Origin of the sequence: Kribbella sp. NBC_01245, assembly GCF_036226525.1 — a bacterium.
In the GTDB taxonomy this organism is placed as follows: Bacteria; Actinomycetota; Actinomycetes; order Propionibacteriales; family Kribbellaceae; genus Kribbella.
The window spans coordinates 1668216-1783558 of record NZ_CP108487.1; the positions used below are offsets into that span (position 1 = coordinate 1668216).

General features: G+C 67.4%; 105 protein-coding genes (1 of these 105 only partly in view). 55 read left to right on the forward strand and 50 right to left on the reverse strand.

Going from position 1 to position 115343, the window contains the following annotated elements; all coding sequences use genetic code 11:
* Nucleotides 1-83: 83 nt before the first annotated feature.
* Nucleotides 84-677 (reverse strand): ABATE domain-containing protein, encoded by a 594-nt coding sequence (locus tag OG394_RS07365; RefSeq protein ID WP_328994229.1) that lies wholly within the window; start codon nucleotides 675-677, stop codon nucleotides 84-86.
* Nucleotides 678-766: 89 nt separating this feature from the next.
* On the opposite strand from OG394_RS07365, the gene OG394_RS07370 reads away from it, so the two are divergent.
* Together OG394_RS07370 and OG394_RS07375 are read left to right on the forward strand one after the other, a co-directional pair.
* Entirely contained in the window at nucleotides 767-1552 is a 786-nt protein-coding gene (locus tag OG394_RS07370; RefSeq protein WP_328994230.1) for an MBL fold metallo-hydrolase, read from the forward strand.
* Complete coding sequence (locus OG394_RS07375) at nucleotides 1549-2832, forward strand: MFS transporter (protein ID WP_328994231.1); 1284 nt, start codon at nucleotides 1549-1551, stop codon at nucleotides 2830-2832. The genes OG394_RS07370 and OG394_RS07375 overlap by 4 nt, the downstream gene beginning before the upstream one ends.
* Nucleotides 2833-2835: 3 nt before the next feature.
* Here OG394_RS07375 and OG394_RS07380 read toward each other — a convergent pair whose 3' ends face one another.
* Nucleotides 2836-3390: a dihydrofolate reductase family protein gene (locus OG394_RS07380; protein ID WP_328994232.1), complete on the reverse strand. Its 555-nt coding sequence runs from the start codon at nucleotides 3388-3390 to the stop codon at nucleotides 2836-2838.
* A gap of 120 nt (nucleotides 3391-3510) precedes the next feature.
* Nucleotides 3511-4908, reverse strand: coding sequence for a dihydrolipoyl dehydrogenase (gene lpdA / locus OG394_RS07385; protein WP_328994233.1), 1398 nt, complete (start codon nucleotides 4906-4908; stop codon nucleotides 3511-3513).
* Nucleotides 4909-5092: 184 nt separating this feature from the next.
* Between lpdA and OG394_RS07390 the strand changes: the two genes are divergently transcribed.
* Together OG394_RS07390 and OG394_RS07395 are read left to right on the forward strand one after the other, a co-directional pair.
* A complete protein-coding gene (locus tag OG394_RS07390; RefSeq protein ID WP_328994235.1) occupies nucleotides 5093-7228 on the forward strand; it encodes a peptidoglycan DD-metalloendopeptidase family protein in 2136 nt (711 codons plus the stop codon).
* A gap of 40 nt (nucleotides 7229-7268) precedes the next feature.
* Nucleotides 7269-7724 (forward strand): PGPGW domain-containing protein, encoded by a 456-nt coding sequence (locus tag OG394_RS07395; RefSeq protein ID WP_328994236.1) that lies wholly within the window; start codon nucleotides 7269-7271, stop codon nucleotides 7722-7724.
* 95 nt (nucleotides 7725-7819) lie between these two features.
* Here the strand turns inward: OG394_RS07395 and OG394_RS07400 are convergent, their stop codons facing one another.
* Nucleotides 7820-8197 carry a hypothetical protein gene (locus OG394_RS07400; protein ID WP_328994237.1) on the reverse strand — a complete coding sequence of 126 codons (378 nt, stop codon included), beginning with the start codon at nucleotides 8195-8197 and terminating at the stop codon, nucleotides 7820-7822.
* Between the two features lie 1329 nt (nucleotides 8198-9526).
* On the opposite strand from OG394_RS07400, the gene OG394_RS07405 reads away from it, so the two are divergent.
* Nucleotides 9527-10051: a pyridoxamine 5'-phosphate oxidase family protein gene (locus tag OG394_RS07405; RefSeq protein WP_328994239.1), complete on the forward strand. Its 525-nt coding sequence runs from the start codon at nucleotides 9527-9529 to the stop codon at nucleotides 10049-10051.
* A gap of 111 nt (nucleotides 10052-10162) precedes the next feature.
* Here the strand turns inward: OG394_RS07405 and OG394_RS07410 are convergent, their stop codons facing one another.
* Together OG394_RS07410 and OG394_RS07415 are read right to left on the reverse strand one after the other, a co-directional pair.
* Nucleotides 10163-11200: a hypothetical protein gene (locus OG394_RS07410; protein ID WP_328994240.1), complete on the reverse strand. Its 1038-nt coding sequence runs from the start codon at nucleotides 11198-11200 to the stop codon at nucleotides 10163-10165.
* A gap of 6 nt (nucleotides 11201-11206) precedes the next feature.
* Nucleotides 11207-12349: an aminotransferase class V-fold PLP-dependent enzyme gene (locus OG394_RS07415; protein ID WP_328994241.1), complete on the reverse strand. Its 1143-nt coding sequence runs from the start codon at nucleotides 12347-12349 to the stop codon at nucleotides 11207-11209.
* A gap of 228 nt (nucleotides 12350-12577) precedes the next feature.
* On the opposite strand from OG394_RS07415, the gene OG394_RS07420 reads away from it, so the two are divergent.
* Both OG394_RS07420 and OG394_RS07425 read left to right on the forward strand, forming a co-directional pair.
* Nucleotides 12578-13366: a glycerophosphodiester phosphodiesterase gene (locus OG394_RS07420; protein ID WP_328994242.1), complete on the forward strand. Its 789-nt coding sequence runs from the start codon at nucleotides 12578-12580 to the stop codon at nucleotides 13364-13366.
* Nucleotides 13363-14754, forward strand: a complete 1392-nt coding sequence (locus OG394_RS07425) for an MFS transporter (RefSeq protein WP_328994243.1) — start codon at nucleotides 13363-13365, stop codon at nucleotides 14752-14754. The genes OG394_RS07420 and OG394_RS07425 overlap by 4 nt, the downstream gene beginning before the upstream one ends.
* Here OG394_RS07425 and OG394_RS07430 read toward each other — a convergent pair.
* From OG394_RS07430 to OG394_RS07445, 4 genes are read right to left on the reverse strand one after another with little or no spacing between them, the layout of a single operon-like run.
* Nucleotides 14751-15245 carry a hypothetical protein gene (locus tag OG394_RS07430; protein ID WP_328994244.1) on the reverse strand — a complete coding sequence of 165 codons (495 nt, stop codon included), beginning with the start codon at nucleotides 15243-15245 and terminating at the stop codon, nucleotides 14751-14753. The genes OG394_RS07425 and OG394_RS07430 overlap by 4 nt on opposite strands.
* Before the next feature lie 22 nt (nucleotides 15246-15267).
* Nucleotides 15268-16500: an ABC transporter permease gene (locus tag OG394_RS07435; protein WP_328994245.1), complete on the reverse strand. Its 1233-nt coding sequence runs from the start codon at nucleotides 16498-16500 to the stop codon at nucleotides 15268-15270.
* On the reverse strand, nucleotides 16500-17198 hold the full coding sequence (locus OG394_RS07440) for an ABC transporter ATP-binding protein (RefSeq protein ID WP_328994246.1): 699 nt from the start codon (nucleotides 17196-17198) through the stop codon (nucleotides 16500-16502). The genes OG394_RS07435 and OG394_RS07440 overlap by 1 nt, the downstream gene beginning before the upstream one ends.
* Nucleotides 17188-18513 carry an efflux RND transporter periplasmic adaptor subunit gene (locus tag OG394_RS07445; protein WP_328994247.1) on the reverse strand — a complete coding sequence of 442 codons (1326 nt, stop codon included), beginning with the start codon at nucleotides 18511-18513 and terminating at the stop codon, nucleotides 17188-17190. Before OG394_RS07445 ends, OG394_RS07440 begins: the two co-directional genes overlap by 11 nt.
* 97 nt (nucleotides 18514-18610) lie before the next feature.
* On the opposite strand from OG394_RS07445, the gene OG394_RS07450 reads away from it, so the two are divergent.
* The 3 genes from OG394_RS07450 to OG394_RS07460 all read left to right on the forward strand — a co-directional run bounded on the left by OG394_RS07450 (nucleotide 18611) and on the right by OG394_RS07460 (nucleotide 20207).
* Nucleotides 18611-18859, forward strand: coding sequence for a hypothetical protein (locus tag OG394_RS07450; RefSeq protein WP_328994248.1), 249 nt, complete (start codon nucleotides 18611-18613; stop codon nucleotides 18857-18859).
* On the forward strand, nucleotides 18856-19599 hold the full coding sequence (locus OG394_RS07455) for an SDR family oxidoreductase (protein WP_328994249.1): 744 nt from the start codon (nucleotides 18856-18858) through the stop codon (nucleotides 19597-19599). Before OG394_RS07450 ends, OG394_RS07455 begins: the two co-directional genes overlap by 4 nt.
* A gap of 227 nt (nucleotides 19600-19826) precedes the next feature.
* Nucleotides 19827-20207 (forward strand): RNA polymerase-binding protein RbpA, encoded by a 381-nt coding sequence (locus OG394_RS07460; protein WP_328994250.1) that lies wholly within the window; start codon nucleotides 19827-19829, stop codon nucleotides 20205-20207.
* Between the two features lie 97 nt (nucleotides 20208-20304).
* Here OG394_RS07460 and OG394_RS07465 read toward each other — a convergent pair whose 3' ends face one another.
* Nucleotides 20305-21156, reverse strand: a complete 852-nt coding sequence (locus OG394_RS07465) for a helix-turn-helix transcriptional regulator (RefSeq protein WP_328994251.1) — start codon at nucleotides 21154-21156, stop codon at nucleotides 20305-20307.
* Between the two features lie 103 nt (nucleotides 21157-21259).
* Between OG394_RS07465 and OG394_RS07470 the strand changes: the two genes are divergently transcribed.
* Nucleotides 21260-21958, forward strand: a complete 699-nt coding sequence (locus OG394_RS07470; RefSeq protein ID WP_328994252.1) for an SDR family NAD(P)-dependent oxidoreductase — start codon at nucleotides 21260-21262, stop codon at nucleotides 21956-21958.
* A gap of 31 nt (nucleotides 21959-21989) precedes the next feature.
* Nucleotides 21990-22496: a cupin domain-containing protein gene (locus OG394_RS07475; protein WP_328994253.1), complete on the forward strand. Its 507-nt coding sequence runs from the start codon at nucleotides 21990-21992 to the stop codon at nucleotides 22494-22496.
* A 3-nt stretch (nucleotides 22497-22499) separates the two neighbouring features.
* Here the strand turns inward: OG394_RS07475 and OG394_RS07480 are convergent, their stop codons facing one another.
* Genes OG394_RS07480 through lnt form a run of 4 tightly spaced genes read right to left on the reverse strand, consistent with a single transcriptional unit; the run spans nucleotide 22500 to nucleotide 26063 of the window.
* On the reverse strand, nucleotides 22500-22907 hold the full coding sequence (locus tag OG394_RS07480; RefSeq protein WP_328994255.1) for a GNAT family N-acetyltransferase: 408 nt from the start codon (nucleotides 22905-22907) through the stop codon (nucleotides 22500-22502).
* Between the two features lie 50 nt (nucleotides 22908-22957).
* Nucleotides 22958-23647, reverse strand: coding sequence for an FxsA family protein (locus OG394_RS07485; RefSeq protein WP_328994256.1), 690 nt, complete (start codon nucleotides 23645-23647; stop codon nucleotides 22958-22960).
* Between the two features lie 7 nt (nucleotides 23648-23654).
* Complete coding sequence (locus OG394_RS07490; RefSeq protein ID WP_328994257.1) at nucleotides 23655-24464, reverse strand: polyprenol monophosphomannose synthase; 810 nt, start codon at nucleotides 24462-24464, stop codon at nucleotides 23655-23657.
* A 30-nt stretch (nucleotides 24465-24494) separates the two neighbouring features.
* Nucleotides 24495-26063 (reverse strand): apolipoprotein N-acyltransferase, encoded by a 1569-nt coding sequence (gene lnt, locus OG394_RS07495; protein WP_328994258.1) that lies wholly within the window; start codon nucleotides 26061-26063, stop codon nucleotides 24495-24497.
* 1048 nt (nucleotides 26064-27111) lie between these two features.
* On the opposite strand from lnt, the gene OG394_RS07500 reads away from it, so the two are divergent.
* Nucleotides 27112-28266, forward strand: coding sequence for an IS30 family transposase (locus OG394_RS07500; protein ID WP_442914290.1), 1155 nt, complete (start codon nucleotides 27112-27114; stop codon nucleotides 28264-28266).
* Nucleotides 28267-28903: 637 nt separating this feature from the next.
* Here OG394_RS07500 and OG394_RS07505 read toward each other — a convergent pair.
* Genes OG394_RS07505 through OG394_RS07520 form a run of 4 tightly spaced genes read right to left on the reverse strand, consistent with a single transcriptional unit; the run spans nucleotide 28904 to nucleotide 31749 of the window.
* Nucleotides 28904-29326 carry a TIGR03667 family PPOX class F420-dependent oxidoreductase gene (locus tag OG394_RS07505; protein WP_328994260.1) on the reverse strand — a complete coding sequence of 141 codons (423 nt, stop codon included), beginning with the start codon at nucleotides 29324-29326 and terminating at the stop codon, nucleotides 28904-28906.
* A gap of 25 nt (nucleotides 29327-29351) precedes the next feature.
* Entirely contained in the window at nucleotides 29352-29750 is a 399-nt protein-coding gene (locus OG394_RS07510; RefSeq protein WP_328994261.1) for a CoA-binding protein, read from the reverse strand.
* A 20-nt stretch (nucleotides 29751-29770) separates the two neighbouring features.
* Complete coding sequence (locus OG394_RS07515; RefSeq protein WP_328996810.1) at nucleotides 29771-30448, reverse strand: response regulator transcription factor; 678 nt, start codon at nucleotides 30446-30448, stop codon at nucleotides 29771-29773.
* 32 nt (nucleotides 30449-30480) lie between these two features.
* Nucleotides 30481-31749 carry a sensor histidine kinase gene (locus OG394_RS07520; protein ID WP_328994262.1) on the reverse strand — a complete coding sequence of 423 codons (1269 nt, stop codon included), beginning with the start codon at nucleotides 31747-31749 and terminating at the stop codon, nucleotides 30481-30483.
* 109 nt (nucleotides 31750-31858) lie between these two features.
* On the opposite strand from OG394_RS07520, the gene OG394_RS07525 reads away from it, so the two are divergent.
* The 7 genes from OG394_RS07525 to OG394_RS07565 all read left to right on the forward strand — a co-directional run bounded on the left by OG394_RS07525 (nucleotide 31859) and on the right by OG394_RS07565 (nucleotide 42381).
* Nucleotides 31859-32617: an ABC transporter ATP-binding protein gene (locus tag OG394_RS07525; protein WP_328994264.1), complete on the forward strand. Its 759-nt coding sequence runs from the start codon at nucleotides 31859-31861 to the stop codon at nucleotides 32615-32617.
* Nucleotides 32617-34569, forward strand: a complete 1953-nt coding sequence (locus OG394_RS07530) for an ABC transporter permease (RefSeq protein WP_328994266.1) — start codon at nucleotides 32617-32619, stop codon at nucleotides 34567-34569. The genes OG394_RS07525 and OG394_RS07530 overlap by 1 nt, the downstream gene beginning before the upstream one ends.
* A gap of 176 nt (nucleotides 34570-34745) precedes the next feature.
* Nucleotides 34746-38459, forward strand: coding sequence for a DNA gyrase subunit A (locus OG394_RS40030; RefSeq protein WP_442914273.1), 3714 nt, complete (start codon nucleotides 34746-34748; stop codon nucleotides 38457-38459).
* Between the two features lie 4 nt (nucleotides 38460-38463).
* Nucleotides 38464-39168, forward strand: coding sequence for an LppX_LprAFG lipoprotein (locus OG394_RS07550; RefSeq protein ID WP_328994268.1), 705 nt, complete (start codon nucleotides 38464-38466; stop codon nucleotides 39166-39168).
* Nucleotides 39165-40859, forward strand: coding sequence for an MFS transporter (locus OG394_RS07555; protein ID WP_328994269.1), 1695 nt, complete (start codon nucleotides 39165-39167; stop codon nucleotides 40857-40859). The genes OG394_RS07550 and OG394_RS07555 overlap by 4 nt, the downstream gene beginning before the upstream one ends.
* Before the next feature lie 5 nt (nucleotides 40860-40864).
* Nucleotides 40865-41815: a sucrase ferredoxin gene (locus OG394_RS07560; protein ID WP_328994270.1), complete on the forward strand. Its 951-nt coding sequence runs from the start codon at nucleotides 40865-40867 to the stop codon at nucleotides 41813-41815.
* Nucleotides 41812-42381 (forward strand): beta-class carbonic anhydrase, encoded by a 570-nt coding sequence (locus tag OG394_RS07565; RefSeq protein ID WP_328994271.1) that lies wholly within the window; start codon nucleotides 41812-41814, stop codon nucleotides 42379-42381. Before OG394_RS07560 ends, OG394_RS07565 begins: the two co-directional genes overlap by 4 nt.
* Nucleotides 42382-42424: 43 nt before the next feature.
* Here the strand turns inward: OG394_RS07565 and OG394_RS07570 are convergent, their stop codons facing one another.
* Nucleotides 42425-43192: a carbonic anhydrase gene (locus OG394_RS07570; protein WP_328994272.1), complete on the reverse strand. Its 768-nt coding sequence runs from the start codon at nucleotides 43190-43192 to the stop codon at nucleotides 42425-42427.
* Nucleotides 43193-43407: 215 nt separating this feature from the next.
* Here OG394_RS07570 and OG394_RS07575 point away from each other — a divergent pair, with 215 nt between their 5' ends.
* Nucleotides 43408-44706 carry a hypothetical protein gene (locus OG394_RS07575; protein ID WP_328994273.1) on the forward strand — a complete coding sequence of 433 codons (1299 nt, stop codon included), beginning with the start codon at nucleotides 43408-43410 and terminating at the stop codon, nucleotides 44704-44706.
* Nucleotides 44707-44723: 17 nt separating this feature from the next.
* Here OG394_RS07575 and OG394_RS07580 read toward each other — a convergent pair whose 3' ends face one another.
* Nucleotides 44724-45203, reverse strand: a complete 480-nt coding sequence (locus tag OG394_RS07580; RefSeq protein WP_328994274.1) for a VOC family protein — start codon at nucleotides 45201-45203, stop codon at nucleotides 44724-44726.
* A gap of 97 nt (nucleotides 45204-45300) precedes the next feature.
* Between OG394_RS07580 and OG394_RS07585 the strand changes: the two genes are divergently transcribed.
* Nucleotides 45301-46476, forward strand: a complete 1176-nt coding sequence (locus OG394_RS07585; protein WP_328994275.1) for an RNA-guided endonuclease InsQ/TnpB family protein — start codon at nucleotides 45301-45303, stop codon at nucleotides 46474-46476.
* Nucleotides 46477-46592: 116 nt separating this feature from the next.
* Here the strand turns inward: OG394_RS07585 and OG394_RS07590 are convergent, their stop codons facing one another.
* Nucleotides 46593-47237 (reverse strand): HAD family hydrolase, encoded by a 645-nt coding sequence (locus tag OG394_RS07590; protein WP_328994276.1) that lies wholly within the window; start codon nucleotides 47235-47237, stop codon nucleotides 46593-46595.
* 99 nt (nucleotides 47238-47336) lie between these two features.
* On the opposite strand from OG394_RS07590, the gene OG394_RS07595 reads away from it, so the two are divergent.
* Together OG394_RS07595 and OG394_RS07600 are read left to right on the forward strand one after the other, a co-directional pair.
* Entirely contained in the window at nucleotides 47337-48662 is a 1326-nt protein-coding gene (locus tag OG394_RS07595; RefSeq protein ID WP_328994277.1) for an alpha/beta hydrolase family protein, read from the forward strand.
* 201 nt (nucleotides 48663-48863) lie between these two features.
* Nucleotides 48864-49253 (forward strand): hypothetical protein, encoded by a 390-nt coding sequence (locus OG394_RS07600; RefSeq protein WP_328994278.1) that lies wholly within the window; start codon nucleotides 48864-48866, stop codon nucleotides 49251-49253.
* Between the two features lie 135 nt (nucleotides 49254-49388).
* Here the strand turns inward: OG394_RS07600 and OG394_RS07605 are convergent, their stop codons facing one another.
* Nucleotides 49389-51473, reverse strand: a complete 2085-nt coding sequence (locus OG394_RS07605; protein WP_328994279.1) for a DNA gyrase/topoisomerase IV subunit B — start codon at nucleotides 51471-51473, stop codon at nucleotides 49389-49391.
* 91 nt (nucleotides 51474-51564) lie between these two features.
* On the opposite strand from OG394_RS07605, the gene OG394_RS07610 reads away from it, so the two are divergent.
* Both OG394_RS07610 and OG394_RS07615 read left to right on the forward strand, forming a co-directional pair.
* A complete protein-coding gene (locus OG394_RS07610; protein ID WP_328994280.1) occupies nucleotides 51565-52650 on the forward strand; it encodes a hypothetical protein in 1086 nt (361 codons plus the stop codon).
* A 271-nt stretch (nucleotides 52651-52921) separates the two neighbouring features.
* Complete coding sequence (locus OG394_RS07615) at nucleotides 52922-53167, forward strand: DUF7455 domain-containing protein (RefSeq protein ID WP_328994281.1); 246 nt, start codon at nucleotides 52922-52924, stop codon at nucleotides 53165-53167.
* Nucleotides 53168-53283: 116 nt separating this feature from the next.
* On the opposite strand, the gene OG394_RS07620 is transcribed toward OG394_RS07615, so the two are convergent.
* Nucleotides 53284-57240, reverse strand: a complete 3957-nt coding sequence (locus OG394_RS07620) for an RICIN domain-containing protein (RefSeq protein ID WP_328994282.1) — start codon at nucleotides 57238-57240, stop codon at nucleotides 53284-53286.
* A 404-nt stretch (nucleotides 57241-57644) separates the two neighbouring features.
* Here OG394_RS07620 and OG394_RS07625 point away from each other — a divergent pair, with 404 nt between their 5' ends.
* A complete protein-coding gene (locus OG394_RS07625) occupies nucleotides 57645-60860 on the forward strand; it encodes a hypothetical protein (protein ID WP_328994283.1) in 3216 nt (1071 codons plus the stop codon).
* Nucleotides 60857-64054 carry an RHS repeat domain-containing protein gene (locus OG394_RS07630; protein ID WP_328994284.1) on the forward strand — a complete coding sequence of 1066 codons (3198 nt, stop codon included), beginning with the start codon at nucleotides 60857-60859 and terminating at the stop codon, nucleotides 64052-64054. The genes OG394_RS07625 and OG394_RS07630 overlap by 4 nt, the downstream gene beginning before the upstream one ends.
* A 45-nt stretch (nucleotides 64055-64099) precedes the next feature.
* On the opposite strand, the gene OG394_RS07635 is transcribed toward OG394_RS07630, so the two are convergent.
* A complete protein-coding gene (locus OG394_RS07635) occupies nucleotides 64100-66190 on the reverse strand; it encodes a glycogen debranching N-terminal domain-containing protein (protein WP_328994285.1) in 2091 nt (696 codons plus the stop codon).
* 102 nt (nucleotides 66191-66292) lie between these two features.
* Here OG394_RS07635 and OG394_RS07640 point away from each other — a divergent pair, with 102 nt between their 5' ends.
* From OG394_RS07640 to OG394_RS07665, 6 genes are all read left to right on the forward strand, one after another.
* Nucleotides 66293-66775, forward strand: coding sequence for a DUF456 domain-containing protein (locus tag OG394_RS07640; RefSeq protein ID WP_328994286.1), 483 nt, complete (start codon nucleotides 66293-66295; stop codon nucleotides 66773-66775).
* A 131-nt stretch (nucleotides 66776-66906) separates the two neighbouring features.
* Complete coding sequence (locus tag OG394_RS07645) at nucleotides 66907-67464, forward strand: hypothetical protein (RefSeq protein WP_328994287.1); 558 nt, start codon at nucleotides 66907-66909, stop codon at nucleotides 67462-67464.
* 115 nt (nucleotides 67465-67579) lie between these two features.
* Complete coding sequence (locus OG394_RS07650; protein WP_328994288.1) at nucleotides 67580-68275, forward strand: response regulator transcription factor; 696 nt, start codon at nucleotides 67580-67582, stop codon at nucleotides 68273-68275.
* Entirely contained in the window at nucleotides 68272-69777 is a 1506-nt protein-coding gene (locus OG394_RS07655; protein ID WP_328994289.1) for a sensor histidine kinase, read from the forward strand. The genes OG394_RS07650 and OG394_RS07655 overlap by 4 nt, the downstream gene beginning before the upstream one ends.
* 118 nt (nucleotides 69778-69895) lie before the next feature.
* On the forward strand, nucleotides 69896-71023 hold the full coding sequence (locus OG394_RS07660; RefSeq protein WP_328994291.1) for a PfkB family carbohydrate kinase: 1128 nt from the start codon (nucleotides 69896-69898) through the stop codon (nucleotides 71021-71023).
* Nucleotides 71020-71943: a pseudouridine-5'-phosphate glycosidase gene (locus OG394_RS07665; RefSeq protein WP_328994293.1), complete on the forward strand. Its 924-nt coding sequence runs from the start codon at nucleotides 71020-71022 to the stop codon at nucleotides 71941-71943. Before OG394_RS07660 ends, OG394_RS07665 begins: the two co-directional genes overlap by 4 nt.
* A gap of 105 nt (nucleotides 71944-72048) precedes the next feature.
* Here the strand turns inward: OG394_RS07665 and OG394_RS07670 are convergent, their stop codons facing one another.
* The 7 genes from OG394_RS07670 to OG394_RS07700 form a co-directional block, all read right to left on the reverse strand.
* Nucleotides 72049-72729, reverse strand: coding sequence for a YidC/Oxa1 family membrane protein insertase (locus OG394_RS07670; RefSeq protein WP_328994294.1), 681 nt, complete (start codon nucleotides 72727-72729; stop codon nucleotides 72049-72051).
* 39 nt (nucleotides 72730-72768) lie between these two features.
* Nucleotides 72769-73050 (reverse strand): DUF6412 domain-containing protein, encoded by a 282-nt coding sequence (locus tag OG394_RS07675; protein ID WP_328994295.1) that lies wholly within the window; start codon nucleotides 73048-73050, stop codon nucleotides 72769-72771.
* 8 nt (nucleotides 73051-73058) lie between these two features.
* The gene (locus OG394_RS07680; RefSeq protein ID WP_328994296.1) at nucleotides 73059-74378 is read right to left on the reverse strand and encodes an RNA polymerase sigma factor; all 1320 of its coding nucleotides are present in this window, start codon (nucleotides 74376-74378) and stop codon (nucleotides 73059-73061) included.
* A 286-nt stretch (nucleotides 74379-74664) separates the two neighbouring features.
* Entirely contained in the window at nucleotides 74665-75282 is a 618-nt protein-coding gene (locus tag OG394_RS07685; RefSeq protein WP_328994297.1) for an HhH-GPD-type base excision DNA repair protein, read from the reverse strand.
* A gap of 1 nt (nucleotide 75283) precedes the next feature.
* The gene (locus OG394_RS07690) at nucleotides 75284-75697 is read right to left on the reverse strand and encodes a universal stress protein (RefSeq protein WP_328994298.1); all 414 of its coding nucleotides are present in this window, start codon (nucleotides 75695-75697) and stop codon (nucleotides 75284-75286) included.
* 181 nt (nucleotides 75698-75878) lie between these two features.
* Nucleotides 75879-77357 (reverse strand): glutamate--cysteine ligase, encoded by a 1479-nt coding sequence (locus OG394_RS07695; protein ID WP_328994299.1) that lies wholly within the window; start codon nucleotides 77355-77357, stop codon nucleotides 75879-75881.
* Between the two features lie 165 nt (nucleotides 77358-77522).
* Nucleotides 77523-78344: an MBL fold metallo-hydrolase gene (locus OG394_RS07700; protein ID WP_328994300.1), complete on the reverse strand. Its 822-nt coding sequence runs from the start codon at nucleotides 78342-78344 to the stop codon at nucleotides 77523-77525.
* A 60-nt stretch (nucleotides 78345-78404) separates the two neighbouring features.
* Here OG394_RS07700 and OG394_RS07705 point away from each other — a divergent pair, with 60 nt between their 5' ends.
* A complete protein-coding gene (locus OG394_RS07705; RefSeq protein WP_328994301.1) occupies nucleotides 78405-79766 on the forward strand; it encodes a DNA polymerase IV in 1362 nt (453 codons plus the stop codon).
* 80 nt (nucleotides 79767-79846) lie between these two features.
* Here the strand turns inward: OG394_RS07705 and ddaH are convergent, their stop codons facing one another.
* Nucleotides 79847-80611, reverse strand: a complete 765-nt coding sequence (ddaH, locus tag OG394_RS07710; protein WP_328994302.1) for a dimethylargininase — start codon at nucleotides 80609-80611, stop codon at nucleotides 79847-79849.
* 394 nt (nucleotides 80612-81005) lie between these two features.
* Between ddaH and OG394_RS07715 the strand changes: the two genes are divergently transcribed.
* Nucleotides 81006-81239, forward strand: coding sequence for a hypothetical protein (locus tag OG394_RS07715; protein ID WP_328994304.1), 234 nt, complete (start codon nucleotides 81006-81008; stop codon nucleotides 81237-81239).
* Here OG394_RS07715 and OG394_RS07720 read toward each other — a convergent pair.
* Genes OG394_RS07720 through OG394_RS07740 form a run of 5 tightly spaced genes read right to left on the reverse strand, consistent with a single transcriptional unit; the run spans nucleotide 81225 to nucleotide 85238 of the window.
* Complete coding sequence (locus OG394_RS07720) at nucleotides 81225-81956, reverse strand: MBL fold metallo-hydrolase (protein WP_328994306.1); 732 nt, start codon at nucleotides 81954-81956, stop codon at nucleotides 81225-81227. The two genes, OG394_RS07715 and OG394_RS07720, sit on opposite strands and share 15 nt — an antisense overlap.
* On the reverse strand, nucleotides 81953-82339 hold the full coding sequence (locus tag OG394_RS07725) for a YccF domain-containing protein (RefSeq protein WP_328994307.1): 387 nt from the start codon (nucleotides 82337-82339) through the stop codon (nucleotides 81953-81955). The genes OG394_RS07720 and OG394_RS07725 overlap by 4 nt, the downstream gene beginning before the upstream one ends.
* Nucleotides 82336-83193 carry an alpha/beta fold hydrolase gene (locus OG394_RS07730; protein ID WP_328994309.1) on the reverse strand — a complete coding sequence of 286 codons (858 nt, stop codon included), beginning with the start codon at nucleotides 83191-83193 and terminating at the stop codon, nucleotides 82336-82338. The genes OG394_RS07725 and OG394_RS07730 overlap by 4 nt, the downstream gene beginning before the upstream one ends.
* A complete protein-coding gene (locus OG394_RS07735; protein ID WP_328994310.1) occupies nucleotides 83194-84351 on the reverse strand; it encodes a saccharopine dehydrogenase family protein in 1158 nt (385 codons plus the stop codon).
* On the reverse strand, nucleotides 84348-85238 hold the full coding sequence (locus tag OG394_RS07740; protein ID WP_328994311.1) for an SDR family oxidoreductase: 891 nt from the start codon (nucleotides 85236-85238) through the stop codon (nucleotides 84348-84350). Before OG394_RS07740 ends, OG394_RS07735 begins: the two co-directional genes overlap by 4 nt.
* A 78-nt stretch (nucleotides 85239-85316) precedes the next feature.
* Between OG394_RS07740 and OG394_RS07745 the strand changes: the two genes are divergently transcribed.
* The gene (locus tag OG394_RS07745) at nucleotides 85317-85937 is read left to right on the forward strand and encodes a TetR/AcrR family transcriptional regulator (RefSeq protein ID WP_328994312.1); all 621 of its coding nucleotides are present in this window, start codon (nucleotides 85317-85319) and stop codon (nucleotides 85935-85937) included.
* Between the two features lie 24 nt (nucleotides 85938-85961).
* Here the strand turns inward: OG394_RS07745 and OG394_RS07750 are convergent, their stop codons facing one another.
* Nucleotides 85962-86900 carry a hypothetical protein gene (locus OG394_RS07750; protein WP_328994313.1) on the reverse strand — a complete coding sequence of 313 codons (939 nt, stop codon included), beginning with the start codon at nucleotides 86898-86900 and terminating at the stop codon, nucleotides 85962-85964.
* A gap of 114 nt (nucleotides 86901-87014) precedes the next feature.
* Here OG394_RS07750 and xth point away from each other — a divergent pair, with 114 nt between their 5' ends.
* Both xth and OG394_RS07760 read left to right on the forward strand, forming a co-directional pair.
* Complete coding sequence (xth, locus tag OG394_RS07755; RefSeq protein WP_328994314.1) at nucleotides 87015-87818, forward strand: exodeoxyribonuclease III; 804 nt, start codon at nucleotides 87015-87017, stop codon at nucleotides 87816-87818.
* A gap of 25 nt (nucleotides 87819-87843) precedes the next feature.
* Complete coding sequence (locus OG394_RS07760) at nucleotides 87844-89919, forward strand: S9 family peptidase (protein ID WP_328994315.1); 2076 nt, start codon at nucleotides 87844-87846, stop codon at nucleotides 89917-89919.
* Nucleotides 89920-89937: 18 nt separating this feature from the next.
* On the opposite strand, the gene rox is transcribed toward OG394_RS07760, so the two are convergent.
* The gene (gene rox / locus OG394_RS07765) at nucleotides 89938-91365 is read right to left on the reverse strand and encodes a rifampin monooxygenase (RefSeq protein ID WP_328994316.1); all 1428 of its coding nucleotides are present in this window, start codon (nucleotides 91363-91365) and stop codon (nucleotides 89938-89940) included.
* Between the two features lie 481 nt (nucleotides 91366-91846).
* Between rox and OG394_RS07770 the strand changes: the two genes are divergently transcribed.
* Nucleotides 91847-92797, forward strand: coding sequence for a sigma-70 family RNA polymerase sigma factor (locus OG394_RS07770; RefSeq protein WP_328994317.1), 951 nt, complete (start codon nucleotides 91847-91849; stop codon nucleotides 92795-92797).
* Between the two features lie 92 nt (nucleotides 92798-92889).
* On the opposite strand, the gene OG394_RS07775 is transcribed toward OG394_RS07770, so the two are convergent.
* The gene (locus OG394_RS07775) at nucleotides 92890-93633 is read right to left on the reverse strand and encodes an HAD family hydrolase (RefSeq protein WP_328994318.1); all 744 of its coding nucleotides are present in this window, start codon (nucleotides 93631-93633) and stop codon (nucleotides 92890-92892) included.
* A 90-nt stretch (nucleotides 93634-93723) separates the two neighbouring features.
* On the opposite strand from OG394_RS07775, the gene OG394_RS07780 reads away from it, so the two are divergent.
* The 5 genes from OG394_RS07780 to OG394_RS07800 are packed head-to-tail and all read left to right on the forward strand — an operon-like array spanning nucleotide 93724 to nucleotide 99680.
* Entirely contained in the window at nucleotides 93724-95055 is a 1332-nt protein-coding gene (locus tag OG394_RS07780) for an MFS transporter (protein WP_328994319.1), read from the forward strand.
* The gene (locus OG394_RS07785; protein WP_328994320.1) at nucleotides 95052-96470 is read left to right on the forward strand and encodes a pyridoxal phosphate-dependent decarboxylase family protein; all 1419 of its coding nucleotides are present in this window, start codon (nucleotides 95052-95054) and stop codon (nucleotides 96468-96470) included. The genes OG394_RS07780 and OG394_RS07785 overlap by 4 nt, the downstream gene beginning before the upstream one ends.
* Complete coding sequence (locus OG394_RS07790; RefSeq protein ID WP_328994321.1) at nucleotides 96467-97426, forward strand: Dyp-type peroxidase; 960 nt, start codon at nucleotides 96467-96469, stop codon at nucleotides 97424-97426. The genes OG394_RS07785 and OG394_RS07790 overlap by 4 nt, the downstream gene beginning before the upstream one ends.
* Before the next feature lie 36 nt (nucleotides 97427-97462).
* Nucleotides 97463-99010: an ATP-dependent DNA ligase gene (locus OG394_RS07795; protein ID WP_328994323.1), complete on the forward strand. Its 1548-nt coding sequence runs from the start codon at nucleotides 97463-97465 to the stop codon at nucleotides 99008-99010.
* On the forward strand, nucleotides 99003-99680 hold the full coding sequence (locus tag OG394_RS07800; RefSeq protein WP_328994325.1) for a class I SAM-dependent methyltransferase: 678 nt from the start codon (nucleotides 99003-99005) through the stop codon (nucleotides 99678-99680). The genes OG394_RS07795 and OG394_RS07800 overlap by 8 nt, the downstream gene beginning before the upstream one ends.
* A gap of 41 nt (nucleotides 99681-99721) precedes the next feature.
* On the opposite strand, the gene OG394_RS07805 is transcribed toward OG394_RS07800, so the two are convergent.
* Nucleotides 99722-101590, reverse strand: coding sequence for a DUF2207 domain-containing protein (locus OG394_RS07805; protein ID WP_328994327.1), 1869 nt, complete (start codon nucleotides 101588-101590; stop codon nucleotides 99722-99724).
* Nucleotides 101591-101677: 87 nt separating this feature from the next.
* Nucleotides 101678-103681: a hypothetical protein gene (locus OG394_RS07810; RefSeq protein ID WP_328994328.1), complete on the reverse strand. Its 2004-nt coding sequence runs from the start codon at nucleotides 103679-103681 to the stop codon at nucleotides 101678-101680.
* Nucleotides 103682-103732: 51 nt separating this feature from the next.
* Here OG394_RS07810 and OG394_RS07815 point away from each other — a divergent pair, with 51 nt between their 5' ends.
* Together OG394_RS07815 and OG394_RS07820 are read left to right on the forward strand one after the other, a co-directional pair.
* Nucleotides 103733-103867, forward strand: coding sequence for a hypothetical protein (locus tag OG394_RS07815; protein ID WP_328994329.1), 135 nt, complete (start codon nucleotides 103733-103735; stop codon nucleotides 103865-103867).
* A gap of 298 nt (nucleotides 103868-104165) precedes the next feature.
* Complete coding sequence (locus tag OG394_RS07820) at nucleotides 104166-104858, forward strand: GAF and ANTAR domain-containing protein (RefSeq protein WP_328994330.1); 693 nt, start codon at nucleotides 104166-104168, stop codon at nucleotides 104856-104858.
* Here OG394_RS07820 and OG394_RS07825 read toward each other — a convergent pair.
* The gene (locus tag OG394_RS07825) at nucleotides 104855-105874 is read right to left on the reverse strand and encodes a sigma-70 family RNA polymerase sigma factor (RefSeq protein WP_328994331.1); all 1020 of its coding nucleotides are present in this window, start codon (nucleotides 105872-105874) and stop codon (nucleotides 104855-104857) included. The genes OG394_RS07820 and OG394_RS07825 overlap by 4 nt on opposite strands.
* Nucleotides 105875-105973: 99 nt before the next feature.
* Between OG394_RS07825 and OG394_RS07830 the strand changes: the two genes are divergently transcribed.
* On the forward strand, nucleotides 105974-106573 hold the full coding sequence (locus OG394_RS07830; protein WP_328994332.1) for a DinB family protein: 600 nt from the start codon (nucleotides 105974-105976) through the stop codon (nucleotides 106571-106573).
* A gap of 38 nt (nucleotides 106574-106611) precedes the next feature.
* On the forward strand, nucleotides 106612-107556 hold the full coding sequence (uriH, locus tag OG394_RS07835; protein WP_328994333.1) for a uridine-preferring nucleoside hydrolase UriH: 945 nt from the start codon (nucleotides 106612-106614) through the stop codon (nucleotides 107554-107556).
* Here the strand turns inward: uriH and OG394_RS07840 are convergent.
* On the reverse strand, nucleotides 107553-108191 hold the full coding sequence (locus OG394_RS07840) for a GAF and ANTAR domain-containing protein (RefSeq protein ID WP_328996811.1): 639 nt from the start codon (nucleotides 108189-108191) through the stop codon (nucleotides 107553-107555). The two genes, uriH and OG394_RS07840, sit on opposite strands and share 4 nt — an antisense overlap.
* Nucleotides 108192-108376: 185 nt before the next feature.
* Nucleotides 108377-108802, reverse strand: coding sequence for a low affinity iron permease family protein (locus OG394_RS07845; protein WP_328994334.1), 426 nt, complete (start codon nucleotides 108800-108802; stop codon nucleotides 108377-108379).
* Between the two features lie 81 nt (nucleotides 108803-108883).
* Here OG394_RS07845 and OG394_RS07850 point away from each other — a divergent pair, with 81 nt between their 5' ends.
* Nucleotides 108884-109261 carry a DUF6766 family protein gene (locus tag OG394_RS07850; protein WP_328994335.1) on the forward strand — a complete coding sequence of 126 codons (378 nt, stop codon included), beginning with the start codon at nucleotides 108884-108886 and terminating at the stop codon, nucleotides 109259-109261.
* 308 nt (nucleotides 109262-109569) lie between these two features.
* Here the strand turns inward: OG394_RS07850 and OG394_RS07855 are convergent, their stop codons facing one another.
* From OG394_RS07855 to OG394_RS07865, 3 genes are all read right to left on the reverse strand, one after another.
* Complete coding sequence (locus OG394_RS07855) at nucleotides 109570-111072, reverse strand: FAD-dependent oxidoreductase (RefSeq protein WP_328994336.1); 1503 nt, start codon at nucleotides 111070-111072, stop codon at nucleotides 109570-109572.
* A 52-nt stretch (nucleotides 111073-111124) separates the two neighbouring features.
* Nucleotides 111125-111538, reverse strand: a complete 414-nt coding sequence (locus tag OG394_RS07860; RefSeq protein ID WP_328994337.1) for a CBS domain-containing protein — start codon at nucleotides 111536-111538, stop codon at nucleotides 111125-111127.
* Between the two features lie 66 nt (nucleotides 111539-111604).
* Nucleotides 111605-111898, reverse strand: coding sequence for a DUF4287 domain-containing protein (locus tag OG394_RS07865; RefSeq protein WP_328994338.1), 294 nt, complete (start codon nucleotides 111896-111898; stop codon nucleotides 111605-111607).
* A 152-nt stretch (nucleotides 111899-112050) separates the two neighbouring features.
* On the opposite strand from OG394_RS07865, the gene OG394_RS07870 reads away from it, so the two are divergent.
* The 4 genes from OG394_RS07870 to OG394_RS07885 all read left to right on the forward strand — a co-directional run bounded on the left by OG394_RS07870 (nucleotide 112051) and on the right by OG394_RS07885 (nucleotide 114639).
* Nucleotides 112051-112521 carry a hypothetical protein gene (locus tag OG394_RS07870; RefSeq protein WP_328994340.1) on the forward strand — a complete coding sequence of 157 codons (471 nt, stop codon included), beginning with the start codon at nucleotides 112051-112053 and terminating at the stop codon, nucleotides 112519-112521.
* 104 nt (nucleotides 112522-112625) lie between these two features.
* On the forward strand, nucleotides 112626-112964 hold the full coding sequence (locus OG394_RS07875; protein WP_328996812.1) for a YciI family protein: 339 nt from the start codon (nucleotides 112626-112628) through the stop codon (nucleotides 112962-112964).
* 10 nt (nucleotides 112965-112974) lie between these two features.
* Nucleotides 112975-114252, forward strand: a complete 1278-nt coding sequence (locus tag OG394_RS07880) for an RNA polymerase sigma factor (protein WP_328994341.1) — start codon at nucleotides 112975-112977, stop codon at nucleotides 114250-114252.
* Between the two features lie 33 nt (nucleotides 114253-114285).
* A complete protein-coding gene (locus OG394_RS07885) occupies nucleotides 114286-114639 on the forward strand; it encodes a hypothetical protein (RefSeq protein ID WP_328994342.1) in 354 nt (117 codons plus the stop codon).
* Nucleotides 114640-114757: 118 nt separating this feature from the next.
* Here the strand turns inward: OG394_RS07885 and OG394_RS07890 are convergent, their stop codons facing one another.
* On the reverse strand, nucleotides 114758-115060 hold the full coding sequence (locus OG394_RS07890) for an ArsR/SmtB family transcription factor (RefSeq protein ID WP_328994343.1): 303 nt from the start codon (nucleotides 115058-115060) through the stop codon (nucleotides 114758-114760).
* A gap of 83 nt (nucleotides 115061-115143) precedes the next feature.
* On the opposite strand from OG394_RS07890, the gene OG394_RS07895 reads away from it, so the two are divergent.
* Nucleotides 115144-115343, forward strand: partial view of a flavin-containing monooxygenase gene (locus tag OG394_RS07895; protein WP_328994344.1) — the beginning only. Its footprint extends 853 nt past the window's final position; the window shows 200 of its 1053 coding nt (coding positions 1-200); it begins with the start codon at nucleotides 115144-115146; the stop codon falls past the right edge of the window.

Consider the following 115343-nt stretch of genomic DNA (forward strand, 5'->3'; position numbering starts at 1 on the left):
GCGTAAAGCGAGTCCAGCCCTGCCCGGCTGCGGGCAGTGCCGCACGTCGCGTCCGACCGTCGGCGCGAGGAGCGGGGTTTGGATCAGCTGGAGGTGGTGCGGCGGGCGTAGGCGCGGGCGGCGCGGACTCGGTCGCCGCAGCGGGTGGAGCACCAGTGGCGGCGGCCGCGGCGTAGGAGGTAGCGGGTGCAGGGGGCGGAGTCACAGCGAGTGAGGGATTCGGCGTCCGGGCTGGTGAGGAGGTCGGCCGCGTTGGCTGCGACGGCCGCGAGGGCGTGGTCGAGGATCTCGTTCACGGGACAGGTCGCGGCGCGATATGGGCCGTCTTTCTCGTCCCAGAGAAGGAGGTCTGCGGTTGGGACTCGGGTCAGTGCGTCGTTGACGGCGGAGAGGGCGGCCGGCAAGGCGGGTAGGGCGGCGACGCGGGCGGCGAAAAGCGATCTGACGTGTTCGCGCATCGAACGCAACTGCGTCACGCACATCTCCTGGATGCCGGCGTCGACTGGAGCGAGCCCGTGAGCCGTGAGCCACTGGTTCGCCGTACTGGGCGTGCCAAGGAGATCGATGAACTGGCCGCCGGGTAGCGCGATGGCGCTGTTGACGAAGTCGATCGCGAGGTACTGCTCGGCGCCTGGCGCGGGTGGCAGTACGGAATCGGGGATCGGGGTCTCCGGCATGACTCTCATGGTACAGCTTGCGTTTATCCGTGAGAAACGTTTACCGTCCTCACGGATAGACAAGGTGTCATCCGTGAGGAGATTCGTTCATGGCTTCCGTTGGTACGACTGTTGAGCAGTTCCCTGTCCGCGTGTTCGGCGGACCGACCGCCCTCTTCGAGTACGGCGGGCTGAGGTTTCTGACCGATCCGACGTTCGATGCCCCCGGCAACTATGAGCGCGAGGGCCGGAGAGTCCTGACCAAGACGGCGCCCGCGGCCGGTCATCCCGACAACCTCGGCCGCATCGACGTGGTGTTGCTGTCCCACGACGAGCATCCCGACAACCTCGACAATGCGGGACGGGCGCTGCTCGCCGACGTACCGCTCACTCTCACGACTCCCGGCGGCGGACAGCGGCTGGGAGACGGCGCCAAGGGGCTGGCCGACTGGGAGGCGATCGAGCTGGATCGCCCGGGCGGCGGCACGATCACCGTGACGGGCGTGCCTGCGATCCACGGGCCTGGCAGTCGCGAAGAGGTCGAGCCGGTTACGGGCCAGGTGGTCGGATTCGTCCTGACTGGCGAGGGCCTGCCCACGGTGTACGTCAGTGGCGACAACGCGTCGCTCGAGGCGGTGCGGGAGATCGCCGAGCGGTTCGGCCCGGTGGATACCGCGATCCTCTTCGCCGGGGCGCCGCGCTTTCCCGTGCTCTTCGACGGCGCGTCGATCGTGCTCGACAGCGTCCAGGCGGCCGAGGCGGCAAAGCTCCTTGGCGCACGCCGGGTTGTTCCCGTGCATTACGACAGCTGGTCGCACTTCACCGAAGGGCGTGACGAACTTGTGGCCGCGTTCGCCGCTGCCGGGCTGTCCGACCGACTGGACCTCGGCTTGTGACGACGGCCTGCGTGCCGGTCCGGATCGAGGACGAGACGCGCGAGCGGGCGCAGCGCCGTACGTTGATCGTCCTGGTCGTCGCGCAGGTTCTCAGCGGGGCTGGACTGGCGGCCGGCGTGACCGTTGGTTCGCTGCTCGCGCAGGACATGCTCGGGTCAACCGGCCTCGCCGGATTGCCGAGTGCGCTGGGTACGGCTGGTTCGGTGTTGGCGGCTGTCGCGGTTGGGCGCGTCTCGCAAACGCGCGGCCGCCGGGTCGGGCTCGCGGCCGGGTATCTGGCCGGGGCCGTCGGCAGTGCGGGCGTCATCGCTGCGGCCGTCGCCGGCAACGCCGCCTGGCTGTTCGTCGCGTTGTTCGTCTATGGCGCGGGGATGGCGACCAACCTTCAAGCCCGGTACGCCGGAGCGGATCTGGCCGATCCCGTACGTCGGGGGCGGGCCGTATCCACGGTGCTGGTCGCCACCACGCTCGGCGGCGTGGTGGGGCCCAACCTCTCCGCGCCGACGGGCGACCTCGCTCGCGCCGTCGCAATCCCCTACCTGGCTGGGCCGTTCCTGCTAGCCGGAGCCGCCTACGCGTTGGCCGCCTTGGTGCTGGCGGTCTGGTTACGTCCCGACCCACTGCTACTCGCCCGCACGCTGGATGCCCTGCCAACCAGCTCGACCAGCGGAACGGCGTACGGGCGGGCCGACGATGCGAGCGGCCCGCAACCGGTCGGCCAAAAGCGCGAGCGGTCCGGCGTACTGGCTGGAGGGTTGGTGATGGGCGTCGCGCAGTTGGTCATGGTGGCGATCATGACGATGACGCCCGTGCACATGCACGACCACGGCCATGGCGCGGCCGCTTCTGGTCTCGTCATCGCCATCCACCTCGGCGCGATGTACCTGCCGTCGCCGCTGACCGGCTGGCTGGTCGACCGCTATAACCGACTCGCGATAGCCGCCGGCTCCGGGCCAACTCTGTTGGCTGCCGGAATCGTGGCCGCCAGCGGCGACTCGATCGCCCGGCTCGCGATAGCCCTTGCGCTCCTGGGGCTCGGCTGGAACCTCGGCCTCGTCACCGGCACCGCGATCATCACGGACGCCGTACCGCTGGCCACCCGCGCCAAAACCCAAGGCCTGGTCGACGTCTTCATCGCCATCGCCGGCGCTACCGGTGGCATAGCGTCGGGGCTTGTCGTTGCTGCGGCCGGGTATCCCCTACTGGCCATTGGCGGCGGAGTTTTGGCACTCGCGATCGTGCCCGCGGTCATCGGTGCCGCGGGCCGTCGTGGAGGCTGAGGGTCAGGCCTTCGGCTGGTAGTGGAGGGCAGTGATCCCGCACTCGAAGGGCGTCGCGGCAACGAGGGTCAGCGCCGTGCTGGCCTTGGGGAAGACGGGCATGCCGGCGCCGATCGCGGTCGGGTTGACCAGCAGGTGGAGGTCGTCGATGAGGCCTTCGGCGATGAGGCTGGCGACGAGCGTGCCGCCGCCGTACACGATGAGGTCGCCGCCCGGCTGCGCCTTGAGGTCGTTGACGATCTTCGCCAGGTCACCGCCGGCGACGACGGTGTTGTCCCAGGGCGACTCGGTCAGGGTGTTCGTGATGACGACCTTGGGCGTGTTGTTCATCTTGTCGATGGACGCCTGATCCTCACCCTCGGGCTGCGACGCCCAGGCCGGGATGAACCCTTCGGCAAGCTTGCGGCCCAGCACGATCGTGTCAACCGGCTCGGTCAGCGCATCGAGATAGGCGTTGATGTCGTCCGCCCAGTCGAAGGTCATCCAGTCCATCTCGCCATTCGGGCCGGCCATGTAGCCGTCGACGCTGACCTGGACCTGCAGCTTGAGCTTGCGCATGAAGGTGGTTCCTCTCGAATTGCTGCTGATGCCATTGCGTCGAACCACCATCAGCCAGATCGACACCCGGCATGAAAACGGCGGCGGCCGAGGGGCCGCCGCCGTACGAGGAGAGCTGGATCAGAAGTTGATCATGTGGCCTTCGAGGCCGTGGATGGCCTCCTTGAGGGCCTCGCTCAGCGTGGGGTGCGCGTGCACGTTTCGGGCGAGTTCCTTGGTGGTGAGGTCCCACTGCTGGGCCAGCGTCAGCTCGGGCAGCAGCTCGGTGACCTCAGGCCCGATCAGGTGGCCGCCGAGCAGCTCGCCGTACTTGGCGTCGCTGATCAGCTTCACGAAACCGGTCGGGTCGCCCAGACCGTGCGCCTTGCCGTTGGCCGTGAAGGGGAACTTGGCGACCTTGACGTCGTACCCCTTCTCGCGCGCCTGCTCCTCGGTGTAGCCGAAGCTGGCGATCTGCGGCTGGCAGAAGGTGGCCCGCGGGATCATCACGTACTCGAGTTCCATCGTCTCGTGCCCGGCGATGGTCTCGGCCGCGATCACGCCCATCGACTCGGCCGCGTGCGCCAGCATCAGCTTGGCGGTGACGTCACCGATGGCGAAGATGTGCGGCACGTTCGTCCGCAGGAAACCGTCCACGGCGATGGCGCCACGGTCGGTGAGCTGCACGCCGGTCTTGTCCAGGCCGTAGCCGTCGACGCGCGGCTGGAAGCCGATCGCCTGCATCACCTTGTCGGCCTCCAGCACCTGCTGGTTGCCGTCCTTGCCGGTGACGGTGACCTTCACCTTGTCGCCGGAGTCGTCGATCGAGTCCACCCGAGTCGAGGTGAGTACGTCGACGCCGAGCTTGCGGTACTGCTTGGCGAGCTCCTTGCTGACCTCGACGTCCTCCAGCGGTACGACCCGGTCGAGGAACTCGACGATCGTGACCTTGACGCCGTAGTTGGCCAGCACGTACGCGAACTCGACGCCGATCGCGCCGGCGCCCGCGATGATGATGCTGCCGGGCAGCTCCTCGGTGAGGATCTGCTCCTCGTACGTCACGACGCGCTCGCTCAGCGTCGTACCGGGCAGGAGCTTGGTGGTCGCGCCGGCCGCGATGATGCAGTTGTCGAACGTGACGGTCTCGGACGAGCCGTCGTTCAGCGAGACGTCGAGGGTGTTGGCGTCGGTGAAGCTGCCCCACCCGTCGAACTCGGTGATGCCGTTCTTCTTCATCAGGAAGTGCACGCCCTTGACGCGGCCGTCGGCCACCTTCCGGCTGCGCTGCACGGCGGTCGGGAAGTCGAAGCTGACCTCACCGCTGATGCCGAAGGTCTTCGCCTCGGCCCGGAAGATGTGCGCCAGCTCGGCGTTGCGCAACAGCGCCTTGGAGGGGATACAGCCCACGTTCAGGCAGACACCTCCCCAGTACTTCTTCTCGATGATGGCGGTTTTCAGCCCGAGCTGGGCTGCGCGGATAGCCGCGACATACCCACCGGGACCGGCGCCGAGGACAACAACGTCAAAGTGCGAGGCCATGATCGGAAGAATAGTGGGTCGGGCCAGGCGGCCGAGCGTGAGGTTGGTCGCGCGCCGGGCAATGGGGTCACGGACGGTCACCGGGGCTGGTCCTGGTCCGGACTTACGCCTACTCTGGGGTTCGGTTACGGGGCCGGGGTAACACAGCGGTAGCCCGTGTCGTGAGGCGAGTGATGGGGGCCAGATGCTGTTCCAGACCGGTGATCACCACCGCGCGAACCGGCGAGTCCGGATCGTGGCGCTGGGTGTGGTCCTGGCCGCGGTGGGCATCCCGATGGCGTACGCCGATCCGAGCCCCCCGCCGCCTGCGTCCGTCACCGATGTGAACCGGTCGTACGAACAGCTCCAGGCCGAGGCCGCCGCGCTCCAGGCCGACTTCGCGAAGGCCACGATCGCCTATACGAAGGCCCTCGGTCAGTCGCAGCAGGCAGACGCCGTCGCCGACAAGGCCGAGCTCCTCGCCGCCCAGGCCAAGGCGAAGGCCGACGAACAGCGCGGCCTGCTCGGCCAGCTCACCGCCCAGGCCTACCAACTGGGCCTGCCGCTGGCTTTCGGACCGCAGCAGTTGATGTGGGCGCAGTCGCCCTTCGCGTCGAACCTGCCGCAGTTCGCCGACCGGCAGACCGCGATCGCCCAGGTCGGCAGCGACCAGGCCAAGCTCTACGAAACCGTCACGACCCTCGTCGCCGCGGCCAACGTCGCGGCCGCCGACGCCACCGCCAAGCGCCAGGTCGCCAACCAGGCCGCCGCGAACGCGAAGGTGCTCGACGCGGAGGTCCGGCGCAAGGCCGCCTCCGCCTCGGTCACGATGCAGGGCCAGTTGGCGGATCTCGCCGGCGCGAAGAAGATGTCGGCCCAGTTGCAGAAGTCCCGCAACGACCAGGCCAAGTCCCGCTGGCAGACGTACCTGGCCGAGCTCGCCGCCGCCGGCGTGAAACCACCCAAGGCGGCGGCGCTGCGTGATCCAGCCAAGCTGCCGAAGGGCCTGCAGCCGCTCAAGGACTCGACCGGCGCCGTGATCCGGGGTGCGGCCTCGGTCGTCGACGGTGGCCGGACCATCCGCGTGCTGCCCGCCGAGACGATCAAGGCGGTGACTGCGGCCTTCGGGATCGTCGCGAAGAAGTACGGCGTATCCGGCACCGGCCCGGGCAGTTTCGGCTGCCTCGGCGCCACCCGCACCGCCTGGAAGTCGTACACCGCGCTCCCCTCGCCCATCGACAAGGTCTACGCGAGCTACCAGAAGGTCTCGCCGAACTCGATCCAGCCCGGCGACGTCATTGTCATGGGCAACGGCAGCACCGGCCTATGGCATATCGGTGTCGCCATCGACAACAGCGAGATGATCGCCGCCGACGAGACGAAGAAGTCGGTCGTCGTCACGGCCATTCCCGAGAGCTTCTTCGCGGCCGTGCGTCCCACCCTCGGCAAGCCGGCCAGCCCGCAGGTCGCGCCGGCCACCACGGCAGCCGCCGAGGCCTTCCGCTGCGGCGCCACCCAGACGTCGTACGACGTGGGCTCCGGGCAGTGGACGTGGCCGCTGGACGACGGGACGTACGAGATCGGGACGCCGTTCGGCCAGCCTGGTGGTCTCTGGATCACTGGGGTGCACACCGGCCAGGACTTCCCGGCTCCGCTTGGTACGGCTGTCCACGCGGTGACGGGTGGTGTCGTATCCGTCGAGCATCCGAGCTGGGCCGGCAACCTGGTCCGGATCGACCACGGCAACGGCATCGAGACGTTGTACGCGCACTTGAGCTCGGTGGCGGTCTCCCCCGGCTCCACCGTCGTACCGGGTCAGGTGATCGGTGCGGTCGGCAGCGAGGGCAACTCGACCGGCGCGCACCTGCACTTCGAGGTCCGTTCCGGTGGCGACCCGGTCAACCCGATGCCGTTCCTGGCCACTGGTGGCCTGAGCAACGGTGGCGACAGCTTCGGCAATGGCCTGATCCCGGTGTCTGAGCTGTGTGTGGCGACCACTGGGCACCGCTTGCGCTGCGACGCCGCCTCGGCTTACAAGGCGCTCGCTACCGCTTACCAGGCGCACTTCGGCCGCAAGCTGTGTATTACCGACAGCTACCGGTCGTACGACTCTCAGGTCTCGCTCTACCAGCGCAAGCCGTCTCTGGCGGCACTACCTGGTACGTCGAACCACGGCTGGGGTATCGCGGTGGACCTGTGCGGTGGCGCCGACAAGTTCGGTACTTCGCAGCACCGGTGGCTGCTGAGCAATGCGGGGAACTACGGCTGGAAGCTGCCGCGTTGGGCTCGTCAGGGCGGGAGTAAGCCGGAGCCTTGGCACTGGGAGTTCACGGGCGCGTGAGATCCATAATTCGTTTTACCTCAGGACATAAGCTCTAATCGTGGCCGAGTCAACAAGTCCGGACCGCACGGACAAGAACATCACGTTGGACGCGCAGGACGACCGCTGGGAGTGGCGCCGGAAGATCCGGTCCGATCCCAAGAAGCACCTGATCTACCGGATCGGTGTCGGGATCGTCGGCGGTATCTTCCTGATCGCTGCGCCGTTGACCGGCTGGTTGCCCGGTCCGGGCGGTATTCCGCTGTTCATCCTCGGTCTGGCGATCCTGGCGAGTGAGTTCGAGTGGGCGCAGCGGGCGCTCTACAAGGTCAAGGACTGGGTGAAGGTCCTCACCACCTGGACCGGCAAACAGCCCGCGTGGCTCAAGACGCTCGGCAGCATCGCCCTGTTCTGCTGCGTGCTCGTCGCCATCTGGCTCTACATGGCCGTCCTCGGCGTCCCCGGCTGGCTCCCCAACTCCTGGGAAACCTGGCTACACGACCTCCCCCTCCTTTAGACCTGACCTGTACTGGATGATGACGACGTCCGGGCGGCCGGTGGACTTCGTCGGCGCGGTGACGGATACGGGCCCAGGGCAACTGCCCGATCGCTCTAGCGGTCGCAGGGCTCCACGCTGCCCCTGCGGAGGGTGCGGGTTGGCGCTGGCGTGGGCAGCGTCTCGTTGTAGGTGAAGCGCGAGTAGACCGTCTGGAAGGCGACGCGCAACGGGCCGGCCGGATCGGTGACGAGGCCCGGCAGCCGCTCGGCCGGGACCTTCCACCGGGTCTGCATGGTGATCACCACGAGGATGTTCTCGTGGCTGAACAGCCCGAAGAACCGCACCGCCCGGGGGTTCACGGCTTGCCCGCAACCAAGCCAGCGCACGGAGATGTCGGTGAAGGTCCGCTTGCCGACTTTCGCCGGGCACGACTCCTTGCAGCTGTTGGTCGACAGGATCCGCTTAACGGCCTCCTCCCGGTTGGCGATCACTGGCCCTTCGAGTAGCACTGGAGCCGGCTGGTGCTCCGCTCCCCAGAGGGGGAACTGTGATTGTGACCATCGGCTCAGAGACTGGTGAGATCCTGGATTGGAGTCTGGGTGATCGACGACCCGACCTGAGCATCCTGGGCGCAACGAGGGCGCTCAGCTTCTAGCTTCGAAACGCTCCGGGCTCCGAGGAAGGTGCCGACGACATGGCGGGCTTAAACAGGGTTGTTGCCTTCACGGCTCTCTGCTTGCTGCTGGGGGCTTGCGGAAACACTGACGCGATCAGCTCTACTCCGACACCGACGACATCGGGCGGCTCCACGGCGCCTCCCGCACAGATGTCCCCGTCCTCGACGGCTACACCGTCATTCATCTCGGACTGCCCACGCGAGATGCCTAAGCCCTCTGGCACGGATCCGGCCGGTGCTTTCGTACCGTCGGACCCGGTGGATGTCCTCGTTTGTCGATACGAACACCCCACCTGGAAGCTCACAGCGCGCCGGGCGCTTCCCCGAAGCGAGGCCACCCGGTTGGCCGCAGAACTCAACCGTGCGGAGGAACCCGAGCGGGGCTTCCATTGTCCGTCCACCCTCGTTTGGGAGGCATGGGTGTTCAGGGGAGCCTCGCAAGTCGTCGTCAAGGCAGGTTGGTGCAACTTAGTGGTCGGTCAGGGTCGCGCCGTCAAGGCTCCACTTGGCTGGTTCACGCCATGAATGCGGGTTCGGTCAGCCTTTCCCACTGCGCTCGTCGACGGCATGGGTCTGGCGCTCGGGAGCGACACGCCCGGCAACGCGGGTTGGTTCAGTAATGGACGAACCAGGTCCAGCCTCGTCGTACTGCACACGGCGGTAACGTCGGCACCGAACGCCTTGGCCAACTGCACCGCGTAGCTGGAAGGTCGCGGTGAACGTGTTCGTCGCTCCCATCACCCGAAACTGAGCCGCCCGCTGCGGTCGCTGGGAACCGCGCGTCAAGGATCCGCCCAGCACGGCGGACCGGTCAGCGCTCAACTCTGAGCCGACTCGTGGTGATCACGTCGACTCCCGGATCACGCGCGTCCTCCGGGTGAGCTCACCAGTAGGGCAGGCCAGCTACTACGCCCCGGCCGATCCTCGTTCCTAGAACGCGTCACGGAGTCAATCCGCTGCCAGGCTGAGGCGGCGCTGCATGTTCAGCCGGACCTCGCCGTACGGCGCGACATGGGTGAGGTTCAGTGGCAAGGTGTGGTCGTACTCGAGATTCACGGTCCAAGTCTGCCAAGTGAATCGCTGCCTGGCGCCGGTTTCTGGCCGAAGGCGAAAAACTGTCGGTGCGGCCGCTTAGCCTGTCGGCATGCTTGAAACCGAGGCGGAAGTGGCCGCATTACAAGAGCTCTTGGACAAGTCGCATGGTTCGTCGACCGATCATCTGCGCAGCATCATCAAGGACGAGCGCGTGCTTTCCGCGCGGGACCTGGTCGCGCTCCTGACCGGGATGAAGGTCATCAACGTGGCCACCGTGACGGCTCACGGCGAGCCACGGATCAGCGCGCTGGACGGGCATTTCCTGCACGGGACGTGGACGTTCGGGACGGACGGATCGGCGGCCAAGGCGCGGCACATCAAGGCCCGGCCGGCGGTCAGCGTGGCGCACGTCGACAACGAGGAACTCGCCGTCTTCAGCCATGGCCGGGCTGAGCGGCTGGACGAGTCCGATCCGGGGTGGGAGGAGGTGATCGGGCACTGGACCGCGCACTACGGCAGTTCGCCGCTCAGCTGGGGCGACGACATCGCGATGTACCGCTTCTATCCGCACTGGATGGTCGGCTACACCGCCAACCGCACCGAGCTTCTCCGCGACCGCGGCATCACGCCCTAGTTTCTTTTTCGTTCATTCGTCGCAATCCGCCCTCTCCCGCAGCTGACCTGTGCGGGCCCGCGGCGCTGGAGGGCGGATTGCGACGAATGAACGAAAAAGAAGGGACGCCCGTCAGTCTCGGGTGGGGCCTTCGGGAGTGCGGCCGCCGAGGTGGTGTGAGGTGGGGCGGGCGGCTGGGGTCTGGTCTGGGGATGGCGCTTTGAGCGGGCTGTTCGGCTGGGTGGAGAGGACGTCACCGAGGACGCGTAGCTCGTCGGCCGAGAGGGTCTTCTGCGCTGCCTGCCCCGGTGCTTGGGCCTCGGCGGTGGGTTGGGGCTTGGGCAGAGTGTGTTCGAGGGCGACGCGGCGATCGCGTTCGGCGGCCCATTCGGCGTTGGGGGTGGTGTTGACCGTGACGCCGGATGCTGAGGGCGCGACCATTGGGCCGAGGGTCTTCCAGAGTTCGGCCTGCGCCTGCTCCGGGCTGGTCCGGTAGCCCTCCTCGTGCACCCGCAACAGCCGGTACGTCGCTTCCGTCGCCGCGCGCGCCGATCCCGAGTTGACCGGCGGCTTGTCGAACTCGTCCGAATGCGTGTTCTTCCCGTCGTCGATGCCGACCGCGTGCAACGGCGTGAACACGTGCAACGACTGGATCGGCGCGTCGACGTTCCCGTCGTACACCGAGTCCTCGCGCCAGGCGTGCGCCCCGCTATAGCTGTCCTGCAGGGCATGTACGGCGGCACCGAGCGGCGGCATCTCCCGCTCCACGATGTCGTCCGGCCCACTCGCGCTGACGCCGGCCTGACGCGCGGCGGTCATCGCGTCGTTCAGGTAACCCACGTTGATGGCGAGATTGTCCGCCCCATACTTGTACGGGTCGGCCATGAAGTGCTCGCGCTGCGCGCCGGGATTGGCGTACGCCGAGTGCGCGGTCGGGCCCAGTCCGACGTACGGCACGGTGAACTTGGTGCCGTTGAAGTTGCGCACCAACCCGGCGCCGAGCGGGCGATCCATATACGCCTGCGCCTTGTCGAGCGTCTCGAAGTACCGCTGCTCGTCCAGCCCACGGATCCTGCCGTCCGGCCCGGCCATCGTCGCGTACAGCCGCCGTACGGCCTCGCGAGTGAGGTCGCGATGCCCGTGCCAGTGATCGTCACCGTGCTGCTTCATAGCCGATCAGCGTAGTAGCCGAGGGAGTCTCTCCGAGAGGATCTCGTAGTCCCGCAGCGAGTTGTACGCGTGCGCCGACAGCCGGACGAAGAACCGCCCGTCGAACCCGGTCACCGTGATCTCGGCCCCGATCTCACGCGATGCCCGCGCCTTGAGCGCCTCCCCCGATTCCTGGGTCAGCTGCACGGACGACGGGAGCTCGACCAGTCGCATCGTCGGCGCCGGCCGAGCGACCTCGCCAACCCCGGTCCCGAGGGCCTTCGCCAAAATGCGAGCGCCTTCGTCGACCAACGTGGAGAGGTGCGACCGCCTAAGCGGCCAATCCAACTCGGCCAGCAACCGGAGCGACTCGGGTGCCGCGATCCAGCCCGCGTAGTCGTTCGTGGCCTGCTGGTCGAACCGCTCGGGCAACTCGGCGTACTCCGACCACGAAACCACCAGCGGCTGCGTTCGCTCCCGCCATTGCGGTGCCACGACCAGCCCGGCGGTGCCTCGCGGCGTACAGGGCCATTTGTGGAAGTTGCCGGTCCAGAAGTCGGCGCCATCCTCGGCCGGCGCGTCGATCAGGGCCGGCGAATGCGCGCCGTCCACCACGACCGGTACGCCGACCGCGTGGCAGGTCTCGACCAGCCGGTCGATCGGGAAGGTCATCGCCGTCGCGGAGCTGATCTGGTCCACCACGAGCACGGCGGTCCGGTCGTCCAGGGCGGACGCGATCGTCGCCACCACGGTGTCATCGTCGGCCTCGAGCGGTACGGCGACCTCGACCACCTCGGCGTCGTTCAGCCGGGCGAAGCGCTCGGCGGCGAACCGGACCGCGCCGTACGTGTGGTTCGTCAGCAGGATCCGGCCGCCCGCTGGGATCGGCAGGGTGTGCAGTGCGGCGGTGACGCCGGCACTCGCGTTCGAAACGAGGGCGAACCCGGCCGGGTCGGTCCGCAGGTACGCGGCGAGCTCCAGACGCGCGGCGGCCACGCGAGCCCCGACGGCGCGGAACCAGGCCATCGGGTTCGTATCGGCCTCGGCGTGCAGCTCCGCCAGCGCCTGCTGGGTGCGGATCGGGACGGCTCCGAACGAACCGTGGTTCAGGTGCAACTGCCCGGGATCGAGGCTCCACAACTCCGGGCGCGGCGTGGTGTGGTCGGTCACCGCCTCAACCTACCTGCCGCCCGGTCTCCCCGGCCTCCCCGCGTCCACTGGCAGGACGGCACGCGGCCCCCGCGCCGGGAGGGTGGGGGGCCGCAGAGTGCCGCCGCTCGCGGTACACGTCGGGCAAGTCGGGACAGCCCGGATAAGTGCCGTCGAAGCGCACGGTATGTGCCGAAACGTAACGTCGGGTTTCGTTGTCAGGCAAGGGTCTTGCACCATACTTCGGGTGTGATCGCCACCAGGTACCCGTTCCTCGACCACAATGGCCCGATCGCGATGGCACATCGAGGCGGGGCGTTGCACCCCGACAACATCGGTTACGAGAACTCCATGCGGGCCTTTGCACACGCTGTCAGCCTCGGCTACGAGTACCTCGAGACGGACATCCACGCGACTTCGGACGGCGTTGTGGTCGCCTTCCACGATGACCGGCTAGACCGGGTCACGGACCGCACTGGCGTCATTGCCGAGCTGCCGTGGTCTGAGGTCTCCAAGGCCCGCATCAACGGCCACGAGCCGATCCCGCTGCTCAGCGAGGTGCTGGAGGAGTGGCCGACTCTGCGGCTCAACCTCGACATCAAGGCGGCGAACGGCGTACAGCCCGCCGCCGAGGTCATAGCCAAGTCAGACGCGATTGACCGCGTCTGCGTCTCGTCGTTCTCCCAGCGCCGTGTCTGGAGTGTGCGCCGTGCTCTCGGCGAGCGCCTCTGCACCGGCTTCGGCCAAGCGGAGATCGCCGCGCTGCGCTATGCGCCGTTCCGGCTGGTGCTGCCGGGTGCAGGTGCTTGTATCCAGATTCCGGAGTACTACGGCCGGCTCAAGGTGCTCACGCCAGGCCTGATCCGCCGGGCCCACGCCGCCGGCCGCCAGGTGCACGTCTGGACCATTGACGACCCGGACGAGATCAACCGCTTCCTGGATGCGGGCGTGGACGGTATCTTCACCGACCGCACCGATATCCTCCGCGACGTCCTGATCGCCCGAGGCCAATGGAATCCGAACGGAGCCACAGCATGACCACGGCGACCCCAGCCCCAGCCTCGGCTTCGGCAGACCAGTACGAACGGCGAGGCTGGTACTTCTACGACTGGGCCAACTCGGGTTACGTCACCACTGTTGGCACGGTGCTCTTCGCGCCGTACCTGACGTCTGTGGCCGAGCAGGCCGCGTGCGGTCGCGCTGGTACGGCGGACGACCCGTGCCGGACCAACCTCGACGTACTCGGCATAGGCATCTCCCCCGGCTCCCTGGCGTTCTACGTCGTCACGGCGGCCACTCTCATGTCTGCGCTGTTCCTGCCGATCGTGGGCGCTATCGCCGACAGGTCGCCGCGGAAGAAGCTGTGGATGTGCGGCTTCGCCTGGACCGGGTCACTCGCCGCCTGCTCGATGGTCTTCGTCGCCGGCGATCGCTGGATGCTCGGGGCGTTCCTGCTCTTCATCGGGCATATCTGTCTGGGCTCATCGATGGTCGTGTACGACGCGATCCTGTGCGATATCGCCGGGCCGGACGAGCGGGATGAGGTGTCGTCCCGTGGTTGGGCGACCGGCTATCTGGGCGGCTTCATCCTGCTCTCGATCAACCTCGGCGTGGTGACCGGACACGACGCGCTCGGGATCGGACAGGGCCTCGCGGTGCGGTTGAGCCTGCTGAGCGCGGGGCTCTGGTGGGGTCTGTTCACGCTCGTGCCGTTCATCCGCCTGCGGAATCGCCCGCCGGTCGCCGTTGTGCCGGTCGCCAAAGGCAGCCGGGCCAGTTTGGTGCGGCAGAGCTTCGGCCAGTTGTTCGCCACCTTGAAGCACGCCAAGACCTATCCGATGACGCTGCTGTTCCTCGTCGCATACCTGTTCTTCAACGACGGCATCCAGACGGTCATCGCGGTGTCATCGACGTACGGCGAGAAGCAACTCGGCTTCGCGACGCAGGTGCTGATCATGACGATCCTGCTGGTGCAGCTGGTCGCGTTCTTCGGCGCGCTGGCGTTCGGGCGGGTCGCCCGGCGGTACGGCAGCCGCCGGACGATCATGGTCGGCCTGGTGATCTGGATGGGCATCGTGGTGGCGGGCTTCATGCTGCCGAAGGAGGAGATCGTGCCGTTCCTGGCGATGGGCGTCGCGATCGGTGTCGTACTCGGCGGCACGCAGGCGTTGTCCCGGTCGGCGTTCAGCCAGCTCATCCCGCGCGGCCGCGAGGCGGAGTACTTCAGCCTCTACCAAGCCGGCGAGCGTGGCACGTCCTGGCTCGGCACGCTCGTCTTCGGCCTGGTCCACCAGATCACCGGCTCGTACCGCCCGGCGATCGTTGCCCTCGGCTTCTTCTTCGTCGTCGGCCTGATCCTCCTCTCCCGCGTAGACATGCGCCGGGGCATCACCGAAGCCGGCAACACCCAACCCACCGTCGTCTAGCGGGGCGAAGCGCCAGGGCGCATCAGGGTGGTGCCGCCTTGGCGGACGGTGGTCGCGGTCAGGCCACCGTCGCTCGGTGTACCGCTGACGACGACCTGCTCGCCGGTCTTGAGGTCGGTCGCCTTGCCCTTGTCGGTGATCTCGATGGCGGTCTCGCCGGTGAGCTTGACCGTGACGTCGCCGGTGGCGGTCTTGACGACGAGCTCGCTGCTCGTGGCCGACACCACGGTCCCCACGGTGGCGTTCTGGCCGGCGCCCTGCCCCTGACCCCGGAACCCGTAGCCTCGCGGTCCTTGTTGCGAAGCGGCAGGCGCAGCGTCGTCCGCGCCGAGTGCCGCGTGCAGGCCGGCACCAGCCGCTCCCCCGGCGGCGAGCACGACGACGCCGGCCAGGACGGCGGTTGCCAGCGGCAACTTCAGGGTCTTCCGGGGCTGTAGCGCCTCGTTGCCGACGACAATCGACTCGAAGTCGTCGGGCTGGTTGCTGGACATGGCGGAACCTCTCTCAGTGGAATCATTCATGGCGAAGAGCCTCGATCGGGCGCAACCCGGCGGCACGATGGGCAGGCATACTGCCGAAGAACAGACCGACCGCCGCCGAGACACCAAAGGCGAGCGCGATCGACGACGGCACCAGCACGGGCTGTACGCCGGCCAGCTCGAACCGGCTGACGATCAACGCCGCACCCACCCCGACGGCGCCACCGAGCAGACTGAGCAACGTTGCCTCGAGCAAGAACTGGCTGAGGATCACCCGTCGCGGCGCGCCGAGGGCCTTCCGAATACCGATCTCGCGGGTCCGTTCGGTGACGGTGACGAGCATGATGTTGGTGACGCCGATCCCGCCCACGATCAAGCTGATCGCCGCGACCGTGGCCAGCAGAGCCGTGAACGTCTCGGCCGTCTCCTCACTCGTCGCCAGGATCTGCGCCGAGTTCGTGATCCGGAACGGCGAGGCCGTCGTCGCGGTGACCTGGTGCCGGGCCGCCAGCAGTTGCGTGACCTCCGCCTGCGCCGCGTCGACCTTCGTTCGGTCGACCGCCTGGACGACGATCTGGCTCAGCGCGCCGTACCCGGCCTGGGTCGCCCGCAAGGTGCTGATCGGTACGACGACCACGCTGTTCGGATCGGAGAACCCGGTCGAGTCCTTGCTCGCGAGCACGCCCAGTACGACGTGGTCGACCGAGCCGAGCCGGATCGTCTGCCCGACTGCCTGCGCCGCACGGCCGAAGAGTTCGGTCGCGGCCGTCTGCCCGAGCAGCGCGACCCGGCGGCCGTCCTCGACGTCTTGCGCGGTGAACGAACTACCCAGCCCTACCGGCGTATTCGTCGCGGGCAGGTACTCCGGAGTGGTCCCCAGGATCTGGTTGACGGTGTAGCTGGTATCCCCGTTGGTCGCCGTACCGGAGCTGGTCATCACCGGCGCGACGGCGGCCACATCCGGGGCAAGCCTGGGATCGGCAAGCGCCTCGGCATCGGCCATCGTCAGGGAGTACTGCTGCGCCGACGGCCCGGCCTGGCCGCGGAAGAAGCCGCCACCACCTCCGCCGATGGTCGAGACCGTCAGCAGGTTCGTCCCCATGGCCTCGAGACGATCCTGTACGGCCTTACCCGAGCCGTTGCCGACGGCAACCAGCACGATGACGGCGCCGACCCCGATCGCCACGCCGAGTACGGTCAGCAGCGAGCGCAGTTTGTTGGCGGTCAGCCCACGCAGCGCGGAACTGACCAGATCGCGGATCGACATCAGCCGGTCACCTCGTCCCGCACGATCCGGCCATCGGCGACGACCACGACCCGGCGGGCCCGTTCGGCCACGTCGGCCTCGTGCGTGATGACCACGACGGTGCGCCCGCCCTGGTTCACCTGGTCGAACATGTCCAGTACGTCGGCGGTGGACCGGGCGTCGAGATTGCCCGTCGGCTCATCCGCGAGCAACAGCTTCGGGCCCGTCGCGAGAGCCCGCGCGATCGCCACGCGTTGCTGCTGGCCACCGGACAACTCGTTCGGCTTGTGCCTGGCGCGATCCGCGAGCCCGACCATGGCCAGCGCGCGCTCGGCCCGGCCGCGTCGTTCGGCCCGGCGCAGTCCGGCGTACGTGAGCGGCAGTTCGACGTTGGCCAGCGCGGTCGTACGTGGAATCAGGTTGAACGACTGGAAGACGAAACCGATCTTCCGGCCCCGGATCAACGCCTGCTGGTCGGCCGTCAAACTCGCCACGTCGGACCCGTCGAGCCGGTACTCGCCCCGGCTCGGTACGTCGAGGCAGCCCAGGATGTTCATCAGCGTCGACTTGCCCGAACCGGATGAGCCCATCACCGCGACGTACTCCCCGGTCCGCACCCTCAGGTTGATCCCGCGCAAGGCGTGCACGGCGGCCGGCCCGGCGCCGTACGTCTTGATCACCTCGCGTACGTCGATGACCGGAGGCGTTTCACCGGACACGGACGACGCCTCCGCCCGGCTGCTGCGGCAATTGCCCCTGCTGCCCGAGTTGGCCTTGCTGGCCCTGTCTGCCGCCTTGGCCGAGTTGGCCGGTTTGGCCGGTGCCGCCGCCGATGGCGCCTTGGATCAGCTCGACGCGGTCGGACTCGGTCAGGCCGGAGGTGACCTGGGTGAAGCTGTCGCCGCGTACGCCCAAGGTCACCTCGCGACTGCCGCCGCCGTCGGCCAGCGTGACCGTGTGCGTGGTGCCGGAGGTCGTGATGGCGGTCGTCGGGATGTAGAGCGCGTTCGCCGCCTTGGCCGTGACGACCGAGACCGTCGCGGTCTGGCCGATGCGCGCCTGGGCCGGCTTCTTCGCGAAGGTGAAGGTGGCCGCGTACGAGACGACGCCGTTCGTGGTCGTCGGAGTGGGCGACACCTCGGCCAGGGTGGCGGGGAGGTTGGTGTCGGGTGCGGCGTTGAGCACCACCGTCGCCGACTGCTTAGCCTTGATCTTGAGCGCGTCGGCCTCGGGGAAGGACGCCGTCACCACCAGGCTGGACAGATTCGCGATCTCCACGAAGCCGGTTGCGGCTGCGCTTTCGGTTGATCCCTGGGCAGTACTTCCCTGAGCCGTGCTGCCCTGAGAGCTGGACGCCTGAGAGCTCGACGCCTGGGAGCCGACCTCGCCGTTGACCGCGATGATCGTGCCGCCGATCGGCGCGCGCAGGGTGGTCGCCGCCACCGCGTCTTCGGCCGCCTCGACCGCCTGGTCGGCCTGCTCCTTGTCGGCGCGCGCCCGGGCGAGGCTGGCCGTCGCACTCGTCACGGATACGCCGCCTTGTTGGGCCTGCGCCTGGGTCTGGGTTGGCTGCGGGCTTGGCGTGGCCGTCGCCGCTGCCGCCTCGGCCTCCTCCTCGGCTTCCGCAGCCTCTTCGGCCTCGGCGAGCGTCTCCTCGGCGGCCGTGACGGAGTTGGCCGCCGCGATCTGGTTCTGCTGGGCGATGCGCAGTTCGCGCTGGGCCGGCGCCGGGTCGATCCGGGCGATCGCCGCGTTCTTGGCGACGACCTGCCCGACCTTCACCAGTACGGCGGTCACGGTGCCAGAGGTGGCGAACTGTGGCGAGGCCGTCTGCGAACTCTGCAACGTCCCGCTCGAGCTCACCGTCGATGTCACCTCCCCGCGAGCGACCTGCACGGCCGGGCGGACTGCTGCCGCCTGCGGTTCGGGCCGGAAGAAGATCAGATAAGCGGTGACAGCGATCGCGAGCAGGATCGCGACGAGTATCACGTTCACGGCGTTGAGGCCGCGGATACGCGAGCGAGGGAGAACCATGAGCGAAACTTAGGGATCCACCCTGAGGAAACGATCCCGACCACCTGGCAACCACCTGGCAATGTCACGTCCGGCGCATCCGCCGTGTCGTGCGGGTATGAACACCACCTATCGACAGGTCGTCCTCGGCCTCTCCATCCTGCTCGGCCTTTTCGTCGGCGGCTGGGCGGCCTTCTTCCCACGCGCGTTCTACGACGACTTCCCGGGCGCCACGCTGGCCTGGGTCTCGGTCGACGTGGTGGGCAATGTCGTATCCCTGAGCGTGAGTCTCGCGTTCGGCATCATCCTGCTGCTGCCGTACCGCACCCCATCCCCGGCCGCGGCTGGCGAGAAGGTGGCGCGATGAGAGTCGCGGTCGCGGGTGGCACCGGCGTGGTCGGGCGGTACGTCGTACGGGCGCTGGCCGATCGTGGGCACGAGACGGTCACGATGTCGCGGTCGACGGGCGTGGACGTCTACACCGGCGACGGCCTCGATCGGGCGTTGACGGGCGTCGACGCGGTCATCGATGTGGCGAGCGTCCAGACGATGAGGCGGAAGGTGGCGGTCGACTTCTTCGGTACGACGACGGCCAACCTGCTCCGCGCCGAGCGGGAAGCCGATGTCGGGCATCACGTGTTGCTGTCGATCGTCGGGATCGACGACATGCCGTCCGGGTACTACGCGGGCAAAGTCGCGCAGGAGACCTTGGTCACGGCCGGAGAGGTCCCGTGGAGCATCGTCCGGGCGACGCAGTTCCACGAATTCCTGGCGCAGCTGCTGCGACGCGCCCGAGTCGGTCCGGTCGCGCTGATCCCGCGCCTCAAGGTCGAGACCGTCGCCGCGCGCGAAGTCGCCGAAGTCCTGGTCGACCTCGTCGAGGCGGGCCCGTCCGGCCGAACGCCCGATCTCGGTGGGCCACAGGTGGCCCGGTTGGACCAATTGGCCAAGACCTATTTGCGTACGACGGGTCAGCGCACGCCTCTCGTCGGCGTACCGATGCCTGGTCGTTTCGGGGCGCTGGTGACCGGCCCCGGCAGCCGCCACGGGCGGATCACGTTCGACGAGTGGCTGCTCGGGGACGGACGTGACGTATTCGGTGGATGATGTTCCGAACCTCCTGCGGACGAGTCGCGTCTACCTCTTCGGGACCCGGCACAGTCAATGACCGTGCGTGACAGTTCCGTAACACCGGATGACGGCTGGATGACAACGAAGGTCCGCGATCGGGTGTCGGAGGCCGTCAGGTGCATGGCGGGTCCGTGAGCATGCGAAAATGGGAATCATCCGGGCCGACCGACCGTTGACCCGGATGACGAACTCGGAGGTTTGACATGTCTAATCGCGTACTGCGTGGTTCGGGGCTGGGTGGGGTCAGCTTCGAGGATGACCGTGGCGTGGAATTCGCGCCGCGGCAGATGATCAGCTACGACTGCCCTCGCGGTCACGTGGTCGAGGTCACCATGGCGCACGATGCCGAGGTGCCCGCGGTCTGGGAGTGCCCGCACTGCGGTAGCGAGGCCGCCCGCTCGACCGGCGAGAAGCCCGAGCCCAAGCAGGAGAAGCCGGCGCGTACGCACTGGGACATGCTGCGCGAGCGTCGCAGCATCTCGGAGCTGGAGGAGCTGCTCGCCGAGCGGGTCCAGCTGCTCCGCGCGGGTGAGATCGGCCCGGCGCACCTGCACCGCGCTACCCGCTCCAAGAAGACCGCCTGACCAACACCGGCCGCAGTTAGGCCAACCCGAACCACCGAAGGGCCGTTTCCGCATCCGCGGGAACGGCCTTTCACCTTTGGCGGTGTGGGCGCTTTGCCTAGTGAGTTGTCCGGGCGATCGCGGCGAGTTGGAGTTTGGTCTCGTCGGCGCTGCCGGGTACGGCGGTCATGATCACGATCTTGAGCTCGGAGTCGCCGTCGGTCAGCACGTCGCAGTCCACCTCGACCGGTCCCACCGAGGGGTGCTCGATCGTTTTATGGTCCTCGCGGTGAGCGGCGACCGTACCGCTCGCCCATAGTTCGGCGAACCGCTGGTTGCCGCTCAATGCTCGGATCAGCTCGGCCAGGCGTTTGTCGTCAGGGAAGCGGCCGGTCGCGCGGCGCAGGTCGGACACGACAACGGCGTCGGTTGCGTCCCTGTCCTCTTCGATGACTGGCCATGGTGACAGCTGACCAGTACTGGCACCCACCGGGAACCTGTCGCGGGCGAAATTGCGCAGGTGCGGTGCCGACGAAGACGGATCGCCCAGCAGCGCGGCCCAACTGCGGTTCCACCAGATCAGCTGCCAATCCGCTGCGAACACGCCGACCGCGACGTCCCCGAGCCGGGTGAGCACACGCTGAACGCCGGGTGGGATGTGGCAGGAGATCGCGCCGTCCGCCGGCGGGACGAGGTGGGCCAGCCGGTACAGGTGATCCCGCTCGGCGATCGTCAGCTGCAGCGCACGCGCAAGCGACGCGACCACCTGTGCCGAGGGCGTCGTGGCTCGTCCCTGCTCGAGGCGTACGACGTAATCGACCGACACCCCGGCCAGTTCGGCGAGCTCCTCGCGGCGTAGGCCGATCGCGCGGCGCGCCTGGCCGACCGGCAACGCCGCCGCCGATGGGGGCAAGCGATCCCGCCACGTGCGGATCATCGCGCCAAGCCCGGTGCCGGACGTCGTGGTCATGACGCCCATCTTCCTGCATCTCGCGAGGTCGAGGGTGGTACTGCTGCTCCTACCGTCGAGGCGTCCCTGGCCGGACGCCCACGGGCAACCGAGCATTGACGACATGACGATCATCTTCATCACAGGCGCGAACAAGGGACTCGGCCGCGAGACCGCCCGTCGCCTCATCGAACTCGGTCACACCGTGCTGGTCGGCGCCCGCAACCCCGAACAGGGCGCGGAGGCCGCCGCGACGCTCGGCGCGCGGTTCGTCCCGATCGACGTCACCGACGACGCGTCCGTCACCGCCGCGGCCGCGGATGTCGCCGAACACGAGGGCGCGATCGACGTACTGATCAACAACGCCGGCATCATCGGCTCCTCCGGCGATCCCGGCACGCTGACCGGTGCCGACGCCCTCGGTGTCTTCGACGTCAACCTCGCCGGTGTGGTCCGTACGACGGCCGCGTTCCTGCCGCTGCTGCGCCGATCGTCAGACCCGGTCATCGTCAATGTGAGCAGCGGAATGGGCTCGCTCGCGTACACCCACGACCCGTCGCGGGCCGAGTCTGCTGCCATCGCGCCGCTCTACGCCGCGTCGAAGGCAGCGCTCACGATGCTGACCACCCAATACGCCAAAGCGATGAAGGACATCCGCATCAATGCCGCTGATCCGGGCTACACGGCGACCGACCTCAACGGCCACAGCGGCTACCAGACCGTTGCCGAAGGCACCGATGCGATCGTCCGCCTCGCCACCGAAGAACCCGGCGCCGGCTCCGGACGCTTCGTGGACCGAGCCGGTGAGATTGCATGGTCTTGAGCGTTGGCGAATCACCAAACACTGGAGCGACATGAGCCTTCCCCAGCCTGACGCCAATGATCCACGCAACAGCACGGGCGGCGGCATTTATGTGCCCGCCAATGAGGGTCTGCAGCGCTGGTTCTCCGGCGACGTCTATAGCGTGAAACTGACCGCCGCGGATACCAACGGCTCGATCGGCATCGTGCAAGCGTCGGTGCCGCCCGGCGGCGGACCGATCCCCCACACTCACGTGGACCAGGACGAGACCTTCTACCTGCTCAACGGCGAACTGGAGTTCCTCGACGGCGACCGGACCTTCCTGGCGCGGACCGGTGACCTCGTCCACATCCCGCGTCAGATGCGGCACCGGTTTCTGAACGTCGGCTTCCACACTGCCCAATTGCTCTTCCTCTACACGCCCGGTGGCTCGGAGGGGCTCTTCGTCGACGGCGGGGACGAACCGCGCCCAGGCGTGCAGGTCGAGGCCTGGGGACCCGAGCGGTTCCAGACCCAAGGCATGCAGGACTTGTACGTCAAGTACGGGGTTGAGACCTGAGGGTCAGACGGGGCGTTCGAGGCAGACCAGGTCGGGGCGGTCGTCCCAGGTGGGGACGATCTTGAAGCCGAGGCGTTCGTACAGCTTGATCGCGCTGGTGCGCCACGACCAGACAGATAGGCGTACGACGGAAGCGCCCAATCGGCTCGCTTCGGTGATGCCGCATTCGACCAGTTCTGACGCGAGGCCGACGCCGCGCGCGACGGGGAATACCCAAAGGCGCTTCAGCTCGCTGTGGTGGTGCTCGGGCGGTGTCACTACGAGACAACCGACGGGCGTGCCGTCCTTCCAGGCGAGCAAGACGGTGCCGTCACCGAAGACGGCGTGCGGGTCGTCAACCTCGGCGCGGTAATTCTCGGGCAGCTCCGACACGTCGGCGACCGCGAGGCCCTTCTCTGCCTCGGTGCGCAAGTGGTAGGCGGCCAGGAGTGACGTAAGGTCCTCCCCCGCCCAGACGGTGATCAGCGCTCGTCCGGATCGACGACCTCACCCTGGACCACATCACCGCGTCCAGGCTGATCCGGTCGGCCACCACGACCACCACGACCACCCGGAGCCTTGGGGCCGCGCGGGTCATCCGCCGGGCGGGTTGGGCCGCCTGGTCCGGTCGCCCCCGGGAAGCCGGGGAATCCGCCGGGGCCGAACGGTCCCTTGAATCCGGTCGGCCTATCGGTTCCCGCGGATCCGCCGGGGCCCGAGGCCGGACCTGAGGATGCCGGACCTGATGCCGGACCGCCGGCCGGATTGCCCGGCATGAACCCGGTCAACGGGCCGCCCGAGGCCGAGGCCATCAGGCGTTTGGTGACGAGGCCGGAGAGCAGCCGACGCGCGATCGGACGGGTGAACGGCAGGATGAAGAAGAAGCCGAAGATGTCCGTCACGAAACCCGGTGTCAGCAGCAGCGTGCCGCCGATCAGGACCAACGCCGCATCGGCCAGTTCCTTCCCTGGCATCAGGGCGGTCTGCATCGAGGTGCGCAACGCGTTCCAGGCGCGTCTGCCCTCGCGTTTCACCAGCCAGGCGCCCAGCGCGCTCTCGAAGATCAGCAGCGCCACCGTCGGCCAGGCACCGATCACCTGTCCGACCTGGATGATGACGAAGATCTCCACCACCGGCACGACCAGTAGTGCGAGCGCGATGAGCCATCCCATGGCGGTGTCAGCTCCCCTGTTTGGCGGTTTGACGATCCTCGGCCTTGCGACCGGTGAGCTTGCGGAAGCCGTTGCGGACCTGGTTGCCGCGATACGCGAGACCCCAGCGCCCGACCAGCAGCATGGCCTCGACCACGATCCGCTGCGACATCTTGGACTGCCCGAGCTCGCGCTCCACGAATGTGATCGGCACCTCGACCACCCGGAAGCCGGCCTTCAGCGCACGCCAGGCGAGATCCACCTGGAAGCAGTAGCCCGCCGAGGCGACCTCGTCCAACCCGATCCCCTCCAGCGTCTGCCGCCGGAACGCGCGGAACCCGCCGGTCGCGTCCTGCAGCGGCACGCCCAGCGCGATGCGGGTGTAGATGTTGCCGCCGCGGCTGAGGATCTCCCGCGACTTCGGCCAGTTCTGGACCGAGCCACCCTTCACATACCGCGAGCCGAGAACCAGGTCGGCGTCCCGCAACCCCTCCAGCAGCCGGTGCAACTGCTCGGGCTGATGCGAACCGTCCGCGTCATGCTCCACCAGTACGTCGTACCCCTGGTCGAGGCCCCACTTGAAGCTCGCGATGTACGCCGCGCCGAGGCCTTCCTTGCCGAGGCGGTGCAGCACGTGCACGTGGTCGTCGTTCGCGGCGAGTTTGTCGGCCAGGTCGCCGGTGCCGTCCGGGGAGTTGTCGTCCGCGATCAGGACGTGCACCTCCGGCAGGGCGGCGCGCAGCCGGCCGACGATCGGCTCGACGTTCTCGGCCTCGTTGTACGTCGGGATGATGACGAGGATCCGGCCGAGATCGGCGAATCCCCCTGTGGTGGTCACGACTACCGCTCTCCTACCTATCCGGCCTGCTCAGACGGTCACTTCTTCAGGGCTGGGCTTGGCGGCCGGCGGTGATGCCGGACGCTGCCGGCGCCGTGCGACGAGCGCGAGCACTGCACCCATCATCCCCAGGCCGGTCAAGACCCACTGCGGCCAGCCGCCGAGTGTGGTGGCCAGCGTATTGCTGTCGCGCACCGGAACCGAGGCGACATACACATCCGCAACGCCCTGTTTCGACTTGTGCTCGACCGAACCGTCGGGCCGGATGACCCCGGAGATGCCGTTCGTCGACGCGACCAGCACGGTCCGCCCGGTCTCGATGGCCCGCATCCGGGTGATCGCGAACTGCTGATCCGGCTGCCCCGTGCCGCCGTACGTCGCGTTGTTGGTCTGCACCACCAGGATCTGCGCACCGCCCTTGATCACGTCGGCCACGACCCCGTCGTACGCGATCTCAAAGCAGATCACGTCGCCGTACGTCACGCCGTTGATCGGCACGATGCCCGGCGTCGTACCCGCCGCGGTCTGCCGGCCGACCATCTCGAGGCGCTTGATGTACGGCAGGAGTTGCTCGCGGAACGGGATGTACTCACCGAAGGGAACGGGATGCCGCTTGGCGTAGATCTGGCCGGGACCCGTCGCCGGATCCCAGACCACGCCCGTCGTCTGACGCTCATTCGGCCCGGGACCTTCGAGCACGGCACCCACGAGGATCGGCACGCCGACAGCGCGCACCGCCTCCTCGATCACGGTCCGGGTCTGCTGGTCCTTGAAGGGGTCGATATCGGTCGAGTTCTCCGGCCAGATCACCACGTTGGGCTTCGCGGTCTTGCCGGACATGACGTCCTGCTGGAGCTGCAACGTCGCGGCCAGGTGGTTGCGCGTGACCGTGCGCGCCTCGCCCATCGGCTCGAGGCCCTCACCCGGCACGTTGCCCTGCACCATCGCGGCCGTGACGGTCTTGCCGTTCCCGTCCATCGACAGCGGGAGCGCGCCACTGAGCCCGACAACGGCCACGATCGCGACCAGCGCGGCACCCCGGCCGACCCGGCTGACGCCCTGCCTGGACCAGATCAGCGCATAAACCAGCACCCCGAGGAACGCGATGACAAAGCTCAACCCCGGAATCCCGACGTACGCCGCGAGTCGTCCCGGCCAAGCGTCCGCGAAGGCCCAGGCCAGCCGGCCCCAGGGGAACCCGCCGAACGGCACCGAGGCGGTCGCGTACTCCGTGGCAACCCACATCGCGGGGACCCAGAGCATCCAGAGCCTGAGGCGCAGCGCCTGGCTCGCGAAGGCGCCGAAAACGCCGTAGAACAGGCCTTCCAAAATGGAGAGCGCGATTGCCGCGTCACCACCGATGATGCTCAGCCAGGGCACGAGGACGGCGTAATAGGCGATACCGAAGCCCGCGCCGATGAGGATGCCGCCCTTGATCGATACCCCGCGCAGGGCGATCAACAACAGTGGCAGTGCCACCAGGGAGAGCCAGGGCAGGTTGTACGGCTCGAAAGCCAGTCCGAGCACAGCACCGCCCGCCACCGCCACGAACAACCGCGGCAGCACGCGCACTCGCCCAGCCTGTTCGGCCTGCTTCACCACAAGACCCCCTCAAGGTCATCCCCGGTACGCCACCGGTCGCACGACGGTACAACGGACCACCCCCAAGAAAGTATCCAAAGCGTGGTAGCCACAAGACTTATAGACGAAAGAAGGGGGTGCATCCGCCAAGCGGCGCACGTCGGTCGCCGGTCGCCGCTCGACACCGCCGCCTATGTCGACGTCGAGCGGGTTGTCGGTTGCACCCGGCCCCCTGAGTCTTGCGAATTGTCAGGCCGGCCCGGGCCGCGTCAAGGGCTTCATCACCTGACGGTGACGCTAACGCGCCCTTGACCCGTCCCGAACCGGCCAAGTGCGGCTGGCTATCAGGAGGCCGGGTGAGGTCTGACCGGGTCTGGTGGCGCCGCACGCTGCCGCGCCCGATCACCGCGGATGTGGACGCGTAGGTCTCCTGCCGCGAGTGGTCGCGTCTGACTAACAAAGACGACCACCAGCCCCAAACCCGACGACTCGACCCACCTCGACGGCCGCGCGCGCAGCTTCCCGAGCAGACTGGACGTTTTTCGGCCCGGAAAACGTCCAGTCCGCTCAGGAAGCGCGCGATTTCGGGCCAAGCGGGCTGCCCGGGCAGTGGCTGGCCATGCCGGAGGTGGGTTACCACCTCGGAATGGCGGGTTCACGTGGTTGTTGCAACACCTCGATTTGAGGAGTTGTGATGGTTATGTCGTTTGTGGAGGACAACGAGCGTCACGGTGCTGCCTTGTTGCGGCTGGTGGATTCGGGGGTCGGGGTAGCGGCTGCGTGTGAGTCGTTGGGGATCGGGCGTGGTCGTGGCTATGAGATCTTGCGGGCTCGTGGCCGTGGTTCGCGTCCGCGCACGGTGATCACTGATGCGTTGCGGGAGCAGGTCATCGCGGTGTTCAAGGAATCGGGGAACATCACTGGCGCGGGTTCGGCCTGCGGGTTGAGGCATGACACTGCCCGGCGGATCCTTGTCGTGGCCGGGCTGGTTCCCGCGGTGCGGGCCGTGAAACGCAAGACCCAGGCCAGGGTCCGCCTCGAGGAGTTGCTGGAGGCGGGCTGGTCCATCACGCGCGCAGCCAAGGAGGTGGGCGTGCATCCGGGTACTGCGCGGGACTGGCATCACGGGGTCCGCAGGGTGGGCAACACGCGGGTCTATCCCGATGGGCGGGTCGTGGACTACGGCACCACAACCCGATACTCCACTTCCATGACCCCATCAGCTGACGCGGTGATCAGCGACCGTTACCTGTGCCTGGACCAGCGGCTGGCGATCGCCGATGGGCGGGTCAACAAACTCACCTTGACCGCGATCGCGGCCGGCATCGGCAAGGACAAGTCCACAGTCTCTCGTGAGATCCGCGCCCACAGTGTTGAAGGAACCTACCTGCCCCACCAAGCCCACCGCGACGCTGCGGCCGCCAGGGCCCGGCCCAAGACCTCAAAGCTGGTCACCGATCCCGCGTTGCGTGAGCAGGTCGAGCTGGGTCTGGAGCGGAAGTTGTCGCCGGAGCAGATTTCGAACAGGCTCGTCAAGGACTTCCCCGACGACGAGAGCATGCGCGTGAGCCACGAGACGATCTACAAGGCGCTCTACTTCCAGGCCCGCGGCGGCCTCAAACGCGAAGTCCAGACCGCGCTGCGCACCGGACGGACCCGCCGCAAACCACAACGCCAGCCCGGCCAGCGCCAGCACCGGTTCGTCGAGGAGATGATCATGATCTCCGAGCGGCCCGCCGAGGCCGACGATCGCGCGGTTCCCGGCCACTGGGAAGGCGACCTGATCATGGGCGAGAACAACCGGTCCGCGATCGCCACCCTGGTCGAACGCACCACCCGCTACACGATGCTGGTCCACCTGCCCGGCGGCCACGACGCCGAACAGGTCCGCGACGGTCTCATCGCGACGATGAAAACCCTGCCCGGCCATCTGCGCGGCTCGCTGACCTGGGACCAGGGCTGCGAAATGGCCAAACACAAACAGTTCTCCATCGCCACCGACATGGCCGTCTACTTCTGCGACCCGCACTCCCCCTGGCAGCGCGGCACCAACGAAAACACCAACGGACTACTGCGCCAGTACTTCCCCAAGGGCACCGACCTGAGCATCCACGGACCCGAAGACCTCGAACACGTCGCCCAAGAACTCAACGGGCGACCACGCAAAACGCTCGACTGGGACACCCCAGCCGAACGCCTACGTGATCTACTCACCACCTAGAAACCAACCCGGTGTTGCAACGACCCCTCGAAACCGCCAATCCGAGGTGGTAACCCACTCTCGCAATGGCTCCCTCCTCGCGAGCGAAGACCTAGGCGGCATGCGACGACCATGCGGCACCCGAAGGCCCATGCACGAGGAGACCTCTGCGGATCTGCCCGGCGCTGTACTGACCATCAGCGCGAGCCCGGTCTCGAGCGGCATGCGGAGACCTCAGCGGCACCCGAAGACCTATGCACGAGGAGACTTCGGCGGCATACGAAGAACTGCGCAGCGGAGACCTCAGCGAACGGGATGGCCTGGAACCCGGGCAGACCTCACCCGTCCCCCTGATAGCCCGCTGCCTCTGGCCGGTTCGGGTCGGGTCAAGGGCGCGTATGCGTCGGCGTCAGCCGATGGAGCCCTTGACGCGGCCCGGACCGGCCTGACAATTCGCAAGAACTCAGGGGGACGGGTGCAACCAACACCACCGGCCAGAAGTCCTTACCGGGCAGGCGATTAGCGTTCATTCGTCCGAATCCGCCCGCCCACGTCCGCTTCCACCCGAACCCGCCGTACAAAGGGGCGAGCGGATGCAGACGAATGAACGCAAAGGTGAGGGGTGCGCCGAACCCCAGCCGGCGGCCGAGTGCTGGGGTTAGAAGCCGCGGACCTTGGCGGGGGCGATGCGGAGGAGGATGGGGTATTCCTCGTGGAACTTTTCCGGGCTCATGCCCAAACCCTCGAGGGGCTTTTCGTATTTTTCGTTGTACGCAACGCGTTCTTCGTCCGTTGGGCCGGATTCGTCGATGACCGCGGTGCCGGTGAGGACGACCACGTCGCCGCCGGTTTCGGTGGCGTTGAAGTTGAGGGATACCTGCGGCGAGCGATCGGCGTTGTGGACCTTCGCCTTCCCAGCCTGGCTGAAGACGAGAATCTCGGACCCATTCCAGTAGAACCACACCGGATTCGGCTGAGGCGTGCCCGACTTACCAACAGTCGTAAGCCAGATGACGTGTTCGTCAGTAAGACGAGTCCGAATCCGCCCGCCGAACTCCGTATCAGTGTCGATCGTGAACATGTGATTCCTCTCGTAAGCCCAACAATCAAAGTCGCGGTAGTTCGATCGCCGGACACCGATCCATCACCATGGTCAACCCCGCGGCAGTGGCACGCTCATAAGCATCCAAATCGATCACATCCAACTGGAACCACACAGCCCGCGCACCGATTCCCACAGCCTGATCCGCAATCGCCCCAGCCAGCGACGACCGCACAAATACATCGACACAATCAACCGCGAACGGAATATCCGCCAACGTCGGATACCCCGTCTCCCCATGCACCGTCTCAGCCGACGGATGAACCGGCACGATCCGCTTCCCATGCCGCTGCAGGAACCGAGCCACCCCATAAGCCGCGCGACTCCTATTCGTCGACAGCCCAACCACGGCCCAGGTATCGCAAGTAGTAAGGATCTCCCGAACAGCGTCTTCGTCGGTCACACCGCCCACCGTACTGACCGCTACCCAGTCCCCCGCAGATACGTCAATACAGCCGACACCCTCCGGTCCAGTCCATCAGACAGATCAAGCTTGGCGAAGATGTTCCCCACATGCTTCCGTACGGCGGCCTCGCTCACCACCAACTCATCCGCAATCGACGAGTTGACCCGCCCCTCAGCCATCAACGCGAGAACCTCCAACTCACGCGGAGTCAACGCCGCCAACGGCCCATCGTTCTTCCGTCGCGACAACAACTGCCGCACGACCTCCGGATCAACCACCGTCCCCCCAGACGCCACGCGATCCAGCGACGCGAGGAACTCCGCAACATGCCCAACACGATCCTTCAGCAAATACCCGATCCCACCTCCCCCGGTCGACTCGAGCAATGCCGGTACATACGCGTCCGCGACATATTGCGAAAGCACAAGAATCCCAACCGCCGGATGGCTAGCCCGGATCGCCGCCGCCGCACGCAGACCTTCATCGCTATGCCCAGGCGGCATCCGAACATCGGTGATCACAACATCCGGCGGGTCCTTCCGTACGACGGCCACCAGAGTCTCGGCATCACCCACAGCATCGCGGACGTGATGCCCAGCCCGATCAAGAATGCTCGCCAGCCCCTCCCGAAGCAGTAGCGAATCCTCCGCCAGCACAATGCTCAACCCACCAACTGCCGACCCGTCCGCGTTCATTCCTCCACCCGACACCCGCGAGCCGTCCGCGTTCAGTCCTCCAGCCGGCACGGGCTCTCCATCCGCAGTCGCGTCGGTCCACCGATCGGGCTCGACAGCTCGAGTGTGCCGCCCAACGCGTCCAGCCGCGTGACCAACCCGGTCAACCCTGTCCCGGCAGAAGGGTCCGCTCCCCCGATCCCGTCGTCCGTCACACTCACCACCAACCGCCCATCCCGGATCCACCCGTCCACTTCGCAATGCCGGGCCTGCGCATGCTTCGCCACATTCGCCAGCCCCTCGCTCACCACGAAGTACGCCGCGGCCTCGATCGGCGCGGGCAGACGTACCGGCAACGCGATCCGCACCTCCACCGGCAACGGCGAACGATCCGCCACCTCTCGTACCGCAGCCTCCAACCCATGGTCCACCAACACCCGCGGATGAATCCCGCGCACGGCCTCACGCAGATCGGCCAGCGCCGCCTCGGCCTCGGCATGCGCCTTCACGACCAGCCGTCGGCTCTCCCCTTCCGGCAGATCGAGTTCGGCCAGCCCGAGCGTCATCGTCAGCCCGACGAGTCGCTGCTGAACGCCATCGTGCAAGTGCCGCTCGATCCGCTGGCGCTCGGTCTCGAACGCGCCGACCAGATCCAGCCGCGACCGGCGCAACGCCGCGATGCTCCGGCGCAGTTCGTCCTCGCGCGGACCAAGGAGAGCCTTCGCGAGTTCGGACTCGGCCGCCACCAGCAGCGTCACGACGTACGACGTGAGCGCGTAGGCGATCGGGCCGCCGATCAGGGCGAACGGCAACGCCTCCCCGACCGAGTCCAGGATCCACGGACCAAGGCTGACCGGATCCCAGAACACCAGCACCGGCGAGCCGATGGTGACGAAGACGATGACCAGGCCCATCGTCGCCGCCAATGCGTTCAGCGGCAGCAGGAACAGCCCGAGCACAATGCCGTACCCGAAGGAACGCAGCGTCGCCCGCTCCCGGCGCCAATGGTCGATCCGCTCCCGCAGCCGAGCCCCGTCCGGCAATGGGGCGTGCGGACTGGGGACCGGTGGGCCGACCAGCCGCAGCCGAAAGCGCTCGACCTTGCCGATCGGAACGCCGAGCACCGGCACGGCCCCGAGGATGAGCAACCCGACGATGATCGGCGCGGTCACCAATCCGACCCCAGCGAAGAGCAGCACGAACACCAACGTCAGCACGGCCACCGGCACCGAACTGATCAGGTACGCATACGAGCGCAAAGGCCAAGCTGACGTGAGGAACCGCCACGGCGAAGCCCCGAGCGCGTTCCACACAGTCGCCACGATTCACACGATAGGCGGCCGACATGCCATCACGCGGTAGCGCAGACGCTACCTTCGATGTCGCGACCAGGCCCGCGACCAAAGCGTCGTACCGGGCTTCGATGGACTCATGACCACCCTCGCGATCCAGGCACCCCGGCAGACCGCGGCCGCGCTGCTGCTCGACGGCATCACCAAGACCTACCGTTCGAAAGCCGGTTCGGTTCAGGCCCTGCGCGGTGTCACGCACGCGTTCGCGCCCGGCACGTTCACGGCCGTGATGGGTGCGTCCGGCTCCGGCAAGTCGACGTTGCTGCAATGCGCGGCGGGCCTCGATCGTCCAACGAAGGGCTCAGTCCTACTCGCGGGCACCGACCTCACCACGCTCGACGAGACCGGCCTGACCAAACTCCGCCGCCAGGCCATGGGCTTCATCTTCCAGGCGTACAACCTGCTGCCCGCGCTCACCGTCTACGAGAACGTCGCGCTCCCCCTACGTCTGACCGGCGCCAAGCCGTCCAAGAGCCAGGTGTACGACGTACTCGCGCGCGTTGGTTTGGACGGTAAGGCCAAGCGGCGCCCGGCCGAGTTGTCCGGTGGCCAGCAGCAACGCGTCGCGATCGCGCGGGCGTTGATCGCCGAACCGGCCGTGCTCTTCGCCGACGAACCGACCGGCGCCCTCGACAGCGGGACCAGCCGGCAGATCCTCGACTTGTTGCGCAAGGCAACCGAGTTGTCGGGGCGGACGGTGGTGATGGTGACGCACGACCCGGTCGCCGCGGCGTACGCCTCGCGGGTGCTGTTCCTGTCCGACGGCCTGGTCGCGGGCGCGCTCGAACACGGCACGGCCCAGCAGATCGCCGCCGCGATGAGCGAGTTGGAGCGCTGATGTTCCACCTCAGCCGGCAGACCGTACGGCACGGGCGCTCGCTCTATGCCGGGTCGTTCGTCGCGCTCGCGGTCGGCGTCTTCATGCTCGGACTCGCCGCGACCACAACTGCGGCCACCATCGCGTACAAGATGCCCGCCGGCGATTCCGTCCGGGTCCACGTGACCGGTGGGGACATGCCTGACCGCTGGGTCCGCGTACCGCTCGGAGCGGCCGACGTGTCCGGCCTGCAGACCATTCTGAGCATCATCGCCACGATCAGCGGGTTCATCACGATCTTCGTGGTGGCGAGCACTTTCGCCTTCGCCGTGGCCTCCCGCCGTCGCGAACTCGGCCTGCTCCGGCTCATCGGCGCCACCCCGCGCCAAACGCGCCGGATGATCCTCGGCGAGGCGTTCGTCGTCGCGCTCGCCGCCTCGCTGGCGGGCGCCATCGCGGCCGCGCTCGCCACTCCCGCCTTGCTGGCGAAGGCGTCGTACACCGAACTCGCGCCCGTACGACTCCACGCCGCCAGTCCGTGGGTCCCACTCGCCATCGCGGTTGGCGCGGGCCTGTTCGTGGCGCTGCTCGGCGCACGTTCCGCGGCACGACGAGCCGGTCGGGTGGCCGCGATCGACGCGCTGCGCGAAGCGGACCTCGAGCCACCGAAAGCTGGCGTTTTGCGGATCGTGCTCGGGGTGCTGTTCTTCGCGGGCGCTGTCACGATGCTGGCGCTGATCCGGCCGGGTACGGGCGAAGCCGTCGTACCGCTGGCCATGTTCGCGCCCATGGTGCTGGTGATCGCGTTCACGGCCTTCGCGCCGCTGCTGGTGCCGTCGCTCGGCCGCCTCTGGGCCGTCCCGTTCGTCGCCTTCACCCGGATCTCGGGACGCCTGGCCCGGGCGAACGTCGTCTCCGCGCCCCGGCGCAGCGCCTCCCTGGCCGCGCCGATCCTGGCGATCTCGGCCATCGCGGGTTCGATGGTGCTGACCCTCGGTTTCGCCGCCGCCGCCTCGACCGCCATCATCCGCGACACCCTCCGCGCCCCGATCGTCGTCCCGGGTCCCGCCTTGTTCGAGAGCATTGCCCGTACGCCGGGAGTGGGCGCCATCGACGGTGGTGTCGACCTCCCGATCATCCGGACCGACCGTGGCGACGCCTATCTCGACGACGCCGCCGGGATCGACCCGCTCGCCGCCGCGAAGACCCGCAAGCTCGAACCACTCGAAGGCTCCCTGGCCAACCTCACCGGCAATAGCGTCGCCATCGCAAAGGAGCTCTCGTCGTTCGACAACTACCGCCTCGGCGACACGATGAAGGTCGCTTTCACCGACGGTAAGACGGCCAACCTTCGCGTGGTGGCGATCCTCCCGGACGCTTTCGAAATCAACGCCCAGCTCCTGCTGCCGATGGCGCTCGCCAAGGCGCACACCTCCGACGGCCCGTCGCAGTGGTTCGTGCAACCCGCGCCCGGTACGCCGTACGACGTTCTGCTCAGCGAACTCCGCGAACGCGACATCAAGGCCATCCCGGCCACCGAGTGGGAACGCCAGCAGAGCGAAGGCCTTCGCGAAGGCAACCAGCTCGGCCTGATCATGCTGCTCGGCCCGGCCGCCCTCTACAGCGCGATCGCGATTATCAACACTTTGTTGATGGCAAGCCTGCAACGCCGTCAGGAATTCGCCTCAGCCCGCCTCCTCGGCACCACCGCCGCCCAACTCCGCCGAATGGTCCTCTGGGAAGCAACCCTCGTCGGCGCCGTCGCCCTCTCCCTCGGCACCGCCATCACCGCCGTCGTCGGCATGCTCCTCCGCCGAGCCATGACCGACGGCCTAACCGCCGTACCCCTAACGATCCCCTGGCCCACCCTCCTAACCATCACCACCACCTGCCTCCTCCTAACCATCACCGCCGCCTTAGCCCCCACCCTCCCCCTCCTCCGAACGACCCGTCCCCTGGGCGCGGAGGACTGATGGCGGGAATTGTCGGAGGGTGGTCGTAGGGTGGGCGCCAAAGTCGGGGGTTGGGCCGGGTCGCTGCTGGGCTCGGGCCACTCCGGGCGGGACAATGAGCCCAGCCGACGACCGGGTCAGACCAGGTCCCGGCCGCCGCCGAGATAGAGCTGTCACCGAGGAGTGCGTCGACCCGCATGGCACGTCGTAGCAGTAAGACCGTTGAACCCGAGGACTTCGAGGAGCGCATTCTCGACGTCGACGTCTCCGATGAGATGCGCACCAGCTTCCTGGAGTACGCCTACTCGGTGATCTACTCCCGGGCGCTGCCGGATGCCCGGGATGGCCTCAAACCGGTGCAGCGCCGGATTCTGTTCTCGATGGCGGAGAACGGTATCCGTCCCGATCGCGGCCATGTGAAGTCCGCCCGCGTCGTCGGTGAAGTGATGGGTAAGTACCACCCGCACGGTGACGGCGCGATCTACGACGCCCTCGTGCGTACGGCGCAGCCCTGGTCGATGCGGGTGCCGCTGATCGACGGCCACGGGAACTTTGGATCGTTGGACGACGGACCGGCTGCCATGCGTTATTGCCTCACCGGCGATGTGCGCGTCCGGCTGGCGGACGGGCGATCGATCCGCATCGCCGATCTCGTCGACCTGCCGGACAATTCCCAGGCCGACTCCGATCTCGAAGTGCTCGATAAGGACGGCAAAACGGTCCGCGCCACCAAGCTCTTCAACTCCGGCGTCCACCCGGTCAAGGAGCTGGTGGCCAAGAGCGGTCACAGGCTTCGCGGCAGCCACAATCACCCCGTGCTCTGCCTTGTTCCAGTCCTCGGCGTCCCCGTGTTCCAGTGGCTTCGCCTCGACGAGATCACACCCGGAACCGTCGTCTGTCTCGCTCGGAACGCGTGGTCGACCGCCATCCCGATGGCTCACGAGATGATGCTTGGAACTCTTCTCGGAGGTTGGGTGTCCGAGGGCTTCACCTCAGCCGGCCGCGCCGGGTTCAACAGCACGGATGAAGAGTATTTTCGCTACGTCCTTGAAGCTTATGACAGCATCGTGGGCGGTCCGCGGTATGTTTCATCGCGCAAGCTGCGACGGTCACAGAAGACCATCCATGAGCTCGACGTTCAAAACCTCACTTTCCTGCGCGATAGCCCGCTCGCCGAGCTGATCGGTTTGAAGGCCGCGGACAAGCTGATCCCGGAGACCGTTTGGCAGGGTTCGGTCGGCATTAAACGTGCCTTCCTGATGGCCCTGTACGAAGGCGATGGCGGTGTGCGCCGCGCCACGGACAGTTCCATCACCGTTCAGTATTCGACCTACAGCGAGCGCCTCGCCAGCGAGATTCAGGAGCTCCTGCTCGAGTTCGGCATCCATAGCAACCTGACGCACTACGCGCGCGGCGAGTACCGGCTGGTGATCTCGGGCCGCCACAACTTGCACGCGTTCGCAGAGCGGGTTGGATTCCTGACTGCCAAGAAGCGACAGCTCGAAGCATGGCTTCGAAGCGGCCCTCGCTACACACACCGGCTGACCCGGGACTTCGCGCCCTATGTCGCCGACTATGTCCGGAGCGCCTTCCGGTCAGGCCGCGGCACCGGAAAGAGCTGGTTGGTCCAGCACAACTTCGATCGCTTCGAGCGCTGGCAGACCGACCGCAGCCTGCTGGTGAGCAAATTCAAAGATCCGGAGATGCTCAGCGTCGTCTCAGCGATCATGGACTCGGGGTACCGTTTCGTCGAGGTCGCCAACGTCACGGACCGCGCACCTGAGAGTGTCTATTCAGTCCGGGTGGATAGCGATGACCATTCATTCCTCGCCGGCGGTTTCGTAAACCACAATACGGAGTGCCGGATGTCGCCGGCCGCGATGGCGATGACGATGGGGCTGGACGAGGACGTCGTCGACTTCAAGCCGAACTACGACGGCCGCGAGGAAGAGCCGTCCGTGCTGCCGGCCGCCTTCCCGAACCTGCTGGTCAACGGCGCCGCCGGGATCGCCGTGGGGATGGCGACGAACATGGCACCGCACAACCTGGTCGAGGTGATCCAGGCCCTGCGGCATCTGATCAAGACGCCGAATGCCGATCTCGACGACCTGATGCGGTTCATCCCCGGGCCGGACCTGCCCACCGGCGGCAAGATCGTCGGCCTGGAAGGGATTCGGGACGCGTACGAGACCGGTCGCGGCTCGTTCAAGATGCGCTCCACCGCGCGAATCGAGAACGTCACGCCTCGCCGCAAGGGCATCGTCATCACCGAGCTGCCGTATACGGTCGGCCCGGAAAAGGTGATCGAGAAGATCAAGACCCTGGTGCAGGCGAAGAAGCTGCAGGGCATCGCCGACGTCAAGGACCTGACCGATCGCAGCCACGGCACCCAGCTGGTGATCGAGGTGAAGAACGGGTTCCACCCCGAGGCCCTGCTGGAACAGCTGTACAAGCTGACTCCCCTCGAGGACTCGTTCTCGATCAACGCGGTCTGCCTGGTCGACGGCCAGCCGCGCACACTAGGTCTGCGCGAGCTGCTAGACGTCTACCTGCAGCACCGGTTCGACGTCACCCGCCGCCGCAGCGAGCACCGCCGCAAGAAGGCGCAGGACCGGCTGCACATCGTGGACGGCCTGCTGATCGCGATCCTCGATATCGACGAGGTCATCCAGATCATCCGGTCCAGCGATGACGCGGCCGCCGCGCGCACCCGGTTGATGGACATCTACGACCTGTCCGAGGTCCAGGCCAACTACATCCTGGACATGCCGCTGCGGCGCCTGACCAAGTTCTCCAAGCTCGAGCTGGAGACCGAGAAGGCCGAGCTGGAGCGCGAGATCGAGAAGCTGACCGCGATCCTGGAGGACGAGTCGCTGCTGCGCAAGGTCGTCTCCGAGGAGCTCGCGGAGATGGCGAAGACGTACGGCACCCCGCGTCGTACCGTGCTGCTGGAGTCGTCCGGCGCGACCAAGACGGCAGCCGTGCCGCTCGAGGTCAGCGACGACCCCTGCTTCATCCTGCTCAGCTCCACCGGCCTGCTGGCCAGGACGAACAACGTCGAGCCGTTCGGCGCGATCGAGTCCCGCGCCAAACACGACGCGATCGTCTCCCGCATCCGCAGTTCGGCGCGCGGGCAGTACGGGTTGGTCACGAGCGCGGGCCGGTTGATCCGCCTCGACTCCCTGGATCTCCCGGCCGTGCCGACGACCGCCGCCGCGCCGAACCTGCAAGGTGGTGCGCCCGTCGCCGAGTTCGTCTCACTCGAGCCCGGCGAGCGCGTCCTCGCGTTGAGCACGCTCGACCCCGACTCGGTTGGTATCGCCCTCGGCACCGCCCAAGGTGTCGTCAAACGCGTCGTCCCGGACCACCTGAGCAACCGCGACTCGTGGGAGATCGTGCGGCTCGCCGATGACGACGAGGTGGTCGGCGCGATCGAGCTCACCACCGGCGACGAGGAGCTCTGCTTCATCAGCTCCGACGCGCAACTCCTGCATTTCAACGCATCCCTCGTCCGCCCTCAGGGTCGTACGGCGGGAGGTATGGCCGGGATCAGGCTCGCGGCAAAGCAGAAGGTCGTCTTCTTCGGCGCCTTCGACCCGAACCGCGAGAGCCACGTCCTGACCATCTCCGGTTCGTCCTCGGCCCTGCCCGGGACGGAGATCGGCGCGGTCAAGCTCACCCCGTTCAGCGAGTATCCGGCCAAGGGCCGTGGCACCGGCGGCGTGCGCTGCCACCGATTCCTCAAGGGTGAGGACGGTTTGACTCTGGCGTACGCCGGCCCAGCGCCGCTGCACGCGAGCGGGTCCGGCGGCCAGCCCGTCGAGCTGCCCGAGGCGGACGGCCGTCGCGACGGTTCCGGCATCCCGTTGGGCCAGCCGATCGCCGCCTGCGCCGCGGACCTGGCAGGCTGACGTCATGAAGAAGATCCTCGCGCTTGCCGCGGTAGCGATGCTTGCGCTGACTGGCTGCACCGATGACAAGGGTGACGGCGGCAACGGTGGCTCCAAGGAGGACGCCGCCGCGCTGCTGGCCGACGCCAAGAAGACCATCGACGACGCGGCCAGCGTGCACTTCGTGATCACCGGGCGCGATCTGCCCGAGAGCGCGCAGGCGCTGACCAAAGGCGACGGCGTTGCGACCCACGCGCCCGCGTTCAAGGGCAAGCTCACGGTTCGTACGGCCGGGTCAACGATCGACGCCGAGGTGGTTTCGGTTGGTGGCAAGACGTACGTGAAGCCGTCGTTCAGCCCGAAGTTCCTCCCGTTCACCCCAGAGCAGCTGTCCGGCCTCGGCGCACCCGACCCGGCCATCCTGCTCAACCCGGAGCAGGGTTTGACCTCCGCCCTGGCCACGGTCAAGGACCCGGTGGTCAAGGGTGAGGTGCGCGACGGCTCGAAGGTGCTGACCGAGGTGACCGGCTCGATCCAGGGCAAGTCGCTGGCCGGCATCTTCCCCGGCGCCGCCGAGGACAAGGACTTCCCGAGCACGTTCACGATCGACAAGTCCAGCAAGCAGTTGGTCAAGGCAACGATCACCGGGCCGTTCTACGGTGAGGCGACCAGCGCGTATGACGTGACCCTGGACAAGTACGGCGAACAGGTCGAGATCGTCAAGCCGTGACCCCTCGCGCCAAACTCGCCCTGGCGGCGGTGTCGGTGGCGTTCGCCGCCGCCGACACCTACGTGGTCGTGCTGGCCTTGCCGGACATGATGACCGGCGTCGGCCTCTCGGCAGACCAGTTGCAACGGGCCGCCCCGATCATCTCGGGCTTCCTGCTCGGCTACATCGCGGTGCTGCCGTTGATCGGCCGCATCGCCGATGTCGTTGGCCGTACGCCGGTGCTGGTGGCGGCTCTGCTGTTGTTCGCGGTCGGCTCGCTCATCACCGCAGCGGCGTACGACCTGCCGCTGGTGGTGTCCGGCCGATTCCTGCAAGGCGTCGGCGGCGGCGGACTCGTGCCCGCAACCCTTGCCTTGGTGGCCGATCTCTGGCCTGCCGAGAAGCGAGGCCTGCCGTTGGGCGTGGTTGGAGCCGTGCAGGAGCTGGGATCCGTCCTCGGCCCCTTGCTCGGCGCGGCCGTGCTCGCGGTATCGGATTGGCGGGCCATCTTCTGGCTCAACCTCGGCGTCGCCCTCGTACTCGCCCTCTTCCTCCGCGGCCGAAAGCTCCCCCAGAATCCGCTCGCGCTAGCACTGGGTCTATTGGCCTGCATATCCCTCGCCTTGACGTTGATAGCCCCCAAACGCCTCGCCACCGACGTCACCCTGGGCATCCCGTTCGTACCGTTCACCGGCGAATCGCGCCTGGCAACACCGATCGGTCTGGTCACGTTGGCGCTCGCGGCCGCGTGGGCCATCGCCGCGTCCTGGCACGGACGCGCGGGAGCGCGCGTCGTACTGCGTCAGGTCGATATCCCCGGCGCCCTGCTCCTCGCACTCGCGTTATCCGGCGTCGTGCTGGCCTTCGCAACGGCCGATCCCGAGCGCGAGCTCATGTCGCCCGCCGGCCCTTTCCTCCTCGTCGCCGCCCTGGTCTTCGCGATCGGCTTCTGGCTTTGGCAACGCCGTACGCCGAACGCGATCGTGCCGCCCGGCCTTCTCGCACCACGCGCCGCCTGGGGTTCGCTGGCGGTCAGCTTTCTCGTTGGCGCGGCGTTGATCGCGGCACTGGTCGACGTCCCGGTCTTCGCCCGTACGACGCAAGGTGGCGGCCAACTCGCGGCGGCACTCGTGCTCGTGCGTTTCCTGGTGGCGTTGCCGGTCGGCGCGGTCGTCGGTGGCTGGCTGACCCGGCGGGTAGGCCTCGCGCCGATCACGTGCGCCGGGCTCGCGTTGGCAGGCGCCATGTTCGTACTAATGGCCCGCTGGGACCGCGACGCGCTGGACGGAATCGCCGCGACGGTCGTGCTGGTGCTGTGCGGATTCGGGTTCGGCCTGGCGATCTCGCCCGTCAACTCGGCCATTCTCGCGGCCACCCGGGCAGATACGCATGGACTGGTCAGCGCGCTGGTGGTCGTGGCCCGGATGATCGGCATGCTCGTCGGCATCTCCGCGCTCACCGCCATCGGCCTCCGCCGGTACTACGCGCTCGCGGGCGACATCCCGCCCGCCGAGCAGCTCTGCGGTGGCGCCGGGATCTGCCGGGCGTACGTGGATGCGCTGCGTGACGCCGCGATCGCCCAGGCGAACGCCATTTTTGCCGGCGCGGCCGTTTGCGCCTTCGCGGCAGCCATCCTCGCGCTCGTCCTGCTGGGACGCCGTCCAGTAGGTGATTCGGATCATGGGGACATGCCGTCGGCTCGCGTACCGTGAAGGCTGTGAGCGGATTGAACAGGCCGGGCCTCTGCTCGACCTGGTGCCGGGAGCTGGAAGAACCGATCGCCGGTACCGCCGTGGTGGCGACCGGCTGGCTGGTCGTCGAGCAGCCCGGCCCATGGGGCGCGAAGGCTCCCACCCAGAGTCACCTCGACCCGGCCCTGGGCGCCCACATCGACCACGCCGCCAAGAAGGCCGACGTCCGCTTCGGCCTCATCCGTACGCCCGGACGACACGCTGACCTCGGCGACGACAAGCCACCGGCGGGGAGCCGTCAGGTCTTCGCGGCCTGCACCATCCCGGGGCGCACCATGTTGCTCGGCGGGCGGATCAACTCCCCTGACGAGCTGCTGAACATCGACCTCGACGCACTCGCTCGCGGTGACGCGGACGCCGTTATGGCCGCGCTGCCATCGCTCAAGCCGGTGGACGGCCCGATCATCCTGGTCTGCACCAACGGCAAGCGCGACGAGTGCTGCGCCATCCTCGGCCGCCCGATCGCGCAAGCCCTTTGCGAAGCCGTTCCCGGCCGGGTCTGGGAGTCGAACCACCTCGGCGGGCACCGGTTCGCGCCGACCGCGACGATCCTGCCCGAAGGCAGCAGCCACGGTCAGCTCACGGCCGAAAGCGCGCTGGAGATGTACGCCGCCGCGGTCCGGGGTCAAACCGTCGTCGAGACCCTGCGCGGCCGCGGTTGCTGGTCCAAACGCGGGCAAACCGCCGAGATCGCTGTACGCCGGGCCATCGGTGAGGCCAGACTGGACGTACTGACCGTGGTCGACGAAGACCCCGAGTCGGTGCTCGTCCAGCATCGAGACGGCCGAGCCTGGACTGTTGCCGTGAGCACCGAACCGGCTGATCCGCCCCGCCCGGAGTCGTGCGGGAAGGAGCCGTTCAACATGTCGATCCTGCGTGCCGGCCGCGTCGTACCAGTTGTGAAGGACCAGCCATGAGCTCAAACACCGATTCCCCCCTACCTGCCGAATCCCCTGTGCCTGCTGAAGCTGTGCGGCCGCGCGAACTCGCTGCCGGCTTCGAGGACCTGCTCGCTGCCAACGCCGACTACGCGAAGAACTTCAGCTACAGCGGATTCGACGGGATCGCCCACGCGGGCGTCGGCGTCGTCACCTGTATGGACTCGCGCATTCCCCCGTTGGAGCTGCTCGGTCTCAAACCCGGCGACGCGAAGGTTCTGCGTAGTGCCGGCGGCCGCGTCACCGAACTCACCATGACCGGCCTCGTGCTCGGCGTACAGCTGCTCGGCGTCAGGCGCATCCTCGTCATCCCGCACACCCGCTGCGCGATGGCCGCCATGAGCGAGGACGCGTTGCGCGCGAAGGTCGAGGCGGCTGCCGGCAAACCCGCCGGGTATCTGCCGCTCGCCGTGATCCCCGACCAGACCGAAGCGCTGCACCGCGATGTCGCGGCCGTGCGCGAACACCCGTTGATCGGGGACGACGTACTGGTCGGCGGTTTCCTGTACGACGTAGACACCGGTCTCCTCGAGCAACTGGCCTGACGAACGTCCGGGGAGCCCTTGCGTGGGCTCCCCGGACGTTTCGTTAGTGATGCAGGAGCTCGACCAGGCCGGTCTCGAGGCTGTAGTAGCCGCCGACGAGCAGCACCTTGCCCTCTTCTTCGGCCGGTCCAAGGATCGGCGACCGGCGCAACTTGGCGAGCTGCGCGATCACGTTGGCCTTCACCGCATTGGTGAGCCAGTCGCCCGAATGGCGCCGAACCGACTTCACCACGGGCGTGAGCGACCTGACCAGGTAGTCGATCTCACCCGGCGGGTTGTCCCACTCGTCGCCGGCCTCGATCGCCGCGATGGTGGCACCGATCGCGCCGCACTTCTGGTGGCCGAGGACCATCAGCACCGGAGTGCTCAGCTCCTCGACACCGAACTCGAGGCTGCCGGTGACAGCGTGGTCGGGCACCTCGCCCGCGCTACGGATGACGACCAGGTCGCCGAGGCCGCGGTCGAAGACCAGCTCCGGGGGCACCCGGGAGTCGACGCAGCTGAAGATCGTCGCGAACGGGTGCTGCCCGCTCACCACCTCCGTGCGCCGGGCGGGCGTCTCGTTCAGATCTGTCGAGTGGAACTCGGCATATCGGCGGTTGCCCTCGACCAGCAACCGTAGGGCGGCGGCACCATCGGCCGGCTGCGGCACCTCGGAGCCGGCGGATGCTCCGATGACACGTCTCGCGGGCTCAATGGGCACGTGGGCGGTGGCGGTACTCGTACCAGCGCCGATCAGACCGGCACCGACTGTCGCGGCTGCACCCCAGCGCAGGAAATTGCGCCGCGAACCATTGTTCAGTTCTTCCATCGTTGATCCTTGCTTTCTCCAGGCCGCCCCTCAAGCGGCCCTGATGGTATGCAGTATACCGATTCACTACACACAGTAGTGCTGCCGAATACCGCGATCAGTGGTACCACGACCCGAAAAGCAGCTGACACGGCACCTGCCTAGTCAGGAGTCAAACAATGCTTTGCCGGGATTCATCCATCGCCCAAAAAGCCCGTCTCTGATAGAAAAACGGCATGACACTCCGCCCGAGCCGTCTCGCCACTGCCCTCTGCGCCGGTACGGCGCTCGCCCTCGCCGCCTCGCTGCCGGCCGTCGCGCTGGCGCCGACCGCGTCGTACGACCGTGCTTGTTATGACACGTCCATCCCCGGCACGGTCGAGGAGGAGCGACTCGACAACACCTCCTCCCCCGGCGGCCCGGCCGTACCGCCGCAGATCCTCGAACGCAGCGGCTTCTCCCGCCAGGTCTCGCAGTTCACCCGGACCCTTTGCGCATTGCCCGGTTACCACTCGGCCGCTGTGGTGGTGCGTGCGCAGGGCGAGGCACTCTGGCGTACGGCGATCCGCCGCGCCCAGGGTGCGCACGCGGCACCCGACTTACCCGCGACCGACGATCGCGGCCTGTACTGGGCGCGGATCTCAATGGCGAAAGCGCTTCGCCAATGGCAGCCGCGTCAGCCACTTGAGGCTGTCCAGCGCGCTGAGCTGATCCGGTCGTTCGAGTACGCCTCGCGGGGCATCACGTCGACCCGGTTCGATGACGGCGTACGGCGGGTGCTGGTGACCGGGTTCGACCCGTTCACGCTCGACGCGGACATCCGGATCGGCAACCCGTCCGGCGCGAATGCCCTCTCGCTCGACGGCACCCGCTGGCAGGTCAACGGCGAGACCGTGCAGATCGAGACGGTCGTCTTCCCGGTCAGGTACACCGACTTCGACGAGGGCATGGTCGAGGACGCGCTCGCACCGCACTACCGGCCCGGGCCGCAGCACGCCGAGCTCGTGATGACCGCGAGCCAGGGCCGCGTGGGACTGTTCGACCTCGAGGTGTTCAACGGCCGACGGCGTTCGGTCGTATCGATCGGCGACAACAACAACCTCTGGGGTGGCGGCACCATCACCGCTCCGGTCGTCGCACCAGGCATGCCGGCCGGACCCGAATGGCTGACGAGCAGCCTGCCGATGACTGAGATGGCCGCGACCGCCGTACCGCCGTTCCGGACTCGCGTGAACACCTCCGTGCTGGAGATCCCGGCCGGGCAGACCACGCCGGTACGACGTCCTGCCGGTCCCACGGCCGGGTCGATCGCGTCCGAGGGTGCGGGTGGTGGCTATCTCTCGAACGAGGTGGCGTATCGCAACACCCTGCAGCGCGAGCTGCTCGACCCGTCGATGCCGGCCGGGCATTTGCACGTGCCGGTGCTGCAATTCGGTGCGGGCAACACGACCGAGATCACCGACCCCACCTACGAGGCGAACCGGGACGCCATCGTCGCCGGCTCCCACGCCATCCTGCGCACAGCCCTCAACTGACCGCCTGCGAGGGCGCCTTAGTTGATGGTGTCCTCGCCGCCGGCGAAGCCCTTGCGTGCCGCGTCGAAGACCTCGTCGCTGACGGTGTGCAAGTGCTTCGCCAAGGTCCAGCGAATCCCGAACGGGTCGATGATCGTCGCCACCCGCGCGCCGTGGAACGCGTCCTCCGCTTCGCGCTGCACGAGTGCACCACCCTCGACCGCAAGTGCCACGGTGGCGTCAACATCCGGCACGTGCAGGTACATCGAGTACGTCGGCAGCTGATCGGCCGAAGGCTCGGTCATCCCGACCTCGGGATAACCGTCCGACAACATCAGACCGGCGCCGTCGATATCGATCTCGGCATGCCCGACCCGGCCGTCGGCATCGACGTACGGCTCATAGGTCAGCCGCGCCCCGAACACGTCGACGTACCACTCGATCGCAAGGGCGGCGTTGCGGCAGCACAGGTACGGCGTCAGCACCCGCCCACCCGGCGGTACGTAAGGCCTACTCATCGAAAACCGGCGTGGAAATCCCGTCCTTGACGGCGGGGAGGTAACGCCGGTCCCTCCCTTCAGAAAAGTGTCGGTGGCAGCCGCCACCATTGGTGGGGTGTCCCGGTACCGGCTTGCCCCGACCCCAGCGCAGGAGACCGCGCTGCTGGGACACTGCAGCCACGCCCGGTACGTGTGGAACCTCGGGCTGGAACAACGGCTGATGTGGCGACCCGGACGGCCACCCACCCCCGGGTACGTGGCCCAGGCAGCGCAACTGACCGAAGCCCGCGCCGCGGAACCGTGGCTGGCGGCCGGGTCGCAAACGGTGCAGCAGCAGGCACTGCGCGACCTTGACCAAGCCTGGCGGAACTTCTTTGCTGGCACCCATTCCAGGCCGACGTGGCGCAGGGCCGGCCAGCATGAGGGGTTCCGGATCGTCGGGCCACAGGCCCAGCGGGTCGAGCGGCTGAACCGCAAGTGGGGCCGGGTGCTGGTGCCGAAAGCCGGCTGGATCAAATTCCGCTGGTCGCGGCAGATACCCGGCGCGAAGTCGTACCGGATCACCCGCGACTCGGCGGCGCGGTGGCACATCGCCTTCGCCGCCATCCCCGACCCGATCCCGGCGCCCGGGACCGGTGAGGTGGTCGGGGTGGACCGGGGTGTTGCCGTGTCGGCGGCACTGTCCACGGGCGTGCTGCTCGCGTGCCCCGGGCTGCGGGCCACTGAACAGACCCGGCTGAAGCGGCTGCAACGGCAGCTCGCGCGGTGCCGGCGCGGGTCGAACCGGCGCACCAGGGTCAAGGTGGCGATCGCCCGACTGAAGGCCCGGGAGGCGGATCGGCGCAAGGACTGGGTCGAGAAGATCAGCACCGAGCTGGCCCGCTGGTTCGATGTGATCCGGGTCGAGGACCTCAAGATCCGCAACATGACCCGCTCGGCTCGCGGCACCGTCGAGCAGCCGGGCCGCAACGTCCGGGCCAAGGCCGGGTTGAATCGGGGCATCCTCGGTCAGGGCTGGGGACTGCTCGTCACTCGGTTGGAGCAGAAGGCGCCGGGCAGGGTCGAGAAGGTCAACCCGGCGTATACGAGTCAGACGTGCGCGGAATGCGGGCATTGCGCGTCGGAGAACCGCGAGAACCAAGCGGCCTTCCGATGTGTTGCCTGCGGGCACACCGCGCACGCTGATGTGAATGCAGCAAGGAATATCGCGGCCGGACGGGCCGTGACCGCACGCCGAGGCACGAGGTCTGTGCCGTTGAAGCGTGAACCTCATCTCGCTACCTCCGCGTAGTGGGTTGGAATCCCCGCCGTTCACGGCGGGGAGGACGTCAATCCCCATCCCAACGTCGCGGCACGCCTACACCCTGCACCCCATCACCGCAGGGGTCCACCACCCGGCGTGTCCCCTCAACTCCCCGCAATCACCTCGAACGCCCGAACCACGTTGCCCACGACAACATCGGCCCGCACCTCCCCCGCGTTACGGCCACCGCGATCCGTCCCCACCAAGATCGTCGACAATCCGGCCGCTTGCCCGCCGGCGATGTCCAGCTCGAGCCGATCGCCGACCATCCAACCACCGGCGAGCGCCGTACCAGTCCGCTCAGCGGCGATCTCGAAGATCCGCGGATCCGGCTTGCCGACACCCTCCGTCTGCGAGATGCACGAGTAGTCCACCACCTCGCCGATCCCGGTATGCGCCAACTTCCGCGACTGCTGCACAGTCCCGCCGTTCGTCACCACGACCACGGTCCAACCATCGGCCCGCAGACGCGCCAACCCCTCGAACACCGCCGGCTCACACCACGTGAACGTCGGATGCTCCACGTCGTACGCCGCGATCAGCTCCTCGACACCGGCGGCCAACCCAAACCGCTCCCGCGCAGCCGCGAACAGCTCACCCCTCGGCCGGTAACCACCCAAGTCCATCGCCAGAAACCACTCCAGCGCCTCCGCCCCCAGCTCCGCCGTGAACACCTCAGCCCAAGCCCGAAAGGCCCCATCCCGATCGATCAATGTGTTGTCCAAGTCAAAGCACGCCAACCGCTTCATGCCTACCTCCTTCAGTCACTCCACGGTCCGGCCACCCTGTAGAGCAGGCTGACGGATTCTTCACAGGTTCTTCATCGGTACGCCGCGATGCTGCCCGGCATGAACCGAACCACACCCGAATTACCACAGCGACGTGGAACCGGGGTCACCCGTCGCCGCCTCCTCGGTGGAACCGCAGCGCTCACCACCGGCCTTTTCGTGCCAACAGCAGCCGGTGGCACTGCGCTGGCGGCCAGGCGGCCGAGCCGAACGCGGCTGAGCTTGCCGGCACCGACTGGTCCGTACGCCATCGGGACGGTCTCGCTGCATCTGGTCGATCACGCTCGTCAGGACCCCTGGTGGACCACCCCGCACGCGCGCGAACTGATGATCAGCGTGTGGTACCCGGCCCAAGGCGCCGGCCGCGGTCACCTGGCAGCCTGGATGCCCTCCGGGGCCCTGGCGCACTACCGGCAAGAACTGACCGCGTTCCTCGAACAGCCAGACGGTCCGCCGGGCACTCCGCCGCCGCCGCAGGTCTCGCTGGACCGAGTCGACTTCCCGATCACGCACGCCCGCCAGGGCGCACCGGTCAAACGGTCCGCACGCCCCTATCCAATGGTGCTCTTCGAGCCCGGATTCGGGCTTGGCCGAGAGCTCGGAACCACACTGGTGGAGGACCTGGCGAGTCATGGCTATGTCGTGGTGACCATCAGCTCGACCTACGACGCCGCGGCGGTGGAGTTCCCCGATGGCCGGGTCGAACCGGCCAGGCCTGACAATTTCCCACGCCCCAACATCGACATGATCAGGCGCAGGGCCGACACGCTGTTCGTCCTCGACCAGCTCGGCGCGCTCGCGTCAGGTGCGAACCCCGACGCCGAACACCGCCGATTGCCCAGCGGCCTGCACAGATCCCTGGACCTGCACAAGATCGGCATGTTCGGCCACTCCCTCGGTGGCGCCACGACCGCCCAGACCATGGCCGTCGACGACAGGATCATCGCCGGAGTCAACCTGGACGGCAGCATCTTTCCCGATTTCGATCTGGACACCGGACCCGGCGAGGTCGAAAAGGAGCTGGCTCGCGTCGCCGCCCGCATCGGCAACCGGCCGTTCCTGTGGCTGGCTTCGGGCGGATTCGGCCCCGAATACTTCGGCAGCTTGGTCACCCCCTTCTGGTATGGACTGAAGGGATGGCGCCGGTTCCTGTCCATCAAAGGGTCGACGCACTTCACCTACACCGACCTCACACCGATGCTCCATCAGCTGGCCGCAGCCGGGGTCATCCCCTCGGCCGCCCCAGTCGGCATTCACCCGCATCAAGCCATCGCCGCCCAGCGCGACTACATCCGCGCGTTCTTCGACCTATGGCTCCGCAACCGCAACACCCCCGCATTCGACGGCCCGTCCGCCCGGCACCCCGACGTCGTCTTCTACCCGTAGAGCCGACTCGACGACCTCCGGCCCGATGACTGGTCAAGCGCCGGCGTCGGGCACGGAGGTAAGCCGCGGCGTGTTGTACAGGTGACCGACACGCGTGGACTATGGGTGAAGAACCTCCGACGCCGCTTGCCGTCAGGAAGCCTGTGGTCTCCTACCTGGCCGTGGCAACGGGTCGGAGTCCCTCTCGGGGCTGGAGGCGGGATGACCGATCTGGTTACGCAGGCAGCATGGGTTCTCGTTGCGGCATTCGTGCTTTCACTGGCTTACGAGCTCTATCGCGCTACGGCGAAGGCCGGTACGTCACCCCATGACTCCGTGGCGAGTTTCGTGAAGAACAACGCCGCACTCTATGTGGTCGCCGCCCTGGTGATCGTTCTTCTGTTCGCTGGCTTCGGATGGGCACCATGGGTTGGCCTGATCTTCTCAGCGGTGGTGGCTGCGGCGTCGATCCTCTACTACAACCCGAAGATCTTGCTGGAGCGCGATCCAGGCATCGTTGACTGGTTCGAGGATCTCGTGTTCACCAGCCTTGTCTTCCTCGCCATGGCGTTGCTCCTCTACCAGGTGCTCGGCGTGACCCTCAGGCCGTGATGCGGTGTTCGCCGCACAACATGGCAAATCCGCGGCGATGCGATTCGGCGCGAAGCTGGTCCTTGCAGGGCACATCACCACCGTGGACGTCGAGCAAGCTCTCGACACCCGACAAGCGTCCCCGCAGGGCGGGGGTCAGGCGTCGATGCGGGATTCGTCCAGGTCGTAGGCGCCTTGGACGATGAACTCCTTGCGGGGGGCTACGTCGTTGCCCATCAGGAGGTCGAAGACGCCTGCGGCGGCTTCGCCGTCGTCGACGGTGATGCGGCGCAGGGTGCGGTGGCGGGGGTCCATGGTGGTTTCGGCCAGCTGGTCGGCGTCCATCTCACCAAGACCCTTGTAGCGCTGCGGGGGCTCTTTCCACTTGACCCCCTTCTTCATCAGCTCGGCCGTCTTCCGCTGGTACTCGGCGTCGCTGTAGGTGTAGATGTACTTGTCCTGGCCCTTCTTCGGGTTCGTCAGCTCGAACCGGTGCAACGGCGGCACGGCGGTGTAGACCCGGCCGGCATCGACCAGGGGCCGCATGTACCGGAAGAAGAGCGTGGCCAGCAGACAACGGATGTGCGCGCCGTCCGAATCGGCGTCCGCCATGAAGATGATCTTGCCGTAGCGGGCCTGCTCGAGATCGAACGAACGACCCGAACCGGCGCCGACGACCTGGATGATCGAGGCGCACTCGGCGTTCTTCAGCATGTCGCCGACCGACGCCTTCTGCACGTTCAGGATCTTGCCGCGAATCGGCAGCAGCGCCTGGAACTCCGAGCTGCGCGCGAGCTTCGCCGTACCGAGGGCGCTGTCACCCTCGACGATGAACAGCTCGGACCGATCGACGTCGTTGCTACGGCAGTCGGCGAGCTTCGCGGGCAGCGCCGACGACTCCAACGCGGTCTTACGCCGCTGGAGCTCCCGGTGCTGGCGAGCGGCCATCCTGGTCCGGGCTGCGGAAACAACCTTCTCCAGCAGGGACCTGGCCTGCGGCTTCTCGTTCTTCTTGGTCGAGGTGAGGAACTCGGTGAGCTCCGTCTCCACCACCTTGGCCACGATCCGCGAGGCGGCGGGCGTGCCCAGCACCTCCTTGGTCTGACCGTCGAACTGCGGCTCGGACAACCGGACGGTGACGACCGCGGTCATGCCTTCGAGGGCGTCGTCCTTGACGATCTCCTCCCCCGCCTTGATCAGCCGGGTGCCCTCCAGCGCCTTCGACAGGGTCTTGGTCAGCGACCGCTCGAACCCGTTCACATGCGTGCCGCCCTTGGGGGTGGCGACGATGTTCACGAAGGAGCGCATCTCGGTCTCGTAGCCCTCGCCCCAGCGCACCGCGATATCGACCTCGAGATCGCGCTCGACGTCGGTCGGGGTCATGTGACCCGCGTCGTCCAGCATCGGCACGGTCTCGGTGAAGTGACCCGTGCCGGCCAACCGGATGACGTCGGTGACCTTCTGGTCGGTGGAGAGGAACTCGCAGAACTCGCTGATGCCGCCGTCGTGCTTGAACGTCTCCTCGGTGACCTCGTCGGTCCGCTCATCGCGGATGACCAGCTCGAGGCCCGGCACCAGGAACGACGTCTGCCGCGCCCGGGTGACCAGCTCGTCGTAGTTGAAGGCGGCGTCCTTGGTGAAGACCTGCCGGTCGGCCCAGTAGCGGATCCGGGTCCCGGTCACGCCCTTCTTGGCGCGGCCGGCCTTGCGCAGACCCGTCGTCGGGGTGAACACGGCGGACGCGCCTTCGCCGTCGAACTCGCCCGGCGCGCCACGGCGGAACGAGGTGGTCCAGGTGACGCCACCGCGGTCGACCTCGACGTCGAGACGCGCGGACAACGCGTTCACCACGGAGGCGCCGACACCGTGCAGACCGCCAGACGCGTTGTAGGAGCCGCCGCCGAACTTGCCGCCGGCATGGAGCTTGGTGAAGACGACCTCGACACCGCTCATCTTCGTCTTCGGCTCGATGTCCACGGGGATACCGCGGGCCTTGTCCCGGACCTCGACCGAGCCGTCCTTGTGCAGCACGACGTCGATGCGGTCGCCATGGCCGGCCAGGGCCTCGTCGACCGCGTTGTCGATGATCTCCCACAGGCAGTGCATCAGGCCGCGGCTGTCCGTGGACCCGATGTACATACCCGGGCGTTTACGGACTGCCTCCAGGCCTTCCAGCACCAGCAGGTGGCGTGCGTTGTACGTCGGGTCGAGCTCGGTACTGCGAGGCGTCGGGGCGGCCACAAGGCTCCTTCACTGGTTCAGGTGATGCTCGGGACCTACCCTATGCGGCCGCACCGACAACCCCGGGACAGCACGCCGTTACGAACTCGCCGTGAGCCTTCCGGCGCGGGATGATCAGCACATGGTGACGGCCGATCTCGCGTTGTGGCGGCCCGAGCGCTGGATCCGGCGGCACTACCTGCCCTGGACCGCGCTCGTGCTGGTGCTGCTCCTCCTCAACGAGCTCAACCTCTTCGGCACCGACCTGAAGGCCTGGGACTGGCTGTTCGTCAGCGGCATCGTCACCCTGCTGATCGCCGGCCGGATCGCCCTGAACCTGCCGGCCAAGGTGCACGAGACGCTGGACCGCTTGGCGCGGCGCGAGACCTTGAAGGCCGAGCCCGACGAGTTGGTCGCGTTCGAGACCGCGGTGCACAACGCGGCACGTCGTTCCACTCTGGTCTGGAGCGGCATCCTGCCCGTCGTCCTGCTGGTCGGATGGATCGCGGCCAAGCAGGAAGACTTCGGCCGGTACGCCCTGGTCGCCGTACTCGAGGCAGTCCTGGCCGGGGTTTTCGCCGGGCCGTTCATCGGGCGGGCGGTCAGCTACGCGCGGCTCGGCTATCGGATGACCGAGGCGGGTCTGCGGCTGGACACCGATCCGGAACATCTCGATGGTGCAGGCGGATTACGTCCGGTCGGCGACCTTTACTTCTTCCAGGCCTCGGTGCTGGCAGTGCCGGCGGCATACCTGGGGGCTTGGTGGTTCATCTTCCCCTTACTGGGGAACCGGTATAGCGAATGGAGCACGACGTACGTCGGCCAGCTGGCCTTCGCCGTCTTTCTGGAGATTCTCGCGTTCGTGGCGCCGCTCTGGGCCTTTCACGTGATCATGTCCGAGGAGAAGGAGGAGCATCTGCGCGACGCGGACGACATCAGCCAGCAGGCAGCCGCCACCCGGCGCCGACTCGCCACGGCCAGCGGCGACGAACGAGCCCAGTTGCAGGACGAGCTCACCTGGCTGACGGACCGCTATCAAGCCATCGACGCCATGCCGACCTGGCCGGTGGGACCACGAGTGCGACTTCGCTTCACCCGCAACAACCTCGCCCTGTTGCTGCCTGTGGTCGCCCAGTCACTTGGTGTCTCGGATTCTTGGCAAACTCTCTTACAGGACATCCAAAAGACCGTCAGCTGACCAAATGGTGATATCGATCCGGACAAGATCGCGACACTCCGTTGGTCGACACGCGGTAGTGGTCTTGTGCCGCACAGTGAGAAATGACACGCCCGACACCCGCCGGAAACAACAAAACGCCCGCTGCAGAAACGAATCACCGTCAATATGCGTCATAAGGGAGCAGGTGGTTCGTCTCACATTCGGACACACTGGGCCTACCGGGAAGTGATCCGCATGTGAGGATGTTGCTATCTGGTGAGTACGGAACTAGATGAGATGAGGCCTCAAAGTGACTACAGCACTCGCCCCGAGTTCGACCCTGTCGGCTGCGGACCGTTGTGACCGCTGCGGCGCGCAGGCCTACGTTCGTGTCACCCTGACCAGCGGTGGGGAGCTGCTCTTCTGCGCCCACCACAGCCGGGAGCACGCGGAGAAGCTGCGCAACATCGCCATCACAATCCATGACGAGACCGGCCGGCTCGAAGCCAAGAAGGCTGAAGCAGAGGCGGCCGCTGCCGCGGAGGACGACCGGTAGCCCGGGGCCCGGACGAACGCGCCGGACTACGGGCGCGAACCAACTAGAGACGTCATCTCGATGGCGGCCACCCGAGCGGGTGGCCGCCATCTTTCACTGTCCGGTTCCGGACAGACCTACTGCTTCTTGAAGAACCACCGCTGGCACGGACCGCCGTGGTAGAGCCAGGTGATCACGTCCGCGCCCTGGGCCGGGCTACAACCGGCCACGTCGAGTGACAGGCCCGATGAGACGGCCGTCACTACGTAGCTGCCGCCCGGACTGGGTTCGATCCGCCAGCGCTGGCACTCGGAGTCGTTGCTCGCGAACGCCCGGATCGTGCCGCGCAACTGCTTCGAACAACCCTCGATATCGATCGCCCGGTTGGTGCTCGGGTCGATGATCTTGTAGACATCATCGCCCAGGCTCTCCAGCTTCCAGCTCTGGCACGGGCTGCCCGGCACCCAGAGCCACATCCGCACGTTCTCGGTCCGGGCGCAGTCCTCGATATCCAGTACGTGGGCCGAGGTGGCCGCTTCAACGCGATAACGGGCCGTCCCGTTCTCCCCTAGCTGATCGGCGTTGTAAGACGGCCTGAGCACCCATTGCTGCGTTGTGAGCTGCCCACACGTGTGCTGCTGGATCGGCGCGTAGTCGTCGGCCGTGGTGACCGGCCCATCCGGTACGACGGTCGCGCACTTGCCGCTGTGCGCGAACTTCAGTTGTACGACGGTGTCGTAGCTGCTGCCGTCGACGTACTCGATCGTCATCTGCTGGTTCGCGGTCGCCTCGCCGTTGCCGCTGCCGCACGGCCATTGGATCAGCTGCGCGCCGTCGCCCATCCCCCAGTCGTCGACGTCGGCGCACTTCATGCTGTGCATCGGCCGCACGCTGTACTGGTCGGTGCCGGCGATCGCGTCCACCCTGAACCTCGCGTTGAGGTCGACGGGCAAGCACTTGTACTGGATGTACCGGGCGAGGTCGTTCGTACTCGCGAACTCGACGTTCAGGCACTTACCGCTGTTCCGGCTGACCAGGTCGTACGTCCGGTGTTCCAGCTCGAACTTCGGCCCGGTGACGGCGTCGACCTGACCCGCCCACGCGTTGTGCTTCGCGCCGAACGACGTACCGGTCGAGGCGAACGTGAAGGCCTGGCGCTGTCCCGTCGTGCAGCACGCATAGAGCACGCCGACGTCGTCCTTGCCGTCGCCGTTGTAGTCGCCCGCGGTCAGCGTCGACTTGGACAGGTCGAAGGCGTTGGCGGCGCTCCACCAGGTCGACCGGGTCAACGTGCCGCTCGACGCCTTGAAGACCATCAGCTCGGCCTCGGTCGGCGACGTCTCGTACAGCGCGACGACGTCCTGCGTGCCGTTACCGTCCGCGTCGGCGACGACGGCCTTGCTCTTCTCCCAGCAATACCCGTTCGCCCCCGAGTCGTACGCCGTCGTGGGCGCGGCGAACCCCGTGCCGGTCGAGCGGTACAACTCGGCCACCGTGCGGCAGCCACCGAGATTGCGCAGGCTGACCAGGTCGGCCTTGCCGTCACCGGTGATGTCGGCCAAGAGCGGCGCGCTTTGCGTCCAGGCGTTGCCTGCGTCGGACTTCGCCCAGCTGACCGCCCTCGTGAAGTTACTGGCCGAGGTGAGGACCATGACCTCCCAGCCTGCGCCGGTCACCGCGTTCTGTACGGCGATGTCGTCCTTCTTGTCGCCGTCCACGTCCCCGGCGAAGGCGCGCGCGGTGCTCAGGGGCGACCCGTTCGGCCCACTCGTCCAGCTCGCGGGCTGCGCGTCGTACCGGTTGCCGTCCGATGGGAGCTGGTAGAGCCAGATCTGCCGGCCGGAGCCTTCCCGGAGCATTGCCATGTCGGTCCGGCCGTCGCCGTTGAAGTCGCCCTGGACCGGACGTGTGCGGGTCAGACCGAAGCTGCCGCCCTCACCGGTGTCCCAGCCGACCACGCCGGTGTGGAAGGCGGGACCGGTGGAGGTCAGGTTCCAAATGGAGGTCCGTCCGTATCCGTGGTCGAACACGGCGGTCAGGTCGGCCTTGCCGTCACCGTTGCTGTCGCCTCGTACGTGTGGCGCGGGCGTGCCCGGATCGTTCGCCATCAACGTCCAGTAGTCGCCGATCGGGCCGTAGTTCCCCGCGCGATCGACGGCACCGACGAACAGCTGGCGCTGCGCCTGCTCGCCCGCGCGTTCCGGCCACACCGTGATCGGGATGGTCGCACTGCCGTCGGCGTTCGCCTTCACGCGCATCGTGGTCTTCTCGCGGGCGAAGCCGTAGACGTACTCCGCGATGTCGTTCGGCTGCCCGGGGTTCGGCTTGAACGTGACCGAACCGGTCTCGCCCTTGTTCTTCACAGGCTCGCCATCGGGGAAGTCGTTGGACTCGATCACCGGCGCGAGCGGGGCATCCGGGTCGATGATGAAGTAGCAGTCGGGTGTCGACGGACCGGTCGCGATCGGATCGCGGGTGAAGGCCCGGTAGTGGTAGACGATGCCCTTCTGCAACCGGTCGGCCGGCACCTCGGGCCAAGAGAAGGCGGCGCCACTGACTGTCGGGCCGACCTCGCTCGAGTGCACGACGGTGTTGGCGGGGTTGAGGATCTGCACGGTCGTGGTGACGCTGTCGCCGGTGTCCGGGTCGTTGGCGACGGCCGAGAACTGCGGCCGCGTGTTCGTCGTCGGCGTGGGCGCGGTAGCGGTACCGCACGGCCGAGGCCGGAGGAAGTTGAACGACTTCGGCATCCGCGGCGGCGTGTTGTAGGTGATGGACAGACCGGCGCTGCCCGCGTGGAACTTCTTCCACTGGACCTGGCTGTTCTCATCAGGAGCGCGCAGGCCGAGCGAGACCTCCGTCGCGCGGTTGTCGGCGATCGACTGGAGCAGGAGGCGCAGGTTCTCGTTGTTGAACTCGACCGCCTTGTCCTCCGGCGGCGGGTACGACTCGGCATTGACGGTCTGCAGGTTGCCGAGCCAGAAGCCCTCGCCAGTGTTGTCCCAGTTGTGGCCGACGGCCGGGTTGAGGTTCTGTACGTGCCAGAGCGCGACGGGGGTCGGGGTGCCGGTCGGCGTGTGGTCGAGGGTGATCCGGAACGATGCGGCGCTGACCTGGCTGCCCGCGATGTTCTGCGCGCCGTTGACGGTCGACATCCGGAACATCGAGCGGTAAAGGTTGGCCGTGTCCTGGTAGGCCCGGCCGACCTTGGCGCCCTGGCCGGTGTCGTAACCCCAGCCGGTCTGGTTCCCCATCCGCACGTTGATGTGCAGCCAGCCGAGCAGGTTGCCGCTCAACGACGGGTCGATGTAGATCGGGAACTTCGCCGCCGGGTCGGCCAGTAGCTTCTGGTCTGGCGTGAGCAGTAGCGCGTTGCCACTCGAGCGGATGCCGACCTTGGCCCGGCGCTCCGTGGCCGGCGTGCTGTCCCACATCGCCGGCGCGGGTGCTGTGAACACGGGCTGGCCGTTGCGATCCTGGGCGATCGTCCGGCCGTCGGCGGCGACGGAGATCTTCAGGCCCTCACCGCGGATCGGCGCCTTGACCTGGCGCAGGGCTGGGTTCTTCGCCGCTTCGCGGTTCTTCACCACGAGCAGGTACGAGAAGTCGTTCAGGCCGACCTTGAGCTGCAGGTCGACGCCGCGGAACACCTCGGGGTACGTAGCGGTGTCACCCTTCAACCGGGGCGCGGGAAGCCTTCCGGGCCAGCCCATCACCACCCGTTCACCGGGCTTGCCGATCCGGAGCAGCTCACCGTTCGCGCCTCCCCCGGAGAGGACGATCGGCGTTGCCGCGGCCACCGGCTGGATCGTGCCGTCGGTACGGCGCTCCAGGGTGGCGTCCGGTTTGGCCCAGCCGCTGCCTTTGCGAACTCGCACCGGTACGGCGTGCTGCTCCATCGTCTTCGAGCCGTCCGGATTGACGAAGATCTCGGCCGTCTCGCTGCGCCAGGTCGGCACCTCGATCCGGCGACCGGTGCGGGCGGCTTCGAGCGCGGCCTTCGCCTCGACCGAACGGGCCTGCGGCACCTCGGGCTGCTCAGCAACCGCAGCCGTCGTCGGAGCCTGGGCGGTCGCGGGAGCCGGTCCCGCCACCAGCAGAGAGAACGGCAGGGAAAGCGCCAGTAAACCATATAACAATGAGCGTCTGGACATACGCGGATACACCTCACCCGGGGAATGGGCCAATGGGTGGCCAGAAGTAGTTTGTGCATTTCTCACCCCGGCGCGTTCGCGACACCACCGGCGACTCGTCGAGCAGGTGTCAGTGGTTCATCAGCACGTCCTCCCCCGGCCCTCGATCGCCTGCTGTCAGGCGGACAGCGAACAGGCCAGCCTCAGATGTACACCGGCGCGAGACCCCGGCGGAAGGGTTTCAGTTGTGGCCGAAAAGCAGCCCGAATGCCGACCATTCGACCCAGACAAAATCTCTGGTCAATCGTTAGAAATGCATGTCACCGTAAACCGCCACTTTTATCGCCCGACTGTGGAGGTTCCGCATGTCCCCAATACCTAGAAATACCAGCCTGCGGCGATCGTTGCCGCGGGCCGGTCTGATCATGGCGACCAGCCTCGCGCTGATCGCCGGCCTCTACGGCCCGGCCGCGCAGGCGACTCCGGCCGCGATCGCGAAGGACCCCGACTGGACTCCGGCAAAGCTGAAGTCCGTTCCGGTCAAGGAGGCCGCGACCAAGCCGGCGCCGATCGACGCCGGCGCCAAGCTGGACGTCACCGGTACGCCGAAGGTGGTCTGGCCCGGAGCCGGTACGGCGGACGCGGTGCCCGTCGCGGACGGCGATCCGCGCGTGACGCCTGCCCCCACCCAGCGTGGTCCGCTGACCCCCACCGAACTCGCGAAGGGCCGGGCGGGAGACCTGCCCGTCTGGGTCGGCGTCCCTCGCGGCCGTGCCATTGGGGCGGCGAAGGCGACGTCGGCGGACGCAGTACCAGGCAAGGTGCGAGTCCAGTCGCTCGGGCGTCAGGGGAATCAGCTGGTCCTCAAGGTCGGGCGTAGTGACGGAGTCCGCGCGGCCGGCCGGGCCGAGCTCCGCGTGAACTACCAGCAGTTCCGGCACACCTTCGGTGGCGACTGGGCGCTTCGCTTGCGGATGTACAAGGTGCCGGACTGCCTCGCCACCGCGCAGGCAACTGGCAAGGCGCCTGCTGCTGGTTGTGTGTTGGAGGAGCTGCCGACGTTGAACGACGGCTCGGACGAGCTCGCGGCCGACGTACCAGTGGCCGCGGACGGCGCCACGCCCGGCACGTTCGTCGTACAGGCTGCTGCTGCCAGTGGTGGCGGTGACTTCAAGGCGACGTCACTGAAGCCGTCGGCGACTTGGACCGTTGGTGGTTCGGCTGGTGACTTCAACTGGTCGTACCCGCTGAAGTCGCCGCCGGGTCTCGGTGGGCCGGTGCCGCAGGTGGACATCAACTACTCCTCTGGTGGCGTTGACGGCCGTACGGCTGCGACGAACAACCAGCCGTCGTGGGTCGGCGAGGGGTTCGAGTTCTCGCCGGGTGGTTCCATCGAGCGCAAGTACGCCTCGTGCGCGTCGAAGTCGGAGAAGACCGGTAACAACGGCTCGGCCATCACCGGTGACCTGTGCTTCGCTACCGACAACGCCACGTTCTCGCTTAATGGCAAGGGCGGCGAGCTGGTCCTCGACGACACCACCAAGAAGTGGCACCCGCGCAACGACGACGGGTCGACGATCGAGCGGATCACCGACACCACCAAGGAGAACGGCGACAACGACGGCGAGTACTGGCTGCTGACCTCGAAGGACGGCACGAAGTACTACTTCGGCCTGAACAAGGTCACCGGGTACGACGCCGCGCCGGTGAAGGAGACCACCAACTCCACGTTCACCGTGCCGGTCTTCGGCAACCACGGCGGCGAGCCCTGCAACAAGGCGACCTTCGTCACCTCGTGGTGCGACCAGGCCTACAAGTGGAACCTCGACTACGTCGTCGACCGCAACGGCAACACCATGACGTTGTTCTACGACAAGGAGGACAACTTCTACGGCCGGAACGCGACCAAGACCACGGTCAGCAAGTACACCCGGGCCGGCAACGTGAAGCGGATCGAGTACGGCCAGCGTGACGGCGCCGTCCTCACCAGCGAGCCGGTCGCGCAGGTGCTGTTCACCACCGCGCCGCGCTGCGTGCCGGGCACTGCCTGCACCGCCGCCGACTACCCGGACACTCCGCTCGACCAGGAGTGCACGTCGTCGACGAGCTGCGAGAAGTTCAACCCGACCTTCTGGACCAAGAAGCGGCTGATCAAGATCGGCACCCAGGTCTGGCGGGCGAGCGAGAACAGGTTCACCGATGTCGAGGCGTGGAACCTGCGCCAGTCGTTCCGTGACCCCGGTGACAACACCAAGCCGGGCCTCTGGCTGGACGCGATCTCCGAAGAGGGTCTGGTCGGTGCACCGCAGGCGATGCCCGAGGTCAACTTCGACAGCATCCAGTTGGCCAACCGCGTCGACCCGGTCGGTGACGCGCAGCCGCCGATGAACTGGCTGCGGGTCAACACCGTCACCTACGGCAGTGGTGGCGTGATCAAGATCGACTACAGCCCGCAGGACTGCAAGCCGGGCGACGTACCGGCGCCGGACACCAACGGCCGTCGCTGCCACCCGATGAAGTGGACGCCGACCAACGACACCGAGCGCACCGACTGGTTCCACAAGTACGTCGTGGCGAAGGTGACCGAAAGCGACCGCTTCCTCAGCACCCAGCCGGTCGTGACCGAGGTCCAGTACCTCTCGCAGCCGGCCTGGCGCCACGATGACGAGGACGGCCTGGTCGAGATCGGGGCGAAGACCTGGTCGAGCTGGCGCGGGTACGACCACGTCAAGGTGATCAAGGGACACCCGGACGGTGGTACGCAGTCGGTCACCGAGTCGCGCTACTTCCGCGGCATGGATGGCGACAAGCTCGCCGGCGGTGGCGTGAAGGACGTCAAGATCGTCGACTCCGAGGGTAAGCAGCTCGACGACCTGCTGCCGCTGGCGGGACAGCTGCGCGAGCAGACGACGTACAACGGCAGTGAGATCGTCGACCGGACCATCAACGACCAGTGGGTGTCCGCACCGACTGCGACGCGGGTGAAGCCGTGGGCGACTGTCAGCTCGTTCCAGGTCGAACAGGCCGGTAACAAGCAGGTCCAGACCGTCGCGGGTGGTGGGCTGCGTACGCAGGCCGCGAACAACGTCTACGACGCCGAGGGCGTGCTGCTGGCCAAGAACGACGTGAACAACGTGGCCGACACTACCGATGACACGTGCACCAAGTACGAGTACGTGAAGAACGACGCCTTGGGCATCCAGGAGATCGTGAAGCGCGAGCTGACGGTCTCCGTCGCCTGTGACAAGCCGTTCGCCAAGGAACAGGTCGTCGCCGACAAGCGGACCTACTACGACGGTGCCGCCTCAGTGGACGCCGCACCGACGAAGGGCAACCCGACCAAGACGGAACGGGTCTCCGGCCACGACGCATCCGGTAACCCGATCTACGAAGTCCAGTCGACCATGGCGTTCGACGCGCTGGGCCGGCCGACTCGGTCCACCGACGCCAAGGGTGCCGTCAGCACGACGACCTACACCCCGGCGGGCGCTGGTCCGTCACCCAGGTCTCAACGACCAAGCCGAACGGGCACACCACGACCAAGGAGGTCGAGCCCGCCTGGGGTGAGGACCTGGTGGTGACCGACCAGGCCGGCCGTCGCACCGAGGCCACCTACGACGCGCTCGGCCGCACCACCAAGGTGTGGACCGCCGGACGCGCCGGTACGGCCAAGACGACCAGCAAGATCGCGGGGCAGGCGTACGTCGCCGACAACGCGGCGATCCCCAACATGGAGTACGAGTACCACATCGGCGAAGGCAACGCGGCCAGCGTCGTGATCAGTAAGACCTTGCAGAGCGACGGCAGTGTTGCCGTTGGCTACGAGCTGTCGGACGGCATGCTCCGCCCGCGGCAGCAGCAGGAGCCCGCGCCGGGTGGCGGCCGGGTCATCACTGAGACGCGGTACGACTCGCGTGGTCTCGCGATCAAGCAGTACGGCGCCTACTACAACGACCAGCCCGTGACGGAGACCGTCGCGGAACCGGTCGAGGACGCCATCCCGACCAAGAAGCTGATCAGCTTCGACGGTGCCGAGCGTCCGGTCGAGGAGACCTTCGTCTCCGGCACCACGGTGCGCTGGACCACCAAGCACAAGAACTCGGCGGACCAGCAGACGGTCGAGCCGCCGAAGGGCCAGCAGCCGACCACGAAGGTCACCGACTCCCAGGGCCGGCTGACGGAACTCCGCCAGTTCACCGGCACGACGGCCTCCGGCACGTACGACAAGACCTCGTACAAGTACGACGCCGCGGGCCGGCCGTTGCTGATCACCGACCCGGCCGGCAACAAGTGGACCTGGGAGTACGACGTCCGCGGCCGCAAGGTGAAGGAGATCGACCCGGACAAGGGCACGACGACCTTCACCTACAACGAGCTCGACCAGGTCACCAGCAGCATCGACGCCCGTGGATCGAAGCTCGAGTTCAGCTACGACACCATCGGCCGCAGGTCCGCCGTTCACCAGGTCGCGCCTACGGGTGCGAAGACGCTGCTGTCCGACTGGAAGTACGACGACGTGCCGGTGGTGGGTCAGACCGGTGTCACGGCGAAGGGTTCGCCGAGCACTTCTACCCGCTGGGTGGACGGTAAGGCGTACATCACCAAGGTCACCGGCTACGACCCGTCCGGTAAGCCGCTCGGCACTGAAGTCACACTGCCGGATTCCGAAGGCGCTTTGGCCGGTACGTACAAGTTCGCCTCTACCTACAAGGCGGACGGCGAGATCGCCTCGTCGACCGTACCGGCTGTTGGTGGTCTGCCGCAGGAGACGCTGCAGTACGGCTACAACGACAAGGACCTGCCGACGACGCTGTCCTCGGAGCTCACCAGCTACGTGCGCAGCACCAGCTACACCGCCTTCGGTGAGGTCTCCGGTCTTACTGTCGGCGCTACCGGCGGCAAGTCCGTCAGCCACTTGTACGACTACGAGGCGGGCACACGCCGACTTACCCGGGTCACAACGTCGAAGGAGGTAGCGCCGGCACGTGTTTCCGACGTGCGCTACAGCTACGACGACGCCGGCAACATCATCAAGATCACCGATGCGCCGTCGTCGACCACCGGTGAGCCCACCGACAACCAGTGCTTCACGTACGACCACTTGCGTCGTCTCACGGGCGCGTGGACCCCGGCGAACGGCGATTGCGCCGCTGCGCCGAACAAGGACACGCTGGGCGGCCCCGCGCCGTACTGGCACTCCTGGACGTTCGACCTGACCGGTAACCGCAAGAGCGAGACGCGGACCTCCGCGAGCGGTTCCACCACGGCGACGTACGCCTACCCGGCAGCGGGTCAGGCCCGGCCGCACGCGGTCCAGTCGGTCACCACGACCGGTACCGGCGGGGCCAAGACCGACACCTACCAGTACGACGACAGCGGCAACCTGACCAACCGGAACCTCAACGGCACGGCCGAGACCTTCAGCTGGGACGGCGAGAACGAGCTGGCCGAGGTGACCGGTGGCGGCAAGACCACGAAGTACCTGAACAACGCGGACGGGGACCGGCTGATCCGCCGCGACTCGTCGGGTGTGACCCTCTACCTGCCGGGTGACACCGAGGTCCTGCTGAAGCCGGACGGCTCGCTGCAGGGCACGCGGTACTACAAGCACGGCGAGCAGACCGTCGCGGTCCGGGTCGGCGCCAACCAGCTCAGCTGGCTCGGTGCGGACCACCACGGCACCACCACGACGGCGATCGACAACACCGCGCAGCAGAACGTGCAGCGGCGCCGGCTCGACCCGTACGGCAACGTCCGCGGCACCGCCCCGACCGCCTGGCCGGGACAGCGTGGATTCGTCGGCGGGACCAACGACGCCAGCACCGGGCTGGTGCATCTCGGGGCCCGGGAGTACGACCCGACGTTAGGCCGGTTCATCTCGGTCGATCCGGAGGCGAACTACCAGGATCCGCAAACGATCAACGGGTATTCGTACTCCAACAACAGCCCGGTGACGTTCACGGACCCCGATGGAAACTCGTGGTTCAGCAACATGGTGTCGAGCGTGACCAGCTCGATCAAGTCGGTCGCGGAGACGGTCGTGACGCGAACGGTCGAGACCGTCCGGAACGTCGTGAAGACGGTCACGCCGGTGGTCAACTGGGTGCGCGACAAGGTCACCCAGGGCATTGAAGCGGTCCGGACCTTCGTGCACACCGTCAAGGAGGAGATCAAGAAGGTCGTCAAGACCATCGCGAAGGTGGTGGTCAAGAAGATCCAGACCTTCGTCAAGAAGGTCCAAGTGGTGGCGAAGAAGATCGCCTCCGCCGCCAAGACAGTGGCGAAGAAGGTCGTCAAGAACGTCCAGACAGCGGTGAAGGCCGTGGTTGATGCCGCGGTCGCGGTCGGACGTGGCATCAAGCAGTTCGCCCAGTCCGAGTTGGGCAAGACGATCCTGCATGCGGCCGCATCGTTCGCGACCGGATTCCTCGCCTCGATGGCAGCCGTCGCCTTGTGTGGTCCAGCCGCCTTGGTCTGTGCCGCGGTCGGATCGGCCGCGTTCGGCGGTCTGATCGGTGGTGCCCTGCACACGGGTGTGGATGCTCTCGCCGGGGAGAAGATCAGCCTCGCGAGCGTTGGCGGTCATATCACCTCGAGCATGGTGCCGAGCGCGGCCGCGGGCGTGCAGCGCAGCGTCGGCGCCACCGGCTTCGATGTCGCGAAGACGGTGTTCCGTGGTGGATGGCAGAAGCTCGGCAACAACTTCATGAAGATCGGAGACCCCAAGAACTGGCGTCTACCGGGGATGGAGCCCACCAAGTTCCTGCCCAAGTAACCGTTTAGCCGGACCCCCGTCTCCTTGGTGGAGGCGGGGGTCTCGCTATGTCTGGATGGTCAGGCCTTCGGGCGCGGCGAGGATCGTCAGCTGGCCGTCGTCGACGCGTAGCGATAGTCGCTCGTCGCCGATGCGCAGGCCGTGCAGCTCCAGCCGCCGCCAGGGGAACGGGTCGGCCGGCGTGATGCGCAGTACGCCCGCGGGGACGTCCGGCTCGATGCCGAGCGCCGCCACCACGACCGCGATCGCCGATGCCGCGGCCCACGCCTGTGGACGGCAGGCCAGCGGGTACGGCGTGGGGGTCCGCTCGCCGCCGAGTCCGTCGTACAGCTCGGGCAGTCGGTAGCCGAACGACTCGGCCGCCTTGGTCAATCCCGTCACGAACGACCGTGCGACGTCGGCGTAGCCAGCCGCGGTTGGGGTTTCCGTACTCGCGTTGGTGTTGGCGGCGGCGTACAGGCCGGTGATGGCGATGGCGGTGTCGTGGGGCCAGACGCTGCCGGTGTGGTAGCCGAGCGGGTTGAATCTGGTGGCGTTGTTCGAGAGCGTGCGTAGGCCGTAGCCGCTGTCGAGGTCCGGTTGGCTGAGGCGATGGGCGACTGCTGCCTCTTCGTGAGGGTCGAGTAGGCCGGTGCCGAGGAGGTGGCCCATGTTCGAGGCGGCTCCTGCGACCGGTCGTTTGTGTGCGTCGAGGGCGATGGCTGGGTAGCCCTCGACCCAGAAGGCTTCGCGGAAGCGCTCCTTCAACGAAGCTGCCCAGTCGCGCCATTCATCACCCGGCCGCTCCTCGGCTGGCTCGGCGAAGGCGGTCAGCAGGTCGGCGCCGGCCAACGCGGCGGCATAGGCGTATGCCTGCACCTCGGAGAGCGCGATCGGCGCTTCCGCGAGCGTCCCGTCGGGCCATTGCACGGCGTCGACCGAGTCCTTCCAGCCCTGGTTGGCCAAGCCGTGCCCCGACGTGTCGATGTACTCGAGGAAGCCGTCGCCATCCGGATCCGCCTCATCCCGGATCCAGGCGAGCGCCTTCTCGACCGTGGGCAGCAACGCCTCGACCTCGGCGGCCGGCATCCCCCAGCGCCAGGCCTTGTGCAACGTCGTGATCCACAAGGGCGTTGCGTCGTGGGTGCCGTAGTACGCCGCCGGCAGAACCAGCCCGCTGCCATGATCCGCGACGGCCTCGCGAAGCTCGTGCGGGATCTTCCCCGGCTGCTCGGCCGCATCGGCGTCGTGCCGCGAACCCTGCCAACGCGCGAGCACCCGCAACGTCCCGGCGGCCAGCCCCGGATCGACCGCGACCAGCATCGACGCCGAAATCAGGGAATCCCTTCCGAACAAGGTCAAATACCAAGGCGGCCCAGCACCCAGATACCGATCCTCGCCGGCACTCAACATCAACCCGGCCACATCATCGAGCGACCGCTCCACCCATCGCCCAACCCGCGAGTCGTCACACTCGACCGAAACCCCGTCGGGCTGACCGTTGTACGTCGGACGGCTGGCCGGAGGCGCGATCGCGAAACCTTCGCCGGGCTCGACTGTCAGGCCGACGTGGTAACCGATCGTCGTCGACTCCCCCACGGGCGTGCGGCATTGCCAGCGGGCCTCGGTCACGCCATCGGGCAGGACGATGAGCACGGCCGGGGCAGGGTCCAGTGTCACCGTGACCTCGACACCATCACCGCGCCAAGTCAGGGTGTTGCCGTCAGTCTCCACCGGGCATAGCGCCAATTCCGCAGCGGCGCCGCTGCGGACCATCGCCGTACCCGCCAGGTCGGTGCCCAGGGCAACAATCAGGTCATACTCGATCTCCTCGGTCGAACGGTTCACCACCTCGATGGACTCACGCATCCCCTTTACACTCAGCTCGCGGTCACGCCCGACCGTCACCGTCAGGTCATGCCCCGGATCGCCCAGCCCCGGAACCACCGCGTCGTACCGAACAGAGCCCCCGTCGTACTCGTCGAGATGAACCGGCACGGGCGCCTCACCACCGACACTAAGACGCGCCACCGACAGAATTCGGTGATCGGCCACGAACACCCCCTCCGCACCGGTCCCGGTCAGTTGACCCGACCGCGGCGACAGCACCACCCAGGGCGCGGCGAGCGTGACGACGAGCTCGTGCAAATACGTCATTCCTCCACACTAGGGAGCCCGTCCATCACCCGCAGGCCCGGGCGATCCCGAGCCGCGCGCGTCGGCGGCTGGTGGTACCGGTGATACGGCAGAGTGGCGTTCGTGAATGACTTCGCCCTGGTCCTGGTCGGTATCGCGATCTTCGTCGGCATCGTGGGAATCGTCATCCCGATCCTGCCCGGCGCGATCCTGAGCTGGGCCGCGATCGGAGTCTGGGCGTTCGAGGAGCAGTCCGCCACCGGCTGGACCGTGCTGGCCATCGCGACCGCGTTCATCGGCGCCAGCCAGGTGGTCAAGTACATCGTGCCCGAGCGCAAGCTCCGCGACGCCGGCGTCCCCCGGCGCTCGACGCTGATCGGCGTGCTGCTCGGCATCGTCGGGTTCTTCGTCATCCCCGTCGTCGGCATGTTCATCGGCTTCCCGCTCGGCGTCTACCTGTCCGAACGCCACCGCCTCGGCAACCACGACACCGCCTGGGAGTCGACCAAGCACGCCCTCCGGGTCACCGGCCTCTCGATCCTGATCGAGTTCACCGGCACCGCCCTGGCCGCCGCCACCTGGCTGATCGCGGTCCTCTTCCTCTGACCTCCACGCCCGATTGCCAGGGTTTTGCCAGGTTCGTCGGAGGTCTGTCTTAGGTCGGGCGGGCAGCGTTGAGTAGGTATGGCACCGGCTACCCCTTCACCGGTGCATGACCTACGGGAGGCAGTGCACAGATGACGACGTACGAGAAGAACGGCACCAAGCGGTGGCGGCTCGCCGGAACGGTCGCGGCGGTCGCGGTGACAACGGCGGCGGGCGGGGTGGCCTGGGCCGCGGGTGACCTGGGCGGTGCCGATCCGACCCCGTCCCCATCACCCTCGAGTTCAGCCTCACCCTCGACTCCGAGCGATGAGGCCAAGCCTGGCCGGCCCGAAGGTCTCGGCGGTAAGCACGGGCTCATGGGTGCGGCTCGCGCACTGCACGGCGAGTTCGTCGTACCGAAGGATGGCGGCGGCTACCAGACCGTCGCGACCCAGCGTGGCGAGGTGACCGCGGTCAGCACGGAGTCGATCACGGTCAAGAGCGAAGACGGGTACAGCCGCACCTACACGTTGACCGAGGACACCTTGGTGAACGCCGCCCGCGACGGTATCGCCGACGTGAAGACCGGCAACAAGGTCCACGTGTCGGCGATCGTCGACGGCGACAAGGCCACCGCGGTCAGCGTGAACGACAGCACGACTCGCGATGCGGCACGGGAGAAGTGGGGTCTCAAGCGAGGTCCGCGCTAACCCTCAACCTGAGGTGGACGGAGTCGTCGTGCGCGCAAGGGACGGGCGGCGACTCACAGCTGGTTCACAGGGAACGTCCAGCCGGCCCACGGGTGACGGGTTCAGACTGAGGGGTATGAGCCCGCACCTGCTGGTCGTCGACGACGAACCGAATATCGTCGAACTGCTGTCCGCGAGTCTGCGTTTCGCCGGTTACGACGTGTCAACCGCGACCAATGGCACCGAGGCGCTGAAGAAGGCGCGCGAGGTCGAACCCGACCTGGTCGTACTCGACGTCATGATGCCCGGCCTCGGCGGTTTCGAGGTGGTACGGCGCCTACGCAGCGAGGACCGGCATGTACCGGTGCTATTCCTCACCGCGCGGGATGCCGTCGAGGACAAGGTCTTCGGCCTGCAGACCGGTGGCGACGACTACGTGACGAAGCCGTTCAGCCTGGACGAGCTGGTCGCCCGAGTGCGCGCGTTGTTGCGTCGATCGGGTCATCGCGAGCAGACGACGTCTGAGGCGGCTGTGCTGAAGTACGCCGACCTGGAGTTGAACGAGGACAGCTACGAGGTGTTCAAGGCGGGTCAGCCCGTCTCGTTGTCGCTGACCGAGTTCAAGCTGCTGCGGTGTTTGCTGGAGAACGCCGAGCGCGTGCTCTCGAAGAGCCAGATCCTGTCGGCCGTGTGGAACTACGACTTCGCGGGCGACGCCGGCGTGGTCGAGTCGTACATGTCGTACCTCCGCCGCAAAGTCGATACCGGCGACCAAAAGCTCCTGCACACCGTCCGAGGCGTCGGCTACGTCCTCCGCACCCCGCGAGCGTGAACGTGACGACGCGTCGGCGCTTCTCCGACCGCTACCCCCTGCGCATCACCATCGTGGTAGCGCTATTGGTCCTGGTCACGGCCGCTCTGGTCGGCTCCGGCTTCACCGCAACCGCCATCATGCGCGGGTACCTCCTCGACCGAGTCGACGCCGGGCTCAGGACAACGGCGATGCCGTTCACCCAACCGGCACCTCCGCCCGGCTTGGACGATCCCTCCCGCGACCGCAAACTTCGCATCCTGCCCAGCCCTTATTACATCGAGGTGCTGAGGAGGAACGGCGCGACGGTCGCGCAGTTCCAACTACGCCAGAACGCCAGCGACGGCGCTCCGAATCTGCCGGCAATGAGCATCCAGGACGTCCTCGGCCGAAACAGCCAACCCTTCAACGTTGCGGCCGAATCCGGCGATGGCAACTGGCGAGCGATCGCCGTCGCGCGCTTCGACGGCAGTGGATCGGTAATCGTGGCGCAGAGTCTCGCCGACATGAACGCCACCATCAACCAACTCATCGGCGTGCAGATGGCGGTCGGCGTGATTCTGCTGGTGTTGCTTGCGGGCGTGGGGACTTACGTCGTACGGCGGAGTCTGCGCGGGCTGGAGGATGTCGAGCACACGGCTGTCGCGATCGCGGGTGGTGACCTGAGCCGCCGTGTGCCCGAGTGGGATCCGCGGACCGAAGTGGGACGGCTTTCGCTTGCGCTGAACCAGATGCTCGGGCAGATCGAGAACGCGTTCGCGATGCGCACCGCCTCCGAGTACGCCGCCCGCCGTTCCGAGGACACCGCGCGCCGATCCGAAGAGGCCGCGCGACTCAGCGAAGACCGGATGCGGCGGTTCGTCGCGGACGCCAGTCACGAGTTGCGCACTCCCCTGACGTCGATCCGGGGCTTTGCCGAACTCACCCGTCAGCGTGGCGGTACGGCCGATCCCGACACGATGCGCCGGATCGAGGACGAGGCCAAGCGGATGGGCCTACTCGTCGACGACCTACTCCTACTCGCACGGCTGGACCAGCAACGGCCCTTGCAGCGCGAACCCGTCGACCTGCTCACCCTCGCCGGCGACGCCGTCCACTATGCCGAGGCGGTGCAGCCCGAGCGGAAGGTCGAGTTCCGGATCCTGCCCGGTTCGGAGGCGCCCGTGGTCGAGGGCGACGAGGCCCGCCTCCGCCAGGTGCTCGGCAATCTCGTCAGCAACGCCTTGCACCACACGCCCGCGCCGGCGCCCGTGACGATCTCGGTCGGCACGCGCGACGGCAGCGCCGTACTCGAAGTCAGCGACACCGGCCCCGGCCTATCCCCCGAACAAAAGAACCGCGTATTCGAGCGCTTCTACCGCGCCGACACCGCCCGCACCCGCACCACCGGCGGTTCCGGCCTCGGCCTCTCAATCGTCGCCGCCCTAGTCGCCGCCCACGCCGGCAAGGTCACCATCACCGACACCCCCGGCGGCGGCACCACCTTCACCGTCTCCCTCCCCCTCGAGCCCAACCAGGCCTAGGACTGCACGCCCGTACGACGCTGCCGTGCGGGCAATGCCGGGAGTGGGGAAGTTCTGGACGCCGGATCCACCGGGCAGAATTTGCTTAGTCGACTAAGGCTGCTTTAGTTTGATCAGTATGATGTTGACTCAGCGCGAACGCGAGATCATCGCGCTGCTGCGCCGCGACCCGCTCGCCGGTGCCCAGGCGATCGCCGACGCCCTCGGCACCACCCGGGCCGCGGTGAACGTCCATCTCTCGAACCTCGGCAAGAAAGGCGCCATCCTCGGCCGCGGCTACATCCTGCGCCAGGACAACGCGGTGGTGGTGATCGGCGGCGCGAACGTCGACATCAAGGTCCGCAGCCTGGCCCCGGTCGAGCCGCGCACCAGCAATCCCGGCCACTCCAGCACCACCGCGGGCGGCGTCGGCCGCAACATCGCGGAGAACCTCGCCCGCCTCGGCACCCCGACCCACCTGATCGCCGCGGTCGGCCACGATCCCGCGGGCGAGCGGCTGCTCAGCGACACCAAGGCGGCCGGAGTGCGGATCGACCACGTGCATCGCAGCGCCCATCCGACCGGGACCTACGCGGCGGTGCTCGACGCCGACGGCTCCCTGGTCGTGGCCGTCGCGGACATGGCTGCCACTGATGGCCTCGAACCCCGCCACCTCCACCCAGGCCGCGAGCTCATCGCGAACGCGAGCCTGCTGGTGCTGGACGGCAACCTCTCCACCGACGTGCTGACGTACGCCATGGACATCGCGCACGTCGCCGGCGTCCCGACCATGATCGACCCGGTCAGCGTGCCCAAAGCGGCCCTCCTCGCTCCGCTGTTCAGCCCCGAACGACCCGTCTTCGCCGTCACCCCGAACCTGGCCGAGCTCGAGGCGATCATCGGCCGGAAGGTCGGCGGCCTGGGCGCCGATGAGCTGGTCAAGGCCGCGACCGAGCTGCACGAGCAGGGCGTCCAGCACGTCTGGATCCGGCTCGGCGAACGCGGCAGTCTGCTCAGCACCGCCGGCGAAGGCCACACGTTCCTCACCGCACCACCGACCGAGGTCCACGACGTCACCGGCGCCGGGGACGCGATGCTCGGCGCTTTCGCCCATGCCCTGCTGACGGGCAGCGACCCGGTCGAGGCGGCCCGGTACGGCCACGCGGCCGCCGCGCTGACCGTCGCGAGTACGTCCACGGTGCGACCCGACCTGACCCCGCGCCTCATCGAGGACGCGCTGAACCACGCCACCCGGAGCCAGCCATGACAACGCCCCATCCCCGCCTGACGCTGACCGAGGAGGTCCGCGAGGCCCTGCACGACGGACGCCCGGTCGTCGCCCTCGAGTCCACGATCATCAGTCACGGCATGCCGTATCCGCAGAACGTCGCGATGGCCACCGAGGTCGAGGACATCATCCGTTCGTACGGCGCTGTCCCGGCCACCATCGCCGTACTGCACGGCCGTCCCCGGATCGGCCTCTCGCCGGACGACCTCGAACTGCTCGCCACCAGCCCCGACGTGAGCAAGACGAGCGTCCGCGACCTGGCGTACGTGGTGGCTCGCGGCGGGCACGGCGCGACGACCGTGGCCAGCACGATGCGGCTCGCCGCGCTGGCCGGGATCAGGGTCTTCGTGACCGGCGGCATCGGCGGCGTACACCGAGGCGCGCAGACCACGTTCGACATCAGCGCGGACCTCACCGAGCTCGCCACGACCGGAGTGGCGGTCATCAGCGCCGGCGTGAAGAGCATCCTCGACATCGGGCTCACCCTCGAGACGCTCGAGACCTTGGGCGTGCCGGTGATCGGGTACGGCACCGACGAGTTCCCGGCGTTCTACTCGCGCACCAGCGGCTTCGCCTCCCCCATGCGCGCCGACTCGCCGAAGGAACTCGCCGCCATCATGCACGCCCGGTGGGACCTCGGCATCCCCGGCGGGCTCAGCATCGCGAACCCCATCCCGCTCGCGGACGAGATCCCATCGGACCAGATCGACGGCATCATCGAACAAGCCCTCGCCGAAATGGCGCAAGCCGGCATCGCAGGCAAGGACGCCACGCCGTACCTGCTGGGCCGCATCGTCGAACTGACGCAAGGCGACAGCCTCCGCGCCAACATCGCCCTCGTCAAAAACAACGCCCACCTCGGCGCCCAAGTAGCCACCGAATACGCCGCCCTTCCCTAACGCGCACCCCACCAGCCCGGACAGACCTCCGTCAGGTCTGACCCCGTTCAGAGGCGACCACTCGTGGACAAAGAGGGGGATCGGAGGCGGCCGTTGGCGGTGGGGCTAGCGGGTGAGGATGGCGCGTTCGATTACCGTCCAGGTGGTGGTGGTCAGGAGGTAGAGGCCGGCCGCTAGCGGGATGAAGGCGGCTGTGGCGAGGGTGCCGTACGGGAGTAGGCGGATCACTCGGCCCATGGCGGTGTTGGTGGCGGGCTGGTTGGGCTGGCGGGCTTGCCAGCGGGCGGAGAAGAAGGCGACGACAGCGAGCAGTACGGCGAGGCCGACGTACGCGGGGGTGGCGGCGACGAGGGGCCAGTGGACGCCGAGGGGCGCACCGAAGAGGACACCGGACAGCAGTCCGTTCGGCTCCCCGGCCACGATCGCCGTGGAGAACAGGCTGTACAGCACCCAGAAGAACGGGAGCTGCGCCAGCATCGGCAGACACCCGGCGAACATCGTCGTACCGGTCTCAGCCTGCAACGAGGCGATCTCGCGCTGAGCCTTTTCGGGGTTGTCGCGGTGCTTCTTGGTGATCTCGGAGATCTTGGGCATCAGTTCGACCCGGGCCTTGGCGCCGCGGGCGGCCGCGACGCCGAGGGGTAGCAGCAGGAGCCGCACGGCGATCGTGCACAACACGATCGCGAGCGCGGCGGCGTACGGGCCGGTCAGGGGCTGGATGCTCGAGGCGATCCAGGACACGAGGTGGTACGCGCCGTTGACGGGCGCGGCAAAGAAATCGGGCATGGCTGTACTCCGCGAGAGTGAGAGAAAAACCGGAACAGGTCAGCGAGAAGAGCTGGGCTGTCCCGGTGCTCGCGGACGCGGGCGACCCGCGTCGTCGGGATCGCGGAGGCGGAGAAAGGCCGATTCGCGCGAGACCTCGCGCAAGGCGGTGGCCAGCACCTGCTGCGGTGCCGAGACCAGCTGGTCCGCGGCAGCGCGGGAGACCAGCAAGAGGGCGAACAAAGAGGCCGCCGCCGTGAGCACGGCGACGGCCAGGAGACCTGAATCCAGGCCGAGGGCAGGCATCGCCAGCGACCAAACGCCGGCGATGACCTGACCCATCGGAACTACTAGTCCAGATAGTCGCGCAGGACCTGCGAGCGCGACGGGTGACGCAGCTTGGACATGGTCTTCGACTCGATCTGGCGGATCCGCTCACGGGTCACGCCGTAGACCTTGCCGATCTCGTCCAGCGTCTTCGGCTGGCCGTCGGTCAGACCGAAGCGCATCGACACCACGCCCGCCTCACGCTCGGACAACGTGTCCAGCACGGCGTGCAACTGCTCCTGGAGCAGGGTGAACGAGACGGCCTCCGCGGGCACGATGGCCTCGGAGTCCTCGATCAGGTCGCCGAACTCCGAGTCGCCGTCCTCACCCAGCGGGGTGTGCAGCGAAATCGGCTCCCGGCCGTACTTCTGCACCTCGATGACCTTCTCCGGGGTCATGTCGAGCTCCTTGGCGAGCTCTTCCGGAGTGGGTTCGCGGCCGAGGTCCTGCAGCATCTGGCGCTGCACCCGGGCGAGCTTGTTGATGACCTCGACCATGTGCACCGGAATACGGATGGTGCGGGCCTGGTCGGCCATCGCGCGGGTGATCGCCTGCCGGATCCACCAGGTCGCGTAGGTGGAGAACTTGTAGCCCTTGGTGTAGTCGAACTTCTCGACCGCACGGATCAGACCGAGGTTGCCCTCCTGGATCAGGTCCAGGAACAGCATGCCGCGGCCGGTGTAGCGCTTGGCCAGCGAGACGACGAGTCGCAGGTTGGCTTCGAGCAGGTGGTTCTTCGCCCGGCGGCCGTCCTCCGAGATCCACTCGTACTCCTCGCGGACCTTCTCCTTCAGCTTGGTGGCCTCGTCACCGATCTGCTCCTCGGCGAACAGGCCGGCCTCGATCCGCTTGGCGAGCTCGACCTCCTGCTCCGCGTTCAGCAGCGGGACCTTGCCGATCTGCTTCAGGTAGTCCTTGACCGGGTCGGCGGTCGCACCGGCGACCATGACCTGCTGCTCGGGCTCATCCGCGTCGTCCGCGTCGGAGACGACGAAGCCCTCGTCCTCGGTCAGCTCCTTCTCCAGGGGCTTGACGGCCTCGGGCGTGAAGTCCGACTCGTCGACCTCGTCGAGGCTGCGCGGCTTGCCGGTCTTCGGGTCGATCGCGACCCCGGCCTCATCCGGCTTGCCGGCGGCCTTCTTGGCCGGAGCCTTCTTCGCAGCGACCTTCTTCGCGGTGTTCGCGGCAGCCTCCTTGGCGGGAACGGCCTTCTTGGCAGGGGCGGCCTTCTTCGCAGCCGGATCGGCGACCCGGGCACTGGTCCGGGGAGCCGTGGCGCGCGCGGCGGCGGGCACGACCCGGGAGGACTCTGCTGGAAGGTTCTCGGACGAGCTGGACGACACGAATTACCTCTCGTCTGACGGTTACTGTCTGCAGGGTTACCAACGTGGTGCGGCGTACTGAGTTCGCGGTGGTGCGCCGGGCAGGCCCGGATGGTGCTGGTTCGTGCTCTGGTTCATGCCTGGTTCATGCTCAGTGTGCTCAGCCGCTGGTCAGGCGGCGGCAACACTACATTGTGACATGCCGCCCAAAGCTGATCGCCGCGCGGGCGCGCGATTCCCCATTCCAGACGCCCGAAGAGCTTACCCGGTTCCGGCCTACCGCTCCGACCCCGGGTTCGGCCCCGGGCTAACTGTTGCGGGTCTGCCGGACCGGGCGGGCCAGCGGCCGCTGCTCGACCTTCTGCTCCTGTTTGTACTGCCTCACCTTCGCCAGTGAGCCGGCATCGGTCACATCCGCGACCGACTTGAACGCGCCGTCCTCGCCATACGGCTCGGAGGCCTCTCGCCAGCCTCGCGGCCGGACCTTCATCTGCTTGCCGAGCAGGGCGACGAAGATCTTCGCCTTCTGCGCGCCGAAGCCGGGCAAGGCCGAGAGCCGGGCGAGCAGGTCGTCGCCGGACTTCACATCGGCCCAGACCGCGGCGGCGTTACCGCCGTACTCCTCGTCCAGGTGCTTGGCCAGGGTCTGGATCCGGGCTGCCATCGCGGTCGGGAACCGGTGCACGGCCGGCGGTCCGGCCACCACCTCCACGAAACCGTCCGGGTCGTACGCCGCGACGGTGCAGGGGTCGAACGAGCCCTCCATCCGGGCGGCGATCTGGACCGGGCCGGCGAAGGCCCGCTCCATCGGGATCTGCTGGTCAAGCAGCATGCCCACCAGCAGCGCAAAAGGGTCCCGACTCAGCAATTCGTCCGCTTCGGACTGCTGGGCCAGGCACAGTCGTTTGCCTCGAACCGACGTCACCTCACTCCTCCCCTTCCTCTGCCTTCACGGCGAGCACGGGGCAGGGGGCGTCCAGCAGGACCCGCTGCGCGTTGCTGCCGAGGATGAGCTTGCCCACCGGCGACCGGCGCCGCAGGCCGATCACGATGAATTCCGCATGGACTTGCTCGGCGACGGCCACCAGGTCCTCCGCCGGGTCCAGTCCACGAACGAGTTGCCGGACCTCATAGGGCACTCCGGTCGACTCGAGTTGTTCCCTTACCTCGCTGAGCGCGGCATCGCTCGCGGCCGCCTCATCGGCCGCGAAGCTACGCCCACCCCGATGGGAATTGACCACCACCAGTTTGGCGTCCCGGAGCTTCGCCTCTTCAGCCGCTCGCCGCAGCGCTGCGCGCCCCTCGGCCTTCGGCACATATCCCACGACGATGGTCGTCATCGACTTGCCTCACCTCCGGGTACTTCTTCATCGACCCGTTCCGAACGATACTGCCCTGAGCCTTCACCGGCATCCGTGGAAATGCGATACCTGTGTCGCGAACGTGATGTGCCTGTGTCGTACGAGGTCTTGAACTTCCGCCCGAAGAAACTTGGTTCCACGACGGCTGGCTGGAGGGACACTAGTCGATCGGCCACTCGTGGACGGGGAGGTTCTCGTGCATGTGGTCGCGATATCTCTGCAACATCGCCCGCAAAGCGTCCCGGCGACCGTGCTGACCTTTGGTGTAGTGCTTGTGGAACATCTCCGCCTGCCAGGAGGCGCCGTTCCGATTCAGAAGACAACGTTGTTCGATGATGCCCAGCAGGCGATCGCGAACCGCCGCGTCCACGCCCCACTGGTCCAGCCCGAGCGATGCCATCGGCAACAATCTCCGCAGCACCAGCTCGGTCGCCCGCGCCGTACCGACGCCAGGCCAGAACACTTCCGCGTCAATGCCTTGCCTGGCAGCGTTGTGGAAGTTCTCCTCGGCGGCGCTGAACGACATCTGCGACCAGATCGGCCGCTCGTCGTCGGCCAACGCACGGACCAATCCGAAGTAGAAAGCGCCGTTCGCGATCGTGTCCACCACGGTCGGCCCGGCCGGCAGCACCCGGTTCTCCACCCGCAGATGGGGGCGATCCCGGACAACGTCGTACACAGGCCGGTTCCAGCGATAGATCGTCCCGTTGTGCAGCCGCAATTCCGCCAAAGCGGGCGTGTCGCCGCGATCCAGCACGGCGATCGGGTCCTCGTCCGAGGTGACCGGCAAGAGCGCCGGGTAGTAGCGCGAGTTCTCCTCGAAGAGGTCGAAGATCGAGGTGATCCAGCGCTCGCCGAACCACACTCGCGGCCGGACGCCCTGCGTCTTGAGCTCATCCGTGCGCGTGTCGGCCGCCTGCTCGAACAACGCGATCCGGGTCTCCCGCATCAGCTCCTTGCCGAACAGGAACGGCGAGTTCGCTCCCACGGCCAGTTGTACGCCGGCGATCGCCTGGGCCGCGTTCCAGTAGCGCGGGAACGCCTCCGGAGTGACCTGCAGGTGGAACTGGGTCGACGTACAGGCAGCTTCGGGCACGATGCTGTCGGCCGTGACCTGCAACCGCTCCACACCGTCGATGGCGACATGCAGGTCCTCACCACGCGCGGCGAAGATCTGGTCATTGAGCAACGCGTAGCGCGGGTTGGTGCTCAGCGCGTCGCGGGAGATGTGCTCGGTCATCAGCGTGGGCAGGATGCCGACCACGACCATCGATGAACCGGTTCGGGAAGCCTTCTCCTCGGCCGCGTTCAGGCTGGCCCGGATGGACTTCTCCATCTTGTCCAGGCCGTCGCCGTCGATCTGGCCCGGTGGCACGTTGATCTCGACGTTGAACTGGCCCAGCTCGGTCTGGAACGCGTCATCCGAGATCGCGCTCAGCACCTCGGTGTTCTTCATCGCCGGATCGTTGTTCTCGTCGACCAGGTTCAGCTCGATCTCGATCCCGGTCATCGGCCGCTCGGCGTCGAACCGCGCCTCCCGCAGCATCCGCGCGAACGCGTCCAGGTTGCGGTGGACCTGATCACGGAACGCGGTCCGATCCGCCCGGGTGAACTCGACCCGGTCGACCTCTTCGCCCATCTGCGCCTCCCCTTACCGAACCGGAGCTGCCTGCCATTCGCCGGCGTGCAACTGGGACTGCAGCCTCAGTCTGCCCGACCCGGCCGCCTCCCGCTGCCCCGCCAGCGTGGATCTTCCGCCATCCGGACCTTTACCGCGGTACGACGCTCGGCGGTCGTACGGCGATCACCGTGGTACGACGATGAAGTGGTCGCGGCGGAGGTGTTGCGGTTCCGGCCCGGCCTCGGCCAGCGCGTCGGCCAGTTCGGTAAGGACCGCGGGGTCCAGTTGGAGCTGGTGCTCGCCGGGATGAACGTCAGCGCCCATCGCGTAGTCCTGCCCGGGCTGGTCCGTCATCTCGATATGCGCGCCCAGCACCCAGTCGGGGGCATTGCCGTCGGCAACGAAGTCCGCGAGTCGTCGCATACTCGCGCGGTACGACGTCCAGTCCGGCACGTACAACCGGCCCGGATACAGCGAGTCCCCGGTCAGGAGTAGTCGGCTCGCCCGGTCGTAGAACGCGACGTCGGACCCCTGGTGGCCGGGAATCGGAATGACGTCGAGCACGCGTCCGCCCAGGTCGTACTCCCCCGGTTGCTCTGGCCAATCCGCCAGCTGGAAGTACGACGCGACGTCCGCTTGCGACGTACCGACAACAACCGTGTCGGGCCGATCCGAGAACTGGGCGTCGCCGCCGATGTGGTCGCCGTGCCCGTGGGTGTGGGCGACGACCAGGCTCAGGTCTCTTTCGGCAAGCAGGTCGTCCGCGATTGCGCGCAGGTCGATGTGGCCCGTGCCAGTGTCCAGCAGCAGGGCTCGCTCGGATCCGAGCAGGAGGTAGAGGAACGGCCCTTCGAAGTTGGTGTGCAACGCCTGCCGGATGATCGCGGTGCGTTCGTCGTACCAATGCACCTGGTACGACGGACTACCGAGGTCAGTCCCGTCATCCCACTTATCCGGAAAGCTCGCCATCCCCGGATCCAACCACACGCCCACAGTTGCGTTCATCGGTGTCGGGTTCAGGGCACCGTTGCGGAAATTGTCGGTGGTGGCGGTGAGACTGTGGGGGTGCGTAAAGAGCCGTCGATCCTGCACGTCGACCTGGACGCGTTTTTCGCGGCGGTCGAGCAGCGGGACAAACCTTCCCTGCGGGGCAAGCCGGTCGTGGTCGGCGGTATCGGCCTGCGCGGAGTCGTCTCGACCGCGTCTTATGAGGCCCGCAAGTACGGCGTGCGCTCGGCGATGTCGACCGCCGAGGCTCGCGCGCGCTGTCCGCATGCGGCGTATCTCGGTGGCAGGTTCGACGCCTACCGGGCGACCAGCGCGGCGGTGATGGCCCAGATGCGCGAGTTGTCGCCGCTGATCGAGCCGCTGTCGCTGGACGAGGCCTTTGTCGACCTGGCCGCCGCCGGTTTGACCGAGCTCGACGTCGAGCAGGTGACGGTTATCGCGGATCAGCTGAAGAAGGCGATCCAGGAGGCCAGTGGTGGGCTCACGGCGTCGGTCGGGGCTGGTACGTCGAAGTTGATCGCGAAGATCGCCAGCGATCTGGACAAGCCGAACGGGACCGTGGTGGTGCCGGCCGGGACTGAGGCGGAGTTTCTCGCGCCGATGCAGGTGACGGTGATTCCGGGTGTTGGGCCGGCGACTGCCCAGCGGTTGACGATGGCGGGCGTTCGGACGGTGGCCGATCTGCAGCAATTGAGTCTGGATGAGTTGGTGCGGCAGCTTGGTACGTCGCAGGGCACGAACTTGTATCGGCTCGCGACGGCTGACGACGATCGCGCGGTGGTGAGTGATCGGGAGACCAAGTCGATCAGTGTTGAGGACACGTTCGAGACCGATCTGGTGGACCGGGCTGTGCTGGCGGCGATTGGTGATGGGATGGCTCGGCGGGTGTCTGAGCGGCTGCAGAAGGCTCAGTTGTCTGGGCGGACGGTGACGGTGAAGACGCGGATGCATGACTTCACTACGCATACTCGGTCGTCGACGTTGGCTGGGCCTACGGATGATCCGCGGATCATTGCGCGGGTGGCGCGTCGGTTGCTCGAGGACAGCGATATCTCTGGTGGGATCCGGCTGCTTGGTGTGGGTGTGTCGTCGTTGGCGGATTGGATCCAGGACGATCTGTTCATTGATACTGAGACGGCTGATGCGCTGGCTTCTGGGGCTTCGGGGCTTGAGGCGGCTGAGCTGCCGGAGCGTCCGCTTGCTCGTGGGCGGGCTGGGTATTACCCGGGGCAGGATGTGGTTCACAGCGAGTACGGCGAGGGGTGGGTCTGGGGCTCAGGCCGAGGCCGCGTAACCGTCCGCTTCGAAACCGCCACCACCCCACCCGGCCCCATCCGAACCTTCCCCATCGAAGACCCCGCCCTCTCCCCCCACCACCCCCACCGCCCGATCGAGGACGACGACCCCGAGCCCACGTAGACGCAGGCCTACTCAAGCCCGAAGGCGTGACGCCTACTCAAGACTGCGGCCGCGCGCGGGCGTCACCCGCCGGGCGGGCGTTAGCCGCGGAGGCGGATGGAGAGGCAGGTTACGCAGCCTTCTAGTTTTTCGAATTCGGAGATGTCGACGAGGACGGGGTGGTAGCCGCGGGTTGAGAGGAGGTTCGCGGTGAGAGGGGCTGACGAGGCCATTAGGAGGTTGTTGTCGCCGAGGAGTACGACGTGGGCGCCTGCCTCTTCGGGGACGGCTAGGAAGGACTCGAAGACCGAGGGGTCGTCGACCAAAGGCGGATAGCCGATGACTGTGCCATCTGGGAGTGCCGTTACGGCCGACTTGAGGTGAAGGACTTTCGTCACCGGCACACCAACGACCTTCGCGCCAAGCGGCTCGAACCAAGAACGCAACTGCTCGACGCCCTCGGCATTCGTGCGGCCGCCGATGCCGACGTAGATGGTCGAGTCGACCTTCAGGACGTCTCCCCCATCCAACGTCCCGGGCTCGACGATTCGCTCGACCCGGTAGCCCTGCGCGGCGACCGCCTCTTCGGCCGCGGCGGCCTCCGGACGGCGCGACTCGGCTCCGGCGCGGGCCATCACCGCAAGGTCTCGGTAGACCACCATCGTGTCCTCGACGAATACCGCGTCCGGGCAGTCGTCGGCCGGCGGCACCTCCACACACGTCCACCCGGCAGCACCGAGGGCATCGACGTACGACCGCCACTGGCCGAGCGCGAGATCGACGTCGACAGGGGTTCGCTGGAGGTGGGTGACGAGGCCTTCGGACAACCGCGGCCCGGGCCGCCGTACCAACGCGCGCTGAGTCATCCCCCGAGGCTAACCGCCAACGCACCCGGGCGCCTCGCCCCCATCCGCCGCACCCCTCTTCTTTGCGTTCATTCGTCGGAATCCGCCCTCGAATCACGGCGGACCTGGGCAGGTCGGCGGCGGCAGAGGGCGGATTCCGACGAATGAACGCAAAGAAAGGCACGTGGTCCGACCGTCAACGCTCAACCTGGCGCGCATGGGCGGACGGCGGGCGGGGTACCGGCAGGCGACGAACGGTGCCAACACGAGCGGTGCCCGACAGAGAAGCGCGTGGACGCGATGAGGAGGAGGGCCTGATGCCGAAGATCTCGATGCCTGGTCGGCCATCGATCAGGACGAGGTCGAGCATTCCGAACACGAGCACGACGAGGGCAACGCGGCCCTACTCGCCCTGATGCAGGTGGAGAACGTCGACAGCGACGAGTTCAGCGACAAACTGCACGAACTCTCCGAAGCCCTTTCCCACCACCTCGACGAAGAGGAACGTGACGTCCTCAACCCAGCCCGCACCGACGTCAGCGACGAAGCCCGCACCAAACTCGGCGAGGCCTTTGCCGCCGAGCGGAACCGCCTCATCGACAGCGGCTGCGGCGACATCACCAACGTCCGCAAACTAGTCGAAAGCTAGAACAAGCCCCTCGTCAGCAGCAATGACCTCACCATCGAAGATCTGCGACGCCTCGGCAACAGACACAGCCCGATCGCTCCCCGGCCAGAAGTGCGTCAACAACAACCTCCGCGCACCACTAGCGCCCGCAGCCGCCTCAGACGCCGTCATCACGTACCGCGGCTCACTAGCGGGCGAAGGCCCTTGCAGCGTCGCATCCGCGATAAACAGATCAACGCCAACTGCAAGTCGCGACAACGCCTCAGACGGCCCACTGTCACCTGTGTAGGCGACAGTCATCCCCGGCGCCTCAAGCCGTACGCCGAGGTTTGTGACGTAGTGCGGCAGCAGAACCGTCTGCAGCCGGAACGGCCCAACTACACCGTCAGCCAACTCCCGTACCTCGAACACGGACGCAGGGTCGGGCCGAGGCTCTAGTGCTCGCAACACATCCAGTACGCCCGGCGGACAGTAGAGCGGGATAGGAGCCGCATCCGGCGCCTGGTAGTACCTGACCCGGGCCAACCCGCTCACGTCGACGCAGTGATCCGGATGCTGGTGAGTCACCACTACCGCGTCTACAGCCCCATCCGGGCAGAGCTCCAACAACCGCGGCAGGGTCGCGTAGCCGAGATCCAGCACGACCCGAAACCCGTCGTACTCCAGCAAGAACCCGGCACACGCCCGCCCCGGCTCGGGCCAGGCGCCGCAGCTGCCGAGAACCGTCAGCGATCTCAAGCGAAGGCGCGGTCGCTGGGCACGATGTCCTTGCCGAGCGGCAGCAGGGAGATCGGGATCAGCTTGAAGTTCGCGAGGGCCAGCGGGATGCCGATGATCGTCACGAACAGCGCGATCCCCGTGACGAGGTGGCCCAGCGCGAGCCACCAGCCGGCGAAGATCAGCCAGATGACGTTGCCGATGACCGAGCCGGCGCCGGCCGTGCGGCGGTCGACCACGGTCCGCCCGAACGGCCAGAGCGCGTAGCCCGCGATCCGGAACGACGCGATACCGAACGGGATCGTGACGATCAGGATGCAGCAGATGATGCCCGCGATCACGTAACCGACAGCGAGCCAGAAACCGGCGAGGACCAGCCAGATCAGGTTGAGCAGCGTTCTCATACCCGCCAGCCTGCCACGCGAGAGGTGTGTTCCCGGACCAGTTCGGCCACCGCTCCGGGATCATTCCGGGGCATCCAGTGCCCGCCCCTGACCACGCGCACGGTCAGCTCGGGGGCCCACCGGGCGACTTCGGTCTGCATCGGCGTCCCGACAAAGGCGTCACCATCGGGCGAAACGACCATCACCGGCACCGACGTGGTCCGTCGCGCGGGTCGGAGCAGCCGCGGCAGCACGTTGGCCCGGTAGAGCTCAAGCCCGTTGACGAAATCCGCCATCGACCGGGCATCCACCCCAGCCCTCCGGCCACCAGCGGCCCGTTCCAACCGGCCGAACACCTTCATCCCCCAGCCCTGCCGCCACCCGAGCTCGGCCAGACCAGGCACGTGGAAGTAGAAGATGTACCAGGAGTGCAGCAACTGCCTCAAAGCCCGCAACGACCTCGAACGCAGGAAGAACCCGGCATGGTCGAGGCACGGCCCCGAGATCGACACGTACGACGCGATCCGGTCCCGCAGCTCCGCACTGGTGACGAAATGCCACGCCTGGATCGACCCCCAGTCATGCGCGAGAACGTGCACGGGTTGCCCCAAACTCACCGCGTCCAGCACCGCGGTGAAGTCCGCCTCCAACCGCTCCAGCCGGTACGACGCTCGCCCGCGCGGGTGATCCGAAGCGCCCGCGCCGCGCACGTCGTACGTCACGACGTGGAAGTCCGACGCCAGCTCCGCGACCACGTCATCCCAAAGCGACGCGTTATCGGGATAGCCGTGCACGCAGACCAAAGTAGGCGCGCCAGGATCGCCGTACGTCGAGACAGCCAATTCGACACCATCCGGCGCAGTGATCCGACGCACTTAGTAGTCCTCGGTCGAAACCACGCGAATGGTCAAACCGGCATCGATCAGCCGCTTGCGCAACGCCGGCCCCATCGCGACGGCCGTCGTCACCTGGCCGGACGTCTCGGGCAACTCGTCATACGTCAGGCACAACGCACACTCGGCAAGCATCTTCGCCGTCTCGTCATACCCCGGGTCGCCACCGGCGAACTCGGTCGTGACGCGCTTCCCCCCGCCCTCCGCGATGAACCGCGCCTTGAACCAGGACTTCGCCCGTCGTTCCGCGCTCGGCCCGTCGCCGGAGACGATCCGGTCGAGCATCAACTTGCGCACCGCCGGAATCTGCGCCCCGAGCAGTACGCCGCTCCCGCCGACGAACAACCCCGCCAGCACCGGCAGACGCTTCACCGCGCCGAAGTGCGAATAGCGGAATTCCGGCCCGTACCGCTCGAGCGCTCGCGCCGACGCGATGACCACCAGCGGGTCGACGGTCGGCAGCGGCACGGCCCACCAGCCGCCACGGCGGTGGATCCGGCCAGGCACGGCCTTGACCGAACGCCCCTCCGGACGCGGCTCGACCTTGCGCCGTTCCCTGTGCGCGGCCACACCTTGCTTGGCCCGCGACGCGATCGTGATGGCGGTCTGCAACGTCCCGGCCGACGGTCTGCCGCCGGCCGTCACCACGCCGGTCACCTTGATCGGCACGTTCTCGGGCAATTGCTCAACGGCGTACTGCACACCAAGGTCGTAGGGAATCGAGTCGAACCCGCAGCAATGCACGATCCGCGCGCCGGTCTCGACCGCGCGCTGGTGATAGCGGACGTACATCGTGTCGACGAATTCCGGCTCACCCGTCAGGTCCAAGTAGTCGGTGCCGGCGTCGGCGCAAGCGGCCACAAGCCCTTCGCCATAACGGATGTACGGCCCGACGGTGGTGATCACCGCGCCGGTCGACCCGGCCATCTTCGCCAGCGAGGCCTCGTCGGTGACGTCGGCCAGCACCAGGTCGACCGACAGCCCGAGCTCATCCCGGACGGCCTCCAGCTTGGTTTGGTTGCGCCCGGCCAGCGCCCACTTCAAACCCGCAGGCGCCTTACTGGCAAGGTATTGCGCCGTCAGCCGGCCGGTGAACCCGGTCGCACCGAAGAGCACGATGTCGTACTGGCGATCCTTCATTCGACGACCCCGCCAATCTTCTCCGAGTCGGCCAACCCACCAGCGCCGGATGCCCGGGACGACGCGGAACGCCCGCGCGCCTCGATATCCGCCAGCGCTGCGCGATCGGCCTTCGCGATGCTGGTGCGACTGCCCGCCTCCACGACGTACGGCAAGAGCGACCGGAATGCCTTCATCACGCCAATCCAGCCTGGCACATGTACGACCCGCGAGCGCCGGTCGATACCGCGCGTGAACTTCTCGACGGCCAGCTCCAGCGGATAGACCCGGCTCACCAGCGGTACGCCGGTCCGGACCTTGCCGAAGACCGGGTGCGCGTCGACCCCGCGGACCATGTCGGTATCCACGAAGGTCAGATGCGCCACCCCGACCTTCACCCCGAGGTGCCGCAGTTCCGCGCGCAAGCTGTTGCCGAGCGCCTCGACGCCTGCCTTGGCCACGTTGTACGACGCGAGGCCGGGAATGTGTACGACGGCCGCGAGCGACGAGACGAGCAGCAGGTAGCCCTTGCTCTCGATCAAGTGCGGCAGCGTCACGTGGACGGTTCGCCAGACGCCGAAGAGGTCGACGTTGATCACGCGCTCCCACACGGCCGGGTCCATGCTGCGGCTGAAGCCGGGTGCGGCGATACCGGCGTTGGCGAGAACCACATCGATCCGGCCGTAGCGCTCAACGATCTCGGCGACGGCCGACTCCAGTGCTGCGGTGTCGGTGACGTCGACCTCCCACCAACCGGCTGTTGGGCCGCAGTCGGCGGCGACCTTCGCCAGCTCGACCGGTTCCAGGCCGACCAGCGCGAGCGTGTCACCCTCACTCGCGAGGCGACGCGCGACGGCCGCGCCGATTCCCCTGGAAGCTCCCGTGATCAGTACGACTCTGCCGGCCATGCGCAGCACACCCTTCGCTGTTGAGCGGATACTCAACAGTAGGTGCTTATTGACCGATTCATCAATAGACTGTGATGCATGAATCGCCTTCGGCCGGACGAGCGGCGCGAGCAGATCCTCGCGGCGTCCCGTCGCGTGCTGGAAAAGGATCCGCATAGCGACCTGTCCGTCGAGGCGGTCGCGGCCGAGGCGGGCGTCTCCCCCGCGCTGCTGTTCCACTACTTCGGCTCGAAGAAGAAGTTCCAGTACGCCGTGATCGAGGAAGCCGCCGCGTTGATGCTGCTCCGGACAGCCCCGGACGTCTCACTGGCGCCGGATGACCAACTCCGTTCCGGCATCCGGGCTTTCGTCGGCGCCGTACTAGAACAACCCCAGCTCTACCGGGCGACGCTGGCGATGTCGGCGGCGGGTGATCCCGCGGTCCGGAAGTTGCACGCGGAGATGCGGCAAACGTTCACGGGCTGGGTGGTCGCGGCCGTCGCGACCCTGGGCGTAGAGACGACGCCGGCTGTGACGCTCGCCTGTTACGGCTGGCAGGGGTTCGTCGAACAGACTCTGCTGACCTGGCTCGACAACCCGTCGGTCGATCGCGGCGAGCTGGAGCGGATGTGCGAGGAGAGCCTCGGCTTGTTACTGCTGACCGCCTGTGCCGACGACGAGCGCGAGCGGAACGTGCTGATGAACCTGGCCCGGGACTAACCGCGGCCCGGACCAGGTCTCAGATCACCAAGTGGTCAGGCGAACCCAACCGAGGCGGCCTTCGTTCTTCACACCGGCCGCGGCCTCACAGTTGGACCTGGCCGAGGTGAAGTGATCACCCGACGGCAACAGGCACCGGTAGATCGCGGTGTACTTCGGACCCGGGTTGAAGGTGTAGATGAAACCCTCACGACGCAGCACTCGCTTGCCCTCACAGTTGGCCGAGAGCGAGTTGAAGTGATCTGTCCGGGTGCCGATCGGGTACGAGCAGCCGTACAGCGCCCGCGACCGCGTGGTCTGGGTCCAGCGAATGGCCCAGCTGCCCTCGCGGCGGTAGTTGGCGTCAACGGCGCTGGACGTCGTCCAGTGGTCCGGGCCGTTGTTGAAGCGCGACAGGATCACCAGGCTCGCCGTGGTCCGGGCGTAGCCGAGGAAGCCCGCATTGCGCGTTCCCTCGCAGTTGCTCCGGATCGAGACGAAGTGATCGCCCTTGCTCTGGTAGCACTGCCACAGTGCCGCCGTCGCCGGGGTCTTCGGCTTCGCCTTGTAGATGTAGCCGAGCAGGCCGATCTTGACCTTGCCATTGCAGTTGGACGCGAACGAGATGTGGTAGTCGTACGTCCCCGCACGGCACTCGTACAGAGCGCGCGTGTTGGTGGTGCTCGTGCGCAGCAGACCCCACACCCCGCCGGTCTCAGGGTACGTGCCGGGGGTCTTGAGCCCCACGGTCGTGACCCGGTGCCGGCCAGTGCCCCGGTTGTACGTCCGGACCAAGGTGGCCGGCTCAGTCGCGGTGGTCTGCGGCAACGCCGCCGGTGCCGCGGTGGTCCCAGTGGCGGTAGCGACCGGCATCGGAGCCGACGGCGGCTCCTGGAGTACGCCGGCCCCAGCGGGCAGCGCCCCCGTACAGACGGCCAGTACCGAGGTGCCGAGCACCAAGGCCGCCTTCGTGAACTTGTGCAACAGAATCTCCTATCCCGAGTTTCAACCCCCGCTCGCGGAAGCTATCGACCGATCGGGTCGCCACCCGGCACTGTTCGATCCAGATCGAATGGTTCACGGGATAGAGTTCTGCGAGTGCTGAGAGTGGCTACTGCGAACGTCAATGGAATCCGTGCCGCCTATCGCCGGGGAATGGCCGATTGGCTCACCGCCACCGATCCCGACTTGTTGCTGATGCAGGAGGTTCGCGCCTCCGACGAGATCCTGCGCGACCACCTCGGCGGCGACTGGTTCATCGCGCACGCGGAGCCCGGGACCGATGGCAGCAAGGGCCGGGCCGGAGTGGCCGTCGCGAGTCGCCGGCCGATCAAGGCCGAGCGTTGTGAGGTCGGGCCCGAGCGATTCCTCGGCTGCGGCCGCTGGATCGAGGCGGACGTCGTACTGGATGACGGGTCGACGCTCACCGCGGTCAGCGTCTACGTCCATACCGGCGAGGCCGAGACGCCGCCGAAGCAGGAGGAGAAGTACGCCTTCCTCGACGCGATGATGGTCCGCCTCACCGAGTTGCGGGCCGACGGCCGGCACGTGCTGATGTGCGGCGACCTCAACATCGCCCACCGCGAGGAAGACCTCAAAGCCTGGAAGGCCAATCGCAAGAAGTCCGGCTTTCTGCCCGACGAGCGAGCCTGGCTGGACCGGTTGTTCGCCGCGGGCTGGGTCGATCTCGGCCGGCGCTTTGGCGGCGACGGGCCCGGACCGTACTCGTGGTGGTCGTGGCGCGGCAAGGCCTTCGACAATGACGCCGGGTGGCGCATCGACTACCAGATCGCCTCCCCCGAACTGGCGGAAAAGGCCGACGATTGCGCGGTTCACCGTGCCCCTACGTACGCCGAACGCTGGAGCGATCACGCGCCCGTTGTCGCCACCTATCAGGTCTGAAATACGAGGGCGGTAGTGTCGCGGCATGTCCGACCTCACACCGCCTGTAGCCGCACGTAAGCCCAAGGAACGCAGTCACCACGGCGACGTCTTCGTCGACGACTACGAGTGGCTGCGGGACAAGACCAACGAAGAGGTACTCGACTACCTCCGGGCCGAGAACGACTACACCGCCGCCCGTACCGAGCACCTGAAGTCGTTGCGCGAGGCAATCTTCTCGGAGATCTCCGAGCGCACCCTGCAGACCGACCTGAGCGTGCCGGCCCGTCGCGGCGGGTACTGGTACTACACCCGCACGATCGAGGGCAAGCAGTACGCGATCAGCTGCCGGGTCAAGGTCGAGGGCGACGAGCCGCCGATCACCGAGGGCGATATCCCGGGTGAGGAACTGCTGCTCGACGGCAACCAGGTGGCGGGCGACTCGGAGTTCTTCGCGCTCGGCACGGTGGACGTCTCCCCCGACGGCACCCTGCTCGCGTACTCGGTCGACCTCACCGGTGACGAACGGTTCACCCTGCGGATCAAGGACCTGAGCACCGGCGAACTGCTGCCGGACGAGCTGACGAACATCCACTACGGCTCGGCCTGGTCCGCCGACGGCTCGACGCTCTTTTACACGAAGACCGACGACGCGTGGCGTCCGCACCAGGTCTGGCGGCACGCACTCGGCGCCTCCGAAGACGTACTTGTGCTGGAAGAACCGGACGAGCGTTTCTGGGTCGGCGTCGACCTCACCCGGAACGAGCAGGCGATCATGGTCTCGCTCGGCAGCAAGCTCACCAGCGAGGTCTGGCTGCTCGACGCCCACAACCCGGCGGGCGAGCTCACCGTCGTCGCGCCTCGCCGTGAGGGCGTCGAGTACGACGTCGAGCACGCGGGCGACCAGCTGCTCATCACGCACAACGCCGACGCGCCGAACTTCTCGCTCGCAACGGCTCCACTCGACGATCCCGGCACCTGGACCACCTTGCTCGAGGCCGACGAGGAGAGCCGTTTGCTCGGCTCGGACGCGTTCGCCGAACACGTGATGGTCTACCGCCGCCGCAACGCCTTGACCGAGCTGGCCGTCATGCGCCGGACCGGCGACGGCTTCACGGACCCCGAGGCGCTGGTCTTCGACGAGCCGATCTACTCGGTCTCCCCCGGCCGGAACGACGAGTGGAGCGACACCCGCTACCGATTCGGCTACACGTCACTCGTCACCCCCTCATCGACGTACGACGTTGAGGTCTCTTCGGGCGAGCGTCGTTTGCTCAAGCAACAGCCCGTGCTTGGTGGTGTCGACCTCGGTTCGTACACGCAGTATCGGGAGTGGGCGACGGCCCCGGACGGCACCCGCGTGCCGATCTCGATGGTCGCGCGCAAGGACATCACGCCCGACGGGAACGCGCCCGTGCTGCTCTACGGCTACGGGTCGTACGAGTCGTCGCTGGATCCGTGGTTCTCGATCCCCCGGCTGTCGCTGCTCGACCGTGGCGTCGTGTTCGCAATCGCGCATGTCCGGGGTGGCGGTGAGCTCGGGCGGCACTGGTACGACGACGGGAAGATGCTCACGAAGCGGAATACCTTCACCGACTTCATCGCGTGCGCCGAGCACCTGGTGAAGTCCGGCTGGAGCAAGCCGTCGCGGATCGTCGCGCAGGGTGGCAGCGCGGGCGGTCTGCTGATGGGCGCGGTCGCCAACCTCGCTCCGCAGGCCGTTGGTGGCATCGTGGCCGAGGTGCCGTTCGTCGACGCGCTGACGACGATCCTCGATCCGTCGCTGCCGTTGACGGTGATCGAGTGGGAGGAGTGGGGCAACCCGCTCGAGAACCCCGAGGTCTACGAGTACATGAAGTCGTACTCGCCTTATGAGAACGTCTCGGCGCAGGACTATCCGCCGATCCTGGCCATCACCAGCCTCAACGACACCCGCGTCTTCTACGTCGAGCCGGCCAAGTGGGTCGCCCGGCTGCGAGCGGTGAAGACCGGTGACGCGGAGGTTTTGCTGAAGACGGAGATGGAGGCCGGCCACGGTGGCCGAAGCGGTCGCTACGACGCGTGGCACGAGCTCTCCTTCACCCTCTCCTGGATCCTCGACACCCTCGACCTGGCCGACTGACGTTGCGGCGCTGCCGTGCTAGCCGGCGGCAGCGCCGAACCACTTGGGCAGGTGGCTGAGCAGCTCCTGCTGGTCTTCACCGATCCACGCCACATGGCCGTCCGGCCGTAGCAGCACCGCGGGCGCGTCGAGTTCCTCACTGACGTCGACGACGTGGTCGACCCGATCGGCCCAGCCCTCCACCGAGAGCCGGCCAGTCTGGTCGAGCAGTAGCCCGCGGCCGCTGCGCATCAGTTCGTAGAGGCGCCCGCGCTTCAGCTTCACGTCCCGCAGCCGCCGGCCGAGCAGTTCAGGTCCTTCGCCGAAGTTGTACCGAACCCCGATCGCGGTGATCTTCTCGATCAGGTACCGGTTGACGTCCTCGAAGGCCAGCAGTTCCGAGAGCAGCCGGCGTACTGCCTGGGGACCCGGCTCGGTGGACATCAGGTGCATCTGCGCACGGGTGTTGTTCAGTACGTCGGCGGCCACCGGGTGCCGCTCGGTGTGGTAGCTGTCCAGCAGCTCTTCCGGTGCCCAGCCGTTGACCTCGGCGGCCAGTTTCCAGCCGAGGTTGAACGCGTCCTGGACGCCGAGGTTGAGCCCCTGCCCGCCGGCCGGCGGGTGGATGTGCGCCGCGTCGCCGGCCAGCAGCACCCGACCGATCCGGTAGCGCTCGGCCAGCCGGGTGGCGTCGCCGAAGCGGGACAGCCAGCGCGGCGAATGCGCGCCGAAGTCGGTGCCGGCGACCTCCCGAAGCTGCTGCTTCACCTCGTCCAGGGTCGGCGGAACCATGCGGTCGTCGGCCACCCCCGCGGCAGGTACGCCGACGCGATACAGCCCATCCCCGAGGGGCATGACGCCGAACCGCAGCTGGGTCTTGCGGATTTCGGCATTGGCAGCGTCCAACGTCTCTTGATCCGCAGTCAGCTCCATCTCGCCCAACAGCGTCTCGGCCGTGCTCGGCTCACCGGGAAATCCGACGCCGAGCAGCTTGCGGACCGTGCTGCGGCCGCCGTCACAGCCGACGAGGTAGCGCGAGCGCAACTGCGTGCCGTCGGCCAGCTCGACGGTCACCCCCTCGTCGTCCTGGCTCAGCCCGACCACCTCGCAGCCAGTGCGGATCTCGGCGCCGACCTCAGCGGCGTGCTCGGCGAGCAGCCGGTCGGTGATGTTCTGCGGGATGCCGAGGACGTACGGATGAGCGGTGTCCAGCCGGTCCGGCGCCGGCTTGAGAATGCCGGCGAAGAAGCCGCCGACCGGGTGCTGCCGGCCAAGCGCGAGGAACCGCTCCAGCAGACCACGCTGATCCATCACCTCGATGCTGCGCGCGTGCAGACCGAGCGAGCGGACGATCTTGGTCGGCTCCGTCAGCTTCTCCAGCACCAGCACGTGTACGCCGTGTAACCGCAACTCACTGGCCAGCATCATGCCGGTCGGCCCGCCACCGGCAACGATCACGTCAGTCATGAAAATCCCCCAATTTTCCGAAGGTTCTGGCTTCGGCTGGAGATTCTCCAGGACCACCGGGGGCTTGCCGCAAGCCCCACCGTCCGCTATACGTTAGGAGTGGCAAGGAGTGTGTGATCCTCCTTGCCTTTGCTGTTTCGGGTGGAACAACGCCGGGTACCGCGTAGTTGTAGGTGGTAGCGGTGTGTGTCCTCCACCACACCGCCGAATGACAACCAGGTGGGGCTTTCGGGCGTCCCGGAGGTGGTGTGGAGAAACGCCGGTGACGCGCATTTCCTGTGTGTACGGGTATTCGGCTCCTTTTCCCTTTGGCAACCTTTGGCAGCGCGAAACGACCGCTGTCCCCAGGCGGGAAAGATGAGAGATCCGTGCCGGGAAATCTCAGGGAACCTTCAGGGTCTTTACACCCTGATCGTGGAATCTTGAACCTCACTCGAGCGTTGCTCTCCATGTAACGACGAAGGGAGTTTCGGTGGCTCGCATGGTTCGTGTCCGTTCAACGGATGACGGTATCGACGGCAAGGACAGCGTCGGTCTCTACCTGGAAGAGATCGCTCGTACGCCCCTGCTTTCGGCAGAAGAAGAGGTCGAGCTCGCTGAGACGGTCGAGGCAGGTCTGCTCGCGGAGCAACTGCTGGCCGAGGGGCGGGTTGGTCGGAAGAAGGGCGGAGCGCCCAAATATGCAACCGAGGAAGAGCTCGAGTGGCTGGCCGAAGAGGGCCAGCGCGCACAGCAACGCTTCGTGACCGCGAACCTGCGGCTGGTGGTCTCGATCGCCCGTCGCTACGGCCGGTCGCAGATGCCGCTGCTGGATCTGGTCCAAGAGGGCAACACGGGCCTGATCCGCGCGGTCGAAAAGTTCGACTACCGCAAGGGCTTCAAATTCTCGACATATGCGACCTGGTGGGTTCGCCAGGCGATCACGCGCGGTATCGCGCAGCAGGCCCGAGTGGTCCGGCTGCCGGTGCACGTGGTGGAGCAGTTGAACCAGATCGGCTCGGCCCGCCGCACCCTCGAGCGCAAGCTCGGCCGGGAGCCCGAGGTCGAGGAGATCGCGCTCGAACTGGATCTGCAGCCGGAGCGCGTCTCCGAGCTGATCCGGATCGGCCGCGACCACATCAGCCTGGACAACCCGATCGACGACGAGGGCGAGACCTCGCTCGGTGACCTGATCGCGTCCGAGACCTCACCCGGTCCGGATGAACTGGTCGCGGACGCGTCGGATCGCTCGGGCCTGTTCAGCCTGGTCGACAAGCTCGACCCGCGCTCGGCGGACGTGATTCGCCGTCGCTACGGGCTGCACGACGGCCGGCAGGCCAAACTCGCCGATATCGGCGCCGTGCACGGCATCTCCGCCGAGCGCGTCCGCCAGATCGAGCGCGAGGCCCTCGGCCGGCTGCGTCAGCTCGCCGACCCGTCCCTGGCGGCCTGACAGCCCGAGCACCAACGAGCATTTACCGAAAACCCCCACAGGACCCCCGGCGCCGCCCTCCCGGCCCGGGGGTCCGCTCTATCTAGGGACGATCAGGCGGCTATCCAGTCGTCGATCAGCGGCAGCATCTCGGACAGCTTGTGGATGGTGGCGTCGGGCACGCCCTCGGTGTGGCCGATCTGGTTCACCGGGATCTCGCTGTGCGGGATGTGCACCGCTCGCATGCCCGCGTTCTGCGCGCCCCAGACGTCGTCGAACAGCCGGTCACCCACGAACACGCAGCGCGCCGGATCGGTCGCACCGGCCGCCCGCATCGCCGCCAGGAAGGCCTCCTGGTGCGGCTTCGTCCACGGGATCTCACTCGAGTAGACGGCGCCGTCGAACAGGTCGAGCACGCCGTCCCGGTCGAAGATCTCCTCGTGGTGCTCACGCGGCCAGATCGTGTTCGACAGCACGCCGACCTTGATCCCTCGCTCGCGTAACCCGGTCAGCATCGCGGGCGCCTCCGGGTCGAGCAGGCTGTGCGGATGCCACTGCCGCTTGTACTCAGCTAAGGCCTCGGGCGTCATCACCACCTCGGCCAGCGTGCACACCTCCTCCAACGTGCCGCTCACGTGCTCGTCGCGAGCACGCATCCAAACGGTGTCCTCCGCCTTGTGCAAGGCGATGGCCAGCTCGTCGGCGCGGTCCGCGTCGATACGCGCGGCGACGGCCCGCCAGGCCGCCACGATGTCGATGGTGTGCCAGGGAGTCAGGGTGCCGCCCCAGTCGAACAGGACGGCCTCGATCGGTGCGGTGTTGTCGTTCTTCACATCCCGAAGCCAATCAGACGCCACCGACATTTCCCGAACGAGTTTTTCCCGGCGTACCGATCAGCCCTGGATCGGCCGGGCGAAAACGTCGGACGGGTCTGGCAAGCTCTCCGCATGTCGACGCATGCGCTCCCCCGCCAGGTGCGGATCGGCTATGCCCTGGGGTCGGTCGCGACCGGCTCGTTCGGGACCGTGCCAGGTCTGTTGTTGTTGCCGTATCTGACCGACACCTTGGGGATCGCGGCCTTCCTGGCCGGTGCGATCGTGCTGCTGCCCAAGGCCCTCGACGTGGTGCTCAATCCCATTGCCGGCCGGATCAGCGATCGGCACGTCTCGCCGCTCGGGCCGCGTCGCCCGTTCCTGTTGCGCGGCGGCGTCGCCCTGGCCGTCTGTTTCGCCTTGCTCTTCGCGGCTCCGGATCTCGGTTCGAAGGTCATCGATGGCGCCTGGGTGCTGGTCGCGTTCCTCGCTTGCGCGACCGCGTATGCGTTCTTCCAAGTGCCGTACGTCGCGATGCCCGCCGAGATCACCGACGACTATGGCGAGCGGACTCGGTTGATGGCCTGGCGCGTCGCCGTACTGACGCTGGCCATCCTCATCAGCGGCGGAAGTGCGCCTGCCATCCGGGACGCCCTTGGCGGTCGCGACGGCTATCGCGTGATGGGGCTGACCGTCGCGGGGCTCCTGCTGATCGGCACGGTCGGCGCCTACCTCGGCACCCGCAAGGCGCCGATCGGTCCGCCTGCCGAGACGGCCGGGTCATTGCGGGAGCAGTTGCGGGTCGTCGCGCAGGAGGCCGACTTCCGGCGGTTGTTGCTGACGTTCATGCTGCAAGCCCTCGCGACCGGCGGCATGCTCGCGGGTATCGACTACCTCGCGAGGTACATCCTGGGCGACAGCAGCGCCTCGACCGTGTTGTTCCTCTGCGTCGTCGGTCCAGCGCTGTTGGTCAGCCCGATTTGGCAGGCCATCGGTGCGCGCTTCGGCAAGAAGACGGGGTACGTCGCCGCGTCCGTTCTGCTCGCACTCGGCGCGGCCGGTCTTGCCGCCGCGCAGGCCGTGCCCGTCGCCGTGGTCTACCTCTCGACGGCATTGGTGGGCATCGGCTTCACCGGCGCACAGGTATTCCCGATGGCGATGTTGCCCGACGTGGCCGCGGTGGATACGGCCCGCAGTGGCATGCGTCGCGCGGGCGTATTCACCGGCATCTGGACTGCTGGGGAGACCCTCGGCCTCGCGCTTGGGCCTGGGTTGTTCGCGTTGGTCCTGCAGTTCGGGGGTTATGTGTCGTCGACCGGTGACCAGGCCGTTCAGCCCGGCTCGGCGCTGACCGCGATCGTGCTCGGCGTCTCCCTGGTTCCGGCCGCGCTTATCCTCGTCAGCCTGTTCTCCCTCAGCCGTTATCGCCTCAACGCCGGCGAGGTCCAATCCGTGGAGGCGCGATGAACGACGTACTGGCGAGACTCCAGGCCCTCCAGGCGGGCGATCTGCCGACGCATGGTGGCAGCACGCTTGCGTATGTCTACGATTCCGGCCTCGCGGAAGCCGACGAGATCGGCCGCCAGGCCCTGGCGATGTACGGCTCCACGAATGGCCTCGATCCGACGGTCTTCCCGAGTCTGCGCAAACTGGAGAACGACCTCATCGCGCACGCCACTCGCCTTCTCCACGGCCCTGGTACGACGGTTGGCACGGTCACGTCCGGCGGGACCGAGTCGATCCTGCTGGCGGTCCAGACGGCTCGCGATTCCCGGCCCGACATCGCGAATCCCAGCATGGTGTTGCCGTCCACCGCGCATGCCGCCTTCCACAAGGCGGCCCACTATTTCGGCGTCCGGGCCGTCCTGGTGGACGTCGATCCCGCCACCTTCCGAGCCGACCCGGACGCGATGGCGGCGGCGTTTGACGCCACGACCGTGCTGGTCGTCGCCAGCGCCCCGTCGTACGCGCATGGTGTCGTCGACCCCATCCCGGCCATCGCCGCCGCGGCCAACGCCCGGGACATCCGGTGTCACGTGGACGCGTGTATCGGCGGGTGGGTGTTGCCGTATCTGGACGACTCCCCCGCGTTCGACTTCGCGGTGCCAGGGGTGACGAGCGTTTCGGTCGACCTGCACAAATACGCGTACACCCCGAAAGGCGCGTCGATCCTGTTGCATCGGACGCCCGCGTTGCGACGGCCTCAGTTCTTCGCGCATGCGGACTGGCCGGGTTACACGATGCTCAACGCGACGACCCAGTCGACGAAATCCGGCGCACCACTCGCCGCGGCCTGGGCCGTCATCCAGCACATCGGCGACGACGGATACCGCCGCTTGGCCGCGACCGCCGTCGCCACCACCCGTCGTCTGGCGGACGCGGTGAGCGAAATCGACGGCCTGACGTTATTGGCCGAGCCCGCGACGACCCTCTTCGCCGTACGGGCGGACGAGCGGGCCGACGTCTTCACCATCGCGGACGAGTTGGCCGAGCGCGGGTGGTTCGTGCAGCCGCAACTGGCGTTCCGTGGCGAGCCGCCTTCGTTGCACTTCAGCGTCAGCGCTGCGACGGCCACGCGGTACGACGAACTCGTGGCCGCGCTGGTCGCCTCGGTGGAGGCGGCGCGTTCGGCCGGGCCGGTGCGAGTGGCGGCCGAGTTGGCGGCGGCGGCCGCGGCGATCGATCCGGCGACCCTCGATGACGCCGCGTTCGACGGCCTGCTGGAATTGGCGGGGCTGGGTGCCGCCAATGCGCTGCCTGATCGGATGGCACCGGTGAACGCCCTGCTGAACGTCGCACCACCTCGGTTGCGGGAGGCCCTGCTGGTCGCCTTCCTGGACCGGCTGATGCGTCCCGAAACCGCTGAGGAGAGTCCGGTATGACCGAGCCATACGCCAGCACCCCCGTGTTGCCGCAGTCGGTGCTGACGCCACTGAGCGGTTCGGCCATCTTCCTGGTCGTGCGGATCGAGCCGGGCGGCGAGCCGATGGCCCGGGAGATCCTCGAAGACGTCGGCGGGCTGGTTCGTTCGGTGGGCTTCCGGGTGCCGTCGGGGCAGCTCTCCTGCGTGACGAGCATCGGGTCGGACGCGTGGGATCGCCTTTTCGCCGGGCCGCGGCCCGCCGGGCTGCACCCGTTCATCGAGCTCAACGGCGCCACGCATCGGGCGGTGTCGACGCCTGGAGATCTGTTGTTCCATATCCGCGCGGCTCAGCAGGACCTGTGCTTCGAATTGGCCGGGCAGATCATGAAGAAGGCCGGTTCGGCGCTGACCGTGATCGACGAGGTGCACGGCTTCAAGTACTTCGAGATGCGCGACCTGCTCGGCTTCGTGGACGGCACCGAGAACCCGGTCGGCGTCGAGGCGGAGGCGGCCGTGCTGATCGGCTCGGAGGACTCGGAATTCGCCGGCGGAAGCTACGTGATCGTGCAGAAGTACCTGCACGACCTCGAAGCGTGGAACGAGTTGACCGTCGAGGAACAGGAGCGAGTCGTCGGCCGGACCAAGCTGGACGACATCGAGCTCCCGGACGAGAAGAAGCCGTCGAACGCCCACGTCGCCCTCACCGTGGTGGAGGACGAGGACGGCAACGAGCTGGCGATCCTGCGCGACAACATGCCATTCGGCACGATCGGGACGAAGGAGTTCGGCACCTACTTCATCGGTTACGCCCGTACACCCGCGGTGACCGAGTTGATGCTGCGCCGGATGTTCATCGGTGAGCCCGAGGGCAACCACGACCGCATCCTCGACTTCTCCCGCGCGGTCACGGGAACGCTGTTCTTCACCCCGTCCGCCGCCTTGCTCGACGACCTGCCCGGGCCGCCCGAGGGCTGACCCGGAATTGTCGGTGGCGTGCTACAGACTGGGTTCATGTTGCTTGCGGATGTGGTGGCCACCTCGACGGCGCTCAGCCAGACGCGGTCGCGCCGCGCGAAGGCCGATCTGATCGCGACGCTGCTCACCACCGCGACCGACCCGGTCGAGACCGAGATCGTCGTGACGTACCTGTCCGGCGAGCTGCGCCAACGACGTACCGGCGTGGGCTGGCGGACGTTGGCGGACGCACCGGAGCCGGCCGTTTCCCCTGCGCTCACGATCGAGCAGGTGGACGCCGCCTTTGCCGCGTTGGCCGCGATGGCCGGAGCGGGTTCGCAGGCCAAGCGGCGGGAGGCGGTCGACGCGTTGTTCGGGCAGGCCACGGCCGAGGAGCAACGTTTCCTGCGGCTCTTGGTCAGCGGCGAGTTACGCCAAGGCGCGCTCGACGGCGTGATGGCCGATGCCGTCGGCAAGGCCACGGGTATTCCGCTGGAGAAGATCCGGGCCGCCACGATGTTGCGCGGTGCGGCCGCGCCGGTGGCCGTCGCGGTGCTGACCGAGGGCGAGGCCGGTCTCGACCAGTTCGGGCTGGTGGTCGGGCGTGGCGTGCAGCCGATGCTCGCCCAGTCGGCCACGACGGTCGCGGACGCGATGGCCAAGACGGGTGTGCCCGCGGCGATCGAGTGGAAGCTCGACGGCATCCGCATCCAGGCCCATCGGGATGGCTCGCAGGTCACGGTTTTCACCCGCACGTTGGACGACATCACCACTCGCGTGCCGGAGGTGGTTTCGGCCGTGCTCGCGCTCAAGTGCGAGCAGGTCGTGCTCGACGGCGAGCTGATCGCGCTCCGGGCGGATGGCCGGCCCGAGGTCTTCCAGGTCACCGGCTCACGTACGGCGACCAAGGCCGCGACTGGTCCCGACAGCGTGCCCCTCACGCCGTACTTCTTCGACATCCTGCACATCGACGGACACGACCTGCTGGGGCTCGACGGCGCCGAGCGGCACGAGTGGTTGAGCACGCTGGTGCCCGAGGCCAGCCGGATCCCCCGCTTTGTCACCGAGGATCCGGTTGCCGGCCAGGCCTTCTTCGAGGATGCGGTCCAGCGCGGCCACGAAGGGGTGATGGTCAAGTCGCTCGGCGTCGCGTATGAGGCTGGTCGCCGTGGCGCCGGCTGGGTGAAGGTGAAACAGACCCACACCCTCGATCTGGTCGTGCTCGCGGCCGAGTGGGGACATGGCAGGCGCCAGGGCAAACTGTCGAACATCCATCTGGGTGCGCGCGACGAGGAGACCGGCGAATTCGTCATGCTCGGCAAGACCTTCAAGGGCATGACCGACGAGCTGCTGGCGTGGCAGACGGAGAAGTTCCAGTCGATCGAGCTGAGCCGCGACGCCTATACCGTGTTCGTGCGGCCTGAGGTGGTGGTCGAGATCGCCTTCGACGGCGTCCAGAACTCGACGCGTTATCCGGGCGGCATGGCGCTGCGCTTCGCCCGCGTGCTGCGCTACCGCGACGACAAGACCCCCGCCGAGGCCGACACCGTGCAAGCCGTGCGGGCTGTCCGCGCCCTCCATCAACCGGAGCAAGCAGATGACTGAGAACCAGCAACTCGAGCCCGATCGGGAGCGCGACGCGAACCGACTGGCCGCGGCCGCGCGCGAGGCGAACGATCCGACCGGCTGGTTCGACCGGCTGTACGTCGCGGCCGGGCAGGGCGAGGCCGTGGTGCCGTGGGATCGCGGTGGGCCGAATCCCGCCCTGGTCGAGTGGATCGAGAAGGTTCGGCCCACCGGCGAACGGGCGCTGGTCGTCGGCACCGGTCCCGGCTGGGATGCCGAGTTCGTCGGCAGCCTCGGCTTCGAGACGACGGCCTTCGACATTTCTCCGGCCGCGATCGAGGCGGTCCGTGCGGCCCATCCCGACTCGCCGGTGCACTACCAGGTCGCGGATCTGCTGAATCCGCCGGCCGAGTGGCGTCAGTCGTTCGACTTCATCGTCGAGATCTATACCGTGCAGTCCTTGCCGGAGGACCTTCAGCCCGCGGCGACGGCCAACGTGTCGGCCCAACTCGCGCCGGGCGGCTCGTTGCTCGTGATCGCGTCCGCCCGGGATGAGCCCGTTCAACCGGTCGACGGTCCGCCGTGGCCGCTCAGCCGGGCGAGTGTGGAGGCCTTCGCCACCGATGGCGTCCGCCAGGTCGAGCTCGAGCGGCTGCCCCATCCGACCGCGCCCGGTTCCTACCGCTGGCGAGCGTTGTTCACCCGCTGATCGAGCTGCCGACGATGGCGATCACCGTCCGCGAGACCTGATCACCAGGACCCGCCGCCACCACCTCCACCGCCGTCGCCCGCGGAACCACCGCCGGAGCTGGAGTCGAAGCCGCTGCTGAAGCCGGACGAACTGCCGCCACCTCCGCCGAAGCCCGAGCTGCCGCCGCCCGAGAACCAGCTCGAGCCGGACGAAGACTCGGTCGGTGGCGGCGCCGGCGGGGTGAACGACAAGCTCAACTGCTGCGCGAGCAGAACCGTCGTAAAGGAGGTGTCGAAGTACGACGGCCCGTCGTACCAGTCGGCCGTCGCCGGGATCCGGCCGGCCGCGACGAGCTCGGCGCAGACCTCCTGCCAGCGATCGGCCAGGCCGAAGGCGATTGCCCAAGGCAAGTACCGGCTGAAGATGTCCTCGCCCTCCTCGAACCGCAGCTGGTCCGCCTCGGCCGTCGCGAGGTACGTCTTGAACCCGAGCACCTGGTCGGTCATCGCACGCCCGGCGGCCGATCGACAGCCCTTGGCCCGCGCGTTGCTCATCACGTTCAGGCTGATACCGGCGACCAGCATCGCGCCGGCCACCAGTACGCCGTCCACGAAATGCCTGGTGCCGTTGCCGACGATGAAGCCAAGAATGAGCCCGACCCCGCCGAGGCCGATCGCCAGTCCGAGACCGCCACCGGAGGTCGACGGCATCCGCTCGTACCAGGCGTGCTTGTACACCTGGTGCCGTACGTGGTCGACCAGCCTTCCGTGCGCCGTCGCCATACTGCCGTCACCGCGTCGCAGCGTGCGGCTCTCCCCCGCCTGGAGCGGCTGGAACAACGCGTTCAGCAGCTCCCGCTCATGCGGGTGTTTCGTCAGCGCAGGATCGAGCAGAACTACGGTCGTCGTGGACCTGTCCGTGCCGCCCTCGATCCGAACGGCGCCTCGCACCGCCAGATCGACCAACGTTGCGGCCGTCTCGACCGTCGTGAGTTCGCCGTCGAGCAGGAAGCCCGCCTCGGCCACCGCGATCGGCGGCGGCGAATACGCGACCGGAATCTGGTTATCCCGCAACGTGTTCGGGCCGACCACAGCGCCTGCCAAGCCAGTCGTACCCGGCGGCAGCTCGGCATACCGCTTGTCCCGACGCGACGTACGCGTCCGCGCGATCGCGCCCACCGGCACCAGCAGGCCCACCGCCCCGGCCGCGACCAGCACACCGGCCGACGCGCCGTCCTTCATCGGCTCCTCTTCCCAGGGCCCACTATCGGTCGGGTACGGGTAGTCACCACCGGGATAGTCCGTCGGATCACTAGTCGGCTCAACGCCGCTATCCGCAGCCTCCTCGAGCACCGGCTTGTCGTTGCGGACCAGGCCCGGCTTGATCGCCGCGACGTACGTCAGCTGACTCCCCCGCGGCAGCGACGGGTGCGAGAAGACGCCCTTCCCAGCCTTGACCGCGCGACTCGCACACCGCGTTTTACTCTTGCCCGGAGCGGCCCAGCAGTCGACCTTCGTCACTCCACCCGGCACCTGGAGCGTCACGCCGATCTTGCTCATCGGCCCGCTCCACCGGGAGCCGGTGGCGTCCCAATACACCTCGCTGTGGTCCTTGAAGTGCCGCAGCGCTCCCGTCACCCGGTACTTGATGACGTACGTCGCGGTCGGGCCGCTGACGGTCTCATCCGCCGAGCCGATCCGGAGCCGCAGGCCGACCTGGCGTCCGAGCCCCTGGTCGAGATCGAGTGGTTCCTCGCTCACCTCGGCGTTCGCGCCGGAGGGGCTCGAGACCTGGACGCCGGTCACGCGATAGAGCTGGTCCTTGCTCAGATCGTCCACATACGGCTCGCGCACCAGCAGGTCGCGGAAAATGCCATGCGGGTCTGCCTTGCCGAACCGATAGACAATCGTCTCCGTCACATGCAGCACGCCGTCACTGTAAGTGGCGACCAGGATCACGATCGGCGATCCGCCCGTTGCAGGTACCTGCAGCCCTCAGGTGGGAACCACGGCGGGTCACGACGCGTCGTGGATCACCCCGGTCAGGGTCAACGGCAGCTTCGGTGTATCGCCACTCGAGCTCGTGACCTTGACCTGGAACCGCTCATCCGGCTCGTCCAGGCCGTCCGCGATCGCCGGCACCGCCAGCCAACCCACCGTCTGGCCGAGCGCGATCTCCCCTTGGTCCACCGGGTACGGCGGATCGCTCGGCGGGCTCATCGAACTCCGGAAGTCCTTGCCCAACTCGGCCGTACCGTTCACGAACTCGCCTTCGAACCACCAGACCTTGTCGCTCGGCGCCGACAACTTCATCGGGAAGCGAATCGTGCCGCCTTCGGTTCCTTCGCCGTCTCCGATCGTCAGCACCGGTTCCGGGTCGTCGTCCAGCACCTTGCCCACGCCGGCCGCGTCGGTCACCACCGCGTCGTGCGCACCGGACAGCACCATCCCGAACGACACATCCCAACCATCCCGCGTGTTCGCATGCACCGGCACCTCGACCTTCAGCCGGGTCTGGCCGGGCTCGAACACGATCCGCTGCAGCCTTCGCGGCACCACGTTGCCCTCGCCGCTCCGGTACCAAACGGTCTCTGCGTTCACGCTCACCGGCACCGTCGACGGCCGGGACATCGAGACTGTGAAGCCGACCGACTTCGTGCCGCTATCCCCCTCGACGATCTCGGGCGCATCGCTGACCGACAGCGTCGGCAAGGCGATCGGACCCGTCGACCCGACGCCCGGCTTCGAGAAGGCGAGATCCGAGACGTACGCCGATCCGGCCGCGACCCGATCCGTACGGAACTCCACCGTCCGAACGTCGGCAAGATCCACCCCACGCAACGCCGCCAGCTCGAACCGCACCACACCATCGCGACGTGACCACGCCAACCGCGTCACCGCCGGAATGGGCGCGAGCGGCGCGAGGGCCGCCACATCCCAATGCGGATAGCGCAACACCAGATCGCTCGCCACACACGCCATCCCCGCACACGCCCGAGCCGTCACGCTGCCGCGAATCGCATCGGCGGGCAGCGGAGCGTCGAGCCGATTCAGGTCGTACCGCGTCGCCGCCTGAGCAGTGACTCGCGTGATCGCCCGGCCGACCGAGGCGGGCTTCGCGTTCGAGCCGTCCAGCAACGGCAGCAACGCCTTCTCGCCACCGAGTTCGATCCGGAAGAACCCGGCGATGTACGCACGACCGACGGCCAGCTGCTCGGTTGCCGACAACCGCTGTGGCGATTTCGCGCCGCACGGCTGATCGTTCTCGGCCCCTTCCCAGTCCTCGAAGGAGGTGCTGTTGTCGGTCGACGTACCCGGCGTCCATTCGGTGTTGAAGTTGTGGTTGGCCCCGATCGCCACCACGGTCGAACGCGCGGCACGGTCCCCGGTGGCGGCGTAGCGCCCGTCGTCGAAGTAGTGCTGACCTTGCAGGTTGTGCGCATCGCCATCGCAGTACGGCAGGATCACGTTCATCGCCGCCCCCGGCAGCACCGATCGGACAAAGTTGACCGGGGCAAGCGGTTGGACCGCGCGGATGCCGTACGGCGCACCGCGCTCGAGGTTGATCAACCCGGCCCGTACGACGCCCTCACCACCTCGCGAGTGGCCCATCAACCCGACGTTGCCGAGATCCACCTTGCCCACGTACGTCGTACCGAACGGGATGCCGCCGGTGGTCGACCACTTCCGCCAAAGGTCGAGGTGTGCCAGCACCAGCTCACCGCGGGCCTGCGTACCGGTGTCGTAGCTGTCGCCGTCCTGCGCGTTGATGCCGTTGGCGCTGATCGAAACGACCTGGTATCCGTTACTGGCCAGGGCCCGCGCGGGATCGTCGTACCCGCGATAGCTCGGAATCGGCTTCAGCCCCTCGTCACACGGCCAGTACCTGGTGGCCTCGGCGTCGCCGTAGCAGGAGTTGTGCTTGGATCCACCGCCATCGTCTTGCCCTGTTTCGCCTTGGACCAGTCCGCACCACGACCACCGGCCTTCGAACGGCCGCTTTGGACCTCGTGTGACCAAACGAGTTCCACTTTCGTAGCCCGCGCGACCACGCGATCGGTGGTGATCGCCGTGAGAGTCCGGCCGTCCGGCGAGGCCACGGCCCGGCCGATCGGCTTGCCGTTCACCGCGAGGTACGGCAACGACCCGCGCGTCACCACGGGTGCGTCGAGCCGCAACTGGACCCGATATCCGTCCGGCACCTGATCGATCACCCACGGTGGGCGGGCGTGCGCGGTGGTGGTGGACGGCACCACCAGACCACAGGCGACCAGCACCACTGCCGTGACGGCTCTTCCGAATGCACCCACGAAAAGACCTCTTCCTCGCCAGACGGGACAACCTGGAATGAGGTTCGCCGGGTCCGGCCGCAGGCAGGTATCAATCCGTGCTCCGCCACGGCTCAAAGTTGTGCCATGCTGAAACACGGGCCAACTTGGCCCTCGGCGCGGCGTGACGAGTCTGCAGGGGCCAGTCCACGCGACTGAACCCTCGGGAGCCCGCCGTGGTCCACTTCGATCCGGCCGAACCACTAGCCGCTCAGACCTTCGCGGAGCTCGCGCTGGAACTCCATGACGCGCCGAGCGTCGAGGACACAGTCGAGGCGGTGCTCGAATTCGCCCTGCAAGCGGTCAACTGCACCCATGCCGGCCTGACCCTCAGCAGCAGGGGCCGCGCGGAGATCGGCGCGGTCACCGATCCGGCCGTCGAGTCGATCCACCAGTGGCAGATCGACACCGGCGACGGACCGCTCATCACCTCGTTGCGGGAGCAGATCAACATCGGCACCCCCGATACCCGGGCCGATGAGCGCTGGCCCGAATGGGGCAGCAAGATCGCCGAGATGGGTATCGCCAGCGGGTTGCAAGTGCCACTGGCGGTCGGGGACCACACCGTCGGCGTGCTCAGCCTCTACAGCACCGAGGTCGATGCCTTCAGCAACGATGACCTGGCGGTCGCGCACATCCTGGCCTGGCACGCGTCAATCGCCGTGGCCGCCGCCCGGCACCAGGCGTCGATGGTTCAGGCGATCGACGCGCGCAAGCTGGTCGGTCAGGCGATGGGCATCCTGATGATGAAGTTCGACGTGGACGGCGATCGGGCCTTCGCGATCCTGAAGCGCTACTCGCAGGACAACAACCGCAAACTGCGCGACGTCGCGCAGGAGGTCGTCGACACCCGCAAGCTCCCGCACTAGTCAGTTGTCGGCGGCAGCCCGAGGATGGTGAAGTTCTCCTTGCCGATGAACGAGGTGATGGCCGCGATCCGCCCGTCGCGAAGCGTGAACATGTCGATCGACCAAGCGGCGTACTCGCTCTCGCCTTCCGGCCGCAGGTAGCACGCCAGCGCGGGCTGACCGTTCGCGGTGGTCGGGACATGCCGCCAGGAGCCGCAGGTCATCGGCACGTGGACGGCATGGTCCATCACGGCCGTCACGCCGGCGTACCAGTACGGCATCGGCGGCATCGACCAGGTGACGTCCTCGGTGAGCAGCGAGACCAGCAGCTCGGAATCACCTTGTTCCAGGGCCGCGGCGTACCCGGCGACCACTTCGCGCACCCGGGCATCGCCCAGGGTTCGCAGGTTCTGCTGCTGGCTGCGGGCGGGCACCTTGTCCGCGATCTCCTTGCGGGCCCTCGACAGGGCGGAGTTCACCGAGGTGGTCGAGGTCTTCATCGTGTCGGCGATCTCCGCGGCCGAGAACCCGAGTACGTCGAACAGCAGTAGGGCCGCGCGTTGATTGCCCGGGAGGTGCTGCAACGCCGCGACGAAGGCCAGTTCGACGGCTTCGCGCTGCTCGTACCGCGCGGCCGGGCTTGCCAGCTCATTGGTCAGCCCGGTATCGGCGTACGGCCCGAGAAAGGCGACATCGGTCAGCGGTCCCTGGTCGAGCACGACGGTGTCTCTCGATGGCCCGAGGTCGACCGGCATCGCCCGCCGTCCACGGCTCTCGGCCGCGTCGAGACAGGTGCGGGTGGCAACGGTGTAGAGCCAGGACCGCAACGAGCTACGCCCCTCGAACCGGGGTAACGCCCGCCACGCGCGCAACAACGCGTCTTGCAAGGCGTCGTCGGCGTCGTGGGTCGAGCCGAGCATCCGGTAACAGTGAGCGTGCAACTGACGCCGCAACGGCGCCACCAGCCGGTCGAAGGCGGCGTCATCGCCGGCGCGGGCCAGCGCCAGATCGAGTGATTCTGAAGAAACTTCGCTCACGACCGACGATTCTGCCCGATCCCGGGAGTCTTCACCTGCGACGACGTTCCGAAGTCGTCCGAAGTCGTTCCGAGTCGTTCCGAGCGTGGAGGTAAGACCATGACCGAGGCAGACCTGAAGGCCGATCTGCAGCACTACTTGCGCAAGGCGCGCGCCGCGTTGCTGTGGAAGGTCGAGGGGCTTTCCGAGTACGACGTACGCCGGCCGTTGACCTCGACCGGGACCAACCTGCTCGGCCTGGTGAAACACCTGACGACGGTCGAACTGCTCTATCTGGGGATTGTGTACGACCGGCCTTTCGACGAGTTCCTGCCGTGGTTCCGCGAGGACGCCGAGCCGAATTCGGACATGTGGGCGACCGCCGACGAGTCGCGCGAGTTCATCCTCGGCCTGTATCGCCGGGCCGCGGATCACGCCGACGCGACGATCGAGGCGGTCCCGCTCGACGCGGTCTGCCACATCCCGTGGTGGGGCGAGAACGGCAGCGAGGCCAACCTGCACCAGGTCCTCACCCACTTGATCGCCGAGTGCCACCGCCATGCGGGTCATGCCGATATCGTCCGCGAGCTGATCGACGACAGCATCGGCGAAGGGCCGAACGACGACCGCATCCCGTCCACCGACGCCGGCTGGTGGAAGTCGTACCACAGCCAACTAGAGGAGGCCGCACGATCGGCTGACGGGCTGGCGGTCCGCTGAGCGGGGTCGCGGTCCGCTGAGCGGCTAGGGTCGTGTGGATGGCGAAGAAGATCATCCTGGATTGCGACCCTGGCCACGATGACGCCGTCGCGCTGTTACTCGCGCACGGCAGTCCCGAAATCGACCTACTGGCCGTGACCACCGTGTTCGGCAACCAGACCCTGGACAAGGTGACTCGCAACGCCCTCTCGGTGGCGCGAGTCGCCGGCATCACGGACGTGCCGTTCGCCGCGGGTTGTGCCCGGCCGCTGGTGCGCGGCATCAAGACGGCCGGCGCGATCCACGGCGAGTCCGGGCTCGATGGACCGGTGCTGCCCGAGGCGGCGATCGAGCTGGACCCGCGGCATGCCGTGGACCTGATCATCGACACGCTGATGACCGAACCAGCCGGCACGGTCACGCTGGTGCCGACGGCGGCGTTGACGAATATCGCCCTGGCGGTGCGCAAGGAACCGCGCATCGTCGGGCGAGTTCGCGAGGTCGTGCTGATGGGTGGGGCGTACGCGGCCGGCAACTGGAGCGCGAAGGCGGAGTTCAACATCCTGGCCGATCCCGAGGCCGCGCACATCGTGATCAACGAGCCATGGCCGTTGACGATGGTCGGTCTCGATCTCACCCATCAGGCTCTCGCGACCCCCTCAGTGGTCGAGCGCATTGCGGCTGTTGGAACGGCGCCGGCGAAGTTCGTGGTCGAGCTGATCGACTTCTTCGCCAAGGCGTACGAGGCGAACCAGTTCTTCACCGCTCCCCCGGTCCACGATCCGTGCGCCGTCGCCCGGGTGATCGATCCGGCCGTCATGACAACCCGGCGCGCACCGCTCGACGTCGAACTGAACGGCACCCTCACCCTCGGCATGACCGTCGCCGATCTGCGCGCGCCCGCGCCGGCCGGCTGCACGACCGAGGTCGCGGTCGATCTCGACCACGCCCGCTTCTGGGATCTGGTCATCGACGCGTTGGAACGCATCGGCGACCCGAGTTAGCCGGGCAGTTTGCGGGTGTCGATGACCTCTTGGGCCACGTCGCGAAGTTTGCGGTTGTGGTCCTGGGAGTAGCGCTTCAGGATCGCGAAGGCCCGATCGCCGTCCACGTCGAACTTCATCATCAGGATGCCCATCGCCTGGCCGACCAGCTTGCGCGCGTCAACCGCGCGGGCCATGGTCTCCTCCTGGCGGGCCGCCGCCACGGCGACCGACGCGTGCCGCGCCAGGATGTGCGCGACCGCGAGGTCATCGGCGCTGAACCCGCCGGCCTGCTCGCCGTACAACGTGAGCACGCCCACGGACTGCACACCGATGCACAACGGAACATGTACGGCGCTGCCGACGCCGAGCTCGGAGACCTTCGTCGCCCAGTCGGGCCACCGCGTCTCCGCCGAGGTATCAACGACATCGACGATCTCCTGCGCGCGCAAAGACTCGATCAAAGGGCCTGCGGCGGAGTCGATCTGCCACTGGAAGACCGATTCCAGGACCGAGTCGGTGACCGCGCCGATCTCGGCCCGGCCTCCGCGCGCGGCAAGCACCACGCCCGCGTGCCGGCAGTTCACGGCCTGCAGCGCGAAATCCACTACGGCTTCGACGGTATCGGTCACTGTCGGCGCTCCGTGCAACTCCATCGCGAGCTCCGCGAAAGTGAGCGCCGCGCCCGGATCGGAACGCAGGTCATCCCCAGACGCACCGACGCCACTGGAGAGATCCACTCGTCCATATTGCCCCGGTTATACCCCTCCGGCCAACCATCCCGCCTTTTCATGGGCTTGGCAGTATCCGGCGCGGGCTCGTTCACACCCCGGGCCTCCGCTCATGAGCTCTCGCGCTCTTCCAGGCCGACGGCCTTGCGTAGTTCGCTGGTGGCGTCGCGTAGTTCGTCTGACTCGGCTTCGGCTTCGGCCGAATGGTCCATCAGGGCCGCCAGCGCCGCGGCCACGGCGTTCAGCTTGTCCTGAACGGCGGCATCCGCGCGGGTCTGGCTGTTCTGCAACAGGGCCACCATCAAGAACGTGACGATGGTGGTGATCGTGTTGATGATCAGCTGCCAGGTGTCGACGGTGCCGATGAGGAAGTACGACGGCGCCCAGACCACCACCAGCAGCAGGCAGAACGCGAAGAACCACGCCCGCGAGAAGAATCTCGACGCCGCGCTGGCGAACCGGTCGAACAGGCTCAACCGCCCACTCACATCCGACGGCATGTGCGCCGATCGCGATCCTTTGATCGTCGTGCTCATTCCGGCCTCCCTTGCCATCAGCAACAGGTGCCCGCCGCGTTCCGATTTCATGCCGAACGGGGAGTTGGGTACTGGGAGTGCATGAACAAATACCAAGTCGAGCCGGACCCCCGGCAGGACCGCAAGCCCGACAGCCACGTCCGGCGCTGGGGCGCGGTATACCTGCTGGCCGTGCTGTTCATGGGCTCCTGGCTGGGCCAGTTCTTCACCCAGCTGAGCGAGTTCCGCACTGACCAGCAGGACCACGGCCAGTCGTTCGTCTGGGCGGACTACCTGACCAACTTCTTCGCCAGCACCTTCGAAAACTGGCAAAGCGAATGGCTCCAACTCGTCTTCCAGGCCATCCTCCTCCTCGGCGCCAAACACGTCATCTTCCGAGTAGACGCTGAAGACCTGGAACGCCTAGAAGCCAAAGTCGACCAAATCTCCAAAAAACTAGACACCCCTCCTCCCCAATAACCCACCGCGCGCGCCCCTCACCACGATCGGACGCGAAATGCGCCGCCCGTGGAAACTCTGGCCACGTTCGGACGCAAAATGCGTGACGTACCGGCAAGCCGACACCGCGGAGGCCGTACACGGGGCATGCCCACCTCTCAACCCCGCGGGCGGAATTTGTGGAAACCCCTCCGCGAGGTGCCTCGTTGTGCTTGCGCGCGCGACATAACCAGGCACTTCGCGGAGGGGTTTTCCACAAATTCCGCATTTCGCGTCCGACCGTGGGTGGGAGGGCTCGCGAGTGGCAAGGGGTGGTGCGGGGGTGGGGGCTAGCGGGGGTGGAGGGGTTTCGTGGCGGGGCCGTCGAGGATGGTGCCGGTGGGGGTGAAGCGGGAGCCGTGGCAGGGGCAGTCCCAGGTGGATTCGGCGGGGTTCCAGGAGAGGGCGCAGCCCATGTGCGTGCATACCGGGGAGACCTTGTGGAGGTTGCCGTCGTGGTCGCGGTAGGCGCCGACTGTGCTGCCGTCGACATCAAGGAGTCCGCCTTGGCCGACTTCCAGATGGTCGGCGCCACCTTTGAGCGTGCGCCGGAGGTGCCCGGCGGCGAACGCCTTGCTGACCTTCAGATTGTCCTTGACCATTTCCGCGACCGCGCGCGGGCCGCCGATGCGGCGTGCGTCGTACAGCTCGGTCCACGGGTTGTCGCGCCCGGCGATCACGTCGCGCAGCAGCATCGCGGCCGCCGTACCGTTGCTCAGACCCCACTTCCGCATCCCGGTCGCGACGAGAATGGCGGAACTTTCGGGCGTCCGGCCGACGTACGGCAACATGTCCACCGTGTTGTAGTCCTGGGCCGACCAGCGATACTCCACCGCGACCTCGTCCACGCCCCAGGTCGACGCGACCCAGTCGATCAGACCTTGGTACCGGCCTTGCGTGTCCTCCACCGTGCCCGTCTCGTGGCTGCCGCCGACCACGATGAGGCCGTTCGGGCCGCCGCCGGGCCAGGGCCGCGTGGATCGGACCTGCTCGTCGATGGAAATGGCCATCCCGCGAGGGGCCGGTTCGGGCAGCTGTACGGCGATCCCGTACGAGCGGCTCGGCCGGGTCCGCGCGAAGTATCCCCCGGTCATACCGATCGGGAGGAGGGTCGCGAGCACGGCGTACCGGGCATCGACCGCCGCACCGCCCTCGGTGGACACGCGGCCCTTACGACTCACGTCGACCACGCGGCTGTGCTCGTAGACGCGCACGCCTTCATCCACCAGCGCCGAGGCCAATCCCGCTAAGTAAAGCCCTGGGTGCAACTGGATCTGGTTGTCGAACCGGATGGCCTCGACCACACCCGGTAGTCCGACCTCGCCCGCATCCGCCAACGCCACGTCCAGCCCAAGCGCCGAGAGGCCCAGCTCGGTCGTAGCCGCGACCTCGGCCGCGATCCGGTGAGCGCGGTCCGGATCCGTCGTATAGGTGTAAGCAGGCGCCCGGATCAACTCGCAGTCGATGCTCTCGCCGAGGCGTGCGACCTCCTCGACGCCGGCCAGGTTCGCTGCGGCGTACAGCTCGGCCTTCTCGCTGCCGTGCCGCTTGGCGAGATCGGCGTAGATGAGGCTGTGCTGCGCCGTGACCTTGCCCGTGGTGTTCCCGCTCGTACGGGCGCCGATCCGGCCGCCCTCGAGAAGCACAACCTCCGCGCCCTCCTGCGCCGCCAGCAAGGCGGTCGTGAGTCCGATCAGCCCTCCACCGACCACGACCACATCCGCCCGCAGCTCACCGGCCGCCGCCTCGAATCGAGGCATGGTCGCGGTCGCGAGCCACACGCTGTCGTTCACAGCAGGACGCGAAGGTTGCTCCACTCGTGTCCGGTACCCATTTCAGCGCCGATCAGCGGGACACCTCGTGTACGACATCCCCGGTCACCCGCTCAGGCATCGCCCGGGCGACGTCCGCCTGAGCGATGATCCCGACCAGTTTGTGCCCATCGATGACCGGCAGCCGCCGCACCTGGTGCTGCGCCATCATCTGCAGCGCCTCCCCGATGTCGTCGTCCGCCCCGATCGTGATCGGCTTGCCCTGGGCCAACTGCCCGGCCATCGTCGACGCCGGGTCACCGCCATCGGCGATGCAGCGAACCACGATGTCCCGATCGGTCAGCATGCCTTTGAGGCGTTGGTCCTCGCCGCAGATGGGCAACGAACCGACGTCCAGATCGCGCATCTTCCGGGCCGCGTCAACCAGGCTCTCGTTCTCGCCAACGCACTGCGCTCCGGCAGTCATCAGGTCTCGCGCACTAGTCACAACGCTCACCTACTCTCTCGGATCGCCTTAGGCGCCCGGTGCCCCTACCCGACCCGCTCAAAACCGTCACGCGGTGGGCTTGGTGGCCTTGCCGTCGAGCCAGAGGGTGTCGGAATCGTCGCGATGTACGCCGGTGGTGCCAACGTGTTTCGTGGAGATCTTCGGGCCGTTCTTGATCACGTGCACCAACGCCATCGCGTGACCCCGGCCGAGGTCGTAGTCGGCCTTGAGCCAGTCCGCGATCGCCCCGGCCTTCACCGAAGGACCCTCGAACCCACGCTCACGCGCCTGCTCCACCAGCTGCCGCGGGGTCAGACCGGTCTTCTCCTCGATCTTGTCGAGATACGCCTGGAACGACATCTTCAGCCTTCTTTCCTCGTACGACGGCCTCGCTCGCCGGGCCGTCCGTAAGGCCGCCAGCGGCCGCCTCACCACTGCGTCGAACCGCCCAGCCCGATTTCGACACCACGCCTGTCGGGAATATCGACCCTTACGGCGGCTAGCTTCCGATCATGAGCATGTCGAGCCAGAAGTCTGCCGAACTGACCGGCGGCGAGCGGGTCGGAGTCGCCTGCGCGGGGATGATGGCGGCCCTACTCGTCGCGGCCTGCGCCTCCGTGGCGATCGCCTTGTCCGGGAGCCTGGGCTCGCTGGTCATCGGCGTGGCAGTCGGCGGGATTGTCGGCGCCGGCGGGCTGTACTGGTTCTCGGTCGCCAACGGCCTCGGCCACGCCTTCGGCCTCACCACCGCCGCTTTGCTGACGTTGACCGGCCTGTTCGGCGTATTCCCTTCGCTCGACCACCCCAGCGGCCTGGTCATCCTGCTAACCGGCCTCCTCCTATCCGCAGTGGCCGCCGCGATGCTCACCGACCGCCAACGGGCCGCCACCGGTTACCGCGCAATCGGCGTACTCACCGCATTGATCGCCCTGGCCATATTCGTCTGGATCTTCAGCATCGAGCACACCTGGTTCGACGTCTGAAAGAAACTTCCACGAGCCGGTGTCCATCGGGCGGGATGTCGTTCGTAGTGATGGTGGGACGAGAATGCCCGACGACACGACAAGGGAGAACCACCGTGAAGTACATGCTGCTGATCAACGCCGGCGCGACCCAGGACGGCACCGCTGAGGGCTGCACCGTCGAGGATTGGATGGCGTACGACAAGACCGTCCGGGACGCGGGCATCTTCGTCTCCGGCGAGTCGCTGGCCGACCTGGTGACCGCCACGACCGTGCGAGTCGGCGACGACGGGCGGCGGACCGTCACCGACGGGCCATTCGCGGAGACCCGCGAGGTGCTCGGCGGGTTCTACGTGATCGACGTGGCAGACCTCGACACGGCGCTCGACTGGGCCGGCCGCTGCCCTGGCGCGCGTGGCGGTGGCTCGATCGTGGTCCGCCCGATCGCCGACTTCGACGTCTGACCGCCTGCTCATGAGCGATGCCGGCGAGGTCGAGCGGGTCTGGCGGGAAGAGCGCGGGCGGCTGCTGGCAGCGTTGGTACGGCGGTTCGGCGACCTCGACCTCGCCGAGGACGTCACCGCGGACGCGATCGAGGTGGCCCTGGAGCGTTGGCCGGTTGAAGGCGTACCGCCGAAGCCGGGTGCTTGGCTGATGACGACCGCCCGGCGTAAGGCGGTCGACCGGTTGCGGCGGGACAAGACGTACGCCGCGCGGCTGGCCGTGCACCAGGTGGACGCCGATCGCGCCGACCACGCGCCACCGGCCGACGCGGCTGGCTCGGATGGCGGGCTCCCGGACGAGCGGCTCCAGTTGTTCTTCACCTGCGCTCATCCCGCTCTCCCCGCCGAAGACCGGATCGCGCTGACCCTGCGCTGCCTGGCGGGCTTGACCACTCCCGAAGTGGCGCGGGCGTTTTTGGTGCCGACGGCAACGATGGCCAAGCGGATCGTCCGGGCGAAGAAGAAGATCCGGGAGGCGCGCATCCCGTTCCGCGTGCCAGGTCCGGACGAACTACCCGAGCGGCTGCCCGGCGTACTGCAGGTCGTCTACTCGATCTTCACCGAGGGGTACGCCGCCAGCTCCGGTCCAACCCTGCAACGGCTGGACGTCGCCGACGAGGCGATCCGGCTGGCGCGGATCCTCCGTCGACTGCTGCCCAACGAACGCGAGATCGCCGGGCTGCTCGCGTTGATGCTGCTCATCCACGCCCGGCGCGATGCCCGGACCGGCCCGGACGGCTCGTTGGTACTCCTCGACGAGCAAGACCGCGGCCGGTGGGACCGCGCGATGATCGAGGAAGGCCGCGCGCTGGTCGTGTCCGCGATCTCGGGCGGTCCGGTCGGCCCGTACGGCGTCCAGGCCGCGATCGCCGCGCTGCACGACGAAGCCGCCGACGTCGCGACCACCGACTGGCCGCAAATCGTCGCCCTGTACGACGTACTGCTCGCGCTCACGCCGTCCCCGGTGGTCGCGCTCAACCGGGCGGCGGCCATCGCGATGCGTGACGGGCCCGAGGCCGGGTTGGCCCTGCTGGACGACCTGACGGATGAGCCGATTTTGCGCGGGTATCACCCGTACCTGGTCGCCCGGGCAGACCTGTTGCACCGGCTCAACCGACTACCCGAGGCCGCGGCGGCGTACCGGCAAGCCCTGGAATCGGCCGGCACGGACCCCGAACGCCTGCACCTCGAACGACGCCTCCACGCGATCCAGGAGTCAGGGCGCGGTGTCGCGGGTACCGAGGGCTAGTAGACCCGTACGACTCTGGACCTAGGAGTTGAGATGGCAGTCAAGCTGAACCGAGCGGCCTTCGACCACGCCAAGGGCCTGATCTCGAAGCACCAGGTGAGCAAGGACGAGCGCGACGACTGGAGCGAGCACCAGCCGACCGCTGACGAGGAGAACGAGTACCTCGAGCGCCACGGCTGGGACGACTACTCGCGCTGGTACCTCGGTGTGGACGACGAGATGGACGAGAAGACCAAGGGCCACTACAAGTTCCCGTACGGCGACTTCCGCCGCCTCCACCGCTGCGGCCTGATCTCCGCCGAGTCCCGCGCGGCGCAGCAGGACTACGACGACATCACCAAGGCCACCGCCGAACTCCACGAACAGCTAGACGGCGAGCACGCGTGACTCACAGTTGACACGGTTGGCCGCGACGGCACGACCCACACCCGGCCACCCATGCCGCTGTCGCTTAACTCGCCGACCTGTATCGCGAAAGCGCGTGATTCGGCCTGGCTTTGTGGGGTCAGCAACAGGTCTGGAGGTAGGACTGGAGGTCTGCCAGGGCTGTCGCCGCGCCGTCGCGATCGGCCCGGTAGTAGACGGTTTTGCCTTCACGGCGAGAGGTGACGATGTGAGCGCGACGAAGGATGTCCAGTTGCTGCGAGGCGGATGACTGCCCTACGCCCGCGAGGTCGGCGACTTCGTTGACCGACAGCTCGGCGCCTTGGGCGAAGACCAGCATGATGCGCTGACGGGTCGGGCTCGCGAGCGCCTTCAGGAACTCGTGCGTCTCGGCTCGCAGCTCTGTGGCCGGCGTTTCAGCCATCGATTCTCCTCCTTCCGTGGACAGGTCGAGACTAGCTCAAATCATCATTTCATCATCTTTTAATATGATGATACGTTTGGATTATGGCTCACTCCCCTTCGGTTGTTGTCATCGTCGGCGCCGGGCAGTCCGGACTTGCGGCAGCGAGTGCCGCCAAGGCCGCCGGCTTCCGACCACTGATCCTGGAGGCCGGCGAACGACCCGTCGGCTCCTGGCCGGCGTACTACGACAGCCTCACGTTGTTCTCCCCCGCCAGGTACAGCGCCTTCCCGGGCGTCCCGCT

Excerpts from the sequence above, each read along its gene's own strand:
- OG394_RS07410 (WP_328994240.1), bottom strand. The coding sequence starts at position 11,200 with ATGAAGCAGCACGGTGACGATCACTGGCACGGGCATCGCGACCTCACT.
- OG394_RS07760 (WP_328994315.1), top strand. The coding sequence starts at position 87,844 with ATGTCCGACCTCACACCGCCTGTAGCCGCACGTAAGCCCAAGGAACGC.
- OG394_RS07740 (WP_328994311.1), bottom strand. The coding sequence starts at position 85,238 with ATGGCCGGCAGAGTCGTACTGATCACGGGAGCTTCCAGGGGAATCGGC.
- OG394_RS07625 (WP_328994283.1), top strand. The coding sequence starts at position 57,645 with ATGTCCCCAATACCTAGAAATACCAGCCTGCGGCGATCGTTGCCGCGG.
- lpdA (WP_328994233.1), bottom strand. The coding sequence starts at position 4,908 with ATGGCCTCGCACTTTGACGTTGTTGTCCTCGGCGCCGGTCCCGGTGGG.
- OG394_RS07515 (WP_328996810.1), bottom strand. The coding sequence starts at position 30,448 with ATGAACGCGGACGGGTCGGCAGTTGGTGGGTTGAGCATTGTGCTGGCG.
- OG394_RS07370 (WP_328994230.1), top strand. The coding sequence starts at position 767 with ATGGCTTCCGTTGGTACGACTGTTGAGCAGTTCCCTGTCCGCGTGTTC.
- OG394_RS07785 (WP_328994320.1), top strand. The coding sequence starts at position 95,052 with ATGAACGACGTACTGGCGAGACTCCAGGCCCTCCAGGCGGGCGATCTG.
- OG394_RS07580 (WP_328994274.1), bottom strand. The coding sequence starts at position 45,203 with ATGAGTAGGCCTTACGTACCGCCGGGTGGGCGGGTGCTGACGCCGTAC.
- OG394_RS07365 (WP_328994229.1), bottom strand. The coding sequence starts at position 677 with ATGCCGGAGACCCCGATCCCCGATTCCGTACTGCCACCCGCGCCAGGC.
- OG394_RS07880 (WP_328994341.1), top strand. The coding sequence starts at position 112,975 with ATGAGCGATGCCGGCGAGGTCGAGCGGGTCTGGCGGGAAGAGCGCGGG.
- rox (WP_328994316.1), bottom strand. The coding sequence starts at position 91,365 with ATGACTGACGTGATCGTTGCCGGTGGCGGGCCGACCGGCATGATGCTG.
- OG394_RS07790 (WP_328994321.1), top strand. The coding sequence starts at position 96,467 with ATGACCGAGCCATACGCCAGCACCCCCGTGTTGCCGCAGTCGGTGCTG.
- ddaH (WP_328994302.1), bottom strand. The coding sequence starts at position 80,611 with ATGACTCAGCGCGCGTTGGTACGGCGGCCCGGGCCGCGGTTGTCCGAA.
- OG394_RS07845 (WP_328994334.1), bottom strand. The coding sequence starts at position 108,802 with ATGAGCACGACGATCAAAGGATCGCGATCGGCGCACATGCCGTCGGAT.
- OG394_RS07865 (WP_328994338.1), bottom strand. The coding sequence starts at position 111,898 with ATGTCGTTCCAGGCGTATCTCGACAAGATCGAGGAGAAGACCGGTCTG.
- OG394_RS07590 (WP_328994276.1), bottom strand. The coding sequence starts at position 47,237 with ATGAAGCGGTTGGCGTGCTTTGACTTGGACAACACATTGATCGATCGG.
- OG394_RS07595 (WP_328994277.1), top strand. The coding sequence starts at position 47,337 with ATGAACCGAACCACACCCGAATTACCACAGCGACGTGGAACCGGGGTC.
- OG394_RS07445 (WP_328994247.1), bottom strand. The coding sequence starts at position 18,513 with ATGGTTCTCCCTCGCTCGCGTATCCGCGGCCTCAACGCCGTGAACGTG.
- OG394_RS07575 (WP_328994273.1), top strand. The coding sequence starts at position 43,408 with ATGACACTCCGCCCGAGCCGTCTCGCCACTGCCCTCTGCGCCGGTACG.
- OG394_RS07725 (WP_328994307.1), bottom strand. The coding sequence starts at position 82,339 with ATGAGAACGCTGCTCAACCTGATCTGGCTGGTCCTCGCCGGTTTCTGG.
- OG394_RS07840 (WP_328996811.1), bottom strand. The coding sequence starts at position 108,191 with ATGGAGTTGCACGGAGCGCCGACAGTGACCGATACCGTCGAAGCCGTA.
- OG394_RS07675 (WP_328994295.1), bottom strand. The coding sequence starts at position 73,050 with ATGGGTCAGGTCATCGCCGGCGTTTGGTCGCTGGCGATGCCTGCCCTC.
- OG394_RS07530 (WP_328994266.1), top strand. The coding sequence starts at position 32,617 with ATGTTCCACCTCAGCCGGCAGACCGTACGGCACGGGCGCTCGCTCTAT.
- OG394_RS07550 (WP_328994268.1), top strand. The coding sequence starts at position 38,464 with ATGAAGAAGATCCTCGCGCTTGCCGCGGTAGCGATGCTTGCGCTGACT.
- OG394_RS07745 (WP_328994312.1), top strand. The coding sequence starts at position 85,317 with ATGAATCGCCTTCGGCCGGACGAGCGGCGCGAGCAGATCCTCGCGGCG.
- OG394_RS07735 (WP_328994310.1), bottom strand. The coding sequence starts at position 84,351 with ATGAAGGATCGCCAGTACGACATCGTGCTCTTCGGTGCGACCGGGTTC.
- OG394_RS07850 (WP_328994335.1), top strand. The coding sequence starts at position 108,884 with ATGAACAAATACCAAGTCGAGCCGGACCCCCGGCAGGACCGCAAGCCC.
- OG394_RS07885 (WP_328994342.1), top strand. The coding sequence starts at position 114,286 with ATGGCAGTCAAGCTGAACCGAGCGGCCTTCGACCACGCCAAGGGCCTG.
- OG394_RS07670 (WP_328994294.1), bottom strand. The coding sequence starts at position 72,729 with ATGCCCGATTTCTTTGCCGCGCCCGTCAACGGCGCGTACCACCTCGTG.
- OG394_RS07600 (WP_328994278.1), top strand. The coding sequence starts at position 48,864 with ATGACCGATCTGGTTACGCAGGCAGCATGGGTTCTCGTTGCGGCATTC.
- OG394_RS07430 (WP_328994244.1), bottom strand. The coding sequence starts at position 15,245 with ATGTCCAGCAACCAGCCCGACGACTTCGAGTCGATTGTCGTCGGCAAC.
- OG394_RS07800 (WP_328994325.1), top strand. The coding sequence starts at position 99,003 with ATGACTGAGAACCAGCAACTCGAGCCCGATCGGGAGCGCGACGCGAAC.
- OG394_RS07875 (WP_328996812.1), top strand. The coding sequence starts at position 112,626 with ATGCTGCTGATCAACGCCGGCGCGACCCAGGACGGCACCGCTGAGGGC.
- OG394_RS07450 (WP_328994248.1), top strand. The coding sequence starts at position 18,611 with ATGAACACCACCTATCGACAGGTCGTCCTCGGCCTCTCCATCCTGCTC.
- OG394_RS07690 (WP_328994298.1), bottom strand. The coding sequence starts at position 75,697 with ATGACGACCATCGTCGTGGGATATGTGCCGAAGGCCGAGGGGCGCGCA.
- OG394_RS07795 (WP_328994323.1), top strand. The coding sequence starts at position 97,463 with ATGTTGCTTGCGGATGTGGTGGCCACCTCGACGGCGCTCAGCCAGACG.
- OG394_RS07715 (WP_328994304.1), top strand. The coding sequence starts at position 81,006 with ATGCAGGTGGAGAACGTCGACAGCGACGAGTTCAGCGACAAACTGCAC.
- OG394_RS07650 (WP_328994288.1), top strand. The coding sequence starts at position 67,580 with ATGAGCCCGCACCTGCTGGTCGTCGACGACGAACCGAATATCGTCGAA.
- OG394_RS40030 (WP_442914273.1), top strand. The coding sequence starts at position 34,746 with ATGGCACGTCGTAGCAGTAAGACCGTTGAACCCGAGGACTTCGAGGAG.
- OG394_RS07390 (WP_328994235.1), top strand. The coding sequence starts at position 5,093 with ATGCTGTTCCAGACCGGTGATCACCACCGCGCGAACCGGCGAGTCCGG.
- OG394_RS07425 (WP_328994243.1), top strand. The coding sequence starts at position 13,363 with ATGACCACGGCGACCCCAGCCCCAGCCTCGGCTTCGGCAGACCAGTAC.
- OG394_RS07870 (WP_328994340.1), top strand. The coding sequence starts at position 112,051 with ATGAGCATGTCGAGCCAGAAGTCTGCCGAACTGACCGGCGGCGAGCGG.
- OG394_RS07570 (WP_328994272.1), bottom strand. The coding sequence starts at position 43,192 with ATGGAAGAACTGAACAATGGTTCGCGGCGCAATTTCCTGCGCTGGGGT.
- OG394_RS07455 (WP_328994249.1), top strand. The coding sequence starts at position 18,856 with ATGAGAGTCGCGGTCGCGGGTGGCACCGGCGTGGTCGGGCGGTACGTC.
- OG394_RS07405 (WP_328994239.1), top strand. The coding sequence starts at position 9,527 with ATGCTTGAAACCGAGGCGGAAGTGGCCGCATTACAAGAGCTCTTGGAC.
- OG394_RS07695 (WP_328994299.1), bottom strand. The coding sequence starts at position 77,357 with ATGGGCGAAGAGGTCGACCGGGTCGAGTTCACCCGGGCGGATCGGACC.
- OG394_RS07435 (WP_328994245.1), bottom strand. The coding sequence starts at position 16,500 with ATGTCGATCCGCGATCTGGTCAGTTCCGCGCTGCGTGGGCTGACCGCC.
- OG394_RS07525 (WP_328994264.1), top strand. The coding sequence starts at position 31,859 with ATGACCACCCTCGCGATCCAGGCACCCCGGCAGACCGCGGCCGCGCTG.
- OG394_RS07380 (WP_328994232.1), bottom strand. The coding sequence starts at position 3,390 with ATGCGCAAGCTCAAGCTGCAGGTCCAGGTCAGCGTCGACGGCTACATG.
- OG394_RS07460 (WP_328994250.1), top strand. The coding sequence starts at position 19,827 with ATGTCTAATCGCGTACTGCGTGGTTCGGGGCTGGGTGGGGTCAGCTTC.
- OG394_RS07565 (WP_328994271.1), top strand. The coding sequence starts at position 41,812 with ATGAGCTCAAACACCGATTCCCCCCTACCTGCCGAATCCCCTGTGCCT.
- OG394_RS07635 (WP_328994285.1), bottom strand. The coding sequence starts at position 66,190 with ATGACGTATTTGCACGAGCTCGTCGTCACGCTCGCCGCGCCCTGGGTG.
- OG394_RS07830 (WP_328994332.1), top strand. The coding sequence starts at position 105,974 with ATGACCGAGGCAGACCTGAAGGCCGATCTGCAGCACTACTTGCGCAAG.
- OG394_RS07780 (WP_328994319.1), top strand. The coding sequence starts at position 93,724 with ATGTCGACGCATGCGCTCCCCCGCCAGGTGCGGATCGGCTATGCCCTG.
- OG394_RS07470 (WP_328994252.1), top strand. The coding sequence starts at position 21,260 with ATGACGATCATCTTCATCACAGGCGCGAACAAGGGACTCGGCCGCGAG.
- OG394_RS07660 (WP_328994291.1), top strand. The coding sequence starts at position 69,896 with ATGATGTTGACTCAGCGCGAACGCGAGATCATCGCGCTGCTGCGCCGC.
- OG394_RS07475 (WP_328994253.1), top strand. The coding sequence starts at position 21,990 with ATGAGCCTTCCCCAGCCTGACGCCAATGATCCACGCAACAGCACGGGC.
- OG394_RS07890 (WP_328994343.1), bottom strand. The coding sequence starts at position 115,060 with ATGGCTGAAACGCCGGCCACAGAGCTGCGAGCCGAGACGCACGAGTTC.
- OG394_RS07700 (WP_328994300.1), bottom strand. The coding sequence starts at position 78,344 with ATGAACGCAACTGTGGGCGTGTGGTTGGATCCGGGGATGGCGAGCTTT.
- uriH (WP_328994333.1), top strand. The coding sequence starts at position 106,612 with ATGGCGAAGAAGATCATCCTGGATTGCGACCCTGGCCACGATGACGCC.
- OG394_RS07465 (WP_328994251.1), bottom strand. The coding sequence starts at position 21,156 with ATGACCACGACGTCCGGCACCGGGCTTGGCGCGATGATCCGCACGTGG.
- OG394_RS07770 (WP_328994317.1), top strand. The coding sequence starts at position 91,847 with ATGGTTCGTGTCCGTTCAACGGATGACGGTATCGACGGCAAGGACAGC.
- OG394_RS07485 (WP_328994256.1), bottom strand. The coding sequence starts at position 23,647 with ATGGGATGGCTCATCGCGCTCGCACTACTGGTCGTGCCGGTGGTGGAG.
- OG394_RS07505 (WP_328994260.1), bottom strand. The coding sequence starts at position 29,326 with ATGTTCACGATCGACACTGATACGGAGTTCGGCGGGCGGATTCGGACT.
- OG394_RS07645 (WP_328994287.1), top strand. The coding sequence starts at position 66,907 with ATGACGACGTACGAGAAGAACGGCACCAAGCGGTGGCGGCTCGCCGGA.
- OG394_RS07665 (WP_328994293.1), top strand. The coding sequence starts at position 71,020 with ATGACAACGCCCCATCCCCGCCTGACGCTGACCGAGGAGGTCCGCGAG.